The organism is Tenacibaculum sp. Cn5-46 (assembly GCF_022347705.1).
Taxonomy (GTDB): Bacteria; Bacteroidota; Bacteroidia; order Flavobacteriales; family Flavobacteriaceae; genus Polaribacter; species Polaribacter aiptasiae.
Genome location: NZ_JAKRGD010000009.1, coordinates 1 through 115343, shown reverse-complemented (window position 1 = coordinate 115343; position 115343 = coordinate 1). Strand labels below are relative to the sequence as shown.

The window sequence follows — 115343 nt, the reverse complement described above, 5'->3', positions numbered from 1 at the left end:
AATCAAGTAGCTTCTAGAGAACGTATGTTAGAAAAGTTAGACATTGTAGAAATTGATGAGGTAGATACATCTTCATTAAAATTACGCTTTCCACCATCACCACGTTCTGGAGATTATCCTGTAAAAGTAGAAGGTTTAACTAAAGAGTATGGAGATTTAACTGTATTTAAAGATGCAAGTTTTTCTATAGCTAGAGGAGAAAAAGTTTCGTTTGTAGGAAGAAACGGAGAAGGGAAATCGACGATGATAAAAGCTATCATGGGAGAAATAGATTTTGAAGGAGAAGCTGGATTAGGGCACAATGCTAAAGTAGGCTACTTTGCACAAAATCAAGCATCTTTATTAGATCCAGAATTAACTATCTTTCAAACGGTAGATGAGGTAGCGGAAGGTGATGTAAGAACTCAAATTAAAAATATCTTAGGACGATTTATGTTCTCAGGTGATGATATTGATAAAAAAGTAAAAGTATTATCGGGAGGAGAAAAAACACGTTTGGCAATGGTGAAGTTATTATTAGAACCAGTAAACGTACTAATATTAGATGAGCCAACAAATCACTTAGATTTACGCTCTAAAGATGTGATTAAGGAAGCATTGTTGCATTTCGACGGAACTTTGATATTGGTATCTCACGACCGTGATTTCTTACAAGGATTGTCGCAAAAAGTATTTGAGTTTAAAGATAAACGTGTAATAGAGCATTTTGAAACAATAGATGCTTTCTTAGAACGAAATAATATCAAAGCTTTAAAAGAGATAGACTTATAGAAAAGAAAATTTATTAGAAATTATTCAGAGAATTTTTCAGCTAAAAGATTCCATAATTCAGGATAACCGTTGTCATAGCCTAAAGTCCAAATACCAACACCAGCTAGTTGCTGCTCTTTAATCCAATCGTATTTTAAAGCTAAAGACTTAGGGGTTTCAAACCATAATTGTCGGTAGGCATTGTGTTCTTTAAAACTGAGGTAAGTACTAGCGCTTTCTTTGTTAAATTGTACAGGGATTTTTAAAGAGTCAATATAAATTCTTTTAATAGTACTGTAGGTTGGACTCGATTTGTATTTGATTACTTTAGAAGGTACATTTTCTGATTTTGTATACCATTTAGCACCATAATAGGGGAGTCCGACAATAAGTTTAGAAGGAGATACTCCTTTTTTTAGGTAATATTTTATGGAATGTTCTAACCCATTTCCAAATTCGGAGCTATTTTTTAGTGGACTAATTGGACCTGCTTTGGAACTAAAGTTTCCGTAATAGTCGTATCCCATTAGCGTATAAAAATCAACAGAAGTGTTTATCTTTTTAATGTCAAAAATATAGTGCCAGTCATTAGCATAGAGGCATAAGGTGATTAGATAATTAGGATTGGCTTTTTTAAGTTTTTTAGAAATACGATTCACAAAAGAGGAAAAAAGTTGTTTGTCTTTTTTAGCAATACCTTCAAAGTCAATATTAATACCATCCGCTTTTCTGTAATCTAAAAGTGTTACTAGATTGTCAATTAATTTTTTTTGAGCTTTGGTATTACTTAAAAATGTAGCGTTGTTACTACTTCCAAAATTAGAGACCGATAAAAATACTTTGCAATTGTGAGCTTTAGCGCTGTCTATAATAGCAGTGGTTTTCCAGTTGCCTATATTTTTAGAAGTTCCTGTTGTGGGATTTACCTTATAAGAAAAATAAGAAAGTGCCCAGAGTAAGTCGAAATTATAATTTTTATAAACTGTGCCGTTAGAATAAAGATGCCAACCTAATGTTTTGTATTTCGAATTTCGTTTTACTTTTTTATGTTGAATCACTTTAGGAGAAGTCGTATTTACACTATCCCATTGCTCTTCGCTTAAATTACTGTTTAGTTTAGAAAGAAGTGCAGTTCTAGAACTTTTAAAAGGTTGTGAATCTTTTTTGGAATTACAACTATATAATAAACTCAAGAGTAGTGAGCTGTAAATAAAAGTTTTAGTTAAAGAGAGTTTAGTTAGTACCACAACATTTTTTGTATTTAAGACCGCTGTCACATAAACAAGGATCATTTCTAGAAATATCAATACGTTTAAAGTGAAGATTCATATCGTCCATGTCTTGTTTAAATATTTTTTCAAGCAAAGCATATAACTCGGGATGTTTTCTGGCTAATAGCTTAGGTCTTTCAAAGAAATACTCACTAGCAACAGAAAAAAATTCAGCTTTATTGGTTCCACCGTATGGATTTATGTCTGAATCTTCATTGTAAATTTCGTCAATTTTTTTGTTAATTAAATCAATCCAAGGAATGGTATATTGTTTTTCTAATAATACATGAGGTACACCATCAATATTTCCATCTAGTTTGTCTATTAAATGCACAAACTCATGAATGGCAGTATTCTTTTTATCAGATTCATTGGTGAAACCTAAATGCAAAGCAGGTTTAGACAAAATCATTTTGCCTTCCATATAGCCATTTCCTACCATACCTAAAATTCTACGGTTGTCGCCCTCAGTTTCAAAATGTTGATTAAACATATCTGGGTATAAGATAACTTCAGAAATGTTTGGGTATTTCCAATTAGGGAAATTAAAAATAGGAATCACAGCACTAGCACCTATAAGAAGTTTGTCGGTAATAGTAACCGTGGTATCTACACCAATAATTTTACAGTTTAAAATAAATTCATGGACTTTGAATTCGAACAATTCTTTTTCTTCAGAAGATAAGGCATTATAAAAAGTTACTTTTTGAGTTAAAATAATTGACCATTTCTTAGGGAAATTAGAAGTAGGTTGTTTCCATTTATTTGTTTCTGATTTAGTTTTACCAGTATTTCTAATAAGGATAAAAGCAATGATGAGTATAAAAAATAGAAAGAAAATCATTTTAAAAGAATAGCAGTTTTTTAATTAGAGGTTAAAAATAGTAATAATGAGATTATTTCATGTGTAAAAGTCTTCTCATTATCGATACATAAATTAACTTCATCTAATTTTTCTTAAAAAACAGATTTCTAGAAGTAATTTTATAATTAATAATTGAAAGTTTAAGTTTTCATTGTTAATTTTTGGTTATAGTTTAATGAAAAGAAGTATCTGAAAAGTATACTTCTTTTCTCATTTATAATAGTTTCTTATTAAAGAATTAGTTAGTTTATGTATATTTAATAAGGTTTAAATTATTAAAATGAAAACTATAGAAGTTAAGAAAGGAGAGATTTTACAATACAAAGGAGACCTTGAAACTATGGTTTATGAAGTGGTATCTGGACTTTTAAGAAGTTATACTATAGATGAGAAGGGGAAAGAACATATTTTTATGTTTGCTCCGGAAGGGTGGATTATAGCAGATGCTGTTGAAAAAGGACAACCTAGTGATTTTTTTATTGAAGCTCTTGAAGATTCAGTAATTCAAGTAAGAGAAAAAGATTTTAGTCAAATTTCTCCAAACGCTCCAGCCATAGCTAAAAGAATGATGGTACTTCAAAGAAGAATAATTATGCTAATGAGTTATTCAGGTTTACAACGTTATGAACATTTTATAGAAACATACCCTAATTTAACCCAAAGAGTGCCTCAAAGAATGATTGCTTCTTATTTAGGGATTACTCCAGAAGCGCTAAGCAAAGCTAAAGGAGACAAAATAAGAGCTTCACGATAATTTGAATTCTTAATATTTATTAATGCACACCAATTGTTGACAAAATACATTTGTGACAGTATTAATCATTAAAATAAATATTATGAAAGCATACATGTTAGCATTTGTACGTGTAAACGATTTAGAAACCTTTAATAAAGAGTATATAGAAAACGCAGTGCCTATTGTGCAACGTCATGGAGGAGTAACGGTAGCAGTTGATGAAAATCCATTAACTATTGAAGGAGCGGTACCAGAAGGGCGTGTTGTAATTGTAGAGTTTCCAACGAAGGTAGCAGCAGAAGCTTTTTATAATGATCCAGAGTATCAGGCTATAAAAGCTTGGCGTCAAAAAGTAAGTCAAAGTGATTCGATTATTTTAGAAAAAGGTTTCTAGGTTTTCCTTATATAAAGTCTCAAGAAGTAAATCAATAACCCTTTATTACTAAGGAAAATATAATGTGTAGAAAACATTATAAAAAAATAAAAGCTTACACAATGTAAGCTTTTATTTTAATTCCCCTAAAAATAATAAAACCGAAGCAGTTACTTCGGTTTTGCGGAGAAAGAGGGATTCGAACCCCCGGTCCTGTTACAGACAACGGTTTTCAAGACCGCCGCATTCGACCACTCTGCCATTTCTCCAGACCTGCTATCAAGTATTTCCTGATTGCGGGTGCAAATATAGTATATTTTATCTAAATGAACTACAACTTTTTTCTTTTATTATAAATCTTTTTTTGTTGGGAAATATTTTATGCGAATTCTAATTGGATAGAAGGGGAGTATTTAAAAGATGAAACCTGTATAAATAGAAAAAAGCTTACGTTGTAAGCTTTTTCTTTAATCCCCTAAAAAAAACCGAAGCTATTGCTTCGGTTTTGCGGAGAAAGAGGGATTCGAACCCCCGGTCCTGTTACAGACAACGGTTTTCAAGACCGCCGCATTCGACCACTCTGCCATTTCTCCTGACTAGCACTCAAGATATTTCCTTGAATGCGGGTGCAAATATAGTATCTTTTTTTAGTTCTGAAAAAGAAATAGACGGATTTTTTAATGGAAATTAAGAGTTTTTTGAAAGTGTAACCGTAAGTTTTTTACTATCAGTAAGTTTGGTACTGTGATTTTTTTTACTTTTTTTTAAAATTGAGTTCTCATTAGGTTGAAAAAGAAAAAACAAGTCATCAAAAATCTTTTTTACAGCCATATTATTTGAATAATAATGGTTTTTTCATTGCAATTATTCAGGGTAAATAATTTACTTTCGTCTTAAAATAAAGAAAACATGTTTAATTCATTTGGAAATATTTTAAAAGTAACCACATTTGGTGAATCACATGGTACTGCAATAGGAGGAGTTATTGATGGTTTTCCTGCAGGTATGGAAGTAGATTTAGAGGCTGTTCAATATGAATTAGACCGACGTAAACCGGGGCAGTCAAAAATTGTAACACAGCGTAAAGAACCAGATACTGTTGAGTTTTTATCTGGAATATTTGAAGGTAAAACAACAGGTGCCTCTATTGGTTTTGTAATTAAGAACACCAATCAGAAAAGTAAGGACTATAATCATAATACTAATGTGTATCGTCCATCTCATGCCGATTATACCTATGACAAGAAATATGGTATAAGAGATCATAGAGGAGGAGGACGTACTTCTGCTCGTGAAACAGCCAACTGGGTTGTTGCGGGAGCTTTGGCTAAACAATTAATAAAGCACATTAATATCAATGCCTTTACATCTTCAGTAGGTGATATTTTTATGGTAAAGCCTTATCAAGATTTAGATTTTTCAAAAACAGAAAGCAATATAGTGCGTTGTCCAGATGAAGCATCAGCAGAACAAATGATTGAAAAAATCAATCAAATAAGAAAAGCAGGTGATACCATAGGAGGTACAATTACTTGTGTGGCTCAAAATATGCCAGTTGGTTTAGGAGAACCAATTTTTCATAAGTTACATGCAGAATTAGGAAAAGCCATGTTGTCTATCAATGCAGTAAAAGGTTTTGAATTCGGAAGTGGTTTTTGTGGAGCTAAGATGCAAGGTTCAGAGCATAATGATATTTTTAATGAAGATGGAACAACGAGGACAAATCTTTCAGGTGGAGTGCAAGGAGGAATATCTAATGGAATGGATGTGTATTTTAGAGTAGCATTTAAACCTGTAGCTACCATTATGCAAAATCAAGAAACGATAAACTCAGAAGGAGAGGCCACTGAAATACATGGAAAGGGACGTCACGATCCTTGTGTAGTTCCAAGAGCTGTCCCTATTGTTGAAGCTTTAACGGCTTTAGTATTAGCAGATTTTTGGTTGCTTGATAAAATGAGAAGAGTTTAAAAAATTTATGATATTTTAATAGATAAAAAGAACGATGAGAAATTTAGTTACTAATTTTCTTATCGTTTTTCTTTTATAATATGGAGTTTTGAATATTGTTAATAAGCTATTCGAACATTAACATTTTCATGTTTCTTTTTCCTGTAATTTTATAAAGTCACTTCGAGTGATTCCGTTTTTCTATCGGAATTAGTTGTCGAGAAGTTTTCTAACGTGTTCTCGATAAAATCATTCTAAAGACACTTTTTATATAATTTTATTGAGACTAAAAATGGAGGACTACATTAAAGGGCGTGGTGCACAGCATAATACCCATAATAAATTTTTACATCATCAACATGAGGTGCTAGACGACTTTTTAAATTATTGTGAAGTAGAAAACGAAAAGGCTGACAATAACAAAACGTCGTACTTAGAAATTTATCCAAAAACTATTTTAAACAAAGTAACGAGCCCCGATATAGGATTTACATATTCAATGAATCCATACCAAGGATGTGAACACGGGTGTATTTATTGTTACGCAAGAAATAGTCATGAGTATTGGGGATATTCAGCAGGATTGGATTTTGAAAGAAAAATTTTATACAAAGCCAATGCAGCAGAATTATTAGAAAAAAAGCTACGAAGTAGGAGTTGGGAAGCACAAAATATTATGTTGTCGGGGAATACGGATTGTTATCAACCCATAGAAAAGAAGTTAAAAATTACACGAGCGATGTTAGAAGTGTTGTTAAAGCTAAAGCATCCAGTAAGTATAATTACTAAAAACTCATTAATACTTCGAGATTTAGATATTTTAAAAGAAATGGCTTCCATGAATTTGTTAAGGGTAAGTATTTCAATAACCTCTTTATCAGAAGAAACAAGAAGAGCGGTAGAGCCAAGAACAGCAACCATAAAAAAGAGATTAGAAACGGTAAAAGAATTAGCTAAGAATGGAATCCCAGTAAATGTTATGATGGCACCCATTATACCGTCAATAAATAGTCATGAAATTATACCTTTAGTAAAAAAGGTTAGTGAATTAGGAGCAAAGTCGGTTGGTTATACCGTGGTGCGTTTAAATGGTGCTATAGGAGAGATATTTACCAATTGGGTGCAGAAAGCATATCCAGATAGAGCAAACAAAATTCTACATCAAATAGAAGACTGTCATAACGGAACTTTAAACGACTCAAGATTTGCAACCAGAATGAGAGGAGAAGGGAAAATAGCAGAACAAATAACAATGCAGTTTAAGCTAGCTAGAAAACTGTATTTAAAAGAAAGTCATTTTCCTCCGTTAGATTTTACTAAATTTGATAAACACCAAACCAATCAATTGAATTTGTTTACATGAATCCATTAGAAAAATTGTTAACAGCATTAGAAGGAGAATGGGAAAAAGAAATTACGCTTAAGCGAAACGAATTCTTGGTAAATCAAGGAGATACGAATACCAATTTATATTTTGTAAAAGAAGGAAGTTTACGTGTTTTTATTAATGATGAGGTAGAAGAGCATACCATAAGGTTTGGGTATAGAAATTCAATAATAACCGCTTTGGATTGTTTTTTAACTGAACATCCGACCTCTTTTTTTATTCAAGCCTTAAAGAAATGCGAATTGAAAGTAATTTCTAAAGAACGATATATGCGTTTTATAAACTCTACAAAAGAGTATGAGGAAATTTGGAAAAAACTGTTGGAGAGTTTTGTGTATCAGCAAATAGAAAGAGAAATAGACCTGATAACCTATTCGCCACAAAAAAGATTTGAACGAGTATTTAAAAGAAGTCCACAGGTATTTCAAGAAATACCACAAAAGTATATAGCATCATATTTAAGAATGACACCAGAAACATTATCAAGAATATTAAAAACTCTTGATTAGGATCAAGAATTATAATAGTTAAAAGTCTCAATTTTGAAATAAAAATAGAGAATGGTTTTTAAAGTAACAGATTTATTCACAGAATTAGAACAATATGTAACAGCACATATTGAATATGCAGAAGCCTTACAAAAGGAGTCAGAAGCAAAACTTCAATCTAAAAAAAATGAGAAATCTTGGTCAGTTTTAGAATGCTTGGAACATTTAAATTTATATGCAGCATTTTATAATCCAGAAATAGCAAAAAGAATGAAAAGTTCAAAGTATCCCGCATCAAATACATTTACATCAGGATATTTAGGGAATAAGTTTGCTATAGATATGTTGCCTAAGAAAGGAATGAAAACAATGAACACTTTTAAAAGTAAAAACCCGATATATTCTAAATTAAAGAAGGAGGAAGTATTGCTGAGTTTTATAACTTTTCAAAAAGAACTTTTAGAATTGTTAAAAGTAGCAGCTAATAAGAACTTAACCAAAACTAAAACAAGTATAACTTTACCTTTATTAAAGTTGAGATTAGGAGATACTTTTCGATTTGTAATTCATCATAATGAGCGTCATATAGTACAAGCAAAAAAAGTATTTAACGAACTTTAAAAAGATTATAATTCATTATTTTATATTTTAGTCGAAGTTTAGACTTTATAAAATTGTAATGAATTTTAGTAACCCAATCATATTTTTTCTTTGCTCACTTGGTGTGTTTAACGGTTTTTTAGTGAGTATTTATTTCCTTTTTTTTAATAAACAAAAGCGAATACAAAATTTTTGGTTTGGGTTATTGGTCTTGTTTTTAAGTTTGCGAATAGGAAAGTCTGTTTATCGAATTTTTGCACCACAAGATCAAATAGATTTATTGGTTATGCAAGTAGGTTTGTCAGCTTGTTTTTTAATAGGAGTAACGTTATTTTACTATATAAAATCATCTATAGAAAATAGAAAGAGACTGCCTAAATCATGGATTATTCATTTTAGTATTCTTTTTTTATTTGTAACAATTGTAGGAATAGTAAAGCCCTATATAGGAAATGATGAATTTTGGGGAAACTTTATTTGGGTAATTTATGGAGTTTGGGGTGTGTACATTTTAGCCTCTTCTTATCTTTTAAAAGATATTGTAAAGAAAATATTTTCTAAGACAAGCAAATGCACTACAGCTGAACTTTGGTTAATAGGAGTTGTTTTAGCAAATGCTTTAATTTTTATAGCCTATATTGTAGGGTATTTCTTTTTGTATTTAGTAGGAACCATTACTTTTTCGGTAGTGTTTTATGTATTATTAATTTTCTTTTTATCAAAGAAGAATAGAGAAACTATTTTTCAAGATATTCCAGAAAAATATGCAGCTAAAAAAATACAAGATAATGAAGCTTCATTGCTAATTGAAAAGTTGGATGCTTTAATGAAACAAAAAGAATTGTATAAAAATAGTAATGTTAAACTGTTAGATATTGCAAAAGAATTACAGATTACATCTCACAAATTATCACAATTATTGAATGATAATATAGGAAAAAGCTTTGCAGCATTTTTAAATACTTATAGAATTGATGAAGCAAAGAATATTTTAAAAGAAAACACCAATTTAACATTAGAAACTGTAGGTTTTGAAGCAGGATTTTCTTCAAAATCAAACTTTTATGCTACGTTTAAAAAGCAGGTCGGGTTAACACCAGCGCAATATCAAAAACAGTTTTTGTAGTATAAAATTCTCCAGAATTATAATCTAGGACAACTGAATTATAATTAATCATTTCGTTTTTAGATGCTTTTAAGAAGTTTGGGTAAAACTAAAAATCTAAAAGATGAAAACTACATTTATTATTTGCCTAACGTTTACTCCTGTTTTATTTGGATTTCAAAAAGAACCTATAAGTAAAGAATTTTTACAAGCTAGTGTATATGGGGATAGAGTTATAAACAAGTCAATTATTAATTATGATAAGAGTTTTGTTTCCGATGATCGATTGTTCTATGAAAGTTTAATAAGTACTAAAACAGAAACACCAGATCAAAAATTAGTCAAGAAAACACTTCAAAATTATATTACTGGAAGTTCTTATAATAAGCTTGATTTAATAAAAAGTGCTTTTGCCTCAAATGCTACATTATATTTAACCGGAAGACAAGGATTTAAAAGATATACACCTGAAGAATATGCTAATTTCTTTAAGAATGGAGAAGCAGGGAAATTTAATGGCAGAGAAGGAAGAATATTAGAATTTGAAATTACAAAAGACATTGCAACAGCTAAGGTTGAAATTGCAGGCCCTAAACGAAAATGGGTATATATAGATTTATTCTTATTGAAAAAAATAGAAGGAAACTGGAAGATTATAAGTAAAACAGCTACAAAGGTTAGTGAAGTAAAAGCTAATTAGAATGAATAAAGTTTTTGTTTTATTATTTTCAATGTACTCAGTTGTAGTATTAAGTCAAGCATCAAAATCTACCATACCGTTTATTGATACAGATATAGAGTTAGACGGTAAACCAAATGAAGCTGTTTGGAAAAGACTACCTGAGGTAACCAATTTTCATAACCTAGCACCTACAGATATTGGTTTAGCTGAAAATCAAACTTCTGTAAAGTTGTTTCATAATGGAAAAAAATTATTTATAAATGCTATTTATAAGGACTCAACACCTAAAGTTCAAGTTAGTTCTTTGAAAAGAGATGTATCTATTGCATTAAGCGATGCTTTTATTATCGTATTTGATACTCAAAATCAACAACAAAGCGGATACTTATTTGCAAGTAATGCTTATGGTACACAAGTAGATGCTTTAGTAGAAAAAAGGAATCAAGGATATGGATTGAATTTTAGCTGGAGTACTATTTGGGAGGTTAAAACATCTCAAAAAGGGAACCACAAAATTTATGAAATAGCAATTCCATTAAAATCATTAAACTATAATAAAGACAATGCTGTTTTTGGAATGCAAATGTATGTTCGAGATATTAAAAATAATTCTTGGACAATAATGACCGATTTGTCTAGGAATTATCCAACTTTTGATTTACGTTTTACTAGACCTTTTACAGTAGAAAACTTACCAGATAAAACAGTTTCAAGGTTTGCTGTTGTTCCATCAGTTACGGTTAATTATCAAAAAGATGTAGAGAATAATAGCGATAAAACAGATTTTACTCCGAGTTTAGACGTACAATATAATGTAACTCCATCATTAAAATTAGATGTGACCTTAAATCCAGATTTCTCTCAAATTGATGTTGATCAACAGGTAACTAATCTTACACGTTTTTCAGTATTTTTTCCAGAGCGTAGAAATTTCTTTTTAGAGAATGCTGATTTATTTTCCAATCTGGGAGTTAATGGTATTAATCCTTTTTATTCAAGAAAAATAGGAGCGAGTAGCAATATTGATTTTGGTTTGAAATTATCAGGAAATGTTTCTTCTAAAACAAGAATAGGGGTTTTAAATGTTCAAACTGAAAAAGAGTTAGATAATCCTTCACAAAATTATGGGGCATTTGTAGCAGAGCAACAACTATCTAAAAACTTAACAACAACAGGTTTTTTAATAAATAGACAAGAAACAAATGGTTTTAGTTTTAAAAACGATTATAACAGAGTTGCTGGTGTTAATTTGAATTATAAATCGGATAATAATAAATGGATAGGGTTGGCTAATTATGGGAAGAGTTTTAATGATGGTATTTCTGGTGATAATAACTTTTATAACCTAGGGGTTTGGTTTAATAAACGAGGACTTTCATGGAATGCATCTATTAGAAATGTTCAAAAGAACTACATAACTGATGTTGGTTTTACTCCAAGATTGTATAATTATGATGCTATAAATGATGAGGTATTTAGAGAAGGGTATAAGCAAGTTTCAGCAGGAATTCAATATGTGAAGTTTTATGATGAATCTAAAAAGTTGAATAGAATTCGTTATATGAATTACGATAATCAAACGTATTTTGATCAAAATGGAAAGTTGAATCAAACATCACATTTTTTTAATTCGGCAGTATTTTTCAAAGATTTATCAGCTTTATATTATGTGTTTAATTATGATGTTATTGATTTAAAGTATGGCTTTGACCCTTTACGAAATGGAAATGCATTACAGCCCGATACCTATCGTTTTGGTTTATTAAAATTAGGGTACAATTCAGCCAATAACCAGAAATTACGATATAGATTTAATATTCAGAAAGGAAACTATTATTCGGGAGATAGAATTGCAGGAGGTGTTTATTTAAATTATCAGTTATTGCCTTTTGCTAATATAGAAGCGTCCTATGATGTTAATTCTATCGATTTAAAAGAACTAGGAAAGGAAACTTTTCATTTAACAAGGTTCACAGGAGAAATATTTTTTAATACACGTTTAAACTGGACAACCTATGTGCAATACAATACACAACAAGATAACTTTAATATAAATAGTAGACTTCAATGGGAGTATAAGCCGTTGTCATATGTGTATTTGGTTGTAAGTGATAATTTTAATAAAAATTTTCATAGAAAAAACTGGGGAATTGCTTTTAAAATGAATTATAGGTTTGATTTTTAGATACATAAATTGCATAATTGAAAAACGCTCGGTAATCCCGAGCGTTTTTTATTATTTTTGATTGTAATTAAATATAAGACTTTGACTAATCAGTTATTATTTTTATTAAGTGCAATTGGCGGTTTAAACGGTATTTTATTAAGCGCATATTTTGCCTTTTTTATAAAAAATAGAAATCGTTCTACTTATTTTTTATCAGCTTTAATTTTGGCTTTAAGTATTCGAATAACAAAGTCAGCTTTTTTATTTATAAATCGGAATATTTTTGAATTTTTTATAGAGTTTGGTTTAATAGCTTGTGCTTTAATAGGTCCTTTTTTATATCTCTATATCAAGGAAACTAAAAGAACTACAGTAGCTAAAAAATCATATACTTGGTTATGGCATGTTATTCCAGCTATAGTTATAATGGTTGTTTGGTTTTATTTTTATCCATATAAAAAGAATAAAGGAAAATTATGGGGCTTAGGATTTATGTCGTTTGGTTACTTGTTATATACACAGTGGTTTATTTACATTTTAATATCGGGGTATTTAATAAAGGATAGTTTAAAAAAGTTGTTTTCTAAAAATGAAAAGCTAACAGATAAAGAGTTTTGGTTAGTTAATTTGGTTTTAGGAATAGGAATTGTTTGGTTGGCTTATAAAACAGTAAACTATACTTCTTACATAGTTGGAGCTTTATCTTTTTCATTTATTTTCTATTTGTCTTTAGTTATTTGGTTTATGAGAAGAAAAAAAGCAACTATATTTTTTGAAGAAGAGGAAAAATATAAAGTTAGTTTGATATCAGATGAAGAAGCTATTTTAATAAAAAAGAAGCTATCTGAAGTGTTTAAAGAAAAACATTTGTTTAGAAATCATACTGTAAAACTAAAAGATTTAGCTAAAGAGATTCATGTTACTCCGCATCAACTATCACAATTTTTAAATAATAATCTACAAAAATCATTTAACCAATATATAAATGAATTTAGAGTAGAAGAGGCAAAGAAAATATTAAAAACGAATGATAGTTTTACTTTAGAAGCTATAGGTTATGAAGTAGGATTTTCATCAAATACTACATTTTATACTGCTTTCAAAAAAGTAACCGGAAGTACACCAGCTCAGTATAGAAAGCAATTTAAAGGTTGATTTTTATTCAGAATTATAATATTGAAGAACTTCAAAGTATAAAAATTAGTTGTTTGTCTTTGGTTTTTAGAAGTTTGAAGAAATATTTATAATTATGAAAAAAACAGCAATTTTATTAATAATGATTTTGACTATTCAAACTGTCATAGGACAAACTGAAATAGAAAAGATAAATACAACTCTTTTAAATTATATTGAAGGAACTGCAAATGGGGAACCAGAAAGAGTTCGAAAAGCTTTTGATGAAAATTTAAATTTATATCATATCAAAAACGATACTTTAGTAACATGGAAAGGAAAGAATTATGTTAATAATATAAAAGAAGGTAAAAAGAAAAATAGAATAGGGCGTATTATTTCTGTAGATTATGAAAATGATGCAGCAATGGCTAAAGTTGAAATTTTAATGCCAAAATGGAAACGAATATATACAGATTATATGATGCTTTTAAAAATAAAAGGTGAATGGAAAATAGTTCATAAATCATTTACCTATAGAAAATACCCTGAATAATAAAAGCTCGCTTATAGCGAGCTTTTTTATAATAAATTAAGAATGTTGTTATTTTATATCTAAGAAAATTCCAGCTGTAAAAGATGGATTAGCAGCAATAACTCTTCCAGAAAAAGCTGAGTCAAAACCAGCAGATACTCCTAGTTTATTTGTTATATAGTAAGCTCCTTCAAAACCAAAGCTTGTATACTCAACATTATTTGCAAAAATACTTCCATTACTATTAGCAGCATTTAACGTTCCATTTTTGAAAGATTTTACAAGGTTTAAACGAGTTATAATCCAAAACTTTCTATTGAATAAGTTAAGACCAGCTTCAAGTCCTCCTCTAAATTCGTCAGAAAAACCTTTAGATCGATTGTTATATCCAATATGCGTTTTTGCATAAAAAGGTAAACCATTAAATGCTGTAGAATAACCTAATGAAGTAGATAAATATTGGTTGAATTCTCCATCTCCAGTTTGGTAACTTCCATCACTACCACCAGAATCATCACCAGTTGGTAATCCTAAAAGTAATTTTACATCTGCTGCCCATTTTCCTTTCTTGTAAAATGCATATCTAGCACCAAAGTCTACATCACCAAAAGAGTTAAAAGATTCTCCATTTTGAATTACGTTATTATTGGTCCCTGATATTTGATTGTTTTGCGCAGCTCTTGAAAAAAACGGAACATAAGCAATAAGGTCTATTTTATTAGTAAGTCCATATTCAGCATAAACATTAGTGTTGAATTGTGTTCTTGTTACATTTGGATCTATTGCTCCAGTATTTGTATAATGTTGATCTGATTTTAAATACCATGCAGATAATTTATAATAACCTTTTCCTTTTCCTTTAGACCATTGTGCAAATAATGAATTTGAACAAGTAATTATTAAGCCTAATAATATGATATATTTTTTCATTTCTTTGTATTCTAAATTATTTAATTTCTGCATCTCCAACTTTTACACTAAATGGTTTACACCAATATAATAAGTGGTTAAAATCATCTATTCCAGTATTTTTAATAGTATAGGTATGCGCACCATTAAATACAGTAACTTTTTGTATTTCTTTAGCTCCACCTACTGTATTAGGATTGTTTGTCATGTATAAGTATAAACCTGGTAATGCTGTAGAAGCGTTGTAGTCTGCATTAATACTTAATTCTAAATCGTTAGTACCAGGGATTTCTTTTAATGTAAATGTTCCTGATAATGCATAACTACTAGTCGTTTTTATTGTTCCTGTTTTTTCTTTAGGGCCACTACCCGTGATGGTTAAAGTATTTTCGTCAGTAGTTGTATTACCATTTAAAGTTACACTAGCTGTAATAGTAACAGAGCCAATTGCATTAGCAGTAACTAAACCAGTAGAAGAAACACTAGCTATGTTTGAGTTTGAGCTAGACCAAGTTATTTGTGGGGTTTGTACTTGTCCTGTTTGATCTGTATATGTTGTAGTGTATTGATGCGTTTGATTAGTGTCGGCATCTAATTCAGTAACAGGATTGTTAATTGTTAATCTTTCAGCTACACCAACTACAGTTAATACATCTTCTGTAGAAACAGCGTTACCATTTATAGTAACTGTAGCAGTAATGGTTGCATCACCTAAAGCTACAGCAGTAATTAAACCACTACTAGAAACTGATAAAATAGCTGAATTAGAACTAGACCATGTTATTGGATGCGTTTCATTTTCGCCTAAATCGTTTGTATAAGTTGTAGTGTATTGATGAGTTGTATTTATAGTTAAATTCTGTAATAAATTATTAATTTCTATTTTAGGTTCCGCTTTAACAACAGTAATTTCATTTTCATTCGTAACTACTTTTCCTTCTGAAGTTATTACAGAGGCAGTAACTGTTGATGTACCAATTTTTAAAGCAGTAACTAAACCTGAATTAGAAACAGATATAATATCAGGACTAGAGGATGTCCAAGTTATGTTTGGGGTTTGTACTTCACCAACGTTATCAGTGTATTTGGTATTGTATTGAAAAGTGCCTTTAATGGTAAGTTCTTGAATAGACGTACTAAAAGTTAGTTTTTCATCAACTCTGTCGTCTATAATATCATTTTGAACACAACTTTGTAGTAGTATTACTGATAGTACAAATAAGATTCGTAAATGTTTCATTTAATTTTTTTTGATGGGTTGTTTAACCCTCAGTTCGTCGAAAAAAAAATGATACATTACATTTAGAAATAAAAAAACTCGGAATAAACATTCCGAGTTTTTTTATTATAGTATTTGAAAAATGTTACGCTAGCATGGTAACAGGATTTTCAATATAAGTTTTTAAAGTTTGTAAGAATTGAGCTCCTACAGCACCATCAACAGTTCTGTGATCACAAGCTAATGTTAACTTCATTGTGTTTCCAACTACAATTTCTCCATTCTTTACCACTGGTTTTTGTACAATAGCTCCAACAGATAAAATTGCTGAATTAGGTTGGTTAATAATAGAAGTAAAGCTTTCAATACCAAACATTCCTAAGTTAGACACAGTAAAAGTACTTCCTTGCATTTCTGCAGGAGTAATTTTCTTATTACGAGCTTTACCTGCTAGCTCACGTACTGATGCACCTATTTGAGTTAAACTTAAAGCGTCTGTATGTTTTACAACTGGAACAACTAAACCTTCATCTACAGCTACAGCTACACCAACATGTATATGAGAGTGAACTAATGTAGAATTGTCAGTCCAGCTAGTGTTTACTTGTGGATGTTTCTTTAATGCCATAGCACAAGCTTTAACTACCATGTCATTAAAAGATATTTTAGTGTCAGGTATAGCATTGATTGTTTTACGAGAAGCCATTGCATTATCCATATCTACTTCAATATTTAAGTAGAAGTGAGGAGCAGTAAATTTAGAATTTCCTAATGCCTTTGCAATTGCTTTACGCATTTGAGAATTCTTAACTTCAGAAGTGCTCTCTTCACCAGCAATAGCAAAATTAGTTACTGCAGATGGAGTAGAAGTAGCGCTAGTAGTTGCAGTAGCTTCAACTTTGGCTGCAGGAGTAAAGTTTTCAACGTCTTTCTTAACGATACGTCCGTTTTCTCCAGAACCTTTAATATCGGCTAAATTGTAACCTTTATCTTTTGCTATCTTTTTAGCTAAAGGAGAAGCAAAGATTCTTCCTCCACTAGTATTATTGTTTGCTACTTCGGTAGTTGTCTTAGGAGCTTCAGAAGCTTTTTCTTCAACTTTAGGAGCTTCTTCTTTACTAGGAGTAGCAGCACCTGCACTTGTTAAAGTACCAGATTTATGAGCTTCTAATAGAGAAGAAACGTCAGTTCCAGCAGCTCCAATAATAGCTAATAAGCTATCAACTGGTGCACTTTCTCCTTCGTTTACTCCAATGTGTAATAAAGTTCCTTCGTGGAAAGATTCAAATTCCATAGTAGCTTTATCTGTTTCGATTTCAGCTAAAATGTCTCCTTCCTCTATAGAGTCACCTACACTTTTTAACCAAGAAGCAACAGTACCTTCAGTCATAGTATCACTTAAACGAGGCATTGTTATCACTTGTACTCCTTCAGGAATAGCTACTGCAGCACTTTCAGTTTTAGTTTCAGTAGTTGCTTTTGGAGCTTCTTCTGTTGTTTCTACTGGAGCAGAACCTCCATTTAATAAAGCAGAAATATCTTCACCTTCTTCACCAATAATAGCAAGTAAAGTATCAACAGGAGAAGTTTCACCTTCTTGTACTCCAATATGTAATAAAGTTCCTTCATGGAAAGATTCGAATTCCATAGTAGCTTTATCTGTTTCGATTTCCGCTAAAATATCACCTTCCTCAACTTTGTCACCCACATTTTTTAACCAAGAAGCAACAACTCCTTCTTCCATCGTATCGCTTAAGCGAGGCATATTTATAATTGTAGCCATAGGTCTTTTACTTAGATTTTATAAATGGGTAATCTTCTTGTTCGTATACCATATCGTGTAATTGGTTTAATTCTGGATATGGAGAATCTTCAGCAAATTGCTCACATTCTTTTACTAAATCTTTTACCTCTTTATTTATAGCTTCGATTTCTTCATCTGAAGCATAATTATTTTCTTTTATAATGTCTAATACTTGCGTAATAGGGTCTATTTTCTTGTACTCTTCAACTTCGTCTTTAGTACGATAGTGTTGAGCATCAGACATAGAGTGTCCTCTATAACGGTATGTTTTCATTTCTAAGAAAGTTGGTCCTTCACCACGACGAGCTCTTTGGATAGCTTCATCTACAGCTTCAGCAACTTTAATAGGATTCATTCCGTCAACAGGCCCACAAGGCATTTCATAACCTAAACCTAATTTCCAAATATCAGTATGATTTGCAGTTCTTTCTACAGAAGTACCCATTGCATATCCATTGTTTTCAACAATAAATATAACTGGTAACTTCCAGTTCATTGCCATATTGAATGTTTCGTGTAATGAACCTTGACGAGCTGCTCCATCACCAAAATAACAAAGTGTTACAGCATCATTACCTTTGTATTTATCTCCAAAAGCGATTCCAGCTCCTAATGGAATTTGACCACCAACAATACCGTGACCACCATAAAAACGAAATTCTTTTGAAAAAATGTGCATTGAACCTCCCATACCATGAGATGTTCCTGTAGCTTTACCATATAACTCGGCCATAACTCGTTTTGGGTCTTCACCCATACCTATTGGCTGTACGTGATTACGGTATGCAGTAATCATTTTATCTTTAGTTAAGTCCATTGCATGTAATGAACCTGCTAAAACAGCCTCTTGACCGTTATATAAGTGTAAAAAACCTCTTACTTTTTGTTGAATGTAAACAGCTGCTAGTTTATCTTCAAACTTTCTCCAAAATAGCATGTCTCTATACCAATTGATATAGGTTTCTTTGGTGATTTTATTCATTATATATTAGTTGTTTATTTAACGTTTGTTTGTTTTACTTCTTATAAAACGTAACTACAAAAGTAAGTAGTTTTTGGTAATTTAAAAAAAGTTCTTATTAAAAGTTGCTGTAAGGTTTTCGTAACGTTAAAACAGCCTGAAGTTATTCTTTTTCTTTTGCAATTATTATTGATGCTTTTGCACCTGTGGCTAAGTTCCACTGATTGGCAGAAATTAACATTCCTGTATCATTAAAAATTTTAAAACCTGCTGTGTTAGGACCAGATGTTCCCTGATTTAAAGCTAAGATTTCTATAGTATTTACTCCTTCATCTAGGGGAATGTTAAATGATTGGTAACGTTGTTTTAGTATAATATTGCTAACGACAGGAATACCATTGATAAAAATAGTTACTTTATCTCCATCAGGATATTGGAAATCTCTACATATAATATTAACACTTTGAGATTTTGTACTAAAACTTCCTAAATCTTGATCAATAACAGGGTATTGATACATACCATTTATTTTTTGAAAAGCTTTTAAGTATCTTTCTTCAGCAATTTTAGCTTTTGTTAAGATACCTTTATTTTCAAGGTCTCTTTCAGCTTGCTTTTTTTGTAACTCTTTTTGTTGTTTAGTGTGTGCGGTTTTAAAACCGTTATCGTTTTTAAAGTCTAAAGATTTAGGTTTTTTGACTTCTTTAGCTGGTGCAGCTTTAAATCCAAAGGAAGAAACTCCTTTTTTCTCACCTCCTGAAGAGTTATCTAATTGAGCAAAACTATTAGTGCTTATTGTAATTAGACCAAGAATGAATAAAAAATGTATAGCTTTTTTCATATAACGTAAATCTAAGCAAATATAATGCCGATATTTTTTGTTTGTCTAAATAAAGCGTTAAAAATTACTACTTTACTGGGAATTTAAAATAAGTTTTAGGAAAAGGCTCTCCACGTAATGTAAAATGCCACCATTCGTTAGTATAAGGTCTAAAACCGTTTTTTTTCATTAACCTTTGTAATAATTGTCTATTTTCTTTTTGCTTCTTTGTTAATTTTGGATATGTGATATGCGAAGAAATTCCAAAGAAATCATATGGACTTCCCATGTCTAATTCTTCATCTGTTTTTGAGTTTACTATGGTTAAATCTACAGTACTACCTCTTGAATGTCCAGATTTAGAAGCGATATATCCTAATTTGAATAAATGCCTTTTATTTATGCTAGGATAATATTGTTGTTTCATTAAAGTGTCATTAATTACTCTTGCCCATTTCACAAAGTGATTTACAGCTGTTTGAGGACGATAAGCATCGAAAATTTTAAGACTCAATCCTTTTTTTTGTAATTCATCTTGAACTTTTTTCAAAGCTTTGGCTGTTTTCATTGTGGTAATAATTACATCTTTTTCATAACCATCTATTGGTTTTCCTATAAAATTATTACTAGAACAATATCTAAGCTCTTTTTTTATAGAAGGAGCTATGTTTTTTAGGTATGTAAATCCTTTAGGTAAATCTTGTGCTTGAATAGCAAGAGATAAACATAATGCTAAATAAAAAATCCATTTCATAGGGTAAAAGTAATGATTTAAACTTTGACTGTATTATTGAAAGGTTATTAAAAAAGTAATTTAAGATATGTACGCTGTTATTCGTTTAATAAAGTATTTACAAAGTTTTTAAACTCATGTTTAAATTCGATATATTTTTTTCCAGTAGCAGGACCATTAAAACCTGTATGTATTTTTCGAACAATTCCCTTTTTATCTATAAATATTGTGGTTGGGTAGGAAAGGATATGATTTAACATAGGTAATTTTTTTGCAGCTTCTTTTTTGTCTGAACTCCCATATTGTGCTAATAATATTGGATAAGTAATATTCAATCGTTTTTTTAGACGTTTAATTTTTTCAAAAGCTTTTTCTTGAGTTTTATCAGTTTCAAAAGCTAGTGCTACAAATTTTAGATTTGTGTTTTTATTCTTTTTTAAATATTCAGTGTAATATTTACTTTCATCTAAACAGTTAGGGCACCATGTACCCATGATTTGCACAATTACAACTTTGTTTTGAAATTGCTTGTCCGAGTATGAAATCAATTCTCCATTTTCATTAGGGAAAGAAAAGTTGAAGTTTTTATAACCATCTTTTAAACTTGTTAAAGAATTTTCATCAGGTAATTCATAATCGTTATTTAGTTTGGCAATAAAAGGTTCTTTCCAGTGATTTCCTGAGTAAAAATTACCAACCATACTTGAGTCGTTAACTTTAGCAGTGAATAAAAAAGCATGTGCTCCATCAAATGTTGAAAGTTTTAAAGAGTCACCATCTACAACACCTTCTAGATAACGATAATCACCAGTTGTAGTTCTAAAAGTACCTTTTACTTTATTTTTCTCCTGCTTGAAAATTCCTTTGGCAATGTATTTATCGTTTTTATTGTTCGGACTAAAAATGGTTTCCCATTTTCCTGTTATATTGTAATTAGGTTTGTTTTTTGAATCAAATCTTTTATAACTAGTCTCAGTAGAGAAAGGGACAATTCTGTTTAAACTAGGTTTTATAAAGTATCCGTTTAGTTTTTTATTAGGATAGATTTTTGCTGTAATATAACCTTCAAAAACAGGAGTTTGAATATAAACAGAATCGTTTTTGTAAGTAATTTCATCTACTTCTATAACTTCATCAGCATTGTATATTTCTATTGAATTATTTTCTTTTACTTTAAAAATAAAAGGAAGTTCTTGTTGGTCTTGAACTTTTAAAATAGCTCTATAATTTCCTGTTTCTAATATGTTAGAAGTTGGTTTGTTACAAGAAAGGAAAGTTATAAGGCTTATAATAGAAAAAAAATATTTCATAAAATTTAAAAAGATTGATAGCTCTAAAGTACTGTTTTTATTCTGTAAAAATGAGGAAGATAAGATGAAATATTGAGGCTTCATTTTGTTGTAAAATAACCTTTGAAAAAGAGAAGTATAATTTTTTATTTATTAAAACGTTCTTTTATTTAATTATAATCAAATATATTTAGATCGAACTTTAAACCCTTAAACTTTATGAAAAAACTATTTTTTTTAGCAACCTTATTTTTTTCTGTAGTATCGTATTCCCAAATTGAATTTGTTGAATCAACAAAAGTTGATATTGTTGGACAAGTAGAATTTGTATACTTAGAAAAGGTAGGAGATAATGAATCTTATAATTTATTTTATAAAAACATTAATAATCCAATAAATGAATATGTATTCTTTTCATTTAATAATACGAACAATGATGTAGAAAAATTACATCAAATTATGTTGAGAGGTTTTGAAGAGATGCCTAGGAATAAATTCCAAATAAAAGCTAATGGAGATGTAATTTTCTTTAAGTATGAAAGAGGAGATGATGGAGAAATGAGAATGCAGATTCAACAATATGTTAGTAGAGATCCAGATGTAATGACTGTTTCTAAATTTTTAACATTAAATGAGGTTAATAAATTATTTCAAAAATAATTTATTAAACTTTTTACCAAACAAAAAACGCAGCTCATGAGCTGCGTTTTTAATATATAAACGATAGATAATATATATTATCCTTTTACTTTATTTTTAAATTTATCAAATTTATTAGCTGTTTTCTTTGGCCAGCTATTGTTTGAAGTATCAGTATCAGCAGTCTCTAAGTCTGGATCAACAACGATACTTTTAATTTCTTTTTCAGAAGAAAATACTCTGTATACTTTATTATCGTTTTTCATCCATATTTGAGCAGGGAAAGTTTCACGTTTCTTAGTCCCGTCAGCATAAGTTAATTCTACAATAATAGGCATTACTAATCCTCCTGGCTTTTCAAATTCTACCTGATACATGTATTTAGGTAAAGCTTTTAAGTTTGCTTTCTTATCAGCAGGTAATCCGTTAATATATGCTTCTACATCAGATGAATTAGCATCTTCTTTTTTAGTAGTTAAGAAAACTAACTTACCTAAACGAGCAAAATAATTTGGATATTGTTCTTGTAATTTTTTAGTTCTTTCGTTTGGTTTGTCTGTTAAATATAATGGTTTAACTTCTTTAATACCTATGTCGGTATAGTCAGTAGTATAAAACCATCCTCTCCAGAACCAGTCTAAATCCATACCAGAAGCGTCTTCCATTGTTCTGAAGAAATCTGCCGGAGTTGGGTGTTTAAACATCCATCTTTTAGCATAAGTTCTAAATGCATAGTCAAATAACTCAGGTCCCATGATTGTTTGACGTAGCATGTATAAACCAGCAGCTGGTTTAGTATAAGCATTAGGTCCGAAGTTTTTAACGTAGTCACCTTGAGCCATGATTGGAGTTAAGTTCTTTTGATCTAAACTCATGTATCTTACAATATCTTTAGGTAGGTTTCCTGTGTTAAATTTAGGATCGTAGTCTAATTCAGCTAAAATTTCAACAAAAGAGTTTAATCCTTCATCCATCCAAGTCCACTGACGCTCATCAGAGTTTACAATCATAGGGAAGAAGTTGTGTCCCACCTCATGTGTAATTACACCAATCATTCCGTTCTTAACTCTATCAGAATAAGTTCCATCAGGGTTAGGACGACCATAGTTAAAACAAATCATAGGATATTCCATTCCTTGATTCTTAGCATGTACAGAAACAGCTTTAGAATATGGGTAATCAAAAGTCATTTTAGAATATTCTTCTAAAGTGTTAGCAACAACTCTAGTTGAATGCTCTTCCCATAATGGGTTTCCTTCTTTTGGATATAATGAAACAGCCATAACGTTTTTACCGTTAATATTAACTGCCATAGCATCCCAGATATATTTTCTTGATGATGCAAAAGCATAATCACGAACGTTTTTAGCTTTAAAGTGCCAAGTTTTAGTTTTTGTAGTTCCTTCTTTTTCGTTAGCTTCAGCTTCTTCTTGTGTTACAATAAAAACAGGGTTTTTATATGATTTTTTAGCCTTAGCCCAACGATTACGTTGTTCTTTTGTTAGAACTTCTTTTTCATTTTGTAATTCTCCAGTAGCGTCAACGATATGATCTGCAGGTACAGTTAACTTAACATCATAGTCACCAAACTCTAAAGCCCATTCGCTTCGTCCCCAGAACTGCATGTTTTGCCATCCTTCTACGTTATCGTACACAGCTAAACGAGGGAAAAACTGAGCAATAGTATAGTTTTTGTTACCGTCAGGAAATGATTCGAAACCAGAACGACCACCATCTTCAACAGAGTTGTTAATTAAGTAATGCCATTTTATTCTGAATTTAAAAACCTCACCAGGAGCTAATGCTTTTGGTAAGTTAATACGCATCATTGTACGGTTGATAGTATGAGATAAATCTCTTCCGTTAAGGTATTTTACAGCGTCTATTTTATATCCAAAATCTTTTGGTTTATCCATGTTCTTAGAAACAAAACCTTCTGGAGTTTGAAAGCTACTAGCTCCTTCTGATTTTGCTAATGGAGATTTTGAATCTGGAGCACGCATATTTTGATCTAATTGTACCCATAAATATTCTAAATGATCTTTAGAGTTGTTGTGGTATGTAATTGTTTCGTCTCCATATAATGTGTTAGCAGCTTCGTCTAAACGTAAGTCCATGACATAGTCCACTTTTTGTTGTGTATATTGATGACCTGGAGCTCCAGAAGCGGTACGCTGATCATTAGGAGTGGCTAAGACGTCTTTTAATTGACGAAACTTATTTTGATCTGTATGCCCCTTTTGAGGCTCTTTCTTTTTTGTTTCTTGCGCAAATAAAGAAGCAGAAACAAAAAGTGCCGAAAATAGTAACGTAGAATATTTTCTCATTGTTTGTTTTGATTGATTTTTATAAAAATATGTGCGGAAAGTTACTGAATTTTGATTGCTAGTAAGGAAATTTTGTAAAAACTTTAACAATCAAATTTTGTTAAAAGAAAAAATGAAATAAAAAAGCGGCATTATTAATAATGTCGCTTTTCAAATATTTTAGCTTTTAACCTTTTATTTTGTTTTTAAACTTTTCAAATTTATTAACCGATTTTTTAGGCCAACTATTATTAGAAGTATCTACGTCTGCGGTTTCTAAATTAGGATCTATAGTTATGCTTTTTAATTCCTTATCTGATGAAAAGACTTTACTAACTTCTTTATCGTTAAATCTCCAAATCTCTGCTGGGTATGTTTTCTTTTCTTTTGTTCCATCTTTATAGTTAAACTCAACAATAATTGGCATTACTAATCCTCCTGGTTTATTATAGGTGATTTCGTAATAATATTTATTGTGCTTATTAGAAAAACTTAATCCTTCAGTAGTATCTTCATTAAAATTAACAGAATTGTCTTTATTTTTAGAAGTGTAAAACTTTTTAACTCCTTTTATTCCAATATCATTTACATCAGTAGTATAAAACCATCCTCTCCAAAACCAATCTAAGTCCATTGCAGAAGCGTCTTCCATTGATCTAAAGAAGTCAGCAGGAGTAGGGTGTTTGAATTTCCATCTTTTTGCGTAAGTTTTAAAAGCATGGTCAAATAGCTCATGTCCCATAATCGTTTCTCTTAAAATCCATAATGCTGTAGCGGGTTTACCATAAGCATTGTTTCCAAATTCATATACATGATCACCTTTGGACATGATAGGAGCAATTTTAGATTGATCTCCAGACATATATTTTACTATATTTTTAGGGTAGCCTCTAGTAATAGGGAAATTTTTGTCATAATCTAGTTCAGCTAAAATTTCCATAAAAGAATTTAAACCTTCGTCCATCCAAGTCCATTGACGTTCATCAGAATTTACAATCATAGGAAAGAAATTATGTCCAACTTCATGGATGGTAACCTTAATCATTCTGTATTTTGTTCTGTCAGAATAAGTTCCATCGGGGTTCGGTCTTCCTGGGTTGAAACAAATTTGAGGATATTCCATACCCATTTGTCCATCAACTGAAATAGCTTTGTGATATGGATAATCAAATGTATATTTAGAGTATGTTTTTAATGTTTGCGCAACTGCTCTTGTAGAATGCTCTCCATAAAGAGGATTAGCTTCTTTAGAATATAAAGATTCTGCCATTACAGTTTTACCATTTATATTAACAGCCATAGCATCAAAAATAAACTTTCTTGATGTTGCAAAAGCATAATCTCTAACGTTGGTAGCTTTAAATTTCCATGTTTTTGTTTTTTTAGAACGACCTTGTTCAATTTTTTCAGCTTCTTTTTGAGTTCTTACAATAATAGGTTTGTCAAAGGTTTTTCTTGCCTTGTCAAAACGTTTTAATTCAGTCTTAGAAAAAACTTCTTTTCTGTTTTGTAAAACTCCTGTTGCACCAAGCATATGATCAGCCGGTACAGTAATGTTTACATTAAAATCTCCAAATTCTAGAGCAAATTCACTACGTCCCCAAAATTGATCATTTTGCCAACCTTCTACATTATCATAAACACACATTCTTGGATAAAACTGTGCAATAACATAATTATTATTTCCATCTTTTGGGAAGTGCTCATAACCAGATCTTCCACCTTGAGTTCTGTGATTATTTATATTGTACCACCAAGAGATATTAAATTTAAATATTTCACCAGAAGCTAAGGGTTTTGGTAAATTAATACGCATCATTGTTTGATTAATAGTATGCGATAAATTGCTACCGTCAGTATTTGTTACACTAGTGATTTTAAATCCACCATCAAAAGGTTTATCAGGGAAAGCTCTATCAAATCCTTTTTTGCTTAATGTTTTTCTGATTTTACCAGAACTTATATCTGGAGTTTTAGAATCAGCAGCACGCATATTTTGATCTAATTGAACCCATAAATATGATAACTCATCTACAGAATTGTTGTGGTATGTAATTGTTTCATTACCAGTTATTCGTTGTTTATCATCGTTTAAAATGATGTCCATATTATAATCAACTTTTTGCTGAGTATATTCTTTTCCTGGAGCACCAGAAGCAGTGTGTTGATTATTAGGGGTTGCTAAAACATCTTTTAACTGTCTAAACTTATTTTGATTTGTATGTCCTTGTTTTGTTTGTGCAACTATAGTAGTTGTGACAAATAAAAAAGCAAGCACAAACGAAGTTATTTTCTTCATGAGTTTTTAGTTTGTTTAATTGTGGTTGAATTTAATAAATAGCAGATGATTAGCTAAGTAAGTGTTAAAATTTTAACAAACCTTTATCGTTTTTTTTAGTTAAAAATAAACTTTTACGTTCTTTTTTTATAGATGCTTTTATTAAGTTTTGTTGATCAGGAAAGTATTTTATGAGTACGTCATTGTGAATTTCGATAGATTTTACTGAAGAAACATTTTCTATTTCTAAATAGAAGTAAACAATATTTCCGTCGTACTCTTTCCCTATGAAGTTATAGTCAAAATTTTGATCATTTATGTGAATTTTAAAATGATCTCTCAAATACTTTAAAAAATATTCATCAGAGTTTTTTAATTCTTTTTTAGTAGATAATTGAAGGTCTATGTTGAAATCTTGATTAATGGCTGTTTCAATATCATCCATAAAAACATTCATAATCATTTGAACAGATTGAGATTCTTCTTTATACTCAATTTCTGTTAAAGCGATGTAATATTTGTGTACTGAAAAAGATAATAGTGGTACTATTAATAAAACAATGAATAGTTTTTTCATACTTCGATAAAAATCAATTATTGCGCCAAATTAATGTTTTTCGATAAGTTTAAGATAACTTAGATGTTCTTTTCTTAGAATATTTATAACTTTTAACATTTCATTATTATTGTATAAATTTTCAATACCCAATGGGGTACAGTATTCAAGAAAATGATAGTATTTGTTGACGGGGATTTTTAATTCAACAAAGAAAAATTCTTCACCTAATTGATTTAAAAGATTAGCAGGCAAATTTTCTTTAGACGCTAATTCACTTCTAAGTTTTCGTATTTTTCCTAGTTGTCTAAAAGGAATTATTGTTGTAGTACCTAAACCTTCAAAAGTAGTTGTAGGATCAGTTCTAACTATAACTGGTTTTACATTAGTATTTATATGATCAGTTGAATTACTAGTGTATTTTATTTCAGAAAAATTGCTAGCTTTTTTAGCCTGTTCTAATTTTGAGTTAATTTTTACTTTTTTTAAGTCGTTATTTAGAGATCCAGAAAGTTCATTGTTATTAAGAGAAACTTCATCTAATTCATAAACTTGTTTTTCTAAAGTAGTTCTTTTTCTATAAACATTAAAATCATCAGAAGTAAGTTTTTCAAATATTGTTTTATAACCAATTGAAGAGAAACGAATAGAATCGTTGGGTTTAGCAAAAATTCGATATTCTCCTTTTTCATTTGAAAATGTAACCTGATTACTTGTAAAATTAACAATATGAGCATTTTCTAAAGCTCCATCTTTATTGTATATAATTCCAAACAATGTTTTTCGCTCTTCTTGAGCAAAAAGAAATTGAGAAAGTAGCATAAAGAGAAGGAGTGTTTTTTTCATGATAAATTAAAAAATCGGTATACTTCTAAAGATACGAAAATTTTATGGAAATTTATGAAACGGAAATTTATAATAAGATTAAAGGTGAATATTATTTCTGTTCATAGAATATTATGTACTACCTTAATTTTAATGTGTGTAATCTTTGGAGTTAGACTCTTTGAAACTTTCTGATTTTGATTTAAAAAATTGAATTAAATCTATTTCTCCTGAGTTAAATACAGTATTAAAATTTTTATCATAACTGCAGTAATAAATAAATTTGTAGATATCAGATTCTTTAATTCCAAATTCTTTAGTGAAATGTATACTGTAGGTCTTTTTTATCTTGTCTACCTTAAATTCTAAAGATTCTATGTCTCTATGTTTGGTTAGTTTTTTTATTCTTCCTGAAATGCTGTTTAGTATGTAATCTAAAGAGAAAGAGTTTGCTAAACCAAACGTAAAAGGGACACTTCCTCCTTTAGCAGTTTGTAATTTTCTTTGAGCAGGAGTTAAAATTTTAGCTCCAGCATATGGGAGCTTTAAGGTAACAGCATTTATTTCTTTTTTAAATTTAATTTTTTTACTGTCTGAAGATAAGAATCCAGATAAATCATTTTCGTTTAGATTTACTTCATCCAGTTCAAAAGGAGTTTTTATAAGGTCAATAATATTTTTTTGAATACCAAAATGCTTCATTTTGATATGAAATGTTTTCGTTTTGTAGCCAACAAATGATATTTTTAAACTATCATTAACTTTTGCTAAGACTCTAAATTCCCCATTTTCATTAGTATAAGTACCTTGATTGGTGTTTAGATTAATAATGTGAGCATTGATAACGGGGCCAATTTTATCTTTTATCTCAGCATAAAAAAACTTTCTGGAGTCTTGTGAGTGGACTTTAGAAAGCAGGAATACTAATGTGAAAAAAGGTAAGAGTTTTTTCATTCTTGTAAATTTATACTTTTTAAATAGGTAACACTTTCTTGTTTTAATATTTTTATCACATCAAATATGTTGCCATTTTTGTATAATTTTTCAATTTCTAAATGATTACAATAATCTAGAAAATGATAGTATCTATCTTTTGGGATTTTTAATTCTTTGAAGAAGAAATTAGGTGAAAGTTCCGATAGTAATTTTTTAGGAAAACTCTCTTTGAAAGCAATTCTCTTTCTCATTTCTCTTTTTTCTAAAGAGTATTTATCAGGACCAGAACTAAAACCTACACCAATACCAGCAAACTTTGAAGTAGGGTCAGCTACTTTTCTCATATCAGGAGCTTTTGATCTATCAATAACATCAATTGGTAAAATAATAGTTTCTTTAAAATTAACCATTGAGAAGTCTACAGCTTTTGCAGATTTAACAATTCCTTGGTCTTTGGGTACTTGTTTTGAGTCAATAGAAAGAACGCCTTTTAAATTATGCTTTTTTATAACAACTTCGTCTAATACATAATCTGTTTTTTCTAGCTTGATAGTAGTTTTTAGCATACCAAAATCATTGGGACTCACAACGAAGATTTTGGTAGCATATCCTACAAAAGAAATTTGAAGAGAATCTTTTCTTGTTGCAAGAATCCTAAATTCACCTGAATCATTAGAAAAAGTACCTTGATTGGTATTTAAGTTTATAATGTGTGCATTAGCAATTGAATTAAAACTGTCTTTTACATTAGCATATAAAAACTTTCTTTTTTGTTGAGCATTGATATTATGTACAATTAGGAAAAGAAAAAAAAGTAAAGGTTTATTCATAGGCTTATTTTTGAGTAAGTTTTGTTTGTTCTTTTTCTAAAAGGTATGGGGAATTTTTACTATTGTCTATTAAAATAGAGGTTAGTTCTAAAAGTTTGTCTTTTTTATACAAATTGATAATTCCTCTGGAAATACAATGCTCTAAAAACGAATTGATATCCTCTTTTTTAATTTTTAACTGTTGCACAAAAAATCCATCTGTAAAATGTTTTCTTATTTTAGAAATATTTTCATCTTCAGATTTTACTTTTCTTAATATTTTTTCTCTTCTATTATTACCGTTAATGGAATTAATAAGTCCACTTAGACTAACAGAAACTCCTGATTTAATTTTTAGAGTTTTATCTTTTTCAGGCTTTTTACTATTAGCGTAAGGAAGTTTTAGAGTTTTAGCGTTAACAATAGGAGCATTATTAGTTAAAATATCTTTATCGATATCAAAAATTCCTTTCTTTTTTTCTAAAACAACTTCGTCAAGTAAGTGATTTTTACTATCAATAAAAATACTAATATTTGTAGTTTTTAGATCTTGATCACTAATGCTATATTCAGTATATTCAATATTTAAGTGAGATGCGATAAGTATATCTCCTTTGTTAGCTAAAATTTCGAAATGTCCTTTTTCATCGGTAATAGTACCAATAGATAGTTTTTTGTTTATTAAATGAACATCTTGAGTAGGAATGCTGTCCACAAAAATATAACCAGAAATAATTTTAGGATTATTTTGAGCTACAACATTAAAAGATAATATCGTGAAAAATAAAAGTAGGAATCTTTTCATGTAACAAATAAACTACCTAACCCTCTTAAAAATGTTTTAATAACATGGTAAATTTTTGTTAATTTGATTTATGAAGAAACTTATAATAGCAAGCACATCAACAATTCACGGTAGTGGATATTTAGAATATATTTTACCAACACTTTCTAATTTTTTTAAGGATATAGAGACAATTGTATTTATTCCATATGCACGACCAGGAGGAATAAGTTATGATGAGTATACTGCAATTGCTAGGAAAGCATTTGAAAAAATAAATAAGAGAGTAGTAGGAGTACATGAATTTGAAACTCCTCAAGAAGGAATTCAAAAAGCAGAAGGAATTTTTACAGGAGGAGGGAATACTTTTGAGTTAGTAAATCAGATTTATAAAAACAATATTTTTTCTGATTTAAAGAAGGTTGTGGAAGAGGGAACACCATATTTAGGAACAAGTGCAGGAAGTAATATATGTGGTGTTACAATGATGAACACTAATGATATGCCTATTGTATATCCGCCGAGTTTTAAAACGCTAGAATTTATACCGTTTAATATTAATGCACATTATTTAGATCCAAATCCAGATTCTACTCATATGGGAGAAACAAGAGAAACACGAATTAAAGAATATCATGTTTTTAATGAAACTAAGGTATTAGGACTAAGAGAAGGGAGTTGGTTAGAAGTAAACGGAGAGTCAATAGTACTAAAGGGAAATTTATCGGCAAGATTATTTCAGAAAGATAAAGAACCAATAGAAATAGAAAAAAATAAAGAGATAAATTAATACAAAAAAACCAGCTGTAAAGCTGGTTTTTTATTTTGAAATAAGTTGTTTTTATGATAAAGCACCTTCTTCATCACATGTATAAACCTGAGGGCAAGCTATTAATTGGTGACAGTAAAAAGGTCCAGTAACTCTTCCTGCACAATCACAACCACATTTACGAATGTCTTGATCGAAAGAAATTCCTCCAGTTAAGTTTTTTTGCTCTTTTCTGGTTAAAATTGTTGCTCCACTAATGTTTAATAAGTTTTTTTTCATAATTAATGAGGGACTTAAAGTTTGTTTTATAATTTTTCTAAAAGTAGAAATTATAAATGAAAAAAAGTATTTTTTTTAATAAAATTTTAAAACTCCTTATGTATAAAGGTCTAACATTTAAAACTATGAAATGTCATGTTGACATATTTTTGTTTAATGGCAGTATTATTGCTTAAATAAAGAGAAAATAAAAGAGACGATTTACAATGAGTAAAGATCAATATACTAAAGAAGACGAGTTAAAAGATAATATTGAAGCTGAGGCAAATCAAGAAGAAGTTGTTGAAAACGAGGAGGCTATTAAGAAGGAAGAGCCAACAACTGAGGAGTTAATTCAAGTAGAAAAAGATAAATATCTGCGTTTATTTGCAGAGTTTGAAAATTATAAGAAAAGAACTTCAAAAGAACGTATTGAGTTATTTAAAACGGCAAATCAAGAAGTAATGACAGTTTTACTGCCAATTTTGGATGATTTTGAAAGAGCGTTAACTCATATAGAAGACGATAAAGAAGCAGAAGAACTACGTAAAGGTGTATTGTTAATATATCAAAAGTTAGTTAAAACTTTAGAACAAAAAGGATTAACAGTAGTTGAAGTGAAGGCTGGAGATGATTTTGATGCAGAAGTACATCAAGCAATTACTCAAATTCCAGCACCATCTGATGATTTAAAAGGAAAAATTATCGATTGTGTAGAAAAGGGATATAAATTAGGAGATAAAATTATCCGTCACCCAAAAGTGGTGGTTGGACAAGCGTAAACAAAATTACCAATTATCAGTTATCAATTGTTTTTGTTAATTGCTAATTGTCAATTGAATTAAAATGGCAAAACAAGATTACTACGAAGTATTAGGTGTTTCAAAATCAGCAACACAATCTGAAATAAAGAAGGCGTACCGTAAAATGGCGATTAAATATCATCCAGATAAAAATCCAGATGATAAAACCGCTGAAGAAAAATTTAAATTATGTGCTGAAGCTTATGAAGTACTTAGTGATGAGAATAAGAAAGCTCGTTACGATCAGTATGGACATGCTGCGTTTGAAGGTGGCCAAGGAGGTTTTGGTGGCGGAGGAATGAATATGGATGACATATTCAGTCAGTTCGGAGATATTTTTGGAGGTGCATTTGGAGGCGGCTTCGGTGGCTTCGGAGGTGGCGGACAACGTCAGGCCAGAGTTAAAGGAAGTAACTTACGTATTCGTGTAAAACTTACTTTAGAAGAAATCGCTAATGGAGTAGAAAAGAAGGTAAAAGTTAGAAGAAAGGTTCAAGCTGACGGAGTAACTTACAAAACCTGTACTACTTGTAATGGTACTGGGCAACAAATGCGTGTTACCAATACCATTTTAGGTAGAATGCAAACAGCAACTACTTGTGGTACATGTCATGGAGCAGGAGAAATGATTGGTAGTAAACCAAATGGTTCAGATGCTCAAGGATTAATAGTTAAAGAAGAAACCGTTTCTATAAATATTCCTGAAGGAGTAACAGAAGGTGTTCAATTAAAAGTAGGAGGAAAAGGAAATGAAGCTCCTGGTAAGAATTCTATTTCAGGGGATTTATTAGTTTTAATTGAAGAAATTCCTCACGAAACTCTAAAAAGAGAAGGAAGTAATATTCATTATGATTTATATATAAACTTTTCAGAAGCTGTTTTAGGAGCGTCAAAAGAAGTTCAAACAGTAACAGGAAAAGTAAAAATTAAAATAGAAGCAGGTACACAATCTGGCAAAATTTTAAGATTAAAAGGTAAAGGATTACCAAGTATTGAAAGATATGGAAATGGAGATTTCTTAATTCATGTGAATGTATGGACACCACAAGAGTTAACTAAAGAACAACGTAAGTTTTTTGAGCAAATGCAAGAAGACGAGAACTTTAGTCCAAATCCACAAAAATCGGATAAATCATTTTTTGAGAAAGTAAAAGATATGTTTTCTTAAAAAAAAAGAAAAAATATTTTTTTTTTTTGAAAAACAATTTTATATTTGCAGTGTCTAGGAGACGTTCTAGACACTTTTTCTTTTTCATAGCAATTTTCCCACTCAAGTTTTGAGTGGGTTTTTTATGAACTAAGATTAAAAAATCACAAAAATATATAAGCAGACCTATCTTATCGACTTATATTTAGTATAAGTAGGAAAGTCTGGACACCAAAGAGTAGCATAGCGGATAACATCCGTCCGGTGTAAACCGAGGACAAGTGCAACAGAAAGTATGTACAGGTAATGCTGTAGTGAAACCAGGTAAACTCTATGCGGTGCAATGCCATGTACATTAGAGCTCGAGCGTTACTCGCGCGATTCTAAGGGGTAGGCAGATTGATTTTACAAGTAATTGTAAAACTAGATAAATGATAAGAGCCTCGTTAGAGGAACAGAATCCAGCTTACTGGTCTGCTTTTTTTCTTATTTAGAATCATTATAACAATATTTTTTAACATCTAAAAAACAGCTAATTATCATATTCGTAATTTTAAAGGGATTAAAATCGCTTTTTTTTGGATTTTTCTCAAAAACTAGGTTTTTAATTAAGTAAATTTATTGTTTTTTGGGTTTTGTTGTTTATTTTTTAATCTCAAGCTAAAATCGTAATTTTGCTAAGCCTAAAAATTAACAAAATAATTTATATAAAAACGTAGCTATAAAAGTTGAAAAGCTTTTTAAAAAGCATTGTGCAGCTAGTTTTTATAAAAGAAAATTTATTAAGTAAAATAATTTAGCTGTAGAGTAGTATATCTTTTACAAGTAGAGTTTAACCAACTTATAAGTTTTCTTTATTACTAAAAAATAAACCTTTTATGAACACGTATTCAGATTATCTTAAAGAGATTGAAGAAAGAAAAGGCCAAGGATTACACCCTAAGCCAATTGACGGAAGTGAATTATTAGAAGATATTATTTCGCAAATTAAAGATGTAAATAATGCACACCGTAAAGAGTCTCTTAACTTTTTTATTTATAATGTTTTACCTGGTACTACCAGTGCTGCTGGTGTAAAGGCTAAATTTTTAAAAGAGATTATTTTAGGAGAATCTGTAGTAGAAGAAATTTCTGTTGAGTTTGCTTTCGAGCAATTATCTCACATGAAAGGAGGGCCATCAATAGCAGTTTTATTAGACTTAGCTTTAGGAAATGATGAAGAGATAGCGAAAGATGCAGCTAAGGTATTAAAAACTCAAGTGTTTTTATATGAAGCAGATACTGAGCGTTTAGAAGAAGCTATGAAATCTGGAAATGCAATAGCTAAAGAAATTATCGAAAGCTATGCACAAGCTGAGTTTTTTACAAAGTTACCAGAGATAGATGAAGAGATAGAAGTAGTTACATATGTTGCAGGAATCGGAGATATTTCTACAGATTTATTATCTCCAGGAGCAGATGCACATTCAAGATCAGATCGTGAATTACACGGTCAATGTATGTTTGAGCATAATAAAGAAATGCAACAAGAAGTATTGGCATTAAAAGAGCAACACCCAGACAAGCGTATTATGTTAATCGCTGAAAAAGGAACAATGGGAGTTGGGTCTTCGAGAATGTCAGGAGTAAATAATGTTGCATTATGGACAGGAGTTCCTTCAAGTCCTTATGTACCATTTATTAATATTGCACCAGTAATTGCTGGAACTAATGGTATTGCACCAATTTTCTTAACTACTGTAGGTGTAACCGGTGGTATAGGAATTGATTTAAAAAACTGGGTGAAGAAAAAAGATGAAGAAGGAAATACAGTTTACGATGAAGATGGAGAGCCAGTATTAGAGCAAATGTACTCAGTTGAAACAGGAACAGTTTTAACGATCAATACAAAAACAAAGAAATTATATAACGGAGATCAAGAGTTAAAAGATATCTCAACAGCTTTAACACCACAAAAAATGGAGTTTATTAAAGCAGGAGGTTCATATGCAGTGGTTTTCGGTAAAAAATTACAAACATTTGCTTGTAAAGCTTTAGGGATTGATGTACCTCAAGTGTATGCTGCATCTAAAGAAATCTCAATAGATGGACAAGGGTTAACTGCAGTAGAGAAAATATTTAATAAAAATGCTGTAGGAACAACTCCAGGAAAAACATTACATACAGGATCAAATGTTCGTGTTGAGGTTAATATTGTAGGTTCTCAAGATACTACAGGATTAATGACTTCTCAAGAATTAGAAATGATGGCAGCTACTGTTATCTCACCAATTGTAGATGCTGGTTACCAATCAGGATGTCATACAGCTTCAGTTTGGGATGACAAATCTAAAGCAAATATTCCTAGATTAATGAAGTTCATGAACGACTTTGGATTAATCACGGCTCGTGATCCTAAAGGAAAGTATCATGCAATGACTGATGTTATTCACAAAGTATTAAATGATATTGCTGTAGATGATTGGGATGTAATTATTGGAGGAGATTCTCACACTCGTATGTCTAAAGGAGTTGCTTTTGGTGCCGATTCAGGAACTGTAGCTTTAGCTTTAGCAACAGGAGAAGCTACTATGCCAATTCCAGATTCTGTAAAAGTTACTTTCAAAGGAGAGATGAGAAGTTTTATGGATTTCCGTGATGTAGTACATGCGACACAACAACAAATGTTAAAGCAATTCGGAGGAGAAAACGTATTCCAGGGAAGAATTATAGAGGTTCATATTGGTACCTTAACTTCAGATCAAGCGTTTACTTTTACTGACTGGACAGCGGAAATGAAAGCAAAAGCTTCTATCTGTATTTCAGAAGAAGAAACGTTAATAGAATCTTTAGAAATTGCTAGAGAGCGTATCCAAATCATGATTGATAAAGGTATGGATAATGAGAAGCAAGTTCTTAAAGGTTTAGTTGATAAAGCTAACAAGCGTATCAATGAATTAAAAACAGGAGAAAGACCAGCGTTAAAACCAGATGCAAATGCTAAGTATTATGCAGAGGTTGTTATTGATTTAGATGAAATTGCTGAACCAATGATTGCTGATCCAGATGTACATAATGAAGATCCATCTAAGCGTTATACTCACGATACTATTCGTCCGTTATCTTTTTATGAAGGAACAATGCCAGTAGATTTAGGTTTCGTAGGTTCTTGTATGGTACACAAAGGAGATATGCAGATTTTAGCACAAATGCTAAAAAATATTGAAGAACAAAAAGGAGAGGTAGAATTTAAAGCTCCTTTAGTAGTAGCTCCACCAACATATAATATTGTTGATGAACTAAAAGCTGAAGGTGATTGGGAAGTATTAGCTAAGTATGCTGGATTTGTATTTGACGATGATAACCCTAAAGGAGCAGCACGTACTAAATATGAAAACAAATTATATTTAGAGCGTCCAGGATGTAACCTATGTATGGGGAATCAAGAAAAAGCAGAGCCAGGAGATACTGTAATGGCTACATCAACTCGTTTATTCCAAGGACGTGTTGTAAAAGATACAGCTGAGAAAAAAGGACAATCTTTATTATCATCTACACCAGTAGTGGTATTATCAACTATTTTAGGAAGAACTCCTACTATGGAAGAATATGAAGCAGCAGTAGATGGTATAGTATTAACTAAATTTAAGCCATCACAAAAACAATTAGTAATATAATTTATATTGTTTTTTACAATAAAATAAAGTCCGAGTTTAAAGCTCGGACTTTTATTTTTTATACTGTTTTTATCAATTAATCAGATACTTCTATTTGTATTAATTATAATGAAATCAATTCGATTACGTCATTTTTTCCTAACTTTAGACATGTAACAAAAAACTAAACAAACACATGGCTTTTGATATCGAAATGATTAAAAAGGTTTATAGTAAGTTTGAAGAGCGAGTTAATGCAGCAAAAAAACTTACAGGTAAACCATTAACACTTGCTGAAAAGATTTTATATACGCATTTATGGGATGGGGAAGCAACGACTACTTATAAAAGAGGAGTTGATTATGTAGATTTTGCACCAGATCGTATAGCATGTCAAGATGCAACAGCACAAATGGCCTTATTGCAGTTTATGCAAGCGGGAAAGAAAAAAGTAGCAGTACCTACTACAGTACATTGCGATCACTTAATTCAGGCAAAAGTAGGAGCTTCAGTAGATTTACAAACAGCGTTAAATAATTCAAACGAAGTATTTAATTTTTTAGAATCAGTTTCTAATAAATATGGAATTGGATTTTGGAAACCAGGAGCTGGAATTATTCACCAAGTAGTACTAGAAAATTATGCTTTCCCAGGTGGAATGATGATTGGTACAGATTCACATACCGTAAATGCTGGGGGATTAGGAATGGTAGCGATTGGTGTTGGAGGTGCAGATGCAGTAGATGTTATGGCAGGAATGCCTTGGGAATTAAAGTTTCCAAAATTAATAGGGGTAAAGTTAACAGGTAAGTTATCAGGTTGGACGGCTCCTAAGGATGTAATTTTAAAAGTAGCAGAAATCTTAACAGTAAAGGGAGGAACAGGAGCAATTGTAGAATATTTTGGTCCAGGTGCTACAGCTATGTCTTGTACAGGTAAAGGAACCATATGTAATATGGGAGCTGAAATAGGAGCAACTACTTCTACTTTTGGTTATGACGATTCTATGGAGCGTTATTTACGTGCTACTGATAGAGATGATGTAGCTGATGCAGCAAATGCAATTAAAGAACATCTTACAGGTGATGCAGAGGTATATGCAAACCCAGAAAAATATTTTGATCAGGTAATTGAAATTAATCTATCAGAATTAGGACCTTTATTAAATGGACCATTTACGCCAGATTTATCTACTTCAGTAGGTAAAGAAATGACAGAAAAAGCAACAGCTAATGATTGGCCATTGCAAGTAGAATGGGGGTTAATAGGTTCATGTACAAATTCATCTTATGAAGATTTGTCTAGAGCATCATCAGTAGCACAACAAGCTTTGGATAAAGGATTAAAAACCAAGGCAGAATTTGGTATTAATCCAGGGTCAGAGCAAGTTCGTTATACAGCTGAGAGAGATGGAATTTTACAAGTTTTTGAAAATTTAAATGCTAAAATCTTCACCAATGCATGTGGTCCATGTATAGGTCAATGGGGACGTTATGAAGATCCAAAAAATGCACCTAAAAATTCTATAGTACACTCATTTAATAGAAATTTTGCAAAACGTGCCGATGGAAATCCGAATACGCATGCTTTTGTAGCTTCACCAGAATTAACAGCGGCTATTGCAATAGCAGGTCGTTTAGATTTTAATCCATTGACTGATAAATTAATCAATGAAAATGGAGAAGAAGTTATGTTAGATGAACCTACAGGATGGGAATTACCTCCAAAAGGATTTGAAGTAGATGATAATGGTTATTTAGAGCCTATAGAAGACGGAAGTGGTGTAGAAGTTGTGGTAAACCCTAATTCAGAGCGTTTAGAGTTGTTAACGCCATTTACACCTATAGGAGATGAAATTAAAGGCGCAAAATTATTAATCAAAGCTTTTGGAAAGTGTACTACAGATCATATTTCTATGGCAGGGCCTTGGTTACGTTATCGTGGACATTTAGATAATATTTCAAATAACTGTTTAATTGGTGCGGTAAATGCTTATAACAAGCAAACAAACTTTGTAAAAAGTCAAATTACTGGAGAATATGACGCTGTTCCTAAAACGCAAAGAGCGTATAAGGCAGCAGGAGTTAAAACTATAGTTGTTGGAGATCACAATTATGGAGAAGGTTCTTCACGTGAGCATGCAGCTATGGAGCCTCGTCATTTAGGAGTTGTAGCTGTGTTGGTAAAATCATTTGCTAGAATTCATGAAACAAACCTTAAAAAACAAGGGATGTTAGGATTAACATTTGCAAACGAATCTGACTATGATTTAATCCAAGAAGATGATACGTTTAATTTCTTAGATTTACATGAGTTTGCTCCTAATAAACCTTTAACTATAGAAGTGGTACATGCTGATGGTTCTAAGGATACAATTTTAGCAAATCACACTTATAATAAAGGGCAGATAGAATGGTATAAAGAAGGTTCAGCATTAAATTTAATAAAAAAGCAGAATGCTTAATTTTCTAAAAATCAAATATTTTATATAGAAAGTGCAGTTTTTAACTGCACTTTTTTATTTTTGGGATGAATGATAATTCTTAAACAATACTTTTGAAAAAAATTAAAATCCCTCATGCTTTAACTTTACTATTTGTTATCATAATATTGGTTTCTGCATTTACGCATATAATTCCAGCAGGAAAATTTGAAAGAGTTTTAGTAGAAGGAAGAAATAGAGTAATACCAAATTCATATGAGATAATTCAAAGTACACCTGTAAGTTTTTTCGATATTTTTAAAGCAATTCCTTTAGGTTTTAAAACGGCGGTAAATATAATTTTTATTGTATTGGCAGGAGGAATTATGTTTGGTGTTATGGAAAAAACACAAGCTATAGAAAATGCAGCTGGAACTTTAGTGAAGAAATTAGGGGATGAAAAAAGGTATCTTATCGTATTTTTAATTACTTTTTTTTATGGTTTTCTTGGAGTTTTTGTAGGGTATGAACATAATATTGCTATGGTGCCTCTAGCAGCAGTATTAAGTATAGCTATTGGAGGCGATTTAATTTTAGCAGCTGGTATTTCAGTGGCAGCAATTACCGTAGGTTTTGGGTTATCACCCATAAATCCATATACAGTAGGAATTGGTCATAAAATAGCAGAATTACCTTTATTCTCTGGTGCTATATTACGAACTATATTATGTTTACTAGCGTTAGGAACATTAGCATTTTATAATATTCGTTACTTAAAAAAAATAACTGATAATCCAGAAAAATCTATAGGAAAAGGATTGGATGAAAATGGAATAAAATTATCCAAATCTATTTCAGAATATACAATCACTAATAGTAATTACTTAGTTTTAAGTGTATTTGTTATTGGTTTAGGAATTATACTTTGGGGCGTATTTAAACACAGTTGGTATTTTACAGAACTTTCAGCAATATTTTTAATGATTGCAATAGGAAGTGGTTTAGTATCAAGAATGAATCCAACAACTTTTAGCGAAACAGTATTAGAATCTGTAGCAAAAGCAGCTCCAGGTGCTTTTATGGTAGGTTTTGCAACTACAATTAAAGTGTTAATGGATATGAGTAATATTAGCGATACCATATCTTTTGAAATGGCGAATTTATTACAGGGATTACCTCAGTTTTTTGCTGCAGTTGGTATGTCAATATCGCAAGGAGTAATCAACTTATTTATTCCTTCAGGAAGTGGACAAGCATTGGCAACACTTCCAGTAATGATTCCTTTAGGAGAAGTATTAGGATTAACTAGGCAAACAACCATATTAGCATTTCAAATAGGAGATGGAGTAACCAACTTGGTAAATCCTACTTTAGGAGGACTCATAGCTATGCTAAGTATGTGTAGAGTTCCTTTAAATAGATGGTTTAAATTTATTTTGCCCTTGGTAATTATAATATTAGTACTTTCATGGACTATTTTAACTATTGCTACTTTTATAAATTATTAAAATGACAGCCAAAGAAATCTTAGCAAAACTTGTGAGTTTTGATGTATTGAGTAAACAAAATAATTTATCTATAGCCAATTGGATTAGCGACTATATTAACCAATACGGTGTAGAAACAGTATATGTATACAATGAAGAGAAAACACAAGCTTCGTTACATTGTAGAATAGGACCAGCTGTTGATGGAGGTATTATTTTATCAGGACATACTGATGTGGTTCCTGTAAAAGGTCAACCATGGAATACCAATCCGTTTGAATTAATAGAAAAAGAAGGTAATCTATATGGAAGAGGAGCTTGCGATATGAAAGGATATATTGCTTGTTTTTTATCAGTATTGCCTCAAATGGTGAAGGCTAACTTATCAGTACCAATTTATTTTGCTATTTCTTATGATGAAGAAATAGGGTGTTTAAGAGCGCCAGAATTAGCAGAACATATAAAATCCTATTATACAGAAAAACCTAAATATGCTATTATAGGAGAGCCATCAATGATGCAACCAATTGTTGGGCAAAAAGGAATTTTGTATGTCGAAACAAAAGTAAATGGAAGTCAAGGTCATAGTAGTAGAATAGAGAAGGAAGTAAGTGCCATTCATGAAAGTACTAGATTAATTCTTTGGTTAGAAAACAAAATGAAAGAATTATCGCAACAAAGTAGAAATGAATCATTTTTACCTCCACATTCAACAATGCATGTAGGGCAAATAAAAGGAGGAATAGCTACCAATGTTGTGGCAGGTAATACTACATTTCAATGGGATGTTCGTTCAATACCAGAAGATAGTATTATGGACATTGTAAACGATTATCAGGAGTATTGCAGTGAACTTCAGAAAGAAAAAAGAAAACTTTTTCCAGAGTTTAAAATAGAGAATACATTATTACATCCACCGGTTCCGGGGCTTCAAACTAGTGAAGAGGCTTCTATAGTAAAACTTATTGCTGAGGTTACAGGAAATGCCAAACCTAGTTATGTAGCATATGCTACAGAAGCAGGACAATTTGCAGAAGCAGGCTTTGAAAGTATTATTTGTGGACCAGGATCAATAGAACAAGCACATAGAGCCAATGAATTTGTATCTATAGAACAATTAAACCTCGGTGTTCAAATGATTGAAAATATTATAAAAAAGATTAGTCTTTAAAACTCTGGATATTACCAGAGTTTTTTTGTAATGAATTTTAATCTTTTTCGACATACCCTAATAAATGCCTTAACTATGAGATCTCTGTGGTACTTCGAAGAAGTTAATTTATTTAAAATACTATGCCCGCATAAATATTCGGAGTATAAGGCTGATCATGAGTTTAATTCCTATAAGAAAAGTGATTATATTTATTTTGAAGATGATGCAGCAACTAAGTTGTATTTAATAGATGAGGGTAAAGTAAAAATAGGATACTACACAGAAGAAGGAGAGGAAGTAATTAAAGCAATATTAACCAAAGGAGAACTGTTTGGAGAAAAAGCAATTTTAGGAATTGAAAAAAGAAATGAATTTGCACAGTCTATAGATAATCACACGCTTATTTGTCCAGTAGCTAAAGATACCATGCATGATTTAATGAGAGATAATGCATCTGTTAGTTTTAAGATATATAAGTTTATAGGATTGCGAATGAAAAAATTAGAAAGAAGATTGCAATTACTTTTATTTAAAGATACCAAAACAAGATTGCTAGAATTTTTTAAAGATCTTTGTGAAGATTATGGGTATGAATGTCCAGATAATGGAGATCACGTAATAAAGCATCCCTACAGTCAAAAAGATATAGCCACTTTAATTGGTACTTCACGTCAGACATTAAACTCAATTATGAATGAGTTAAAACAAGACAATATCATAGAATTTAACAGAAAAGAATTAAGACTTCGAAAAAATATAGCCTAAGTGTCAGCTAGCTGACATTTTAAAAAAAATGTAGGTTATAACTTTGTTTTTGTAAAATTTAAAATACAAAAACAATGAGAAAAATAATAATGAGCTTAGCAGTATTAAGTGTTGTGACTTTTACTTCTTGTAGCGATGATAACGATAATGTAGCAACAACAAAAACAGTAAGCCAATCATTTCAAAATTTACCAGATTTAGGAGCAAATTATGTATATGAAGGATGGTTAATTGTAGGAACAGAAAAAATTTCTACAGGAAGATTTTCTCATACTGAAGGAGCTAGTTTTACAAGTTCAAATATTGAAATAGCAAAGGTAAATGCAGCAACGGAATATGTATTAACTATTGAATCGACAAACGAAACAGGCGCCGATTTAGCTTCACCAAGTGGATGGATTTTTTCTAAAGGAGCATTTACAAACGGTTTAGCATCTCCATCTACAAATGATGCACTATTTAGTGGTAATAGTAATTTAGAAACTGCTACAGGACAGGCTTTCTTAAAAGCACCTTCAGTTGGAACAGTTGGGTCAGATGCCAACGGAATTTGGTTTATCAATGCATTACCACCAACAACAGGAGGATTTACAAATTTACCAACTTTAGGTAACGGATGGATTTATGAAGGATGGGTTGTGGTAAATGATAATTTAGGAAATGCTATTCCTATTTCAACAGGAAGATTTTCAGATCCAAATATGGCTGATGTAAGCTTTTTTGGTGCAGCAAATAATAATGAGTTTAAAGGACCAAATGGTGTGCCACCTTTTCCAGGTGAAGATTATATCGCAGATCCTAACAATAGATACCCTAACGTAACTTTCCCTATCGATTTAACAAATGCAACTGTAGTTATTTCTATAGAACCAACTACTAATGATGCACAAGCACCGTTTGGTTTAAAACCTTTTGTTCAAGCTTTAAGTAATCAAGCAGTATCTACTGCATTTACAGTAGCAAATACTTATTCAGGAAAAACAATTTCTGGATCAGTGAGCAAATAAATATAAACTCTATATGGATTTTCTATTTTGTTTAGAAATTCAGATATTTGAACCGCCTTATAAAAGGCGGTTTTTTTATGAAATACAGACAACTTACTAAGGAGCAATTTGAAGGATTACACGAAGAGTTTGCACGTTTTTTAGCGTCACAAAGTATTGATGCTAAAGAATGGAAACAGTTAAAAGAAGAAAAACCACATGTAGCTGAAGACGAAATGAATGTTTTTAGTGATGTTGTTTGGGATGATGTACTTACCAGAACCGAATATTTAGAACACTTTTCACCTAAGGTTGTTAATTTATTTAAATGCGACGAGAAAGAAATGCATCGTATTGTAATAAAAATCGATAAAGATATTAATGTATTAGAGCAAGAAGGATTCGAATGGTTGATGAAAAATCCTAATGATGAGAAAATTGAATTTTTTACAGGAGCTAAAAAATACACAAACGAGAGAAATCCTGAAATTTTCGATTTAATAGAAAAAGGAAGTGCTATATCGAAAGGAGAGTTGTTTGAGTATTTTAATAAACTAGTTTCAAAAAGCTAAGAGAATCCTTAAAATTAATAAGTAACTTTATTTCCATTAATAAATGTTTGAAGGCATTTAATGGTATGTAGTTTTTCTGTTTTTACTGAATAAGGATTTTTATCAAGAACAATAAAATCCGCATACTTTCCTTTTTCTAAAGAGCCAATTTTGTCTTCTTTGTGTATTTGATATGCGGCATTTATAGTTAAGGTTTTTATAGCATCAAGAAGATTTAATCGTTCGCTGCTACCAATTAAATTATCCTTTTTAGTTTTTCTTTCAATTGCTGTTTGAATTAACCTAAAAGGATTACTTTCAAACATGGGTTGATCAGCATGTAATGTACTTACTATACCAGTGTTTAAAGCAGTTTTGATAGGTAATATTTTAGAAGTCCTTTCTTCACCTAAAATAGAGGTATTTAAAGCATCTCCATAATAGAGTAAATGGTTTATGTGAAAACTGGGAAATAAGTTTAGTTTTTTTATTCTTAATAATTCTTTTTCAGGTAAAAGCAAACAATGCTCTAAGCGATGTCTAGAATTTTTGAAATTTAATTCTTTATCAAGTTCTTCAAAAGCATTAATCACTTCAGTATTTGCAGCATCACCTTGGGCATGAATAGCTATTTGCCATCCGCTATTATGGTATTTTGTAATAAACTCTTTCAATTCATCATTATCAATCAAAGCTTTTCCTTTAGAGTTAGTGGGAATGTGTAATTTATTTTCAGTTAAGTCAGAAGTTAAATAAGGTTCATTAATATACATCGAGCCTGTATATGGAGAACCATCATACCAGTGTTTAATTCCTATAATATCATAAAAATCGTTAGCCTTTTCTTTTGTTTCTGGTAAAATATAAGTCATATCATGACGTACATAAATAAAATGACGAGGAGTAGGCTTTCTTTCTGGTAATTGACCAATTAAAGCTAAAAAGTTACCTAATAAACTTGGTGTTTTATTGGATAAATGCTTCATTAAAATAAGAGGTTTACTATCGTTTATAGTTAAACCTGTAGAAACAATAGTGGTATTCCCATTTTTAGCATAATTCAACATTGTTTTTTCTGAAGAATTACTTAATATTTTAGGAGTTAGAACTTCTTTTTTTAGTTTTTCTATAAAAGGTTTGAAAGCTTCTTGTTCAACAATAAGGCCTGTTAAATTTCCTTTAGTATCTTTTTCGTAATAACTGTTTTTTGAAGGATTTGCAGTATTTTTGGTAATAGCTACACTTTCTAAGGCTTTAGAATTCACCCAATAACTATGTAAACTTTGACTAAAAATAATTACAGGATTGTTAGGAGTAATTTTATCTAAGTATTGTATTGTTGGAGTTTTTAAATCACTAACTAAAACTGGATCTAAACCTTTAAAAATAAGCCATTCGTTTTTAGAAACTTTTGAGGTGCATTTTTCAAAATATTTCCATACTTCTGCATTATTTTTATGCTTAAATCCAGATAAATCATACATGTTTTGAAAAAACATAGATAAAGCAAAATGAGTATGAGGATCAATAAAACCAGGCATTATGGTTGCTCCTTTAAGATCTATTTTTTGTAAATCTTCATTTTTAAACTCAGGAAAATTTTTAAGCTCTCCAATTTTTTCAATTATACCATCAGTAACTAGCATGGCATTTGCAGTAGGTTGTTTATTATTAACCGTAATTATATTAGCATTATAATAAAGTGTTGGAGGCGCCTTTTTAAAATCTTGCTTTGATAATATCCATCCAGAAATTAAAAATAGAAGAATAAGGCTTAATAGAATTTTCTTTTTCATGGATGAGAAATCTTAGCGTTTTTTATATTAAATGCTCTATTAGTTTATTGGTTCCTAAACTAGCAACGTCTTTAATAATGGTTAAGTTATTCATTGAGTTGCTACTCATTGCAGGTTTTGGATCTATAAAATAAATAGGAGTATTTTCGGGAGCATAATCAATTAAACTAGCTGCTGGATACACCTGCATTGATGTACCAATTATAACAAGAATATCAGCTTGTAAAGTAATTTCAACAGCTTTTTCAAGCATAGGAACATCTTCTCCAAACCATACTATATGGGGGCGTAATTGAGAATTTTGTTCGCATAAGCTACCTAAGATAATATCAGAACCCCAATTATAAACTAGGTGTTCATGTGCTGTACTTCTAGCTTTTAAAAGTTCTCCGTGTAAATGTAAAACATTAGAGCTTCCAGCGCGTTCATGCAAATCATCAACATTTTGAGTAATAATATCTACCTGAAAATGTTCCTCTAGCTTTACTAAATTAAAATGTGCTTCGTTTGGACTAACTTGCAATAATTGTTTTCTACGTTGATTGTAAAAGTCCAATACCAATTCAGGATTTGCACGAAAACCTTCGGGTGAAGCTACTTCATAAATGTTATGTCCTTCCCATAGACCATCAGCATCTCTAAATGTTTTAATTCCGCTTTCGGCACTAATACCAGCACCAGTTAGTACTACTAATCTTTTTTTCATGAGACTAAAATATGAAATTTTAGCTTCCTTTTTAGAAGGCATTAGTTTATTTAAATTAGATAATTTTTGGGAATATTAGTATTGATTTTCTCAAAAAAAATATTGAGATACATTTATATTTGAAGTCAAATCAAACTTAAAAATAAACTATGAAAAAACTGACAATATTATTGTTGTTTGTTTCTTTTATAACAAAAGCACAATCAGTTAAAAATCAAATATTAGAAAATCTTTCAGAAATAAAATCTGTAAATCCAAAGGATACTAATTTTTCAGATTTAAAAAAAATAGGGGATGCAATAGGTAATTCTAAAATTGTTTTTTTAGGAGAACAAGATCATGGAGACGCTACTGCGTTTGAAGCAAAAACTCGAATTATAAAGTATTTGCATGAGAAAAAAGGATTCAATGTATTAGCTTTTGAAAGTGATTTCTTTAATATTAATAAAAAGTCTGATGAGAATAAACCAATAGAAGAAATTGAGAAAAGTATTTTTTCGGTTTGGTCAAAATGTGTTCAAGTAAATCCATTGTTTAGTTACATCAAAAACCAACAAAAAAAGAATCCAATTACAATTAGTGGATTTGATTGTCAAATAGGACAGAATTTAGAAGAAGATAGAATTAGTTTCGTTAGTGAGATGGAAAAATATATTGAAAAAGAAATAGATGTTTCTACTATTGATAACTATAATTTATTTAGAGAAACATTAAAAGATGTGATTTTCTTTGTTAAAAAAACAAAAAAGAAAGACGCTTATTTTAAAAAGGTAAAAAAGAAAACACAAAAAAAGTTTTTCCAAACTCTGACAGAAATAAAAAAGAGCATCAAGAATAAAGAAACTTTTTTATTTAAGAATTTAGAAAATTTAGAATCTTATGCTAAGATGGCATGGAGAAATAAAGAATATAGACAAGGACGCGATACCCAAATGGGGAAAAATATTTTATGGTTAGTAGCTACAAAATTTCCAAATGAAAAAATAATTTTTTGGGCGCATAGTGCACATTTAGTTAAAGGAAAATCAAGTAGAAATTCTTATACAAAGACTTCTGCGGGTAAGTACGCTATTGATAGATTAAATGCAAATGAGGTTTATAGTATCGGGTTTTCTTCCAGAGTTGGGTATACGGATAGAGTAAGTTTAAATGCTAATATTGAAGGATATGAAATTATTAATGCTCAAAAGGAAGGTTTTGAAAGTTGGGTTTATTCTAAAAAGCTCCAGTATGCTTTTATCAATTTTAAAGCTTTAAAAAATAATTCAGAAACATTCCATATGAAAGGATCTAGTCATTATAGCTATAAAAATAACTGGTTAACAGCTTTCGATGGTATTTTTTATATAGATAAAATATCACCTTGTATAGAAGAAAAATAGGAAACTATAATTTTAGTATGTTTGCTGTATGATTGATGAAGGATTGTTAGCTTATTTAGAAGGCTATATTACTGAAAAAAGAAAGAATACTTTTCATAGAGTATTAAATGAAAGAACTCGTCATTTTGCCGTGGTTTTAGAAGATATTTATCAACCTCATAATGCAAGTGCAGTAGTGAGAAGTTGTGATATTTTTGGAGTTCAAGATGTGTATGCTATTGAAAATAAATTTACCAATAAAGTTTCTAGACATGTAGCCAAAGGAAGTCAGAAATGGTTAAATATTAATCGTTTTAAAGAAGATGGAGATAATACTAAGGCGTGTTTAGAAGATTTAAGAGGCAAGGGATATCAAATAATAGGAACTACACCACATACAGATTCATGTGTGCTAGCCGATTTTGATGTAACTAAAAAAACAGCTTTTGTTTTTGGAGCAGAGAAAGATGGAATTTCTGATTATATAAAACAAGAAGCCGATGGTTTTTTAAAAATTCCAATGGTAGGTTTTACAGAAAGTTTAAACATATCTGTTGCAGCAGCTATTATTTTGAATGATGTTACTTCTCGTTTACGAAAAACAAAAGTAGACTGGCAATTAACTCCAGAAGAGCAAAAAGTCTTATACTTTGAATGGATAAAAAACACAATTAAGAATCCTGATAAGTTAATTGAATATTATAATAATAGCTTAACTTAATTACCTGTTAATTTGGCTAGTTATTGTACTATCTGTAATTTTTGCATCCTCAGCTAATAAAAATGCTTTACTTAGAACAATAGATAACCCTCTATCTCCTTCAAAAGGGATGAATAGTTTATCGGTAGTTTTATCACTAGAGCGAGCAGGAACTATACATAAGTATTGATCGTTTGGTTCCATTAAGATGTTACCACTACCAATATGAATTTTATAAGTTCTTAAATCTCCTTTTACAATTAAAAACTTTCCATTTATATGTGCTTTGTTTTTAATTTTTGTAAGTCTAGGTAATAAGCGTTCTAATATAGTTTTTCTTGTTTTAGCAATTTCATTAAGGTCACCAAAAGAATAAGAGGCCCAATAGTCTCTATTAGATTGCCTATCTCCATTATTATCTCGCCATTCAGGGTCATTTCCAACACTACAAACACCAACAAAGAGATCAACATCACGCATTATTTCAGTAAAGACTACCTTAGGAACGTCTATTAGGTTTATAACTTCTCCATTAAGATCTTTAAATTTAACTTGATCTGTGGTTATATATAACCAAATTCCAGCATCGTTAAAAGCATCATAATCATGCAATTCATCAATCCAAAACTCAGCTGTGATTTGATATTCGGGTAAAAATTTAGAACAAACTTCGTCATCTCTACCATCATCATATGCCCCCATCAAAGAATATTTCCAATTTCTCATAACGGCTAATGTTTTAAACTGATGTTGCTTCAGAATATGAGCTGCCATTCTATTAGAATAATTTTGAGTACTAATCTCAGCTTCTGTTAAAATATATAATTCTCTAAAGGCTTGTTTAATAGGTTGTTTGCATTCAATTTGAATCATTCTTTCTCGCCAAGCTATAATCTCGTTTTCAGTAGAAAAAATAGGATGCCAAAGTTGTATTTTACAAGTTTCATCTATCCAACTTATTACCTCTCCTGTACTATTTTCCCAATTACCATTTCTTAGAATAACATTCTCTTTAGTTCCATTTTGATTAATAAATGTCCAAATTAGTTTAGAAGCAATTGGAAATACAATACCATGATTTAAATAATATTTGTTAAAAGAAGAGAAATTCCACGTTCTGTTTAAAATGAATTGATTGTCAATTCTTTGTTTTTGTGCTGAATAAACTTTTTGAATTTCCTTAATTTCCTTTCGAATTAATTTTAATTTATCGGTTAAAGTTTTACTGTTTTTTACAATACTGGGTACTGATTTCATTGTACTACCATCAGCTTTTTTCCATTGCTGAATAACTTTACTACCTTCAATAGTTATAATTAACTTGTAGGAATCGAACGGAATAGTTTTAGTACCAAGTTTTAAATTAAAATCAGGAACAGCCATTTCCTTGAGTTCTTCAACAGATACTTTATATTTTTTAGCTCCTTCAACTAAATATTTATCTATCGTCTTTTTTATATTATTTTGTTTAAGTTTTAATTTTACTCTAGCTAAGGCACCTAAACCATCTTTACCACGAATATTTCCTAATGTATAAGCACAAGCATTTCCTATACCTGCGGCTGCGGGTCCAACTCCAGGCATTCTTGTATAAGATTTTTCTAATAAATTACTTACTAAGGAAATAGTTTCTCTATCAGAAAAAAACTGCATACTCCAAACAATACCTTTTATAAAATTTTTTGAAGGTTCACATAAGTATTCGTAGTGTGAATATTCGTATTCACTATTACCATGGTTATATTTTTGAGTTTTAACGCTAATAGGAAAATCTATAGTAGTTTGCAGAATTTGGTGCACCATTTTTCTGTAAATATCCTTACCGATGTTATCTATTAAAAGAGAGATTTGCTTTTTTAGTTTTATGGTAGGTTTTCCCCCTGTAACACTATTAAGTAGTATTAATAATGAGTGTAGTTCTTTAGAATTTTTGGTTTTAGTATTTCTAGTTATTTCATTTATGGAAGATCCAATATCATTAGATTTTAAAGAAAAAGAAACTACTTCATTTTCAGACTGAATAAGATTGTATAGTTTTGTTCTTGCTTTACTAATATCACTTCCCCAATAACGCTTATTGGTATTATTAAAATACTCAGAATCTAATAGTTTTATAATAAAGCTACGGAGTTCATCAGATAAATCGTTCTTTTTTAAATATCGTTCAATTTGTTGAATAGCATAATTTATTGGAAAATCTGAAAGAGTAGTATGTGTGGTGTTATAATCTATTTTAGTCAATAGATTCAATAGTGAATTAAAAAAAGTAATCCATTCTTCTTCATTATAAGATTGGTTTCTTCTCATTAAAGCGCTTAATAAATGTAAGGCGACAGTTTTGGTATTGAATATATCGTGATTATAAGGAGAATGACCATTTTTTTTATAGAATTTAGAATATTCTAAAAGAACCTCTTCAATATACAATAATAGCTCTAATATAAAAGGCTTAATAAAAGAAGGTTTTTCTTTTTTGAGAAGTTCGTAAGCCTCAATTCCAGATAAATCATTAGGTCCATAAATGTAATTATTAGCTTTTTTTATGTCCTTTATAATTTTACTTATATGGTTAATGTTTTTTTCTTTTTTAGTCAATTTTGATTTTAAAAAATTAAACATAGCAATATGAATTTTATCCTCCAACAAGAGGAGTTAATTTTATAAAAGATACTGATGTGGTCTCGTCAACCAATATTTTTTGCTCTATACTTTCAATTTGTTCGTCATCTACTAAAATGAAGAAACCATTTTTTTGAAAGGAGTCTAAAGCGATATATAATTGTTTTTCTAAATCTATATCTGGTAGCGATTTTTTATTTAAACGAGCTTCAAGATTTGTAGGTAGTACTAAACCATTTTTATAAGAGTTAACATCTTTTTTATAACGCTCTATCTCAGTTTTAATTCTTTCTCTTATAAGTTCAAGTGCTGATATATATTCGTTATTAAACTTAAGAGTTATTTCATTAAGTATATTTCCACTAAGATTTTCATCCTTTATAATGATACTTTTCATAGGTAATTTGTTTGAGTTAAAATTAATCAAAATTGTATTATAAAGATAAACCTAAGTTGTTTTATTTAGTGTTTAAATAAAAAAAACTAGAAACAAATGATAGAATAATAAAGTATTATAAAAACGAAATTAGTTTGAAGAAATAATTTTTAAAACTAATTCTTTGGTTAATGGTTGTCCATTAGCCATTTTTTTGATGTTATCGAAAGTAAAAACAAAGCCACAACCGTTTTTATATTCAGAACAACCGTAAGCCGATTTACCTTTTAAAACAGTGCCTTTTTTACACTTCGGACATGTAATTTTATCACTATCGTTTTGAGAAGTTTGTTTAGGAGATGAAGCTCCTTTTTTTGGTTCTAATTTTAATTTAAAATCATCATCAAAACGAACCAAGCCTTCAACTTTTTCATCGCCTTGTTTAAAACCTTTTAAATTAGTAGTACAACCTTTGTCAATTAAACGAATAAGTTGAGTTTCAGAAATCTTTTTACCTAAAAACTGGAAGGCTAAAACAAAATCACATCCGTTTTTATAATTAGAGCATCCAAAAGCTGATTTTCCTTTTAGTAATTGACCTTTTTTACACTTTGGACATTCTTTTCCGGTAACTTCTTTCTTTTTAGAAGTTTTTTTCGGTTTTGTAGTTGCAGTCTTAACTGTGGTTTCAGCAGATAAACGAGCAGTTTTTTTACTTGATCGTACTTCATATACTAAAGTATCTACCATTCGCTTCATCTCTTTTATAAAGTGAGAAGCATTGTATTCACCACGTTCAATTTCTTTTAAACGTTTTTCCCAAAGTCCTGTTAATTCAGCAGATTTTAATAATTCATTATCAATCAAATTAATCAAATCTATACCTGTTTGGGTTGGAATAATTAACTTCTTTTGACGTTCTATGTATTTTCGTCTGAATAATGTTTCGATAATACTAGCGCGAGTAGACGGGCGACCAATTCCATTTTCTTTCATTAAGTCACGCATTTCTTCATCATCCACTTGTTTACCAGCTGTTTCCATAGCTCGTAATAAACTTGCTTCTGTATAATTTCGAGGTGGTTTGGTCTCTTTTTCTAAGAAAGAGGGTTCGTGTGGACCTTTTTCACCTTTTTCAAAAGTAGGTAACACATCTTTCTCTTCATTTTTCTTAGTATCTATACCAAATTCAAAAACTTCACGCCAACCTTTGGTCAAAATTTCTTTTCCAGAAGTTCTAAAAGGAACTTTGTCAGCTTCTCCTTTTACTTCAGTTTTTGCAATATCACTATCAGGATAAAAAACAGCAATAAATCTACGAGCAATTATATCATACACCTGTTGTTGATTATACTGTAAATTGATTTCTATTCCTGTAGGAATGATAGCATGGTGATCTGTAACTTTTTTATCGTTAAATACTTTGGTCGATTTACGAATTTTCTTTCCTAATAAAGGTTGTGTTAAACTTGCAAATTGCTTTAGCCCTTTTAAAATATTAGGAACTTTAGGGTAAATATCATTTGGTAAGAACGTAGTATCTACTCTAGGGTAGGTAACTACTTTCATTTCATATAATTTTTGAACTATTTTTAAAGTTTCATCAGCAGAGAAACCAAATTTATTATTACAATATACTTGTAATCCAGTTAAGTCAAATAACTTAGGAGCATATTCTTTTCCTTTCTTTTTGATTACAGATGTTATTTCAAAATCAGCTTCTTTTACCTTGTTAGCAAAAGCTTCACCATCTTCTTTTTTTAAAAAACGACCTTCTTCACAGCTAAAAAGCGTGTTTCTATATAAGGTTTGAAGTTCCCAATAAGGTTGAGGTTTAAAATTCTGAATTTCCTTAAATCGATTAACCAACATGGCTAGGGTAGGAGTTTGTACTCTACCTATGGAAAGCACTTGTTTGTAACCACCAAACTTTACGGTATATAATCGAGTAGCATTTAACCCCAGTAACCAATCACCTATAGCACGGGAAAAACCTGCGTAATATAAATTGTTATAATCGTCGTTACTTTTTAGGTTTTCAAAGCCTTCTTTAATAGCTTCTTCAGTTAAGGAAGAAATCCATAATCGTTGAATTTCACCTGTATAACCAGCTTGATTAATAACCCATCTTTGAATTAATTCTCCTTCTTGTCCAGCATCCCCACAGTTGATAACTACATCAGCTCTTTCAAATAATCCTTTAACAATATTAAACTGTTTTTGAATACCAGAATCTTCCGTTACTTTAGTGTCAAATTTATCTGGAAGCATGGGTAAATTATTTAAATCCCAGCTTTTCCAGTGAGGTTTGTAGTCTTTAGGTTCTAAAAGTGTACATAAATGACCGAATGTATAAGTAACCGCATAGCCATTACCTTCGAAATATCCATCTCGTTTGGTATTGGCTCCTAAGATATTAGCAATTTCACGGGCTACACTTGGCTTTTCGGCGATACAAACTTTCATTAATATAGTTTAGAAATTCGAAATTAATAAAATATTTATGAATGCAGAAAGGAAATAAAAGAGATAAAAAAGAATGTATTATAAGTCAAGTTTTACATCTAATTCTTTAATTAATTCTTCTATTTCGATAATAGACATTTTAGTAGAACATTCAATAGTGTAACTACCTAAGCCAATTTTTAATACTCCCGTATTGTCTTCTTCATATCCTATAGGAACTATTGAAAAAAATATTGGATCTATTTCTTTTGTTTCTAACCCATCTTTAAACCATTTATAATCTGCTAAGTAAGTTACAGAATTTTTATTGAATGTAATTTTTTCAACTCCATAAGTATTCCATAGAGAAATTCTTAGCATGTAGAATCCAAGTAATCCAAATATTCCTATTCCTATTAAGAAACCAAAATGAAATTTTTGTTTTAGATAAAAGGAGAAGAATAATCCTATTATTGGGGCTAGAAAGAAAAGAAAAGAAAATAAAAACATAATCAACCTTATGAAAAAAGGAGATTTTTTTACTTTTAAAATTAGTTCATTATTGTTTAAATAATATTGTTTCATAGCTATGTTTTTTTTGCTAAAAATAATTAATCTTTAACACATCGACAAGATAAAGCCATCTTGGTATTATTGTTTTTGTCTTCCCATTTATTGACAAAAGTTTTTCCGCTAAACATAAATCGAGCAGTAGCTATATTATTTTCGGTTGAAGACCAAAATGCTGCTGCAAATCCTAAACCTTCAAAACCTTTTGGAAGCCCTGTTTTTCCAGTGTCAAAATAACCAGCAGGAAGTACATTGAATTTAAGTTTGTTGGTGTTATTAGATTCATTATTCCAATGCTCTACGCTTCTCATGTGTATAGCATGTTCACCACGCCAACCACCTTTGCTAATAAAAGAAGAGGGCATTCCGTGAGCTATTTCTAATTCGTCCCATTCTTTATCAGAAGGAATATGCCAGCCTTTTGGACAAGCATCTTTTAAAGAATTTAAGTTATATAATCGACCATAAGCTCTAGAAGGATTGTTAGGGTTTATGATAGAACCAGAAGAGTTGTAACGTAAATTTTCTGCCATCCATATTTTGTTTGCAATTCGAACAGTTTTGTAAGTCTCACCATCTCTTGAATCTGTCAGATTATCTTGGCTTTTTAGAACTTGTTGTTTTGGTGAATTGTTAGCTTTTTGTTTTTTGTTTGTGCAATTAAAGAAAAGTAGAAGGATAACAAACAGATAATAATTTAGAGAAGAGTTGTTTTTAAACATACAATTAAAAAATTACCCAATTCTAGTTCCGTTTTTAATATTTCTTTCAGGAGCAATAAGAGTAACTTCTTTGTTGTCACCAATACCTCCCAAAACTAAACACTCACTCATCATATTTGCAATTTGCTTTTTAGGAAAGTTAACAACGGCAATAATTTGATTTCCTATTAACTCCTCTGGAGTGTATAACTTAGTGATTTGTGCAGAGGTTTTTTTAACACCAAATTCTCCAAAATCAATTTGCATTTTATAAGCAGGATTTTTTACTTCTTTAAATTCTTCAGCACTGATAATTGTACCGATTCGCATTTCAACTTTAGCAAAATCATCCCAAGTTAAAGTGTTAGTTATTTCTTTCATAGTTGTTTATTTAGTAGTCTATTTGCGGCAGCAAAAGGAGTTGTTTTTCCACTTTCTAATTTGATAAGCTCATTATTTAATAATTCTTTAATAGCAGAATTGTTGTAGAAATTATCTTTTAATTGCTGGTTTATGGTTTCCAATAACCAATACCTGTTTTGAGCATTTCGTTTCGAGTCAAAGTAATTACTTTCTATTGCAGTACTTATATATTCATTAATCATTTGATATACATTGTCAACTCCTTTGTTGTGAAGCGCACTAGCTAGTAAAACTTTAGGTTGCCATCCGCTATCTTTAGGAGGGTATAAGTGTAACGCTCTATTAAACTCTACTTTAGCAATCTTAGCGTTTTTCTCATTACCACTATCAGCTTTGTTAATTACAATAGCATCAGCCATTTCAATAATTCCACGTTTAATACCTTGCAGTTCATCACCTGCACCAGCAAGTTTTAAGAGTAAGAAAAAATCTGTCATTGAGTGTACCGCAGTTTCAGATTGACCAACCCCAACGGTTTCAATAATAATGGTGTCAAATCCAGCGGCTTCACATAAAATAATACTCTCACGAGTTTTTTGAGCTACTCCACCTAGAGAAGTACCAGAAGGAGAAGGTCTGATAAAAGCATTTTTATCAGTAACTAATTGTTCCATTCGAGTTTTATCTCCTAAAATACTTCCTTTGTTAATAGAACTACTAGGGTCAACAGCTAAAACGGCTACTTTTTTTCCTAAAGAAGTAAGGTATTTTCCTAAAGCTTCAATAAAAGTACTCTTACCAACTCCAGGTACACCAGTAATACCTATTCTAACCGATTTATTGGCATGAGGTAAACAAGCTTCTAAAATTTCGTTAGCTTGTTTTTGATGTTTATTATTTGTGCTTTCAACTAAAGTAATTGCTCTACTTAAAAAAGGAATATTACCCGCTAAAATATGATTTACGAATTCTTGAGTTGTAGTTCTTTTTTTTCTGCTTAATTTTATTTTTTCAGCAGAAGATTTACTGGTTGTTTCTGGTTGAGAAACACCATCTTTTTCAGAAAGAGCAGATTTGTTTTTGTCAGTCATATCAAGTGAAAACGAAATAATAATGTAAATTTAGAAATAAAATTTAGCAAAAATGCAACACTAGAAAAAAAGTATCGTCTTTAGTATAAGAAATCAAAAATGAAACCAACTAAACAGCTACATCAATCGGTAATAGATGCATGTAAAAACAATGATGCAAAAGCACAAATGCAATTGTATGATTTGTATTGCGAAGCTATGCTTACAATTGCAAATCGTTATGTAAAAGATGCTTATGTAGCTGAAGATGTAATGCAAGAGGCATTTATAAAAGCGTTTAAAAATATTCAACATTATAAAGAGGAAGTCGCTTTTGGAGCTTGGTTAAAAAAAATAGTAATTAATCAGAGTATAGATTGGTTGAAGAAAAAGAAAGTAGAGTTGATTTCTATTAATGATGAAGTAACCACAATGATAGATGATGATAATGAGGATTGGAATGTGGCAGCTACAATATCATATCAACAAATAGTAAATTGTATAGAAAAGTTAAAAGAAAAGTATAGAGTTGTATTAACCTTGTTCTTGTTAGAAGGTTACGATCATAGAGAAATTTCACAAATATTAGGAATTTCAGAAGTAACCTCCAGAACACACTTGTTAAGAGGTAAGAAAAAAGTACAAGAACAATTAAAAGCAGTACATCATGTCTAAAAAAGATATTAGAGAAATATTAAAAGAAGATGTTGAGAAACGAACTGAATTGTCAGCAAATCATAGATTGCGTTTTCAACAAAAATTGATGGAAGAATTGCACGAGAAACCATCAAAGAAAAAGTCGTATCAATGGCTATATGTTGCAGCATCTATAGTTGTACTTTTAGGTTTAGGAATTAAATTTTATCCCGCTACTGGAGGTGAAATAGTTGAACCTACTATTGTTGAAAAGTCAAATTCTATAGATAATCAAATTAGTTTAGGGAATGTTTCGCCAGAGTTAAAGACCTTAGAAACATATTACGTAAATACGATAAATTATGAATTAAGTCAGTTAGAATTAACTGAAGATAATAAAGAATTATTTGATGGTTATATTGCTAAAATAGGTGAATTAACTAAAGAATATAAGTCGTTAACCGAAGAGCTCAATAAAAAAGGAGTTAACGATGATACTATCAATGCATTGATTGGAAATCTGCAATTGCGTTTACAGCTGTTAAAACGTATGCAAAAACAATTAAAAGAATTTAAAAATCCAACTCAAAATGACATTCAAACGATTTAAAATAAGTGCTTTAGTTTTACTGTTTACTACGGCAGTGTCTGCACAGAAATACAATAAGAAATTTAGCGAAAATTTCAATACTAATAAAGATGTAGTTGTAAATATTAATGCTTCAAATGCAGAGATAGATGTAGCTACATGGAACAAGAATGAAGTTTCAGTAGAAGCTGTTATAGAAGTAGAAGGGCTTGAGAAAAAAGAAGCTGAAAAGTATTTAAAAAATTGGGGATTTGAAGCTCTAGGAAATAAAAGTAAGGTACAAATTAGTGCTAATAAGAATAGATTTCATTCCATAGGAAATGATAATATTGTATACTTTAATTCTTCTGGAAATAATTTTCCAAAGATATATGAACTTCATAATGATAATGACGACGATATTATCATAATTCCAGAAGTAGACAATATAGAAATTCCAGATGTAGTAATTCCAGAAATTAACTTTGAAGAAATTACTTTTGGTAAGGCGTTAGAAGACTTCGATTTTGACAAGTATGCAAAAGATGGAGGTAGTTATTTTTTCTCATGGCAAGATGGTGCTAATGATATTACTATAAAGTCTAAAAAAGAGTGGGAAAAGTTTAAGAAAAGTAAAAAGTATAAAAAGCTTAAAAAGAAATTAAAAGAAGAAAGTAATCGATTAAATAGAGAAAGAAAAAGAGAACTTCTGAAAGCAAAAAAAGAAGCATTAGTAAGAAAAAAAGAATTAAAAGAAAAAGCTAGAAAAAGAGAAAGAGATTTAAGATTAATGGTAATTGAATCTAAAAGAAATAAATTGCTTAAAAAAATGGGTAAAAACCCATCGAGTTATAGTTATTCGTATTCAACAGAAGGAAATGATTTTACGATAAATGGAAAAAAAATAAAAGTGACTAAAAAAATCGTTATCAAAGTGCCAAAGAATGCTACTTTCGATTTAAATACACGTCATTGTAAAGTCAAGTTACCAAAAACGAAAGCTTCAGGAAAAGTAAGTTATGGTACTTTCAAGGCAGATGTATTAAATGGAGGAAAGTTAAATGTATCTTATTCTCCAGTAACTATAAATTCATTAAACGCCTGTACGTTGTTCTTAAATAATGTAACCGATGCTCATGTAGCATCGGTTGCTAATACAACTTTAGATACAAATTCATCTGGAGTAATAGTAGATAACATTTATGATAATGTAGAGTTGATTAACAAATTTGGAGAGTTAACAATCAAGAAAATACATTCTAATCATAACAATTTTAAAGTGTATTTAAATTATTCAAGTGCAGGGATAAATGTATTAGATATGCAAGGAGAACTAAAATTTGATGTTAGCGATAATATGAGAACTTTAAAAAATGGTGATTTAAAATTTAATGGTGATTTTATAATTACTTCAAAAAATAAAACTCTAGAAGTTAAAGGTAAATACAGTCAATTAACCTTAAAAAAACAATAATTTATAGTAAAAACAATTACTTTAAATTTTTATAAAATTGCTAACAAATTCTTTTTCATTATTCTTCATAAAGTGACTATCTTTAGCATCTGTTAATAGTCACTATTTCTATGAAATTATACGAAGAAAATCAACTAAAAATATATAACTCTTTAACAAAATCTAAAGAGCTTTTTAAACCAGTAACCGAAGGACGTGTAGGAATGTATGTATGTGGTCCAACCGTATACAGCAATGTACATTTAGGAAACGTAAGAACATTTATGTCTTTTGACATGGTGTTTCGTTATCTGTTACATTTAGGGTTTAAAGTTCGCTACGTTCGTAATATTACCGATGCAGGTCATTTAGAAAGTGATGCAGATGTGGGAGAAGATAAAATTGCGAAAAAAGCACGTTTAGAAGAGATTGAACCTATGGAGGTCGTACAACGTTATACGGTAGACTTTCATAAGGTAACTGCACTTTATAACTTTTTACCTCCAAGCATAGAGCCAACAGCAACAGGTCATATCGTAGAGCAAATAGAAATGATTAAAGAAATCATGGATAAAGGATTAGCTTACGAAGTAAATGGATCTGTGTATTTTGATGTTTTAAAATATAATGAAACAAGTCATTATGGAATTTTATCAGGAAGAACTGTTGAAGATGCAATTCACAATACAAGAGCATTAGACGGGCAATCAGATAAGAAAAATCCACAAGATTTTGCACTTTGGAAAAAAGCAGATGAACGTCATATAATGAGATGGCCTTCGCCATGGAGCGATGGTTTTCCAGGTTGGCATTTAGAATGTTCAGTGATGAGTTCAAAATATTTGGGAGAACAAATAGATATTCATGGTGGAGGAATGGATTTAAAGTTTCCGCATCATGAGTGTGAAATAGCTCAATCACATGCATGTTCAGGTGTACAGCCAGTTAATTATTGGATGCATGCAAATATGCTGTTATTAAATAGTCAAAAAATGGCTAAGTCATCTGGGAATTATATTTTGCCAGAAGCTATTTTAACAGGTGAGAATGATATTCTTCCTAAAGCTTTTAGTGCTGGAGTAGTAAGGTTTTTTATTATGCAAGCGCATTATAGAAGTATTTTAGATTTCTCTGGAGAAGCAATGTTAGCTTCAGAAAAAGGGTTTAATAAGTTAATGGAAGCTATTAAGAACTTAAAAGGGATTAATGCAGATAAAGTAACTTCTGAGATTGATGTAAAGGCATGGAAACAGAAATGTTATGATGCCATGAATGACGATTTTAATACTCCAATTTTAATAGCGCATTTATTTGATGCTGTTAAATTTATAAACTTATTAAAAGATAAAAAAGCAACTATTTCTTCTGATGATTTAGAAGAATTAAAAAATACATTAAATGCTTTTTGTTTTGATGTTTTAGGATTAGTTTCAGAAACAAATCAGCAAGATACCAAGACATTAGATGGTACTGTAGAATTATTAATTAAGTTACGTAAAGAGGCAAGAGAAAATAAAGATTGGGCATTATCTGACCAGATTCGTGATGAGTTATTGGCTTTAGGTGTTCAATTAAAAGACGGAAGAGAAGGAACAACTTTTACAATTAATTAAGAGTTATGGTTTTTCAAACTGAAAGACTAGTAGTTAAAAAAATTGAAGAAATTCATAGAGATGAATTTATAGAACTTTTAACTGCTGATGAAATAATAAGCGCAATTCCTCAAGAAAAGCCTTCGGAAGAAAATGTTGAAATGAAATTTCAAATAGCACTTTCTTTTGATGGAGATATAGAAGGGAATGAGATTAGTCTTTTGGGAGTTTTTGAAAAAAATAAAAATGAATTAATAGGTTTAGCAGGTTTTCTTACAAATGATGAAGAGGAGAGAGAGTTAGGATATCGTTTTAGAAAAGATTTTTGGGGTAAAGGTTATGCCACAGAAATTACTAAAGAAATGATTAATCATTCTTTTTTATCATTAAAGTTTGAAAAAATAACAGCAGATGTTTGGGTGGAAAATATTCCATCTAATAAAGTGTTGAATAAGTTTTTAAAACCAGTTAAGGAATTTCATAATGAAAAAGATAATTGTACGGATAGACGATATGAATTATTAAAAAAGGATTGGCAGTAAGTTGAAAAAGATTTTAACATATCCGTTTATAATGTTGGTTCGATTTTATCAAACTGCAATTTCACCATTTACACCAGCAACATGTAGGTATTCTCCAACATGTTCAAGTTATACAATACAAGCTTTACAAAAGCATGGATTGTTTTATGGAGGTTGGTTGGCATTAAAAAGAATTTTTAGTTGTCACCCATGGGGAGGAAGTGGTTATGATCCTGTTCCAGAAAAAAGGAAGAATAATAGTTGTTGTTCTAATGAGCAATAAAGACAAATTAAAATTATATAAATGAATTTTTTATCAATAGTATGGGATTTAGATCCTGAAATCATAAAAATTGGAAGTTTAGGAATACGCTGGTATAGCTTAATGTTTGTAGCAGCATTTGTATTAGGACTTCGTTTTATGAAGAAAATTTACATCAATGATAATGTTCCAGTAGAAAAACTAGATCCGTTATTTATGTATGTATTCGTTTCTATGTTAATAGGAATGCGTTTGGGAGATGTTTTCTTTTACAGTTGGGATTATTATCAAAATCATTTAATAGAAATAATTTTACCTATTAAAAAATTAGCAGATGGTTCATGGGAATTTACTGGATTTACTGGGTTTGCTAGTCATGGAGCAGCAATAGGTATTCCAATTGCTATGTACTTTTATGCTAAGAAACATTTACATAAACCTTGGTTATTTATTTTAGATAGATTAGGAATTATGGTAGCTTTATCTGGTTTCTTTATTAGATTAGGAAACTTCTTTAATTCAGAAATTTATGGAAAGCCAACTGGAAGTAGCTATGGAGTTATTTTTAAAAGAGCAGGTGAAACTGTACCGTGTCACCCAACTCAATTATATGAAGCATTTAGTTATTTAGGACTGTTTTTTGCGCTTTGGTACTTCTATTGGAAAACAGATAAAAAGAATCAATCAGGTTTCTTATTTGGGTTATTCATGGTTGTGTTATGGTCGTTGAGGTTCTTTATAGAGTTTTTAAAGAAACCACAAGTAGAAGGAAGAGAAAATTGGGTATTGAATTCTTTAAATACAGGACAGGTATTAAGTATTCCACTAATACTGATAGGGTTTTGGTTAATGTTTAGAAAAACAACTAAAACAGAAGTATAAAATAAAATTAAGGCCAGTCATTTTTGACTGGCTTTTTCGTTAGATTATTTTCTAAATCCTAATATTTCTTTTTTCACAACGTAAAATCAGGGTTTCATGACATTTTTTTAAGACGCTGTGTCAAAATTCAATAATTTGTTAGTAATTAACAAAAACTAACCAATTATGAAATTACTATTAAAACAAAATTTAATAGCAGTACTCATTTTGAGTGCTATTATTTTTACTTCATGTAAAAAAGAAGAAAAAGAGTTAAAGAAAGAGAAGGACAAAATAGCTTATAACGAGAAGTCAAATGCGAGTTTGTGTATGAGCGATTGGTTTCCTCATGAACAAACACCTCCACCAGAAGAAGGAAAAGGAAGTCCTTTTGATGTATCTAGTACTACAAATAGAATTTTTCATCAATGGTCTTGGCAAAAGTTTTTATGGTTAACAAAACCAACTATTGAGGTAGATTTAATTCCTATAATAATCAGAGGAGAACCAGATCCAATAGTCATTACTAAAAAATTACCTTTATTCTTAAATCCTCAAAGAATGCATCAGGTAACTTCACATTTAGATGATGTTCCACTACAGAATGGAGTTGCAGTGATGTTGAGTGATACTAAACAAGCTGGATCTTCAGGAATATTAAAAACTAATCCAGCATATAATAAAAAGAATAATAAAGCAGAAACGGTTTACTATTCAATTCATGTAAGTCCAATATTTAAAAAAGCTGCAACTAAGTTTAAAGATTCTATTTTAAACGGGACATTATCGAAAGATAATTTATCGTCTTTTCCAGTCGGTTCATTAGAATTAAAAGTTTCTTGGGTAGCTAAATCAGCAATTCCAGAAGATAAAATAGACGATTATTATACAACAGTAGCTGGAATTAGTGAAAACGGAGTAGATTATGTTAATACAGAAGTAGCGTTATTAGGAATGCATGTTGTAGGAGTTGTAGAAAATCATCCAGAGTTTATTTGGGCAACTTTTGAACATACAGATATGGCTCCAAATTATGACAGAGGAGAAGATAAAGCAAGTTCTTCAACAGAGAAATTGTTATTTGAAAAAGGAGAAACCTCTGGTATAGCAGGTATAACTTGGGATACATTAACAAAACAACCTGTTTTAAAAAGTAAGGCTTTTGATTTATTTCAATATGGAGTTCCAAGAGATAGCACGGGAGCATTTATGAAGAATACGAGTCAAGAAGAGCCTTTAAACTTTGAAAACATCAGAGATATTAATGCTTGTGTAAAAGGGCATTTAGAAAAAGAAAAAGGACCTTGGAAAAACTATTTTTACAATGGTTCTATTTGGATAGATACTGATGGATTTACGCCAGAACAACAAGCACAAATATTAGTTGGATTAAGAGGAGAAGTATCTAGTGCTTATCCTGGAGCTTTCGCTAGAGGATCGTTAAATTGTGCAAATGTTACTATGGAAACATTCACTCAAACTTTTCAAGATAAACTGTCGGAAGTTAATGTAGGGAATTTAGCGAATTGCTTTAGTTGTCATAATGCAGTGAGCTATACTAAAAATAGTTCGCCTATTTATATGAGTCATATTTTTGACGCTTACATAAAACGAGCAGAAGGAAAAACATTTAATGAAGTGGAAGCAATGAAAGCGAAACAAGAAGTAGAGGAGTTTATCAGATTTCAATTAGAATAAAAACTAAAAAAAATCCCTTGTACATATTACAAGGGATTTTTTTAATATTCTATTTTGTCTTGCTTTTCAGTCCATTTTTGGAATGGCTCTAAAGCAATGTCACGTCCAATTTGCTCAAAAGGAATACTTCTTTTTTCGTATGGTAATGGAATTTCTTTGTAAATAAACTCGTCATCAAAACCAATATTAGCAGCATCTACTTGATTACTTCCGTAATATACTTTGTCAGGTCTAGCCCAGTAAATAGCACCTAAGCACATTGGGCAAGGCTCACAAGAAGTGTATACTATACATCCGTCTAACTGGAAAGAACCTAAGTTTTTACAAGCATCTCTAATAGCCGTAACTTCTGCATGTGCAGTAGGATCGTTAGTAGAAGTAACTTTGTTATTTCCACGTCCAACAATTTCACCATCTTTTACAACGATACAACCAAAAGGTCCACCTTCGTTATTTTGCATTCCACGTAAAGCTGCTTTTACAGCTTCACTCATATATTCTTCGTGTTTGTTCATCTTCATTATCTTTTAATATGGTTAATTCTTTTCGCTAAAAAAAGCCGCAAAAATTGCAGCTTTTAAGTTTTGTACAAAAATACAGTTTTATTTTAAACTTCCAGTCATGTCTTCTGGTTTTACCCATTCGTCATATTGCTCGGCAGTTACATATCCTAAATTAATAGCTTCTTCTTTTAAAGTAGTACCATTAGCATGTGCTGTATTTGCTATTTCAGCCGCTTTATAATATCCTATTTTAGTATTTAAAGCAGTAACTAACATTAATGAGTTGTTTACTAATTCAGTAATTCTTCCATGATTAGGCTCAATACCAGCAGCACAGTTAACATCGAAAGATACACAAGCATCTCCAATTAATTGAGCAGATTGTAATACGTTAGCAGCCATCATTGGTTTAAATACGTTTAACTCGTAGTGCCCTTGAGTACCACCAACAGTTACGGCAACATCGTTACCCATAACTTGTGCACATACCATAGTAATAGCTTCCGCTTGTGTTGGGTTTACTTTTCCAGGCATAATTGAAGAACCAGGCTCATTTGCTGGAATAATAATTTCTCCAATTCCTGATCTAGGTCCTGAAGCCATTAAACGAATATCATTAGCAATTTTATTTAATGAAACAGCTAATTGTTTTAAAGCTCCGTGAGTTTCAACTAAAGCATCATGTGCAGCTAAAGCTTCAAATTTATTTTCTGCAGTAACAAATGGTAATCCCGTAAATTCAGCAATATATTTTGCTACTAATACATCATATCCAGCAGGAGTATTTAATCCAGTACCTACAGCAGTACCTCCTAAAGCTAATTGAGATAAGTGTTCTAAAGAATTTCTTAAGGCTTTTAAACCAAAGTTTAATTGTGCAACGTAACCAGAAAATTCTTGTCCTAAAGTTAAAGGAGTAGCATCCATTAAGTGTGTACGACCAATTTTTACAACATCTTTAAAAGCTTCAGATTTTGCTTGTAAAGTATCGCGTAATTGTTCAACTCCTGGAATTGTAGTTTCTACAATTTTCTTATATGCAGCAATGTGCATTCCAGTAGGGAAGGTATCGTTAGATGATTGTGATTTGTTTACATCATCATTTGGTTGAATAGTTTTTTCACCTTCACCAATTACTTTTCCTGCAATCTCGTGTGCTCTATTAGCAATAACTTCGTTACAGTTCATGTTTGATTGAGTACCCGAACCAGTTTGCCAAATAACTAAAGGAAACTGATCATCGTGCTTACCTTCTAAAATTTCATCACAAACTTGCGCAATTAAATCACGTTTTTCTTCTGCTAAAACACCTAATTCAGCATTGGTATAAGCAGCAGCTTTTTTAAGATATGCAAATCCGTATACAACTTCTAAAGGCATAGATCCAGCAGGACCAATTTTAAAATTATTACGAGAACGTTCTGTTTGTGCTCCCCAATATTTATCAGCAGGAACCTCTACTTGTCCCATGGTATCTTTTTCGATTCTATATTTTGTCATTATAAAATGATTTAAAAGGCTTTAAATTAACGAAATCCAAAATTACAAATTCTTATAGTTTTTAGTAATGATTTTTATCAGATTTTATTGGATGAAAAGAAAAATAGTTTTAATTTTGTCGCGTAACAAATTATTAATAGGAACAAATGTTAGATTTTTCAGAATTTTCAGGATTAGTATTATTCATGTTTATTTTTACAACTGGATTTTGGTTGTTAATTTTCTTATTAACATTCGTAGTTCCTTACTGGATTGGTGGAACTATCTGGGAGAATTTAAAATTAAAGAGAGAAGCTAAGAAGGCTGCTGAAGGTAAGTAAGCTTTCTAAATACTATAAACAAAAAGGTTCGCAATACGCGAACCTTTTTGTTTTAAAATTGATTTCTTCTATTTCCGTTTCTTTTTCCTCTAGGTCGCTCTTTTCTCTTTTTCTTTAATTGTTCTTTCATTATTTTTCTGAATTCAATTATTTGTTCTTCATTTAAAAATTGACTTAGTTCCTTTTCTTGTTTTAAATTAAGCTCTCTAATTTGAACCCTTTTTTCTTCTTTAGGCATTTCTTGGTTGTGCAAAGCTCTTTTTTGTTGACTGTATTTTACTACCACTTCTTTAACCATTAAAAGTTGAATATTATCTAGTTTTAATTTCTCTTGAACTTTTTCGAGTTGTTGGTCAATTTTTTTTGTTAGGTTTTCTTGTTGTTGTGAAAAAACATTAGCAAGAACTAAGAAAACAAATAGACTAGTTAAAATGATTTTCTTCATAAATAAATCTTTAGTTTTTAATTAGACCTTTGGAATAGCTATGGGTTTATTTAATGAATGATAAAGTGTTGTTAAAAAAAGAGGAAACTAATTGTTTCCTCTTTTTTTTATCCACCAAATTCTTCACCACCACCATCAAAATTTCTTTGTGGTCGTTCTCTTTTTTTCTTTTGATTGAATCTATATGTAAAACTCAATGATATTTGACGTTCTCTCCATTGAAAATCTCCTTCAGAAATAGTACTAGGGTTTTCTCTACTTCCAAAATACGTAGTACTTTGACGTTTACGAGAATTGAATAAATCGCTTACATTTAAAACTAAAGAAGCTTTGTCTTTAAAAATGTCTTTACTAAAAGATAAATTGGTAACAAATACACCATCTCTATCGGTTTGTGCAGTAGCTCTTGGTCCACGATACATAATACGTGTTTGCCATTGAATTTTAGCAGGTAAAGTTATTCTCGAATTAAAACGTGTAAACCAACTACTTTCATTTACTTCATCTAAAATGGTTGTTACTTGTTGTCCGTTGGAAGCTGTATATACATATGTAAAAGCATCTGTGTTAAATTTAAAATAATTAAATGAAGCAGAGAAGCGAGCCCATTTAGCAGGAGAATAGTTTGAAGTAAACTCAAAACCATAACGCTGCTCATCATTTAAGTTTACTGGCTGCCTAACAAATACATTTGTACCATTTCTTACTTCTACAATAGATACAGGTCTAATTAAATCTGTTGAATTTTGATAGTAAATAGAAGCACCTAAATTGAACTTACTAATTTTTGTATTATAGCCTAAATCATAAGAACTGGTAAAGGTTGGAGTTAAATCTGGATTTCCTCTAAATATATTAGTAGGAGAACTTCTACTTTCAAAAGGATTTAAAAACCAGTGACGTGGTCTTCTTAGTCTTCTACTATAGCCTAATGTAATATTTTCATTGTCGTTAAGTTCATATCCTAAGTTTACAGTAGGAAACCATTCAGTAAAATTTTTATCAGATGTTTGATTGGTAGTAATAACATCCAAATCAATATCAGTAATTTCAGTTCTTAAACCTAATAAGTATGAAAACTTGTTTATTTTACTACCAAATTGAGTATAAAAAGCATAAATGTTTTGTTTGAAGTTAATAGCATTAGATGGATCAAAATTATTAGTAGGATCTAAAATATTTACTTTAAAATCAGAATTTAAATCTTGTAACGTTGTCTTATGACCAAATTCAAACTGACTGTTTTCTCCCATAGGTAAAACATAATCAATTTGTAAAAGTTTGTCTTTTGATGTGGTTATTTGAGAGTTGTCTTCAATTAATATTCCATTCGATGTAATAGGAGATAGCTCAGTTTCATCGCTTTCACCATATTGCAAATCGATTGTTAACTTTTGTCCTTTACCATCAAAATTGTTGGTATAATTTATAGAATATTGTTTGTCTGTTCCTTTTTCATCTTCGTCTTCAATACGTAAAATTTTTCCAGGATTTTTAAACATTATCTGTTCAATATTGTTTGTAGCTACATCATCACCTTTTGAGTCTCTATAGAAGAAAGAACCAGTAATAGAGCTGTTTTTGGTTAGGTAATATTCTAAACCTAATGAAGCATTGAAATTTTTATTCTTTCTATCAAAAGTTCTGTCTTCAGTTTGTATACTGTCTATAATATTATCATCACCTAAATAAGAGAATTTAGAATAAGAATTTCCAGGACCTTTACGATAAGAATATCCAATGTTGGAAAATAAATTAATTTTTTTAGTACGATAGTTAAGATTCGGAGAAAGTCTAAATTGATCTGGGTTACCAACGGTAAGATTCACAGAACCATTAAACCCTGTAATTTTTCCTTTTCTAAGAATAATATTTAAAATTCCCGCAGTACCTTCAGCATCATAACGAGCAGATGGAGCCGTAATTACTTCTACTTTTTCAATAGCTTCAGCAGGTAAATTTCTTAAAGCATCGGTTCCAGTTAAGCCAACTAAAGCAGATGGTTTTCCATCAATAAGAATACGAACATTTTCATTTCCTCTTAAACTAACAGCTCCTTCAGCATCTACATTTACAGAAGGAACATTATCTAAAACATCAGAGGCATTTCCTCCTTTAACAGTCATGTCTTTACCTACGTTATAAATCTTTTTATCTAAACGAATTTCTACTGTAGATTTTTCTGCAATTACTTCTACTTCTTCTAAAGTTTCAGTATCTTCAGATAAAGTTATAGTTCCTAGATTGGTGTTTTGAGATAGTTTTTGATTTGGAAGTGTTTTAGTTTTAAATCCAATGAATTCAATTTTTATAGCATATTCACCTTTTGGAACTTGAATGTCAAAATTTCCTTTAGGGTCTGTAATCCCTCCAGTTACTCGTTTGCTTTTTACATGGGTAAGTACAACAGTAGCGTATTCTAGCGCTTGCTTTGATTGCGTTTCTATAACAGTTCCGGATAAAGAAACTTTTGGTCTTTTCTTTTTGGGAGCTTGGGCAAATAAACTTATTGAAAATAATAAGAATAAGTAAGTGAAATATTTCATGTTTGTATTTAATTAAGACCTATTAGACTGCGAAGTTCTTTAATGGTTTAAAGGGATTTAGTTAAAGGAATGTTAAATAAAAAGTAATGGGATTTGATACTAATATTTTGAAAAGGACTTTACTATTTTTAGAGTTGTATATTGGAATTGTTTTTTATAATACTTAAAAAGTAATTTCTGTTAGTGTAATAAAAGAAGAAAATTGGTTATGAATATGAAAACTGTTATACAATCATTTATTCTTATAATACTTTTTATTTCTTGTAATTCTTTAGAAAAAAAGGAAGAAAAGAAATTAACTGTTGAATCAAAAATAAACGATAAAGAAAAAGGTTCAAAGAAAGATTTTATAGAGGTACTTACAGAGTCTATTAAGAATGATTTGGTGTTAGAAAAGGAAGGTTCTTTTCATGATAAAGAAATTATAAATTTTACAAAACGTTATCGCTCATCTTTTATTAATAGTAAGTTATTAAGAGAGTTGCAATTTTCGTCTATAAAAGGAAAAACAAAAGTTTTTGTAAAAGAATGGATTTTTCTTGACAAGGAAGAGATAAATAAAATAGTAGAGAAAATAGAACTTGGAGTTTATTCCGAGATTGAAATTATAGACGGAACAAAGTACACTTATAAATTTGATGAAATCAAAATGCCACACGGTTATTATGTTTATAAAAATAGATTATATATTTTTTATACTAATGCCGTTTCAGATGGAAGCTATGTTGATATGATAAAAGAAATTGTAAAAAGTAAAGAGTTTAAGAAGAAGCTTTTCACGACTTAAAAAACAGAAGTTAAATAATATGTATTGCTATAAAATTTCTAAAAGTAGTTGGGGGATAGCTGTCTTATTGGAGATAAGAACTTATTCTGAAATCGATTATAATAGTTTTAAAATAAATGATAATTTATATTTAAAATTGGATAATTGTGGATTAACTAAACCGTATTATATTTTTTTGATTAATGGTTTAAAATGGATTGAAGGTACTATCAATATGCAAAAAAAGTTAATGATATCAATTGAGTCTATTGAGTTTTCTCTTTGCGATTTTCAAGATGAAGGATTGTTTTTTGCTATTGCATCATGGGCTAGTGATTATTTTAAATTAGAAAAATTAAATTATGATTATGTATATAATAAAAATATAAACAGATATATATTTAATTTTTCAGAAAATGATATTCTTGGAGAAAGACTTCTTAAAGAGGCTGTTCAAAAAGTTGCTAATGAATTTAGTTCTTGATTTTTTAGTATTATTTAATTTCTATATGTTCACAAGTTGAAAACTAACTAGATTGTGGGATTATCAAAAAAATAAGAGTATTACAATACAACAAACCGATTTTGAAAAATTTAATTTATAGCTCAGTAGTTTTTGTGACTAATTTATTGACGTTTTCTATATTCCCATTTTTAGGAAATAAATTTAATTTAAACTATGTTTTTGTGAGTTTGATACATTCAATGTTTAATGTGTCGTTATGTCCCGAAAGTTTAATGAGTATTTCGATAGGGATAATTTTTTCAATAATCATGAGTATTGTATTGTTTTCCTTTTTAAATCAGATTGAAGCTAAAAGAATAAAGTTCATATTATTCATTATTGCTATGTTTTTATCCATTCCTATGTTAGATGCTAATGGTTTGTAATTGTATGTTATCAATCAGTTTTGTATTAAAGTAATTGATATAGAAGATGTTTTTATAAGTAAATAAAACAGCATAACAATAAATATACAAACTACCTTAGTTTTAATTAAGGTAGTTTTTTCTTTCAGCGAAGCTCGCTGATGGTTTTGCAGAATTTTTATTTGATTAGCGAAGTCCGCTGATAGTTTCGCAAAGTTTTTATTAGATCAGCGAAGTCCGCTGATGGTATCGCAGAGTTTTTATTTGGTCAGCGAAGTTCGCTGATGATTCTGCATAGTTTTTATTGTATCAGCGAACTTCGCTGATGATATCAAATAGATTTTGGCTTTATTCAATATGATTAAAGAGTGTAGTATAAAAATTGATAAACAAGATTATGTATAAGATTGATATTATACTTTACTTGCCAGTTTATTAAATAAATAAACCCCGTTTAAATTCAATTTAAACGGGGTTTTTGTAAAACTTAATAGTTTGTTTATTTTTTACCTTTAGCACGTTGTTGAGCTGCTTGTTGCTCTTGTGCTTGCTTCATAGCATCATCTAAACGTTGTCTAAATTTACTTTTAGCTTTCTCAGGTCTCTTTTTGTTTTCTTCAATCTGAGCGTGAATCTTCTTTTCGTCAATTACATAGTTTTTAATTACTAACATAATTGCAATGGTTAACAAGTTAGAGATAAAGTAATATAAACTTAATCCACTTGCATAGTTATTAAAGAAGAATAACATCATAATAGGAGAGAAGTAAATCATATACTTCATCATTTTACTCATATCAGGCATACCTTCTTGTGGTGGAGCTTGCATATTTGCTTGTTGACTTTGGTTCATTCTCATGTAAAAGAAAATAGCAACAGAAGCTAATATTGGGAATAAACTTACGTGATCTCCATAAAAAGGAATACTAAATGGTAATTGGAAAACAATATCATAAGAAGATAAATCATTAGCCCATAAGAAACTTTTTTGTCTAAAATCTATATTCGTAGGGAAAAATCTAAATAAAGCAAAGAATACAGGCATTTGAAGTAATGCAGGAATACAACCTGACATCATACTAACTCCAGCTTTTCGTTGAATCGCCATAATTTCTTGTTGACGCTTCATTGCATTTTCTTTTCCTGGATATTTTTTATTAATTTCCTCCATCTCTGGACGAATCACTTTCATCTTAGCACTTGATAAATATGATTTATAAAGTACAGGAGACATGATAATACGAACTACAATTGTCATTAAAATGATAATTAATCCGAAGTTACCAATAAACCCTTTTAACATATTAAATACAGGATAGAATATAGTACGGTTTAAGAAACCAAAAATTCCCCAACCTAAATCTGTAATTTCATCTAAGCTAGTACCTTTATAAGTACTTAATAGGTTATAGTCAGTAGGTCCGTAAAACCACTGCATGTCATAGTTTAACTCCCCGTTAGTTAAAGCTAAAGGAGTTTTTAAACTATATGTTTTTGTAAATACACTATCTTTTTCTTCTCCTGCAAAATCAACTGATTTTAAGCTAGCACTGTTAAAAGGGGTTTTTGAAGATAATATAGAAGAGAAAAAGTGTTGCTTGTAGGCTACCCAATCAATATCACTTACAGTTTCATCATCGTTCATTTGTAAGTATTCAACTTCATCATCAGCTTTGTAATAATAGTATGAATACATGTTTTCGGTTTTTAAACTTTTTTCATGTCTAAAACCTTTTAAGCTCCAATCTAAATTAATGGCTTGTGAACTATTAATTACATTACTTAATCCTTGAGAACGTACAGCAAAACCAACGCGGTAATCACCTTCTTTCATTTCATAACGGTATTCTAAAAACTGAGTTTCAGAAACCTTTAATTTCATAGAAAGAACTTGAGTATCTCCGTTTTTAGTTAAAGTAGGAGTAAATAATAAGTCTTTTGTGTTTAAAATACGATTGTCAGTAGTACCAAAATTAATATTGAATGAAGCATTCTTGTCTTTAACTAAGTACAAAGGAAGAGAATCGTATGTTTTGAAGTTTTTAATTAAAGCTTCTGTTATTTGTCCACCTTTATTATCAATCGTTAATTTAACAAGCTTGTTTTCTATAGAAGTAACACCTTCTTTAGTGGTAGAAGCTCCATAGGCAAAAGCCCCTAACTTATTTTTTAAAGCAATTTGTCTTAACGAATCGTTTAAGATAACAGTATCAGCTACATTATTTTGAGTTGAAGATACTTGCGTAGTTTGTTCGGTTTGAGCAGTTGTTTCAGGAGTAACTTCAGGCTTACGGCTATTCATCCACCAAAGCATGATTCCTCCTAATAAAAGCATTCCAATAAAGGAATTTAAATCAAATTTTTTTTGTTCCATTGATTATGTGTTATAATGTCAACTTGTCATTTTTTGTTTTTCTGATAATTGAAAAACCCGACAAATGTAGTAAAACCCTATAGATTTTATAATGTTTTACTGTGATTAATTTTGATATACGTTATAGTTCAAACAGTGTTCCAATTTATTTCAAAAAAAATCCTGCAATTAAAAATTACAGGATTTAAAATTTATTTTTTCGATTGTTGTAAAGAAGCTTTAATAAAGCTTACGAATAAAGGATGTGGGTTTAAAACCGTACTCTTATATTCAGGGTGGTATTGTACACCAACAAACCAAGGATGTGTAGGAATCTCAACAATCTCTACCAATCCAGTTTTTGGATTTATACCCGTAGCTTTCATACCAGCAGCTTCTAATTGCTCTTTATAATCATTATTATATTCATACCTGTGACGGTGACGCTCACTTATTAATTCAGATTTATAAGCTTCAAATACTTTAGAATCCTTTGTGATTTCACAATCCCAAGCACCTAAACGCATTGTACCACCTTTTTCAGTAACGTCTTTTTGCTCTTCCATTAAATTAATAACTGGATGCGCTACTTTTTCGTTCATTTCTGTTGAGTTGGCATCTTGTAATCCTAAGATATTACGAGAATATTCAATAACAGCCATTTGCATACCTAAACAAATACCTAAAAAAGGAATGTTGTTTTCACGAACATATTGTACAGCAGCAATTTTACCTTCAATACCTCTATCACCAAAACCTGGAGCAACTAAAACTCCGTTTAAACCTTCTAGTTTACTAGCAGCATTTTCTGGAGTTAATTCTTCAGAGTGAATCCAACGAACTTTAATCTTAGCTTTGTTAGCAGCACCAGCATGAATAAAAGCTTCTGTAATTGATTTATAAGAATCGTGTAATTCAACATATTTACCAACTAAACCAATCTCAAGAGTTGCAGTTGGATTTTTATGACGCTCAACAAACTGATTCCAAGCTTTTAATTTCGGTTGTTTACGAGTAGATAGGTTTAATTTGTCTAAAACAACATAGTCTAAACCTTCTTTAAACATTAAGTTTGGAACATCATAAATAGTTTCTGCATCTAAAGATTGAATTACATCTTGTTTTTTAACATTACAGAATAGTGCTAATTTACGTTTGATGTTGTCGTTGATTTCATGTTCAGAACGACAGACTAATATGTTTGGACTAACACCACTTTGCATTAACATTTTTACAGAGTGTTGCGTAGGTTTTGTTTTTAACTCACCAGCAGCAGCCAAATATGGAACTAAAGTTAAGTGAATAACAATAGCATTGTCTTCACCTAATTCCCATTGTAATTGACGTACAGCCTCTACATATGGAAGTGATTCAATATCACCTACCGTACCTCCAATTTCAGTAATAACAATGTCGTAATCGCCAGTATTACCTAAAATTTGAATTCTGTGTTTGATTTCATCAGTAATATGAGGAATAACTTGAACTGTTTTTCCTAAAAACTCTCCTTTACGTTCTTTGTTTATTACCGATTGGTAAATTCTTCCAGTAGTCACATTATTAGCCTGTGATGTAGGAATGTTTAAAAAACGCTCATAATGCCCCAAATCTAAGTCGGTTTCAGCTCCGTCGTCAGTAACATAGCATTCTCCATGTTCGTATGGATTTAATGTTCCTGGGTCAATATTTATATATGGATCAAGCTTTTGGATGGTTACAGAATAGCCTCTTTCTTGTAATAACTTAGCTAAAGAAGCAGCTATAATTCCTTTTCCTAGTGATGAAGTTACGCCTCCTGTTACAAAAACGTATTTAGTGTTGTTCATGGTATTGTTAGGTTTGGGCAAAAGTAAGAAGTCTAACAATTCGAACAAATAAAAAACATAAAAAACATCTGTAAAAATTACTTAATTTAGCAAATTGAAAATATTTTTTAAAAAAATAATAATAGGGTTTGTCAGTCAAAAAAACTGTTGTATATTTGCCCACGCTTTTAGCAGACGGAATTTCAAAAAGCAAAATATAATTTAAAGAAGATTTTTAAAAATATAAATAATGCCAAAAAGAACGTACCAACCATCGAAGAGAAAAAGAAGAAACAAACACGGTTTCAGAGAAAGAATGGCATCTGCTAATGGACGTAAAGTATTAGCTAGAAGAAGGGCTAAAGGAAGAAAGAGTTTGACTGTATCTTCAGCTCCAAGACCAAAGAAATAATGATTAACTATTGTTAATTAAATAAGGTGTTACTATTTTTTAGTAACACCTTTTTTTATACCTAAACAATTTTTACTTTTACCAATACAACACAATAAACAACAAAATGCCTAAAAGACAAGACCTTAAATCTATTTTAATCATCGGTTCTGGACCGATCGTTATTGGACAAGCCTGTGAATTTGACTACTCAGGTTCTCAATCCTTAAGATCTTTAAGAGAGGATGGAATTGAAACAATTTTAATCAACTCTAACCCCGCAACAATTATGACAGATCCTTCAATGGCAGATCATGTATACTTGTTGCCTTTAACAACAAAATCAATAATTCAAATTTTAAAAGAGCATCCACAAATTGATGCAGTTTTACCAACAATGGGAGGTCAAACAGCATTAAATTTATGTATCGAAGCTGATGATAAAGGAATTTGGGAAGATTTTGGTGTAAAATTAATAGGTGTAGACATTGATGCTATTAATATTACTGAAGATAGAGAGAAGTTTAGAGAATTGATGCTACAGATTGATGTACCAATGGCGCCACAAGCTACAGCGACATCATTTTTAAAAGGCAAAGAAATAGCACAAGAATTTGGTTTCCCATTAGTAATTCGTTCTTCTTATACATTAGGTGGAGCAGGAGCTTCTATTGTATATGATCCAAATGACTTTGATAAATTGTTACGTAGAGGATTGGAAGCATCTCCAATTCATGAAGTAATGATTGATAAAGCAATGATGGGGTGGAAAGAATATGAGTTAGAGTTATTACGTGATAAAAATGATAACGTAGTTATTATTTGTTCTATCGAGAATATGGATCCAATGGGAATTCATACAGGAGATTCAATTACAGTAGCTCCAGCAATGACGCTTTCTGATAAGACATTCCAGAAAATGCGTGACATGGCTATTAAAATGATGCGATCTATTGGTGATTTTGAAGGTGGATGTAATGTGCAGTTCGCTGTTTCTCCAGATGAAAAAGAAGAAATTATAGCTATTGAAATTAATCCACGTGTATCTCGTTCTTCTGCTTTAGCAAGTAAGGCAACAGGATATCCTATTGCAAAAATAGCTACGAAGTTAGCAATTGGTTATAGCTTAGATGAGTTAGATAATCAAATTACAAAATCTACATCGGCATTGTTTGAGCCAACATTAGATTATGTAATTGTAAAAATTCCACGTTGGAACTTTGATAAATTTGAAGGTTCAGACAGAACTTTAGGTTTACAAATGAAAGCCGTTGGAGAGGTTATGGGAATTGGACGTTCTTTCCAAGAAGCATTACACAAAGCAACACAGTCGTTAGAAATTAAACGTAATGGTTTAGGGGCTGACGGTAAAGGTTATAAAGATTATAATCAGATTATAGATAAATTAACCAACGCAAGTTGGGATAGAGTTTTTGCTATTTATGATGCAATAGCAATGGGAATTCCTCTAAGTAAAATTTACGATATCACTAAAATAGATATGTGGTATTTAAAACAATATGAGGAGTTATACCACTTAGAAAAAGAAATTTCTACGTATACAGTCGACACTTTAGATAGAGAGTTATTATTAGAAGCTAAACAAAAAGGATATGGAGATCGTCAGATAGCACATATGTTAGGATGTTTAGAGAGTCAGGTTTATAAATTACGTGAGGAATTAAAAATTAAACGTGTTTATAAATTGGTAGATACTTGTGCTGCTGAGTTTAAAGCACAAACTCCATATTATTACTCAACTTTTGAGAATGAAGTTGAAACTGCTGATGGTGAGAAGTTACCAGCAAACGAAAGTATAGTTTCAGATAAGAAAAAAGTAATTGTTTTAGGATCAGGACCAAACAGAATTGGACAAGGAATTGAGTTTGATTATTGTTGTGTACATGGAGTTTTAGCTGCTGCTGAGTGTGGGTACGAAACAATTATGATTAACTGTAATCCAGAAACAGTTTCTACAGACTTTGACACGGCAGATAAATTATATTTCGAACCAGTTTTCTGGGAGCACATCTACGATATTATTAAGCACGAAAAGCCAGAAGGAGTTATCGTACAGTTAGGAGGTCAAACTGCATTAAAATTAGCAGAAAAACTTACCAAGTATGGAATCAAAATATTAGGAACTAGTTTTGAAGCTTTAGATTTAGCAGAAGATAGAGGAAGTTTCTCAGAGTTATTAAAAGATAATAAAATTCCTTATCCAGAATTTGGTGTAGCTGAAACTGCTGATGAAGCTTTAGCTTTAGCTGATGAATTAGATTTCCCAATTTTAGTGCGTCCATCTTATGTATTAGGAGGACAAGGAATGAAGATTGTAATTAATAAAGAGGAGTTATTAGAGCACGTGGTAGACTTATTACGTAAAATTCCTAATAACAAATTATTATTAGATCATTATTTAGAAGGAGCGATAGAAGCAGAAGCAGATGCTATTTGTGATGGTGAAAATGTATACATCATTGGAATTATGGAGCATATTGAGCCTTGTGGAGTACACTCTGGAGATTCTAATGCAACCTTACCAGCATTTAACTTAGGAGAATTAGTGTTAGAGCAAATTAGAGAGTATACAAAAACAATTGCTTTGGCTTTAAAAACAAAAGGATTAATCAATATTCAGTTTGCAATTAAAGACGATAAAGTATATATCATTGAGGCAAACCCAAGAGCTTCTCGTACGGTACCATTTATAGCAAAAGCTTATAAAGAGCCTTATGTAAACTATGCTACTAAGGTGATGTTAGGAGAGAAGAAAGTAACTGATTTTAAATTTAACCCACAACTAGAAGGATTTGCAATTAAACAACCAGTATTCTCGTTTAACAAATTCCCGAATGTAAATAAGAAGTTAGGACCAGAAATGAAATCTACAGGAGAAAGTATTTTATTTATAGATTCATTAAGAGATGATACTTTCTATGATTTATATTCAAGACGTAAGATGTATTTAAGTAAATAAACAATACGAATACAAAATATTAAAGAGGCGATTTTTATTATAAAAATCGCCTCTTTTTCATTGTAATTGATTGAAAAAATATGTTTAGGCTTTCATATAAAAAAGTAAAGCTTGTATACTATTTTTGAATAGAAACTGTTTTAAGTATGATCAAACTTTTAAAATACAGAAATGAAAATACGACAGTTTCTAAATATACCTTTCCAGTTTTTTAATACTAATAAAGAAAAGTGGTTTTATGTATCAAGTAGCTCTATATTTTTAATGCTTTTTGTGTTGATTTATCAACCTTTTGGAATTTATGAAGTATTGAAAAATAGTCGTTATAATATTGTTGAGCTTTTATTATTGTTGTTATTCTTTTCATGTGTTATATTTTTAGTTTTAGCATTCAGTCAATTTGTTTTACGAAAACAGTTTTTGGTTAAAAATTACACTATCAAATATTTCTTGAAGTGGTTTTTTATTGATGTATTATTAATAGTGTGTGTTACTACCATTATTGATTATTTTATTTTCGAAGAAGATGTTATCACCATTGATAATATTATGAGAGAAATGTTTTTTTACTCGTTTTTAACATATTTTAGTTTATGTATAGTGCTATTGTATCCTGTAATGGGGATACTAGTATACACGTATTTAAAACAGTTGTTAAGTGATAAGGTTACTTTAGAAAAAGATTTGACAGTTATTAAGGAGCATTATAAAATAGCTTCTGGAAATGAAGACTTAATAAAGGTATTAGATGAAAATGATGTTTGTAAATTAACAGTAGCCATTAATACTATTTATGCAATAGAATCTCAAAACCAATATATTTTAATAAAATATTTGAAAAATGGAAGATTGATAGAGCAAAGTGTAAGAACACGTTTTTCTAAAATTTTAAATGAATTAAAAGATTTTCCTTCTCTAATAAAATGTCATAGATCTTACGCAGTAAATCTGATGAACATAGAAAGTTTAAAATACCTAAATCAAAAACCAAATTTGATATTGGGGAGTCCAGAAATGATTAAAATACCAGTTTCAAAAACTTATTTAAAGGATATAAAAACAAAAATTTCATTGTATTAAAAAGAGGTTTAGTAATTCTAGTATTCTTAAAGAAAAGTTAATCTAAATCTTTTCACTCCTAAAACCAGTATTTCGCTCCAAAGCCAGTTGTACTGGCAAATACAAACAATTTCTTCTCGTTATGTTTGATGATTTTAAACCAATAAAAACATTTAAACTTTTATGAAGAAATTCATTTTTTGTGTAATATTTTTCACATCTTTTTTAAGCTTTGCTCAAGAAAAAATAACAATCAGCGGAACGTTAAAATCTGAAACAAACGGAGAAACATTAACAGGAGCTACTGTTCTTTTAAAAGGAACTAATTTAGGAGTTTCAACAAACGAATATGGTTTTTATTCGTTAACGGTTCCCAAAGGAAATTATACTTTGATAATTTCTTATTTAGGATTTACGACGGTTGAAAAAGAAGTATCATTAAATAGTAATTTAAAACTCAATTTTGAACTACAAGAAGATACTTCACAGTTAGACGAGGTTGTAATCAATTCGGAAGGGTTAAAGAAAACGAATATACGAACACCTCAAATGAGTGTTACAAAATTATCTACTAAAACAATTAAGCAGATCCCTGCTGTAATGGGAGAAGTAGATATAATTAAATCAATTCAGCTTTTACCAGGAGTTACAAATTCAGGAGAAGGAGCTTCAGGATTTAATGTGCGTGGTGGTGCAGAAGACCAAAATTTAGTGCTGTTAGATGAAGCTATTATTTATAATTCATCGCATTTATTTGGATTCTTTTCGGTGTTTAATAGTGATGCTATTAAAGACATAAAATTGTATAAAGGGGGGATTCCAGCGCAGTTTGGAGGTCGTGTATCTTCGGTGTTAGATATCCGTCAAAAAGAAGGGAATAGCAAGCGATTTGCGCTTACAGGAGGTATTGGAGCAATATCGAGTAGGTTAACAGCAGAAGGTCCTACATTTAAAGATAAAGGTTCGTTTTTGCTATCAGGTAGAGCATCATACGCACATTTATTTTTAAAACTGGCCAATAATAGTAACAGTGCTAGTTTTTACGATCTTAATTTTAAAACAAACTATAAGATTGATAACAAGAATAGAATGTTTTTGTCAGGGTATTTAGGGCAAGATGATTTTAGTTTGGCTAAGAGGTTTTCTAATTCATATGGAAACATTTCTGGAAACTTACGATGGAACCATATTTTTAATGACAAGTTATTTTCAAACTTATCAGTAATCTACAGTAGATATAATTATGCTTTGAAGCTTGATATGCAGGGCTTAGATTGGAAGTCGAATATTAATAATTATAATTTAAAATATGATGTAGGTTATTATGCGAGTGATAAAATGAAATTCAATTTTGGACTTAGTGGAATTTACTATCAATTTAATCCCGGAGAGTTAAACCCATTAAACGAAGCTTCTGGTATAAATTCTAGAAAATTAGATGATAAGAGTGCTTTTGAAGGTGGAGTTTATGCAAGTTTAGAGCATAAAATTACAGATAAGTTAACCACTATGTATGGATTACGTTATAGTACTTTTTATCGTTTAGGAGCCCAAACATTAAATGAGTATCAAAATGATTTACCAGTAGTGTATAATTCTGAATTAGGTATTTATGAACGAGCAGAAGCTATTGGAGAAACAAATTATTCAAGTGGAAAAGCAATAGCCTCATTTGGTAATTTTGAACCACGCTTTGCCTTATCGTATCAATTAAATAATAAATCTTCGTTAAAGGCAAGTTATAACCGTACAGCACAGTATTTACATTTAATATCCAATACAACTTCGGCAACACCTTTAGATGTATGGGCACCAAGTGGTAAATTTTTAAAACCACAGTTAGCAGATCAATATGCTTTGGGGTATTTCAGGAATTTTAAAAATAATATGTATTCTATAGAAACAGAGGTGTATTATAAAACAGTAAATAATAGAGTAGATTATATCGATGGAGCAGATTTAATAGCTCAAAACAATATAGAACGTGAGATTTTAATTGGTGAAATGCGTTCTTATGGATTGGAAGTGTTATTGAGAAAAAACCAAGGAAATTTTACAGGATGGCTATCATATACCTTGTCAAAAGCACAGCAAAGAGCACCTGGGAATGCTTCTGGTGGACTAGGAATTAATAACGGTAACTGGTATAACACAGCTTACGATAGAACTCATGATGTTTCGTTTACAGGAAACTATAAATTGAATGAAAAATGGAGTTTTGGATCTAATTTTATTTTTCAAACGGGTAGACCAGTAACATATCCTAATGGTCAATTTAATTATCAAGGATTATCCATACCTACGTATAGTGAAAGAAATGCAAGTAGATTGCCTGCTTATCATCGCTTAGATGTTTCTGCAACATTAACACCGAGAAAAAACAAGAATAGAAAATGGAAAGGAGAATGGGTATTTAGTATTTATAATATTTACAATCGTAATAATGCGGCTTCCATAAGTTTTGGACAAAATGCTACAACAGGAGCTAATGAGGCTACGCAGACTACCATTTTTGGTATTATTCCTTCAGTGAGTTATAATTTTAAATTTTAAGAAAATGAAAAAGTTAATTATAAAATCAGTCGTAATCATTCTTATTATTAATTTGTTTTATGCCTGTACAGAAGTAGTAAATGTTAGTGTTCCAAATGGAGGAGAGCGTTTGGTAATAGAAGCTTCTATTTTATGGGAAAAAGGAACATCGGGAGTAAATCAGACTATAAAATTGAGTACATCAACTGAATATTTTTCAAATGAACCCAATAAGCCAGTTTTAAATGCTCAAGTTCAAGTAACGAATACTAATACTGGAGAGGTTTTTACATTTGCAAATCAAAATAATGGAGATTATACCATAGGAACATTTAATCCAGTATTGAATGACGAATACGAATTAGAAGTACTTTACGATGGGAAAACTTATAGAGCCACAGAAACATTAATTTCAGTTGTAGGTATTAAGAATATAGAACAAGAAGCAGTTCCATCAATAGGAGGAGATGATGAAATTAAATTAAAAGTATATTTTGATGATCCTAAAGATGTTGCTAACTATTATCTTGGAGTATTTCAAGCATCAAATTTAGCAATCCCTGATTTAGAAACTTTAAAAGATGAATTTACAGATGGTAATCAGAATTTTATCGAATATGAAGATGAGGATTTAGTTAAAGGAGGAACAGTTACTTTAAGTCTTCAAGGAATTTCAAGACGATATTATAACTACATAGATTTATTAATAGAGCAACTTGGGCAGGGAGGACCGTTTCAAACCACACCAGCACGTGTAAAAGGGAATTGTATTAATATAAATGATAGTAATGAAGAGGTGTTTGGATATTTCAGATTGAGTGAAACAGTCAATGATGTCTACACAATTAATTAAAAAATGATAAAATAAACCCGAAGATTATGTTCTTCGGGTTTTTTGTAGATAAAAAATGATGGTTCATCTATTGAAAGATTAAGCCAGTATAATTTTTTTCATTATGCTGTATAGTAATTATAGGTTTGGGACTTAATTTTTAAGTAGCCATCAATGAGAAAAGTAATAAATGCTGTGTTTTTTCTAAGTGTAATAGGATCTTGTTATAGTCAGCAGCAACCAGATTTATTTAGTATTGAACATAAATATTCGCCAAGTAGTAAAGATTTTGATTTTAATAGTACAGAAATTCGTGCTAATATTCCAGTAAAAGTGGGAAAGGGATTTATAACCAATTCTATCGGACTTGATTATTCGGTATTGAATTATAACAAGAGTTATCCATTTGATACAAAAGAGATAGAAACTTTTTATAATCTATCATATGCATTGTCTTATAGTTACCCATTGAAAAAACAATGGCTTTTAACTGCGAGAGTAAATCCAACTATTTCTTCAAATCTTAAAGGAAGTTTAAGTTCAGAAGATTTATTATTGAATGGAGCTTTATTAGCAACAAAGCGATGGGGGAATTTTAAGAAAGGAAGTGTTATGATTTTTGGGGTGGCCTATGCTACTTTATCAGGAAAACCAGGTGTAATTCCATTTATAAGTTTTAGGCAAACATTAAATGAACGATTTTCATATGGAATTGGTTTTCCGAGTACTTTTTTCAATTATAATTTAAATAAGAAAAATAGTTTTAGGGTAGAAGCAAGACAGCAAGGTTTTTATGCGAATTTATCGGGAAGTAACAGTCCAATTTTTAATGGAGAAGAAGCTCAAAAAATTCAGTTTAGGAATTTCTTAGCAAATATTAGTTATAGCTATAAGTTTGCAAAAGGATGGAGAGCTATTGCTAATGCAGGTTATTCGTTTAGTAATACGTATTCTTTATTAGATGTAAATAAAGATGAATTGTACGATTTTGATATAGATAACAGACCTTTCTTTTCAATAGGAGTTGCCTATGATTTATCAGAGTTGATAAAAAAGAGACGAAGTAAAAATAAATAGGTTAAATTTATCTAGATAATTTTTATAAGAAATGGGTAAAGCAAACAAACGCTTATTAATACATAGTTCTATATGGCTAACATTTATTTTGTTTGTAGGAACTCAACTTTATTTAGATAAAGGTAAAGTTCCATTGCCGTTTTTAGCAAGAATATCTTTAGGTATTGTATTTTTCTACATTAATTATTTAGTATTAGTTCCAAAGCTATTATTTAAAAAGAAGGTTTTTTTATATGTGATTGCTGTATTGTTAGTAGTTTATCTAGGGGCTCTTATGTATAGGTCTCTTGATTTTTCAAGTTATTTTGAATCCTTATCACAGAATATAAACTTAGAGGCTTACAAGAGTTTTTCTATTAAGAGTTTTGCAATAAGTGTAATGTTTAATATTATTCTGGTAATTCTTGGGGCAGTAATTAAAACATATTTGGCATGGACTAAAAATGAAACAGATAAAAAAGACATTGAAAGCCAGAAAAGAATAACTGAGTTAGAGGTTTTAAAATCTCAAATAAATCCACATTTTTTATTTAATTCATTAAATAGTATTTATTCTTTAACAGTAAAAAAAGCAGACGAAGCTCCTGAAGCAGTTATTATGTTATCAGAATTAATGCGATATATGTTGTATCAGGCAAATGATGATTTTGTATTGTTAGAAAAGGAAATTAGCTACATAGAGAATTATGTTAACCTACAAAAGCTACGATTAATAGATAAAGAGGGAATTTCTTTAAATGTTTCAGGAGAAATAACCAATCAAAAAATACCACCATTATTGTTAATTTCATTTATTGAAAATGCTTTTAAATATGGAGTTGATCCGATAAAAAACTCAAAAATAATTGTAACTATAGATGTAGATGATACTCATTTTAAATTTGAGTGTGTAAACGTAAAGAATAGAAAACAAATAGATGATATAAATTCAGGTATAGGCCTAAAGAATACTAAAGAACGTTTAAAATTGTTGTATCCAAATAAGCATAAATTAGAAATTTCAGATAAGGATAATTTGTACAAAGTAAGTTTGCAATTACGTATAAGTTAATAAGGAAAAATTAAAAGTTTGTGTAAAACTTAAAAGAAGTAAAATAGATGAAATGTATTATAGTTGATGATGAACCTTTGGCAGTAGATATTATTGAAACCTATATTCAGCGTGTTGGAAATATTGAGATTGTAGCCAAAACTAATAATTCTTTAGAGGCCTTATCTTTACTACAACAATACGAATTAGATTTGGTTTTTTTAGATATTGAAATGCCAAATTTGACAGGTTTAGAATTAGTGAAATCTATATCTAATTTGCCTCAGTTTATTTTTACTACAGCCTATCCTCAGTATGCATTAGATGGTTTTGAATTGAATGCTACTGATTATTTGGTAAAACCAATACCGTTTCCAAGATTTATAAAAGCTATAACCAAAGCAAGGGAGCTTTATGAGTTAAAGCAAAGAAAAGATATTACGAATGAAACTCAAAATGATTTCATTTTTGTAAAATCTGAATATGAAAATGTAAAAATAGAAACTAAAAATATTATTTATATCGAGGGTTTAAAAGACTATATAAAGATAAAAACAATCGATTCAAGCTCATCTATACTTACCTTAATGAGTTTTAAAGCTATTTTAGAAAAACTATCTTCAGTTAAATTTTTTCGTATTCACCGTTCATATATTGTAAATATAGATTATGTGTCTTCACATCAAAAAAACAAACTTATTGTAAATAATGAGCGTCTACCAATAGGTGAAACATACAAGGCTGCTATTTTAAAAAGATTAGGAGTTTAAAACCAGTTTGTCTATACATTTTAAGAGTTGGTATAACAGATTCTTCTTTATTTATCCCTCTAAAATACTTTTGCTTGATAATTATGATAAATAACGAACAAGATGAAAGTATTAAAGAAAATAACGATTGTAATTGTATTGATGATTTCAACTATAGGTTTTGGTCAGTCAAAATTAGAAAAGTTTAAAGCAATTCCAGCAGAAGAAATGGCTAAAAAGAAAACAGATTTAATGAAGAAAAAATTAAGTCTCTCGGAAGAACAAACAAAAGAAATTTTTAGAATCAATTTAGATGCTTTTAAAGCAAGGAAGAAAGTTGTAGAGAATTCATCAATGTTTAGTATTCGAAAAAAAATGAAAGCAGTAGGGAAGGAAGAGTATTTAAAGTTAGAGGAAGTTTTGTCAGAAATTCAATTAAAAAAGTATAATTCAAAAGTTAAAAAAGAATTGAAAGAAGCAATGAGTAATTGGATGGAGCAATGGAATAAAGAATAGTGTTTTTTAAGTTAACAATTTTAACAGAAAGTTAACTAGTTGCATATGCAACTAAATTAATCTTTTAATCTAACTTTGCGTCTAAAAAAGGAACGGGAATATGGATTTAGAGAAAACACTAGCGCCTTGGTTAGGAAAGACAATGAAAATGATAGATAATCATATTCAAGATATGTTTTATGAAAGGAAAATAAATTTAACCAAAATACAATGGGTCCTTTTAAAAAAGTTAGAAGAAAAGAATGGAGTGCCACAACAGGAGCTAGCTTTTTTAACAGGTAGAGATAAGACCTCTTTGACTAGACTTATAAATACTATGGAAAAGAAAAGTTTGGTAGCGAGAATCCCATCGAAATCGGATAGAAGAATAAATCATATTCATTTAACAAAAAAAGGTGAGCAGTTACTTAAAGAAACAATACCAATAATGGAAGACTTTGTAACATCCTTGCAAGAAAATATTTCAAAAAAAGAAATAAGAGATACAATTAATGTAATAAAGAAAGTACAAGAAAATTTAATACAAATATCAGCTAAAAGTTGTAGTGACAACTAAAATATAAAACATGAGGAAAGTAATTATTGTAGTGGCAGGAATAGTGCTGTTGGGAATAGCATTTTTAACATCAAACTATTTAAAAAACAGTAAAAAAGTACCAGAACAAAAAGTAACAAAAGTAGAAAAGACTGTTTTTGTAAAAGAAGTAAAAAATGGAGATGTAGCGATTAATATTTCAGCAAATGGAAATTTAGTAGCTAAAAATAAAGTAGATATTTACTCTGAAGTACAAGGAGTTTTACAAACTACTGGAAAAGATTTTAGAGTAGGAGTATCTTATAAAAAAGGACAAACACTTTTAAAAATTAATAATCAAGAGTTTTATGCATCTATTCAATCTCAAAGAAGTTCGTTGCAAAATTTAATAGCATCAATAATGCCAGACATCCGTTTGGATTATCCAGATTCATTTGAAAGCTGGAATACTTACTTGAAAAACTTTGATATTAATAAAACGGTACAACCACTTCCAGTACCAAAGTCAGATAAAGAGAAATATTTTATAACAGGAAGAAATATTTATACCACATTTTATACTATCAAAAATCTAGAAGCAAGGTTAGGGAAATATAACATTAGAGCTCCTTTTAATGGAGTTTTAACAGAGGCTTTGGTAACCAACGGAACTCTGGTAAGATCAGGGCAAAAAATGGGAGAGTTTATTGATAATTCTGTATTTGAATTAGCATTATCGGTAAATGGAGGATTGGTAGATGTTTTAGAAGTAGGTAAGCTAGTAGTGTTACATAACTTAGAAAAGACAAAGGTTTGGAAAGGAAAAGTTTCTAGAATTAATGGAAAAATAGATCAAGCTTCACAAACAGTTCAAGTTTTTATAGAGGTAAAAGGAAACGATTTAAGGGAAGGGATGTATTTAGAAGCAAATGTACCTGTTAAATCAGAAAAAGAAGCTATAGAGATAAATAGAAAATTGTTAGTTGAAAATAAAGCAGTGTATGTGGTAAGGAATAATGTTTTGGACTTAGTTGAAATTAATCCAGTGCACTTTAATGAAAATACGGTAGTGATAAAAGGGTTGGCAAATGGAGAAGAATTAGTAGATAAACCAGTTGCAGGGGCTTATGCAGGAATGCCAGTCAAAATATTTTCAGAAAATAAAAGCACAGCAAAAAAATAAGATATGAAAAAAGTAATAGCATATTTTATAAAGTATCCCGTAGCAGTAAACATTATTATTATAGCTTTTGTGATATTAGGATTTTTTGGGTATTCAACACTAAAATCATCCTTCTTTCCATTAACAAATGCAAAATTTATTAATATTAATGTCGCATATCCAGGGGCATCACCTCAAGAAATTGAAGAAGGAGTTGTTTTAAAAATAGAAGACAACTTAAAAGGATTAGTAGGGGTAGATAGGGTAACATCGACATCCTCAGAAAATGCAGCAACTATTTCAGTAGAAACTTTAAAAGGTTATGATATAAATGTTGTTTTAGCAGATGTTAAAAATGCAGTAGATAAAGTTCCAAACTTTCCAACAGGAATGGAGCCAGCAGTGGTTGCTAAAATAGAGAACATAGCAGAAACCATAAGTTTTGTAGTTACAGGAGATGATATTTCGCTAAAATCATTAAAAAATATAGCGAGAGAAATAGAAAACGACATCAGAAGAATAGATGGAATTTCACAAATTTCAATTTCAGGATATCCAGAAGAAGAAATAGAAATAGCCGTAAGAGAAAATGATTTATTAGCATATGAATTAACATTTAATCAAGTAGCTAATGCAGTTTCTACAGCAAATATTTTAACAACAGGAGGGTCTGTTAAAACAGATGCAGAAGAGTATTTAATACGTGCTAATAACAGGTCGTATTATGGAGATGAATTAGATAATTTAGTAGTAAAAGCAGATGCTTCAGGAAGAATAATTAGATTAAAAGATGTTGCAACAGTAAGAGATATTTGGAATGAAACACCTAATAGAAATTTTTACAATGGAAATTTAGCTGTAAGAATGCAGGTGAGTAATACAAATAGTGAAGATTTACTTACATCAGCAGAAAAAATAAACGAATACATTGAAAAGTTTAATGCAGAACACGATAATGTAAAAATAGAAGTAACGAGAGACTCTTCAATAACATTAAACCAGCGTACAGAATTGTTATTTAAAAATGCATGGCAAGGAATGTTATTAGTAATGCTATTTTTATCATTATTTCTACGTCCACGATTAGCTTTTTGGGTAGCAGCTGGATTACCAGTAGCATTTTTCGGAATGTTTATGTTGGCTGGATATTTTAATATTACAATAAATGTATTATCACTATTTGGAATGATCATCGTAATTGGTATTCTGGTAGATGATGGAATTGTAATATCAGAAAATATTTACCATCATTATGAGAAAGGGAAAAATCCAATTAGAGCAGCAATAGATGGTACAATGGAAGTAGTGCCACCAATTATATCAGCCATAAGTACTACCGTTTTAGCATTCTCATTATTTTTCTTTTTAGATGGGAATATAGGGGAGTTCTTTGGAGAAGTAGCAACTGTAGTAGCATTAACATTAATTCTTTCATTAGTAGAAGCGTTAATTATTTTACCAGCTCACGTAGCGCATTCAAAGGCACTAGATAGAAATCAAAAGTTATACAAGTTTAATAAATACGCAGAAGATTTAATGGATTTTATGCGTGATAAATTATATGCTCCTGCATTAAAATTTGTATTAGAAAATAAGTTTTTTGGCTTAACAATTCCAGTTGCTTTATTAATGTTAACTATGGGAGCTTTTGAAGGAGGAATTATTAAAGGAACTTTTTTCCCATCTATAGCAAGTGATAGAGTTTCAGTAAACTTAACAATGCCACAAGGAACCAATGAGAAAATTACAGATAGTATCATATCGGTAATAGAAGCAAAAACTTGGGAGGTAGAAAAAGAGTTTACTAAAAAGTACGGAGTAGAAGGTGAACCAGTAGTAGAAAATATTTTAAAACAAATAGGACCAGGTACAGCTAAAGCATCTTTACGAATTAATTTATTGCCTGGAGAAACGCGTTCTTTTAGTTCAAGAGAAATTACCAATGCAATTAGAGAAAAGGTAGGAGAAGTTTATGGAGTAGAAACGCTAACCTTTGGTTCAGGAGGTAATTTTGGAGGAAGTCCAGTGTCAGTTTCTTTATTAAGTAATAATATAGCTGAGCTAAAAGCTGCTAAGACAGAGTTAAAAGAAGAGTTAAAAAAGAACCAAGATTTAAAAGATGTTACCGATAATGATCCGCAAGGGATTAAAGAAATAAAAATTCAATTAAAAGAGAATGCCTATTTATTAGGATTGAATTTGAACGAGGTAATGTCGCAAATAAGAAGTGGTTTTTTTGGTAGGCAAGCCCAGCGTTTTCAGAGAGGACAAGACGAAATAAAAGTGTGGGTTAGATATAATAAAGAAGAGCGATCATCAATTAAAAATTTAGATGACATGCGAATCGTAACTCCTACAGGAAGTAGAATTCCACTTTCAGAAATAGCAAGTTATCAAATTGAAAGAGGTGAAATATCAATTAGTCACTTAGATGGACAAAGAGAAATAAAGGTAGAGGCAGATTTAAAAAATGCTCAAGGAAGTGCAACTGATATCCTTACAGATATCCAAGAGAGAATAATGCCAGAGATTTCGGCAAAGTATCCATCAGTAACAGCTTTATATGAAGGACAAAATAGAGAAGCTTCAAAAGTATCTAGTTCAGCAGCAATAGTAGGTCCAGTAATTTTATTGTTAATCTATATTGTTATTGTCTTTACGTTTAGATCATATGGGCAACCATTTATGTTATTAATCATGGTACCATTCAGTTTAATAGGAGTTGCTTGGGGGCATTGGATTCATGGGTTTGCTGTAAATATTTTATCACTTTTAGGAATTATTGCTTTAATAGGAATTATGGTTAATGATGGGTTAGTGCTTATTAGCAAGTTTAATAGTTATTTAAAAGAAGGAATGGAATATGAAGAAGCTTTATTTGCAGCAGGTAAATCGAGATTTAGAGCAATATTTTTAACAACAATAACTACAGTAGCTGGATTAGCACCTTTAATTTTTGAAACAAGTAGGCAAGCTCAGTTCCTAATTCCAATGGCAATATCTATAGCTTATGGAATTATGATAGCGACATTTTTAACACTTTTAACGCTTCCAATATTATTGTCTATATCTAATTATTCAAAAGTATATACAAAGTGGTTATGGACAGGAAAAAGGCCAAATAGAGAAGAAGTAGAAAGGGCTATTAAAGAATTAGAAGCAGAAAACGAAGAATTAGAAGAGTAAAAGAAAACAAAAATGAAAAAAATACATTTAATCATAGGATGTTTATTCACTAGTATTTCTTTTTACGGACAAGAAGTGTTAAGTAAAGAGAAAGCAGTAGAAATAACACTAGCGAATAATTACGATATTAAAGTAACAAAGAATAATGTAGAAACCGCTAAAAACAATAAAAGTATTTATAACAGTGGATATTTACCAACGGTTACAGGAAATGCTGGGGCAAATTATAGTAAAAATGATACAGACCTTGAGTTTCAAAACGGAACTACGAATTCAGTCACAGGAGCTGAATCAAAATCTTATAATGCATCAGTAGGATTGAATTATACTATTTTCAATGGATTTAATAGGCAAAATACCTTTAAACGATTGAAAGAAAATTATAATTTAACAGAGTTACAAGCACGACAAGTAATGGAAAATACGTTAACCACATTGTTTTTAGCGTATTATGAAGTAGGAAGGTTGACAGAAAATGAAAAGACTCAAAAAGAAACATTAGAAATTTCTAAAAAGAGATTAGAAAGAGCTAAGTATAATTTTGATTATGGTCAGAATACCAAATTAGAAGTACTAAACGCAGAGGTTGATGTAAATAATGATAGTATTACATATATAGATTTAAAACGTCAATTATCGAACGCAAAAAGAGATCTAAACGTGGTATTGGGAAGAAGTGTAAATACGCCAGTAAAAGTAGATACTGATGTAACTTATGCAATTGATTTAAACTTGATAGATATCTTACAAAAAGCTAAAACAAACAATGCAACTATTTTACAGGCAAAAAAGAACATTGAGTTAAGACAATTAGATGTAAAAATTAATAGAGCAGGGTGGATGCCAAACGTAAGTTTAACTAGTTCGTATGCTTGGAATAAAAGTAATAACGATGCTACCAATGCGTTTAGTCCAATATCAAATACGCAAACAGGTGTAAATGCAGGTTTAAGCTTGTCTTGGAATATTTTTGATGGAGGAAGAACTAAAACTAATGTAGCGAATGCAAAAATAGCTTTAGAAACCCAAGAAATTCAAAAGCAACAGCAAGAGGAACAATTAGAGAGAGATGTAAATAATGCTTGGGAAACTTATCAAAACGCATTGTTTTCGTTACAAGCCCAAGAAAAAAATGTAACAACGAATAAACATAATTTTGAACGAACTAATGAACGATATAAATTAGGACAAATTACTTCAATAGATTTCCGCCAAGCTCAGATTAATTTAATTAACGCAGAGTTAAGTGTAAGTAGGGCAAAATATACTGCTAAAAATGCAGAACTACAGTTATTGCAGTTAGCAGGAATGTTATTAGATAACAAGAATTTTTAAATTTTATCTACAGATAAAAAAAACCGAAGCTTTAAGCTTCGGTTTTTTTTATAATTCTATTTTGATATTGTATTTCTCTAAATCTTTTGAATGTTTATGTATAGAAAAATTTTCACTATCAAATTCTTCGAGTCTATTTTTTCTAGTTTCATTTCTATGAATGGCTTCTAAAAATCTACGCATTTCATTATCGTTACTAATTACAATGCCAGGTACTTTAGAGTTGTTTCCTTGCTCATTTTTAGCTACCATAGTAAAGTAAGAAGAGTTACAGTGTTTTATATTACCTGTTTGGATGTTTTGAGATTCTACGCGAATTCCAACTACCATAGAGGTGTTTCCAACATAATTAATAGAAGCTCTCATGGTAACTAATTCACCAACTTCAATAGGATTAATAAAATTAACTGTATCTACAGAGGCAGTCACACAATAAGTTCCAGAATGTTTTGAAGCACAAGCAAAGGCAATCTGATCCATTAGATTCAAGATGTAACCACCATGAATTTTACCACTAAAATTTGCATGTGAAGGAAGCATTAGCTCAGAAATTGTAATGCAAGTGTCTTCTATTTTTTTATAATTATTGTTCATTTTCTTTAGTAACTCCTCTAAAATGTGGAGAAGCTTCTTCTTCCACTTTAGTAATAAAATATTTAGTGTCTCCTAACCAAAAGAAAGTTCCAAAACGTTCTTTGTAAGTAACTTTTACATATCTACCTTGGTATTTTTTTAAATTATCAATAACAGTAGTTTCTTTATCTTCTACTGAAAAAGAGAATATTTGAGCACCAGAAATTCCTTGACTAATTTCTCCTTCCCAAGTTTTAACAAATACACCTTTGTGACTAATTTTAATTAGTTCTCCAGATCGAACCCCTTCACTATAAGGAACGTAGTAGATAAATGCGTAGTAAATACCTGCAATTAATAAAATAACACCAATAATAAGGGCTAAAATCTTTTTCATTCTTTAAAAATTAAAAACCAATTAGGTTTTGTTAGAACAAAAGTAATATTAAAAATTTAGACTTAAAAAATCAAAGGAAAGTAGTAAGTTTGTGTATCTACAAAAAGAAACAGAAATGAATTATATTTTATTTGATGGAGATGTGCGTACAGCATTATTACCATTTACATATACAAAACCAGTAGCCGATTTAAGAGTAGGTATTTTAACAATTAGAGAAAAGTGGGAGAAGTTCCTTGGTTTAACAACTACTACAATTACTGAAGAATATTTAGAAGAAAAATATCCAATGGTAGAGATGGAAGAGAATGTATTGTTAAATGCTTCTTTTTTACCAAACAAATCATTGGTTGAGGTTGTAAAAGGGTTAAAAGAGAATCAAGCGGTTTTTAGAGGAGATGATGTTATTGCTTTTTATACAGTAGATACCCAAGAAGAAGTAGACTTTTCTAAGTATGAGCAAATAGAGTTTGAAGATGATATTATACAAATCAAAAACACGTGGGATATTTTTTCTTTGAATGATGCAGCAATTCGTGCCGATTTCGATTTAATTACAGAAGGAAGACAATCAGAACCAATCCCAGAAATGGTTAATTGTATCAATAGAGCTGATATTTTTGTTGAGAAAGGGGCTAAGTTGACTTATGCAGTTTTAAACGCTTCTACAGGGCCAATTTATATTGGAAAAGATGCAGAAATAATGGAAGGAGTTGTGGTAAGAGGAGCTTTGGCTATGTGTGAAAAATCAGTTTTAAAATTAGGTGCAAAGATTTATGGAGCTACTACATTAGGACCTTATTGTAAAGTTGGAGGAGAGGTGAATAACTCAGTTTTAATGGGATATTCGAATAAAGGACATGATGGGTTTTTAGGGAATTCAGTATTAGGAGAATGGTGTAATTTAGGAGCAGATACTAATAATTCAAACCTTAAAAATAATTATGCTGAGGTAAAATTATGGAACTATGAAACTGGTAGATTTGCAAAAACAGGATTGCAATTTTGTGGTTTGATGATGGGAGATCACTCTAAATGTGGAATAAATACAATGTTTAATACGGGAACTGTTATAGGAGTTTCAGCAAACATTTTTGGAAGTGGGTTTCCAAGAAATTTTGTGCCATCATTTAGCTGGGGAGGAGCTTCTAGATTTACAGAGTATAAAACAAATAAAGTTTTCGAAGTTGCAGATGTGGTAATGAAAAGACGTAATATAGAATTTGATGATAAAGAGAAAAAAATTCTAGAACATGTTTTTGAAGAAACTAAAAAGTATAGAAATTATTAAAACATAAACCTCGCTATTTATTTAGTGAGGTTTTTTTTAGAAGTTTACTCTGAATACTAAATTAGGGGTAATTCCTAGAGAAAGCTTGTCAATTTTCCCTAATTGATAAACAACTTGATTATTGCTGTTAACTACAGGTACAGCAGTAAAAGTTCTTCTTAAAATATTTTTTTGATTGTAGATGTTCAAAATTGAAAAACCTAATTTACCTTTCCATTTATTAGGGAACCTAAACGAATAAGTAACAGAGGCATCTAATCTATGATACTTAGGTAAACGTTTAGCATTTATATTATCTGTGTCAAGAATAATACTTGGAGACCCACTGTTTGGGTCAATTCTAAATTCACGTACATCTGTAAAAGGATTTCCTGTTCTATGTTTCCAACCAAAAGAAAATTCATAATTATTAAACTTAAAGGCATGAGACCAAGAAAAATAATTAGTAATGTCATGGTTTGCAGGAAAAAATTTATTTTCAAGATCAATAAACTTAAACTTATTTTTCGTGTAAGAATAATTAATCCATGTTCTATAATTTCCAATTTTTTTATTAATTAGGAAATCAATCCCAAAAATTTCACCTTTCCCTTTAGAAAAATCAGTAGTTTGATCATTATAACCTCTAGTTTGAGAAGTCATACCGCTAATATATTTTAAGTATGGCTCAACATCAATTTTCCAACCATTTTTATTATATACTGTACCTAGTGAGAATTGAAAACTTTTTTGAAGAGGTATATTACTGTTGTTAACTTGAGCCCAAACCTGATTCTCTAAATCAAAACCTAAACTGGATGTTTGAAATTCAATAATTTGACTTAAAGGTTGATGTTTTTGTTCTAAAGAAGTTTTAAAACTTAGCCCATCATTAATCCTTTTTTCTATATATAATCTAGGTTCAATAACTGTTTTATTAATTTTATCAAAATGATTTAATCTAAGTCCAGAATTAATTCTCCAGTTGTCATTATCGTACAAGAACTCAGTAAAAAAAGAATGCGTATTATTTGTTCCCGAATCTTCTTGTAGGGTATTAGTAATGTTGTCAGAATTAATATCAGCTCTGTAGTTTAATTTGTAAGAGGTTTCGTTAGATAAAAAATCGTAACCAAAAAGCAAATCTGTTTTAGTATTTACTTTATAATTTAAGTTATAGGAAAAACCAAGGTCTCTTACCGAATTAGTTTTTATTGAATGGCGAATTAAATAGTTTTTAATGTAATTATACTTTCCGCTATAGTTTAAATTAAAATTCGAATAGAAAGCTTTAAAATCCTGAGTTAGTGTAGAAGATAATTTTTTCTTCCAAAGAAAACTTAACCCTTTGTTTGTTATGTTTAAATCATCTAAGTAATTGTCTTGATAAATAGGGATTTTAAAATTATTAACTAATTTGTTTTTGGTGTACAAAAAGTTAAAAGATAAAGCTTCATTTTCCGAAGGTTTAATAGCTAGTTTAGCTGTATAATCGGCAAAATAGAAACGATTATCTCTTTCAAAAGGTACACTTTTATTAATTATTCTTCTCTCATGATTAGCGTCAAATGTTTGAAATACACGTTCAGATAACTTATCAAAAGTAAAAGTGTTAATTAAATCGGTAAAAGAACGTCTGAAAGACGTTGTAAAAGCCATCTTTTTTGATAATGGAATTTTTAAAAAGGCATCAAAGTGAGTCATGTTAAATCCAAAACCTCCAGAAACTTTTGATGGTATGTTTTCTTGAGTTTTAATATCAATAACACCAGAAATTCTATTTCCATAACGGGCTTGCGTTCCACTTTTTGAAAGAGTTATTTTTTTAGTTGTATATGGGTTAAAAGCAGAAAGTGTACCAAAGAAATGTCCTGAATAATACATTTTTATACCGTCCCAAAAAATTAAATTTTGATCAGGAGTTCCACCTCTAATATAAATACCAGATGCAGTTTCATTAGGGCTTTGAACACCAGGTATAATTTTTAAACTTTCTAAAACATCTGGTTCTGTTAAACCTGGTAATACTCCTAGTTGTTGTGGTAAAACAGAAATAGAACCATTTTTATTTTTATTAATACCTAGAGTTACATAATTACTTATTTGTACCTCTTTTAATAAATTATAATTATTAAATGTAGATTCCTTAAAAACTGATATGTAATAGTATCGAGCATCAACTTTGTTAAATTGTAAAGATACTTGAGTCTCAATTTCTGTAAGTAACTCTTCTAGTTGACAGCTTTTTTTGTTGAAAGTAAAATAAACTTTCTCTTGTATGATATTGGAGTCAAAAGAAAACTTCACCTTAAAATTAGATTCTACTTGTTTTATAACATCTAATATAGGCGTGTTTAAAAAAGCAATGTCTACCTTTTCTTGAGAAAAAATAGACATTGTCAAGCACATCAAAAGTATACTTATTTTTTGCTTCATTAATTATATCTCAATACAATCGGACTATTTTTTGCTAATGTAAAAGAAATTTTCATTGGAGCAAAAACTGTTTTTAAAGCAACATTCATATTCTTGTGAGTAAATGTACCTGTAAATCGCTTGTTTACGTCAATATTAGTCGTATCAAACTTAATTTTATATTGCTTTTCTAATGCTTTAATAACTTGACTTATAGGTGTGTTTGTAAAACTACTTTCTCCATGTATCCAAGAAGGAGAATCTTGATCAAAATCCCAGCTTTCAGTATGCTCATTATATATTCTATGAGCTTTTCCTCTTGTTAAAATAACCTCATTATTATTCTTTGAAGTAACTTTAACTTTTCCTTCAAAACACTGAGTTTCAAAAAAGTTTTTGGAAGAATTAACTGTAAATTTAGTACCTAAAACAGTAACACTACCTTCAGTTGTATTTACAGTAAACGTTTCACCTTTTTCAACTTCAAAATAAGCCTCACCTGCTAAAGATAAATTTCTATTCGTATTCCAATCTTTCTCTACATATTCTAATTTAGAATTTGGAGAAAGGTGAACTTTAGAGTTATCAGGTAGAGAAATAGTGATTTGCTCTCCATAATTAGTAGTTATGCTTGTAGTGTTGTTGGCGTTGAAGTAAAAAAAGCTTATAATCAAAGCTATAGAAGCTACAGCTCCGTACAACCAAGCTGGCGTTAACTTTCTAACTTTGTTAGTATTTTTTTTCTCTAACGTTTCCCCCTTTAGAGTGTTAAAAGCTGCCGTTTTATTATAAGGAGGCACTTTTAACTGTTGTGAAGCATCATTTATAGCTTTAAAATGATGATAATCTTCAGAACTTTGAAATTGTTTTAGCTCTTCTGGAGTCAGTTCATTGGCTATCCAACGAGCTAAAAAAGTTTCATCTTTATATCCTTGTTCCATTTCCTGTATATTCTTGCTATTTGTATTAGAACATTTAAAATATTATTTACCCTACTATAAATATAGTTTTTTAAACTTTACCAATTTGTTCTTTTAATGTTAGTAAAGCTTTGCTCATCCTTTTTTCCACTGCTTTTACAGAAATCCCTACTATTTCCGCTATTTCAGTGTACTTTTTTTTATCAATTCTACTTAGTAAAAAAACTTCCCGCTGTTTTTCTGGTAAGTTAGCAATTACTCTTTTTAGTTTTATATAAAATTCTTCTTCCTCTATAAGAAATTCAGGGGTCTCATTGGTTCTATCTGGAGCTATATTTTTCTTTTGGTGCTCAAGTACTACCTTTTTATGAGCAACTTCATTTAAAAATTTATTATTGGCAACAGTGTATAAAAAAGATTTAGCCTTTTCAAATACAACTTTAGCGCAATTATCCCAGAGTTTTATATAGGCCTCTTGAACGATGTCTTCTGCTTGCTGAGTGTCTCCACATTTGTAATAAATGTAGTTTCGTAAAGATTGTGAGTGCTGATTGAAAATTTTTTCAAAATTTTTCTGCTCGCAAACTGATTTTAAGGGTACGTTATTCATTAGTTTATTCTAATTTTCCAAAAATATGAAAATGAAATTAAGAATTCTATAAAAATTTTAACATTAGTTTAATATTTTTTGAAAATAGGAAGCATCATGTGTGATTTTTCATAATGAGGAGTTGCCTTGTATATATATAATAGCTGGGCATATGCGCTTTTAGAAAACTCTTTATCTGTACTCAATTTTTCTTCAAATTTCTGTTTAAATTCAGGGTTGTTTTTCAAATATTCAGCAGCAATATCTTCAAAAACATAGGCAGAAAACCCTTCTTTTTGTTGTAAAATAGTATCGAAAAAATTCCAATTGAAGAAAGAGTCCGTCGCTTCGGCTTCTAAAGTTTCAATTAAATAACGAATACCTTTTTGCTTTGTAGGGATATATAAATCACCTTTTTTAAACATTACTGGCTTTAAAGTCTTTCTGGTTTGCGTGTTGTAATGTAAGTAATGTCCTTCGTATGGTTGTTTTCTAGATTCGAAATCAGTTATATGCTGTATTTCTGCGATTAAAGTTGTATCGTTCTTAAAACGAGTAAACTCAATTTTATTAATTGTTAGTCTATCTATTATTTTATGCCATCCTTGTTGTAGAATATAGGCTTCAGGTATTTTAACTTCTTTAGTAGCAAGGAAATTATTGTAATAAGGAATGTTTTTAGTGTAAGGTTTAGTTCTGTCGTAAAATAAACGTTTACCATTGGTAACTTCACTATCAATATAAGTTCCTTCGTATCCCATAAATTTAAATTCACTTGGGTTTGTTTTGTCAACCTTAAATGAAATTGGATATGTTTTTTGGGACATTACTTCTTCAAAAGCTTTATTTCGTAAATCTTTAATTTCTGAAGAATATTTTTCTGAAAAATCTAGACTAGAAAATAACAAGTCATAAGTTTGATTTACTCTAATTTTATATGGCTTAAGCATATGAGTTTCTACCATTAACCCAAGTGTGTTGAATAGGGTAGTGTAACCTGTAGAATATCTTGGAGAATCAAAAAACTGTGACCATCCTTTATCTGGAGTACTTCCCCAAACATTTACATAAGGTGTAATAGAAACTTCTTTTTGAGCTAAAGACTTTTCTATATATGGACGCATTTCATTTTCTAAAAAGTGCCCTAATTTACCACCTAACTTGTTATGTTGTGTGAATAAGTGTGTGATAGCATATTGATAGTCAGCTCCGTTACTTACATGATTGTCAATAAAAATGTCAGGGCTAACGATATGAAAAATTTCAGCAAAAGCAGCAGCATTTTTGGTATCCTGTTTTATAAAATCACGATTTAAGTCATAATTACGAGCATTACCTCTAAAACCGTATTCTTTAGGACCGTTTTGATTTGCTCTTGTGTGAGAATTTCTATTTAAAGCGCCTCCAATATTATAAACAGGAATAACGCATATTAAAGAGTTTGCATAAGCTTTTTTTAATGAATCGTTTTGAATAATATCACGTAAAAGTAGCATGGAAGCATCGATACCATCAGATTCTCCTGGATGAATTCCATTATTGATTAAAATTCTATTTTTTGAAGAATCTTTAATTTTAGTTAAATCAGTTTTTCCATTAGCATTAAAAACAGCCAAATGTAAAGGGTTGCCAGAATCAGTTTTACCAATTTCAAATAGTGATATTTCATTATATGTATTAGCTAAATCTTCGTAAAAAGAAATTACCTCTTTATATTCAGGAGTTTCTGTTCCGTTTGATTTTTCGAAAAGTGTTGTGAAATCTTTTGCTGCTTTTGTAGAATTTTGTTTGCAAGCTAGAAAGCTAAGCAGGAATATAAAGTATAATTTTTTCATTTTATTAAATTCTTACAGCATCTGGAACTAAACCAGTATAATCTCCATTATTTCTAATTACATCACGAACTATTGAAGATGAGATATAACTTTTTCCAGAAGATGTTAATAAGAATACAGTTTCAATTTCTGAAAGTTTTCGGTTAGTATGTGCAATTGCTTTTTCAAATTCAAAATCGGCAGGATTTCTCAAACCTCTAAGAATAAATTGAGCGTTTTGTTCTTTACAAAAATTTACAGTTAAACCACTGTAAGTAACTACTTTTATTTTAGGTTCGTGCTTAAAAGTTTCTTCAATAAAACGTTTACGTTCTTCTAAAGAAAACATATATTTTTTATCGGAATTAATACCAATAGCAATTACTAATTCGTCAAATAAAGTAACACCACGTTCAATAATATCTAAATGGCCTAGGGTAATAGGATCGAAAGATCCTGGAAATATTGCTTTTTTCATTGTATTAATTATTAAGTGCCATTTCAATAGCGTTTCCACATAATTCAGTTAACGAAATACCCGCACAATTTGCTTGCTGTGGTAAAATACTTGCCTCAGTAATACCAGGTACAGTATTCATTTCTAAGAAATGAGGTTCGTTATCCACAAATATATATTCAGAACGAGAAAAACCGCTCATATTTAAAATTTGGTATACACGTTTGGCAACTTCTGAAACCCTTTTTTCTTGTTCTTTAGTTAAACGGGCAGGTGTAATTTCTTGCGATTTCCCTTCGTATTTAGCTTCGTAATCAAAAAAGTCATTTTCAGAAACTATTTCAGTAATAGGTAATACTGTAACTTCTCCTTTATATTCAATAACACCAACAGAAACCTCAGTTCCGTCAAGAAAACTTTCTATTAATATTTCTGAATCTTCTTTATATGCCTTATCTAAAGCAGGAATTAATTCTTCTTCAGTATGTACTTTAGAAATACCAAAACTAGAACCAGCATTGTTTGGTTTTACAAAACAAGGTAAGCCTACTTTTTCAATAATTTGAGTTGTGCTTATTTCATCTCCTTGATTCAAATATACAGATGTAGCTGTTGGGATTCCATATTCTTTAACAACACTTAAAGTGTCTCTTTTGTTAAAAGTTAAAGCCATTTGATAAAAAGGAGCAGAGGTGTGCTTTAATCCAATTAAATCAAAATAAGCCAAAATAATTCCGTTTTCGCCTGGAGTTCCATGAATAGCATTGAAAACACAATCGAATGAAATTTTTTCATTGTTTATTACAGCTGAAAAATCATGTTTATTAATAGGGTATTCAATATCGTTATCATCAACTAAAACCCATTTGTCTTTTAAAATATGAACTTTATAAGGATTGTATTTTTCCTTGTTAAGATGCTTGTAAACTACGTTTCCACTTTTTATAGAAATTTCTACTTCAGAGGAATAACCTCCCATAATTACAGCTATATTTTTTTTCACTTTTTTGTATTTGAATTATTTTTTGATTGCTTATTTGTAAAATAGATTACAGCATAATTATACAAACTTACCAAAAAAACTCGTTTAAGAGTTAATGAATTAAAAATAGTAATATTTTTACTGTAAATTTGTGCCACTTTACAAAAAATCGATATGAGTAAATTTTCAGAAAATTTTAAAAATTTGTTTCAGTTTATAAAGAGCAAAAGTTTCTTTATACAAATAGGAATAGCTGTGGTTTCTATTTTAGTATTTGTTTTTGTGTTACAATGGTGGTTGGGAGTAACAACAAATCATAATCAGAAAATACAAGTACCAAACTTGCATAAAATGTCTTTGGATGCTGTTGAGAAAAAATTAGATGAACTTAATTTAGAGTTTATAGTAATAGACAGTGCTAGTTACAATCCAGAGTATCCAAAAAAATCGGTTATAGAGCAAAATCCTGAAACTGGCGATTTTGTAAAAGAAAAGCGTAAAATTTATTTGACGTTAAATCCATCAAAATATAGAGATGTTGAAATTCCAGATTTAAACGGAAGAACTCAAAGACAAGCATCAACACATTTACGTTCTATAGGATTTAATGTAGGGAAAGATATTACTTGGGTAAGAGACATAGGAAAGAATGTAGTAAGAGGTTTGATATATAAAGGAAATAAAATTGAACCAGGAACAAAATTACCAAAGAAATCTACTATCGATCTTATTTTAGGAGACGGTAACGGTAACTAATTTTTATTATTGATTTATGCAGGAAGATACAACTCCAGGAATGGAAAGTGACGATTTATACGAACACCATAGATTTGTAGCAACAGACGGGCAGGAGCCTTTAAGAGTAGATAAATTTTTAATGAATTTTATTGAAAATGCTACTCGAAATAAAATTCAACAAGCAGCTAAAGCAGGAAATGTTTTGGTGAACGATGTAGTGGTAAAACCAAATTATAAGGTTAAGCCTAAAGATGTAGTTCGTATCGTTTTGTCATACCCGCCAGCAGAAAATTTACTAGTAGCTGAAGATATTCCTATTGATATTGTTTATGAAGATGATGAAGTTATTGTTGTAAACAAGCCAGCGGGAATGGTGGTGCATCCAGGTCATGGGAATTATTCAGGAACTTTAGTAAATGGATTAATACATCATGTAGAAAATTTACCAACAAATTCTAATGAGCGTCCTGGTTTAGTACATCGTATTGATAAAGATACGAGTGGATTATTAGTAGTTGCGAAAACTGAGTTTGCTATGGCGCATTTATCAAAACAATTTTTTGATAGAACTACAGAACGTTTATATTATGCATTGGTTTGGGGGCATATTGAAGAAGATGAAGGTACTATAGAAGGAAATATTGGACGTAGTTTTAAAAATCGTTTACAAATGGATGTTTTTCCTGATGGAGAACACGGAAAGCATGCAGTAACACATTTTAAAGTTTTAGAACGTTTAACCTATGTAACATTAGTACAATGTAAATTAGAAACAGGTAGAACGCATCAAATTAGAGCGCACTTTAAACATATTGGGCATACACTTTTTAATGATGAGCGTTATGGAGGTGATGCAATATTAAAAGGAACAACGTTTACAAAATACAAACAGTTTGTAGATAATTGTTTTAAAGTTTTGCCAAGACAAGCATTACATGCTAAGACATTAGGATTTACGCATCCTAAAACTGGAGAGTTTATGCAGTTTGATTCTGAAGTTCCAGCAGATATTGAAGCATGTTTAGCAAAATGGCGTACCTACTCTGAGAATTCAAAATTTGAAGAAAATTAAAAATATTTTTGAAATACTAAAAACCAGCTCAAAGAGCTGGTTTTTTAATTTATATAGTGATGAGTTATTGTAAGTTTCTATTTACTAAACTCATAATACGTTCAAATTGTTCTTCAAGTCCCATGTCAGAATTGTCAAATTCTACAGCGTCATCTGCCATTACTAAAGGAGAGTCTTCTCGTGTTGAATCAATTCGATCACGTTCTTGAACATTGTGTAAAATTTCTTCATAATTTACATCATCACCACGATCTAATAATTCTTTATAACGTCTCGTTGCACGTTTGTCGGCAGAAGCAGTCATGAATAATTTTAATTCAGCGTCAGGAAAAACAACAGTACCAATGTCTCTACCATCCATTACAATACCTTTGTTTTTACCCATTTCTTGTTGCTCACTCACTAATTTTTTACGAACCTCAGAAATTGTAGCAATTTTACTTACTAATCTAGAAACTTCAATAGTTCTAATGTCTTTTTCGACGTTGGTGTTGTTTAATATCATTTCAGCAAAACCTAAATCTTTATTAAAAGAAAAAGAAAGTGAAACTTTGTCTAGGTTAGCAATTAAATCTTCTGGGTTAAAATGTGCATCAGAGATATAATTTTGTTGCATAGCATATAATGTAACAGCTCTGTACATAGCGCCTGTATCTACATATATATATCCTAATTCTTTAGCTAATTGCTTGGCAATGGTACTTTTTCCGGTTGATGAAAAACCGTCTATGGCAATGGTGATTTTTTGTGTCATGAATACTTAAAAATGGATCACAAATATACGGCAGAATTTTGTTGTTTTTTTAATGTTAATTTTATTAAAAATAATAAAGGGGAAATACCTTGTTTTTTAGTGGGTTATAGTGCGATTTTTGTTTTATAAATTGTTAAAGTGACTTACTTTTTATATATTTCCTAATAATATTATAGCGTGTTAATACCTTTATATAAAAAAAAGTGTATTTTTATCGTCCCTTAGGATCCCTTTAAATGAACAAAATAACTAGAAGCATACAAATACTTTTAGGTGTATTTCTCTTTTGTATTCACTACACTACGGTTGCACAAACCCTGAATCCACCTGTCTTACAGTTTGGAGCAAGTGCTTGTGATGATAATCCAGCTGGTCCTAAAGACTTTTTGATAGACTTAAGTTTTACAACAACAGCTTTTAATAACGATAATCAATTTATTATAGAATTATCTGATGCAGATGGTAATTTTGGTTCGCCAATTACATTAAGAACATTAAATGATCCAACATTAAATACCGCGTTTAATATTCCTAATGTATCTTTTCAATTACCTGCAGGTACTTTTGGTAAAAATTATAGAATACGTGTGCGTACAACTTCGCCAGTAATGACTGCTGTTTCAGCTACTTCTTTTGAAGCATATTATAATCAGCAAACAACCGGTAGCTTAACTGTTACAAATGCTGATGGCAAAGATGATTTTACGTTGTGTTCGGGAGGGAGTACAGAGTTAATGTTGAATGTTACTACAACAGGTGTTTATTCATGGTATAGGTTAGTTGGTGGAGTAGAGACATTATTAGCCACAACTAATGATCCTAAGTTTACAATTTCTGAACCAGGTAACTATTTTGTGAGAATTGATTATGGTGCATGTGGTAATGTTGAGTCTATTCATGCTATAGTTTCAGGAATAAGTACTGCAGATGCACAAATTGCTAATGTGAGTGCAGTTGAAGAAATATGCAGCACTAAAGATTATGAGCTTAAAGCCTCAATAAATAATTCTTCTTATACATATAAATGGTATTATAATGGAGTAGAAAAACAATCTTCAAATTCCAATACTTATACAATCCCAACAGAAGGTCAGTTTGGTAAATATAGGTTAGATATAGATACTGGAGATTGTACAACAACTTCGAATGAGATAGAACTAAAACAGAAAACTACTCCAAGTTTTTCTGTAACTACAGTAAATGCTGGAGAAAGTGTAATGTTGCCTTGTGAAACTAAGAAAGCAGAAGTTACTGGTGCACCGTCTGGAGCAACAATTCAATGGTATAGAAATGATGTTGCACTTACAGGACAAACGCTGTTTGAGTTTAATATCACTTCGCCAGGAGAGTATTATGCTATTGTAACAGATCCATCTTCATCTTCTTCATGTCCAGCAACAGTTAAATCAGAAACTTATTCTGTTTTTACTTTAAAAGAATTTAAAGTTGATATCAGAATTCAGGATACGAATTATACCGAATGTGAATCAACATCTGCTAAGTTAGTTATTGTAGGTGTTAAGGCGTTAGTAAATGAAAATGCAAATGAATATGACTTAACAGATGATCAGCTTAATGAGACATCTCCTGTGTTAATACAATATCAATGGCATAAAGATGGGACCCCTATAACGACTGGAGGTACAGGAAAAGAACTTGATATTAATTCATATTTAGATAATGGAGAATATGAATTAGAGGTAAAGTCATGTGTATTAGGAACTCAAAATGGTATGTCAGCAAAAACGAGTGTGAAGTTGGCTGCGCCATTACCAACTATAACTTCGGTGCCTAATTCTAATTCATTATGTCCTGGAGCTACAATAACTTATAGTTTAGGTGGGGGGTTATTGCCTGGATTTACCTATGAGTGGTTTAAAGATGGAGGTACAACGGCTGTAGCTACCAATGTAGTAGATTTTGATGTAGATTCTATAGGAGAATATGTGTTAAAAATGACTGGATTTGGATGTGAAAGGTCCATAGATCCTATCAATGTAGTGTTGTTTGATGAGTCGGTGGTAGAAGTTACACCTTCTGTAAAAGTAGTATTAAATCAAGGACAAACAGTAACAGTAACAGCATCTGGAGGTGAAAGTTATGTGTGGCATGAAGGGCAAGATGATACAGGAACTGTATTGTCAACAAACGAAACATTAGATGTAAATGCCTTAGGGTTTTACACTGTAGTAGTAAGTGTAGGAAGTTGTAGAGTTGTTAAAACAATAGAAGTTGTAGAGCAAGACGATCAAATTATAGTGCCAAATATTGTAACACCGAATCAAGATGGAATTAATGATACTTGGCAAATATCTAATAGATATGCATTTCAACCAACTGTTACAATACAGTTGTATAATTCAAACGGGAAAGAAATTTTAAATACAACCGATTACCAAAATAATTGGCCGACTGAAAGTTTGGGGAATCAGCGCGTTTTTTATTACAAAATAATTAGAGATGATGTTCTAATTAAAGCAGGTACAATATCGGTATTAGATTAAAGTATATGGGGATGATTAAAAAATATATAGTATACATGTTATTATTAGTAACTACGTTTTCATTAGAAGCGCAGGTATCTAATAGTGCACAACAATACAATAGTTTTACTTCAAGAAATTTTATGAAGTTCAATCGTTTTTTAACAGTTCCTACTTTTTCAGCTTTAAGAGAAAACAAAACATCAATTACAGCTATAGTACGAAATAGTAATGTAGCTTTTGAAGATAATCCAAGATTATATTTAGGAACTTATTCTGGTAAAATGCGTGAGAACGTTGGAGCTGGATTAGCTATTTATCAGCAAGAAGTAGGGGTTTTTAAAGATTTTGGAGCTTTAGCAAATTATGCACATCGTTTACAGTTAAACGATAATATGGATTTAACTTTTGGATTTAACTTTTTATACAGCCGAAGAAGTGCTGATGCTTTGAAAGTAAATTCAACAGTACCAGATCCACAAGTAGCAAATTTTCAAGATATTCCAATTATTAATTTTCAGCCCGCGGTAACTCTGTCGTTTGGCAAGTTTGACGTAGGAGTGTTTTTTGAAAATTTAGTGGATTTTAATTTGAAAAGTAGCGAGATGGCTACTTCTTTTGGTGAAAAAACATACTCAGCTCATGCAATGTATTCGCATGAATTTACCTATGCTTCAGGGATTTTTGAAGGAGCTGATTTAAGAGTTTTAGCAATTGCAAGAAAACCAGGGGAAGGAACATTTAGTGCAGGAGGTAATGCTATTTTAGATTTACCAAAAGCAGGATGGATTAAAGCAGGTTACGATAAAACTTATGGTATCTCAGCAGGACTTGGAGTAAATATTTCAGAAAGTTTAGCTATTGGATTTACTTATGAGAAGAGTGATTTTGCTGCAACCAATGAAATTGGGTTGATATACAATTTCGGTAAAAAATATTTTAGAAGAGATCGTCCAACAAGAAGAGGAGGTAATGTTAAAGTTACTTTACCTACAAGAGGTCCTAAGAGACAGGAGTATGATAATCCAGAGCATAACGATTTATCAGATGAAATTCAAAAAGCACAAGATTCTATAGATATTTTAAATAAAAAAGTAGATCAAATCTTACGTTTATTAAAGAATCAGCCTGAACCTGTGAAAGTTAATACACCAACTCAAGCTAATAAAACAGATGAAAAGGATACTTCTTTAAGAAGAAGATCTAACAAACCATGGAGGCAAAGCACAATAACCCACGTAGGTGGAGGTGGAACGATGTACTACATTATTGCAGATAGGTATAAAAATGAAGAAAGAGTACAACCATTAATAGATAAATGGGCTAGGTTAGGATATGAAGCCAAATCTATTTTTGATCCAAAATCAAAAATATATTGGGTCTACTTAGATCGATTTGTGAAAGAAGAAGATGCAGAAGAGAAATTAGAAAAAGAATTTGGTGGAGGAACAAGATTCTTTGAGAAAAATAATGATAAGAATGACGAGTCGTCAATTAAAGTAAAAAAGAATAGTAAAGACGGTGTGTATATTAGGAAATTAACTATTGGAAAAGAAGGAGATAGTTATAAAGAACCTAAAAAACAACCACCAGCAAGAGTACGTACAATGGCAAAAATGCAAGGAGTAGAGCCAGGTTATTACATTGTTGTGTACGTAAATTCTAAAAAATCGTTGGCAGATAGAAACGTAGACGAATTAAGAAATGATAATATAGATGCAGGATATTTTATAAATCCGGCAACAGGATATATGCATATATATATAGCGAAGACCCAAGATCGAAAAGAAGCAATACGATTGTATGAGAGCAATTTAGATGGCGCTTTTTATGATAGAAAATCTATAATAAACGTAAAATAATAAAAGTTTAGGTACACTAATTATCCCCAATAATTAAATTCCCCCTAATTATGATGAAAAGATTACTATTAATTATAATATTTTTTTGGCAAACAGGTTTACTGTTTTCACAAGAAAAAGTAAATTATCAAGAAGATAGAACTTCAACAGAGTTTAATGCAAGACCAGATGTTACCTTTACAAATCGTTTAGGTACAGGAGGTGTCAATTTGAGAGGAGATATAACATTTATAGCTAATAATATATTGAGTAGATCGTCAGGAACAAATACACCAAACGTACCTTATGATGGATATTCTTCTAACGGAAGTTTATTTATGGATTATATTGATATTGATGGTGATCCTTCTACTTTTTCTTCTTCAAGAGCTGGGTTAAATTTACCAGCTTGTTCTAAAGTAGTTCATGCATATTTATACTGGGGTGGAGTGTATCCTTATAAGACATGGTCTGGTTTTGAAGCAAGAGACGATGATTTTGACCAAATTAAATTTAAAATACCTGGGGATGTAAATTACAGAAATATTACAGGACAAAGAATTTATGATCAGGGAACTACAACACAAAGACCATATGTTTGTGTTAGTGATGTTACAAGTTTACTTGCTGGTTTAGGGACAAATCCAAATGGAGATTATTATGCAGCAGATATAAAGGCAGTAGTAGGAGATGATCCATTTGGTTTAGGAGGAGCTGCTGGTTGGACTTTAGTAGTTGTTTACGAAAATGAAAATGTATCAAGTAAAAATATTTCAATTTTTGATGGATTTTCTACTATTGATGGAACAAATAATGCAACTATTTCATATTCTGGATTTAAAACAATTCCTGTAGGACCAGTAAGAGCAAAAGTTTTAGTAGGAGCTTTGGAAGGTGATAGAAGTATTTCAGGTGATAGTTTTCAAATTCAAAATACGAATGGTTGGTATATTAATCAATTTACACCAAATATAAATCCAAGAACTGGAAGTCCAGGGAATTGGAGATATAATTTTTTCAATGGTTCAATAAGTGAGATTGATGCCTTTTTAACAGATAGAACACCAGATAGTGAAAATACATTAGGTTTTGATGTTGATTTATACAGTGTAAGGAATAACAATAATGTATTAATAGGAAATAATCAAACCAGTGCAAGTTTACGATTTACTACCAGTGGAGATGTATATTGGCCTTTTTTAAATGCTTTATCGGTTGAAATTATTGAGCCTAAAATACAAATGATTAAAACTATTGAGGATGCAGCAGGAAATGACATTTCAGGTGCGCCAGTAGGCTTAGGTAATGAATTATTTTATACAATAAGATTTCAAAATGTAGGTACAGATAATGCATTAAATACAGAAATTGTTGACTTATTACCTAAAAATGTTGATTTATTAGAATCAGATTTAATTTTACCTGCAGGGCTAACCGCAGCGAATTATACATATACACCACCAGCAGCAGGAAACGGATTTAGAGGAGAATTACGTTTTAATATACCTGATAGTATGGTTGAAGAAGGTGATCCTGCCTATGAAATAAAGATTAAAGTTCAAGTAGTTTCAAGTTGTAACGATTTAAGAGACGTTTGTTCTAATAGAATTGAGAATCAGGCTTTCGCTAATTATGATAGTGATGAAGGAGGAACACCAAGGGTTATAAATGAACCAAGTTTTGCAGGAATTGATGCCTGTAATTTTGGTATTGTAGGAACTTCAAATTTCTTAGTAGATACTTCTGGTTGTACATTTGAAAGGGACCAAATATTATGTGGGTCAGATACAGATTTAGTTGCAGGTAATGGTTTTATAAATTATTCTTGGGTAAATGCTAATAACCCAGGAGTAGTTATAGGGACTAATCAAACGTTAACAGTTACTCAAGCGGGGACTTATATTGTTACAAAAACTGCCCCAGTGGGTTGTATTGATAGTACAGAAACAATAAATGTAATTGCCTTTAATACACAACCTAACCCATTAGCAGCTTCAGCAGATCAAATTTTAACTTCATGCCCTAGTAATGGAGAACCTTTAGCAGAAATATATTTATGTGGAGATGGAAGTACAAGACAAATTAACTTACCTTTTGCAGTAGGTTCTGCAACTACAGTAGAATGGTTTCAATTAGATGAAGCTTCTTGTCCAGATCAAACTGTAGCAGGTTGTGCCAACATAAATACAGCTTGTACATGGAATAGCATAGGAACTGAATTTTCAAGAACGTTTGGTGATGCAGGGGAGTATAGATTAGATGTACTCTATGATGGACAGTGTCGAGAATCGTATTATTTTAATGTATATAAAGCAACCTTAAACCCTAATATTGTTAAAGAAGATATTCTATGTGGTGCTTCAGCAGATATTACTATTAATAATATTCCTGTAGGTTATGAATATAGCTTAACAGGCCCAGGAGGATTCAATGCTCCTTTTCAAGCTGGTAATACGTTTACAGTAACACAACCAGGTGATTATGATTTATCAATTCGTTTAGCAGGTTCTTCTGCTGCGGCATGTACCTATACTTTCCCTTCAATAAATATTCAAGAGGAAACTATAGATTTAGATGTAATTACAACAAACATGCAGTGTGCTAATGAACAGGCACAAATAAGAATTCAAGCCAATAATGTACCTGGAGATTATACCTATACCTTAACACAAGGTGGAGCACCAGTGGCTACTTTTGGACCAGTAGCTACCAATGATCATACTTTTAATGTAACTGATGGAGGAACTTATACTGTTACTGTTTCAACAGCTGATTGTACTGCTACAGAAATGGTAACTATTGTAGAGCCAGCAGAACTTAATTTAAATGCAGTTGCTACTAAAGATATTTCATGTCTAAATGGAGATTCTGATGGAATCATAACGTTAAATGCTACAGGAGGAACTTTAAATACAGGTGATAGTTATTCTTTTGCGGTATGGTCTAAAGATGGAGTAAACTTACATGCAAGTATTGCGGCTATTCCTTCTACAGACTATTTTACAAGTACTACTTATAATGTTGTAAACGGACAGGAGGGAACCTATACTTTTCTTGTAGTAGATAGTAATAACTGTTCTACAATATCAGGTCCAGTAACAATAAATGTAGAACCACCGTTACAATTTACACATACTGCAACAGACATTTCATGTAATGGTTTAACAGATGGTAGAATAGAGGTAAATGTTGTAGGAAGTGACTTAGGTTTTGCTCCTATTGAATATAGTTTAGACGGAGGTACTAATTGGAATACTACAGGTGTTTTCAATAACTTGGCAGCAAATCCGAATTATACGGTAACTATAAGAGCTTCAAAAACAGGTTATCAGTGTAATTATGAAATTACAAATATTGCTATCAATGAACCAACGGCTTTAGCAGGTGGTAGTGTTGTAGGAACTGATCTTTCATGTAATGCAGCCGGAGCTACAATATTAGGAACGTTAACATTTACAGCACCAACAGGAGGTACAGGAGCTTATACATATTATTATAGATTAGCTGGAGCAGCTACTTTTAGTGCAGCAGCAGGAACTACAGTTTCAAATTTACCAGCAGGAACATATAATACAAGAGTAGAAGATGCTAATGGTTGTTCGAGAGATTTAAATGATGTAGTCATTGCTCCATTGCCAGCAGCACCTACTTTAGCTAGTTCTATTGTTTATAATTGTGATGGAACAGCTAATGTAACAATTACACCTAATGTTGGAACTTATACATATAGTTTAGACGGAGGTGCAGCTCAATCAAGTAATGTATTTAACAATGTAGCTGTAGGAGCACATACATTTACTGTAACTTATGGAAGTGCTTGTACAGAAGATATCGTAGTGAATGTTGCTTCAGGTCAGGCATTTACTGGAAGTGTGGTAGGTAGTACTGATAGTGAATGTAATGGTTCTGATAATGGAACAATAACAATTTCAGCAAATAATTTTACAGGAGGTAGTTATGAATATTCTACTGACGGAGGAACAACGTGGTCATCTACTGCAGATAACCCATATAGAGTTGTTGGATTAGCAGCTGGAACTTATCATGTATTTGTAAGAGAAACATCTGGTGCACTAAATTGTGATGTTGATTTAGGTACAGTTACAATTTCTGAACCGCCAGAATTAACATTATCTGCCTCAGTAACGCAAGCAGCAGTTTGTACCGGAGCAAGTACCGGAGCAACAATTACGGCTGTAACAAATGGAGGAGGTACACCACCATATACATTTAGTATAGATGGAGGTGCAACTTGGCAAACGTCGCCAGTATTTACAAATGTAGCACCAAGTGCAACAGATTACATTGTAATGGTACGTGATAGTAGAAGTTGTAATGAGTGTGGTTGTACAGCAAACTTATTTGAAAATGGTAGTTTTGAATCGCCAGCATTAGGTTCTACAGGTTTCCGTCAGAGAAATGAAGATGATGTACCGGGATGGGATACAACAGATCCTTCAAATAGAATTGAAATTTGGTATAATAATTTCTTAGGAGTAACACCACATGATGGAGTTGCATTAGCTGAGTTAAATGCTAGAAACCCTGGATCATTATATCAAGAATATTGTACAGAGCCAGGAGATGTAATTAATTGGTCAGTAGCACACAGAGGTAGAAGTGGAGTAGATGTAGCTTCTGTTAGAATTGGAGGAGACTTAGCTACAGCACCAGTTGTTGAAACAATGACAGATGGTACTTCTGCTTGGGGAGTATATTCTGGAACTTATACTGTACCAGTAGGACAGTCTACAACAGTTATTGCCTTTGATGCAGTATCTACAGCAACAGGAAGTTTAAGTGTAGGTAACTTAATTGACAATGTACAAATAACAATAGCAAGAAACAGTTGTATACCAGTAAGTGTAACAGTAGATCCACCACAAACAGTAACACATACAGGTACTGTAACACAATGTTATGATGGAAGCAATGGAGAAATTGTAGTAAATGTTACACAAGGAAACGGGGATTACCAATTTAGTTTAGATGGAGGACCATGGCAAACACCAACTCCATCAACAGCAACAACTTATACATTCTCAGGATTAACACCAAATACATATACAGTAGATGTACGAGATGGATCAGGATGTTTATCAACTCAAACAACTCACGTATTAAATCCACAATTAGGATTAACAACAACGTTAGTAGATGAGACTTGTAACACAGGAACGATAACAATTAATCCAACAGGAGGAGATAGTAACTATCAATTTGCAGTGATTACTAGTGGAACAGCAGTAACAGCAGGAGATTTCAATACAACGAATCCAGTAAATGTAGCTGCAGGAACTTGGGATGTTTACGTACGAGATAAAAATGGAGGTGCAAATTTCTGTCAAGTAATGGAAACTGTAACAATCCAGAGAATTACAGATCCAACCATTACTACTTCTG

At 30.6% G+C, this 115343-nt stretch carries 95 protein-coding genes, 2 tRNA genes, 1 other RNA gene and 1 pseudogene (1 of these 99 running past the window's edge); 56 read left to right on the top strand and 43 right to left on the bottom strand.

Annotation, left to right across the window (positions count from 1 at the left end; translation table 11 throughout):
* A protein-coding gene (locus MHN29_RS17365; protein WP_150901509.1) for an ABC-F family ATP-binding cassette domain-containing protein crosses the window boundary here: on the top strand, positions 1–771 show its end. 861 nt of this gene lie to the left of the window's left edge; the window shows 771 of its 1632 coding nt (coding positions 862–1632); the start codon falls outside the window, past its left edge; its stop codon occupies positions 769–771.
* 20 nt (positions 772–791) lie between these two features.
* Here the strand turns inward: MHN29_RS17365 and MHN29_RS17360 are convergent, their stop codons facing one another.
* Together MHN29_RS17360 and MHN29_RS17355 are read right to left on the bottom strand one after the other, a co-directional pair.
* The gene (locus MHN29_RS17360; protein ID WP_235275941.1) at positions 792–1943 is read right to left on the bottom strand and encodes a glycosyl hydrolase family 18 protein; all 1152 of its coding nucleotides are present in this window, start codon (positions 1941–1943) and stop codon (positions 792–794) included.
* Between the two features lie 40 nt (positions 1944–1983).
* On the bottom strand, positions 1984–2865 hold the full coding sequence (locus tag MHN29_RS17355) for a zinc-dependent peptidase (RefSeq protein ID WP_235275940.1): 882 nt from the start codon (positions 2863–2865) through the stop codon (positions 1984–1986).
* 301 nt (positions 2866–3166) lie between these two features.
* On the opposite strand from MHN29_RS17355, the gene MHN29_RS17350 reads away from it, so the two are divergent.
* Positions 3167–3640 (top strand): Crp/Fnr family transcriptional regulator, encoded by a 474-nt coding sequence (locus MHN29_RS17350; RefSeq protein WP_235275939.1) that lies wholly within the window; start codon positions 3167–3169, stop codon positions 3638–3640.
* An 82-nt stretch (positions 3641–3722) separates the two neighbouring features.
* A complete protein-coding gene (locus MHN29_RS17345) occupies positions 3723–4016 on the top strand; it encodes a DUF1330 domain-containing protein (protein WP_235275938.1) in 294 nt (97 codons plus the stop codon).
* 163 nt (positions 4017–4179) lie between these two features.
* Here MHN29_RS17345 and MHN29_RS17340 read toward each other — a convergent pair.
* Both MHN29_RS17340 and MHN29_RS17335 read right to left on the bottom strand, forming a co-directional pair.
* Positions 4180–4264: transfer RNA gene (locus tag MHN29_RS17340), tRNA-Ser, on the bottom strand.
* A 239-nt stretch (positions 4265–4503) separates the two neighbouring features.
* Positions 4504–4588: transfer RNA gene (locus tag MHN29_RS17335), tRNA-Ser, on the bottom strand.
* Between the two features lie 316 nt (positions 4589–4904).
* Between MHN29_RS17335 and aroC the strand changes: the two genes are divergently transcribed.
* The 9 genes from aroC (at position 4905) to MHN29_RS17290 (ending at position 14043) form a co-directional block, all read left to right on the top strand.
* Positions 4905–5966, top strand: a complete 1062-nt coding sequence (gene aroC / locus MHN29_RS17330) for a chorismate synthase (protein WP_235275937.1) — start codon at positions 4905–4907, stop codon at positions 5964–5966.
* A gap of 271 nt (positions 5967–6237) precedes the next feature.
* Positions 6238–7308: a PA0069 family radical SAM protein gene (locus MHN29_RS17325; protein WP_235275936.1), complete on the top strand. Its 1071-nt coding sequence runs from the start codon at positions 6238–6240 to the stop codon at positions 7306–7308.
* A complete protein-coding gene (locus MHN29_RS17320; RefSeq protein WP_235275935.1) occupies positions 7305–7841 on the top strand; it encodes a Crp/Fnr family transcriptional regulator in 537 nt (178 codons plus the stop codon). Before MHN29_RS17325 ends, MHN29_RS17320 begins: the two co-directional genes overlap by 4 nt.
* A gap of 51 nt (positions 7842–7892) precedes the next feature.
* Positions 7893–8441, top strand: coding sequence for a DinB family protein (locus MHN29_RS17315; protein ID WP_235275934.1), 549 nt, complete (start codon positions 7893–7895; stop codon positions 8439–8441).
* A gap of 202 nt (positions 8442–8643) precedes the next feature.
* Positions 8644–9546: a helix-turn-helix domain-containing protein gene (locus MHN29_RS17310; protein WP_235275933.1), complete on the top strand. Its 903-nt coding sequence runs from the start codon at positions 8644–8646 to the stop codon at positions 9544–9546.
* A gap of 103 nt (positions 9547–9649) precedes the next feature.
* Complete coding sequence (locus MHN29_RS17305) at positions 9650–10225, top strand: nuclear transport factor 2 family protein (RefSeq protein ID WP_235275932.1); 576 nt, start codon at positions 9650–9652, stop codon at positions 10223–10225.
* Between the two features lies 1 nt (position 10226).
* Positions 10227–12392, top strand: a complete 2166-nt coding sequence (locus MHN29_RS17300; protein ID WP_235275931.1) for a DUF5916 domain-containing protein — start codon at positions 10227–10229, stop codon at positions 12390–12392.
* A gap of 81 nt (positions 12393–12473) precedes the next feature.
* Entirely contained in the window at positions 12474–13529 is a 1056-nt protein-coding gene (locus MHN29_RS17295) for an AraC family transcriptional regulator (RefSeq protein ID WP_235275930.1), read from the top strand.
* A 94-nt stretch (positions 13530–13623) separates the two neighbouring features.
* Positions 13624–14043: a nuclear transport factor 2 family protein gene (locus MHN29_RS17290; protein ID WP_235275929.1), complete on the top strand. Its 420-nt coding sequence runs from the start codon at positions 13624–13626 to the stop codon at positions 14041–14043.
* 48 nt (positions 14044–14091) lie between these two features.
* Here MHN29_RS17290 and MHN29_RS17285 read toward each other — a convergent pair whose 3' ends face one another.
* From MHN29_RS17285 to MHN29_RS17255, 7 genes are all read right to left on the bottom strand, one after another.
* Complete coding sequence (locus MHN29_RS17285; RefSeq protein ID WP_235275928.1) at positions 14092–14985, bottom strand: hypothetical protein; 894 nt, start codon at positions 14983–14985, stop codon at positions 14092–14094.
* The gene (locus MHN29_RS17280; RefSeq protein ID WP_235275927.1) at positions 14969–16171 is read right to left on the bottom strand and encodes an Ig-like domain-containing protein; all 1203 of its coding nucleotides are present in this window, start codon (positions 16169–16171) and stop codon (positions 14969–14971) included. The genes MHN29_RS17285 and MHN29_RS17280 overlap by 17 nt, the downstream gene beginning before the upstream one ends.
* Positions 16172–16295: 124 nt before the next feature.
* A complete protein-coding gene (locus MHN29_RS17275; RefSeq protein WP_235275926.1) occupies positions 16296–17933 on the bottom strand; it encodes a pyruvate dehydrogenase complex dihydrolipoamide acetyltransferase in 1638 nt (545 codons plus the stop codon).
* A gap of 7 nt (positions 17934–17940) precedes the next feature.
* Complete coding sequence (gene pdhA / locus MHN29_RS17270; protein ID WP_150901470.1) at positions 17941–18936, bottom strand: pyruvate dehydrogenase (acetyl-transferring) E1 component subunit alpha; 996 nt, start codon at positions 18934–18936, stop codon at positions 17941–17943.
* A 142-nt stretch (positions 18937–19078) separates the two neighbouring features.
* The gene (locus MHN29_RS17265) at positions 19079–19756 is read right to left on the bottom strand and encodes a hypothetical protein (RefSeq protein ID WP_235275925.1); all 678 of its coding nucleotides are present in this window, start codon (positions 19754–19756) and stop codon (positions 19079–19081) included.
* A gap of 67 nt (positions 19757–19823) precedes the next feature.
* Positions 19824–20489, bottom strand: coding sequence for a M15 family metallopeptidase (locus MHN29_RS17260; RefSeq protein WP_235275924.1), 666 nt, complete (start codon positions 20487–20489; stop codon positions 19824–19826).
* 77 nt (positions 20490–20566) lie between these two features.
* Complete coding sequence (locus MHN29_RS17255; RefSeq protein WP_235275923.1) at positions 20567–21778, bottom strand: peroxiredoxin; 1212 nt, start codon at positions 21776–21778, stop codon at positions 20567–20569.
* 198 nt (positions 21779–21976) lie between these two features.
* On the opposite strand from MHN29_RS17255, the gene MHN29_RS17250 reads away from it, so the two are divergent.
* On the top strand, positions 21977–22417 hold the full coding sequence (locus MHN29_RS17250; RefSeq protein WP_235275922.1) for a hypothetical protein: 441 nt from the start codon (positions 21977–21979) through the stop codon (positions 22415–22417).
* A 77-nt stretch (positions 22418–22494) separates the two neighbouring features.
* Here the strand turns inward: MHN29_RS17250 and MHN29_RS17245 are convergent, their stop codons facing one another.
* The 7 genes from MHN29_RS17245 to MHN29_RS17215 all read right to left on the bottom strand — a co-directional run bounded on the left by MHN29_RS17245 (position 22495) and on the right by MHN29_RS17215 (position 30911).
* Positions 22495–24723, bottom strand: a complete 2229-nt coding sequence (locus MHN29_RS17245; protein ID WP_235275921.1) for a M1 family metallopeptidase — start codon at positions 24721–24723, stop codon at positions 22495–22497.
* Between the two features lie 166 nt (positions 24724–24889).
* Positions 24890–27001: a M1 family metallopeptidase gene (locus tag MHN29_RS17240; protein WP_235275920.1), complete on the bottom strand. Its 2112-nt coding sequence runs from the start codon at positions 26999–27001 to the stop codon at positions 24890–24892.
* 64 nt (positions 27002–27065) lie between these two features.
* Entirely contained in the window at positions 27066–27557 is a 492-nt protein-coding gene (locus tag MHN29_RS17235) for a DUF6702 family protein (protein WP_235275919.1), read from the bottom strand.
* Between the two features lie 30 nt (positions 27558–27587).
* On the bottom strand, positions 27588–28382 hold the full coding sequence (locus tag MHN29_RS17230; RefSeq protein WP_235275918.1) for a carboxypeptidase-like regulatory domain-containing protein: 795 nt from the start codon (positions 28380–28382) through the stop codon (positions 27588–27590).
* Positions 28383–28511: 129 nt separating this feature from the next.
* Positions 28512–29315, bottom strand: a complete 804-nt coding sequence (locus tag MHN29_RS17225) for a carboxypeptidase-like regulatory domain-containing protein (RefSeq protein WP_235275917.1) — start codon at positions 29313–29315, stop codon at positions 28512–28514.
* Positions 29312–30127 (bottom strand): carboxypeptidase-like regulatory domain-containing protein, encoded by an 816-nt coding sequence (locus MHN29_RS17220; RefSeq protein WP_235275916.1) that lies wholly within the window; start codon positions 30125–30127, stop codon positions 29312–29314. Before MHN29_RS17220 ends, MHN29_RS17225 begins: the two co-directional genes overlap by 4 nt.
* 4 nt (positions 30128–30131) lie before the next feature.
* Complete coding sequence (locus MHN29_RS17215) at positions 30132–30911, bottom strand: carboxypeptidase-like regulatory domain-containing protein (protein ID WP_235275915.1); 780 nt, start codon at positions 30909–30911, stop codon at positions 30132–30134.
* Between the two features lie 70 nt (positions 30912–30981).
* Here MHN29_RS17215 and pepE point away from each other — a divergent pair, with 70 nt between their 5' ends.
* A complete protein-coding gene (gene pepE, locus MHN29_RS17210; RefSeq protein ID WP_235275914.1) occupies positions 30982–31680 on the top strand; it encodes a dipeptidase PepE in 699 nt (232 codons plus the stop codon).
* A gap of 51 nt (positions 31681–31731) precedes the next feature.
* On the opposite strand, the gene MHN29_RS17205 is transcribed toward pepE, so the two are convergent.
* Positions 31732–31938, bottom strand: coding sequence for a hypothetical protein (locus tag MHN29_RS17205; RefSeq protein ID WP_235275913.1), 207 nt, complete (start codon positions 31936–31938; stop codon positions 31732–31734).
* Positions 31939–32144: 206 nt separating this feature from the next.
* Here MHN29_RS17205 and MHN29_RS17200 point away from each other — a divergent pair, with 206 nt between their 5' ends.
* The 10 genes from MHN29_RS17200 to MHN29_RS17155 all read left to right on the top strand — a co-directional run bounded on the left by MHN29_RS17200 (position 32145) and on the right by MHN29_RS17155 (position 44887).
* Entirely contained in the window at positions 32145–32699 is a 555-nt protein-coding gene (locus tag MHN29_RS17200; protein ID WP_235275912.1) for a nucleotide exchange factor GrpE, read from the top strand.
* A 64-nt stretch (positions 32700–32763) separates the two neighbouring features.
* Positions 32764–33888, top strand: coding sequence for a molecular chaperone DnaJ (gene dnaJ, locus MHN29_RS17195; RefSeq protein ID WP_235275911.1), 1125 nt, complete (start codon positions 32764–32766; stop codon positions 33886–33888).
* A 156-nt stretch (positions 33889–34044) separates the two neighbouring features.
* Positions 34045–34352: RNase P RNA component class A (rnpB, locus tag MHN29_RS17190), an RNA gene on the top strand.
* A 393-nt stretch (positions 34353–34745) separates the two neighbouring features.
* Positions 34746–37523 (top strand): bifunctional aconitate hydratase 2/2-methylisocitrate dehydratase, encoded by a 2778-nt coding sequence (locus MHN29_RS17185; RefSeq protein ID WP_235275910.1) that lies wholly within the window; start codon positions 34746–34748, stop codon positions 37521–37523.
* 175 nt (positions 37524–37698) lie between these two features.
* Positions 37699–39966, top strand: coding sequence for an aconitate hydratase (locus tag MHN29_RS17180; protein WP_235275909.1), 2268 nt, complete (start codon positions 37699–37701; stop codon positions 39964–39966).
* A gap of 92 nt (positions 39967–40058) precedes the next feature.
* Positions 40059–41432, top strand: coding sequence for a YfcC family protein (locus MHN29_RS17175; protein ID WP_235275908.1), 1374 nt, complete (start codon positions 40059–40061; stop codon positions 41430–41432).
* 1 nt (position 41433) lies between these two features.
* The gene (argE, locus tag MHN29_RS17170; protein ID WP_235275907.1) at positions 41434–42582 is read left to right on the top strand and encodes an acetylornithine deacetylase; all 1149 of its coding nucleotides are present in this window, start codon (positions 41434–41436) and stop codon (positions 42580–42582) included.
* Positions 42583–42657: 75 nt separating this feature from the next.
* Positions 42658–43329, top strand: coding sequence for a Crp/Fnr family transcriptional regulator (locus tag MHN29_RS17165; protein ID WP_235275906.1), 672 nt, complete (start codon positions 42658–42660; stop codon positions 43327–43329).
* A 74-nt stretch (positions 43330–43403) separates the two neighbouring features.
* Positions 43404–44336 carry a hypothetical protein gene (locus tag MHN29_RS17160; protein WP_235275905.1) on the top strand — a complete coding sequence of 311 codons (933 nt, stop codon included), beginning with the start codon at positions 43404–43406 and terminating at the stop codon, positions 44334–44336.
* 77 nt (positions 44337–44413) lie between these two features.
* On the top strand, positions 44414–44887 hold the full coding sequence (locus tag MHN29_RS17155; protein ID WP_235275904.1) for a DUF6495 family protein: 474 nt from the start codon (positions 44414–44416) through the stop codon (positions 44885–44887).
* A gap of 14 nt (positions 44888–44901) precedes the next feature.
* Here MHN29_RS17155 and MHN29_RS17150 read toward each other — a convergent pair whose 3' ends face one another.
* Together MHN29_RS17150 and MHN29_RS17145 are read right to left on the bottom strand one after the other, a co-directional pair.
* Positions 44902–46662: an amidohydrolase gene (locus MHN29_RS17150; RefSeq protein ID WP_235275903.1), complete on the bottom strand. Its 1761-nt coding sequence runs from the start codon at positions 46660–46662 to the stop codon at positions 44902–44904.
* Positions 46663–46684: 22 nt separating this feature from the next.
* Positions 46685–47368 (bottom strand): NAD-dependent deacylase, encoded by a 684-nt coding sequence (locus MHN29_RS17145; protein WP_235275902.1) that lies wholly within the window; start codon positions 47366–47368, stop codon positions 46685–46687.
* 149 nt (positions 47369–47517) lie between these two features.
* Here MHN29_RS17145 and MHN29_RS17140 point away from each other — a divergent pair, with 149 nt between their 5' ends.
* On the top strand, positions 47518–48750 hold the full coding sequence (locus tag MHN29_RS17140; protein ID WP_235275901.1) for an erythromycin esterase family protein: 1233 nt from the start codon (positions 47518–47520) through the stop codon (positions 48748–48750).
* 28 nt (positions 48751–48778) lie between these two features.
* Positions 48779–49450 (top strand): RNA methyltransferase, encoded by a 672-nt coding sequence (locus MHN29_RS17135; protein WP_235275900.1) that lies wholly within the window; start codon positions 48779–48781, stop codon positions 49448–49450.
* Here the strand turns inward: MHN29_RS17135 and MHN29_RS17130 are convergent, their stop codons facing one another.
* The 7 genes from MHN29_RS17130 to meaB all read right to left on the bottom strand — a co-directional run bounded on the left by MHN29_RS17130 (position 49451) and on the right by meaB (position 57594).
* Positions 49451–52048 carry a DUF4132 domain-containing protein gene (locus MHN29_RS17130; RefSeq protein WP_235275899.1) on the bottom strand — a complete coding sequence of 866 codons (2598 nt, stop codon included), beginning with the start codon at positions 52046–52048 and terminating at the stop codon, positions 49451–49453.
* A gap of 13 nt (positions 52049–52061) precedes the next feature.
* On the bottom strand, positions 52062–52445 hold the full coding sequence (locus MHN29_RS17125) for a hypothetical protein (protein ID WP_235275898.1): 384 nt from the start codon (positions 52443–52445) through the stop codon (positions 52062–52064).
* Positions 52446–52574: 129 nt separating this feature from the next.
* Entirely contained in the window at positions 52575–54890 is a 2316-nt protein-coding gene (locus MHN29_RS17120) for a type IA DNA topoisomerase (protein ID WP_235275897.1), read from the bottom strand.
* Positions 54891–54968: 78 nt separating this feature from the next.
* Positions 54969–55454 carry a hypothetical protein gene (locus MHN29_RS17115; protein WP_235275896.1) on the bottom strand — a complete coding sequence of 162 codons (486 nt, stop codon included), beginning with the start codon at positions 55452–55454 and terminating at the stop codon, positions 54969–54971.
* Positions 55455–55480: 26 nt separating this feature from the next.
* Positions 55481–56161, bottom strand: coding sequence for an FISUMP domain-containing protein (locus MHN29_RS17110; protein WP_255689871.1), 681 nt, complete (start codon positions 56159–56161; stop codon positions 55481–55483).
* A 12-nt stretch (positions 56162–56173) separates the two neighbouring features.
* Positions 56174–56521: a tRNA-binding protein gene (locus MHN29_RS17105; RefSeq protein WP_235275894.1), complete on the bottom strand. Its 348-nt coding sequence runs from the start codon at positions 56519–56521 to the stop codon at positions 56174–56176.
* Positions 56518–57594: a methylmalonyl Co-A mutase-associated GTPase MeaB gene (gene meaB, locus MHN29_RS17100; RefSeq protein ID WP_235275893.1), complete on the bottom strand. Its 1077-nt coding sequence runs from the start codon at positions 57592–57594 to the stop codon at positions 56518–56520. Before meaB ends, MHN29_RS17105 begins: the two co-directional genes overlap by 4 nt.
* Before the next feature lie 99 nt (positions 57595–57693).
* Between meaB and MHN29_RS17095 the strand changes: the two genes are divergently transcribed.
* From MHN29_RS17095 to MHN29_RS17060, 8 genes are all read left to right on the top strand, one after another.
* Entirely contained in the window at positions 57694–58248 is a 555-nt protein-coding gene (locus MHN29_RS17095) for an RNA polymerase sigma factor (protein ID WP_235275892.1), read from the top strand.
* Positions 58241–58819, top strand: a complete 579-nt coding sequence (locus MHN29_RS17090; protein ID WP_235275891.1) for a hypothetical protein — start codon at positions 58241–58243, stop codon at positions 58817–58819. The genes MHN29_RS17095 and MHN29_RS17090 overlap by 8 nt, the downstream gene beginning before the upstream one ends.
* Positions 58800–60251 carry a hypothetical protein gene (locus tag MHN29_RS17085; RefSeq protein WP_235275890.1) on the top strand — a complete coding sequence of 484 codons (1452 nt, stop codon included), beginning with the start codon at positions 58800–58802 and terminating at the stop codon, positions 60249–60251. The genes MHN29_RS17090 and MHN29_RS17085 overlap by 20 nt, the downstream gene beginning before the upstream one ends.
* A gap of 110 nt (positions 60252–60361) precedes the next feature.
* Positions 60362–61843, top strand: coding sequence for a cysteine--tRNA ligase (gene cysS, locus MHN29_RS17080; RefSeq protein WP_235275889.1), 1482 nt, complete (start codon positions 60362–60364; stop codon positions 61841–61843).
* Between the two features lie 5 nt (positions 61844–61848).
* On the top strand, positions 61849–62364 hold the full coding sequence (locus tag MHN29_RS17075) for a GNAT family N-acetyltransferase (protein WP_235275888.1): 516 nt from the start codon (positions 61849–61851) through the stop codon (positions 62362–62364).
* A gap of 1 nt (position 62365) precedes the next feature.
* Positions 62366–62626, top strand: a complete 261-nt coding sequence (yidD, locus tag MHN29_RS17070; protein WP_235275887.1) for a membrane protein insertion efficiency factor YidD — start codon at positions 62366–62368, stop codon at positions 62624–62626.
* Positions 62627–62647: 21 nt separating this feature from the next.
* Entirely contained in the window at positions 62648–63487 is an 840-nt protein-coding gene (gene lgt, locus MHN29_RS17065) for a prolipoprotein diacylglyceryl transferase (RefSeq protein WP_235275886.1), read from the top strand.
* 165 nt (positions 63488–63652) lie between these two features.
* Positions 63653–65164 carry a hypothetical protein gene (locus MHN29_RS17060; RefSeq protein WP_235275885.1) on the top strand — a complete coding sequence of 504 codons (1512 nt, stop codon included), beginning with the start codon at positions 63653–63655 and terminating at the stop codon, positions 65162–65164.
* Between the two features lie 41 nt (positions 65165–65205).
* On the opposite strand, the gene MHN29_RS17055 is transcribed toward MHN29_RS17060, so the two are convergent.
* Together MHN29_RS17055 and fumC are read right to left on the bottom strand one after the other, a co-directional pair.
* Positions 65206–65679, bottom strand: coding sequence for a nucleoside deaminase (locus MHN29_RS17055; protein WP_150901430.1), 474 nt, complete (start codon positions 65677–65679; stop codon positions 65206–65208).
* 87 nt (positions 65680–65766) lie between these two features.
* Entirely contained in the window at positions 65767–67167 is a 1401-nt protein-coding gene (gene fumC / locus MHN29_RS17050; protein WP_150901429.1) for a class II fumarate hydratase, read from the bottom strand.
* Positions 67168–67313: 146 nt separating this feature from the next.
* Between fumC and MHN29_RS17045 the strand changes: the two genes are divergently transcribed.
* Positions 67314–67487 carry a hypothetical protein gene (locus MHN29_RS17045; RefSeq protein WP_167850394.1) on the top strand — a complete coding sequence of 58 codons (174 nt, stop codon included), beginning with the start codon at positions 67314–67316 and terminating at the stop codon, positions 67485–67487.
* A 52-nt stretch (positions 67488–67539) separates the two neighbouring features.
* On the opposite strand, the gene MHN29_RS17040 is transcribed toward MHN29_RS17045, so the two are convergent.
* Positions 67540–67932, bottom strand: a complete 393-nt coding sequence (locus tag MHN29_RS17040; protein WP_235275884.1) for a hypothetical protein — start codon at positions 67930–67932, stop codon at positions 67540–67542.
* Positions 67933–68039: 107 nt separating this feature from the next.
* Positions 68040–70478, bottom strand: a complete 2439-nt coding sequence (locus tag MHN29_RS17035; RefSeq protein WP_235275883.1) for a TonB-dependent receptor domain-containing protein — start codon at positions 70476–70478, stop codon at positions 68040–68042.
* Positions 70479–70692: 214 nt separating this feature from the next.
* Between MHN29_RS17035 and MHN29_RS17030 the strand changes: the two genes are divergently transcribed.
* Together MHN29_RS17030 and MHN29_RS17025 are read left to right on the top strand one after the other, a co-directional pair.
* Positions 70693–71265: a hypothetical protein gene (locus MHN29_RS17030; RefSeq protein WP_235275882.1), complete on the top strand. Its 573-nt coding sequence runs from the start codon at positions 70693–70695 to the stop codon at positions 71263–71265.
* A gap of 19 nt (positions 71266–71284) precedes the next feature.
* Positions 71285–71728 (top strand): hypothetical protein, encoded by a 444-nt coding sequence (locus MHN29_RS17025; protein WP_235275881.1) that lies wholly within the window; start codon positions 71285–71287, stop codon positions 71726–71728.
* 885 nt (positions 71729–72613) lie between these two features.
* Here MHN29_RS17025 and yidC read toward each other — a convergent pair.
* Together yidC and MHN29_RS17015 are read right to left on the bottom strand one after the other, a co-directional pair.
* Complete coding sequence (gene yidC / locus MHN29_RS17020) at positions 72614–74488, bottom strand: membrane protein insertase YidC (protein WP_235275880.1); 1875 nt, start codon at positions 74486–74488, stop codon at positions 72614–72616.
* Positions 74489–74679: 191 nt separating this feature from the next.
* Complete coding sequence (locus MHN29_RS17015) at positions 74680–76293, bottom strand: CTP synthase (RefSeq protein WP_235275879.1); 1614 nt, start codon at positions 76291–76293, stop codon at positions 74680–74682.
* 229 nt (positions 76294–76522) lie between these two features.
* Between MHN29_RS17015 and rpmH the strand changes: the two genes are divergently transcribed.
* From rpmH to MHN29_RS16950, 13 genes are all read left to right on the top strand, one after another.
* Positions 76523–76684: a 50S ribosomal protein L34 gene (gene rpmH / locus MHN29_RS17010; RefSeq protein ID WP_093871631.1), complete on the top strand. Its 162-nt coding sequence runs from the start codon at positions 76523–76525 to the stop codon at positions 76682–76684.
* Between the two features lie 106 nt (positions 76685–76790).
* On the top strand, positions 76791–79643 hold the full coding sequence (gene carB, locus MHN29_RS17005; RefSeq protein ID WP_235275878.1) for a carbamoyl-phosphate synthase large subunit: 2853 nt from the start codon (positions 76791–76793) through the stop codon (positions 79641–79643).
* 171 nt (positions 79644–79814) lie between these two features.
* Positions 79815–80723 carry a LytTR family DNA-binding domain-containing protein gene (locus tag MHN29_RS17000; protein WP_235275877.1) on the top strand — a complete coding sequence of 303 codons (909 nt, stop codon included), beginning with the start codon at positions 79815–79817 and terminating at the stop codon, positions 80721–80723.
* Between the two features lie 162 nt (positions 80724–80885).
* A complete protein-coding gene (locus MHN29_RS16995; RefSeq protein WP_235275876.1) occupies positions 80886–83255 on the top strand; it encodes a TonB-dependent receptor in 2370 nt (789 codons plus the stop codon).
* A 4-nt stretch (positions 83256–83259) separates the two neighbouring features.
* Positions 83260–84087 (top strand): DUF4249 family protein, encoded by an 828-nt coding sequence (locus tag MHN29_RS16990; protein ID WP_235275875.1) that lies wholly within the window; start codon positions 83260–83262, stop codon positions 84085–84087.
* 153 nt (positions 84088–84240) lie between these two features.
* Positions 84241–85143 carry a DUF6268 family outer membrane beta-barrel protein gene (locus tag MHN29_RS16985; RefSeq protein WP_235275874.1) on the top strand — a complete coding sequence of 301 codons (903 nt, stop codon included), beginning with the start codon at positions 84241–84243 and terminating at the stop codon, positions 85141–85143.
* Positions 85144–85174: 31 nt separating this feature from the next.
* A complete protein-coding gene (locus MHN29_RS16980) occupies positions 85175–86194 on the top strand; it encodes a sensor histidine kinase (protein WP_235275873.1) in 1020 nt (339 codons plus the stop codon).
* A gap of 47 nt (positions 86195–86241) precedes the next feature.
* Complete coding sequence (locus tag MHN29_RS16975; RefSeq protein WP_235275872.1) at positions 86242–86943, top strand: LytTR family DNA-binding domain-containing protein; 702 nt, start codon at positions 86242–86244, stop codon at positions 86941–86943.
* Positions 86944–87045: 102 nt separating this feature from the next.
* Positions 87046–87438, top strand: coding sequence for a hypothetical protein (locus tag MHN29_RS16970; protein ID WP_235275871.1), 393 nt, complete (start codon positions 87046–87048; stop codon positions 87436–87438).
* 100 nt (positions 87439–87538) lie between these two features.
* Positions 87539–87994 carry a MarR family winged helix-turn-helix transcriptional regulator gene (locus MHN29_RS16965; RefSeq protein ID WP_235275870.1) on the top strand — a complete coding sequence of 152 codons (456 nt, stop codon included), beginning with the start codon at positions 87539–87541 and terminating at the stop codon, positions 87992–87994.
* Positions 87995–88004: 10 nt separating this feature from the next.
* The gene (locus MHN29_RS16960; RefSeq protein ID WP_235275869.1) at positions 88005–89135 is read left to right on the top strand and encodes an efflux RND transporter periplasmic adaptor subunit; all 1131 of its coding nucleotides are present in this window, start codon (positions 88005–88007) and stop codon (positions 89133–89135) included.
* Positions 89136–89138: 3 nt separating this feature from the next.
* Complete coding sequence (locus tag MHN29_RS16955) at positions 89139–92300, top strand: efflux RND transporter permease subunit (protein WP_235275868.1); 3162 nt, start codon at positions 89139–89141, stop codon at positions 92298–92300.
* Positions 92301–92312: 12 nt separating this feature from the next.
* On the top strand, positions 92313–93635 hold the full coding sequence (locus MHN29_RS16950) for a TolC family protein (RefSeq protein ID WP_235275867.1): 1323 nt from the start codon (positions 92313–92315) through the stop codon (positions 93633–93635).
* Positions 93636–93683: 48 nt separating this feature from the next.
* Here MHN29_RS16950 and MHN29_RS16945 read toward each other — a convergent pair whose 3' ends face one another.
* Together MHN29_RS16945 and MHN29_RS16940 are read right to left on the bottom strand one after the other, a co-directional pair.
* On the bottom strand, positions 93684–94229 hold the full coding sequence (locus MHN29_RS16945; RefSeq protein WP_235275866.1) for an acyl-CoA thioesterase: 546 nt from the start codon (positions 94227–94229) through the stop codon (positions 93684–93686).
* On the bottom strand, positions 94219–94605 hold the full coding sequence (locus MHN29_RS16940) for a 6-phosphogluconate dehydrogenase (RefSeq protein WP_235275865.1): 387 nt from the start codon (positions 94603–94605) through the stop codon (positions 94219–94221). Before MHN29_RS16940 ends, MHN29_RS16945 begins: the two co-directional genes overlap by 11 nt.
* Before the next feature lie 115 nt (positions 94606–94720).
* Between MHN29_RS16940 and MHN29_RS16935 the strand changes: the two genes are divergently transcribed.
* A complete protein-coding gene (locus MHN29_RS16935) occupies positions 94721–95896 on the top strand; it encodes a GlmU family protein (protein ID WP_235275864.1) in 1176 nt (391 codons plus the stop codon).
* Between the two features lie 36 nt (positions 95897–95932).
* Here MHN29_RS16935 and MHN29_RS16930 read toward each other — a convergent pair whose 3' ends face one another.
* The 6 genes from MHN29_RS16930 to MHN29_RS16905 all read right to left on the bottom strand — a co-directional run bounded on the left by MHN29_RS16930 (position 95933) and on the right by MHN29_RS16905 (position 103073).
* Positions 95933–98272: a TonB-dependent siderophore receptor gene (locus tag MHN29_RS16930; protein WP_235275863.1), complete on the bottom strand. Its 2340-nt coding sequence runs from the start codon at positions 98270–98272 to the stop codon at positions 95933–95935.
* Positions 98273–98310: 38 nt separating this feature from the next.
* On the bottom strand, positions 98311–99231 hold the full coding sequence (locus MHN29_RS16925) for a FecR family protein (protein ID WP_235275862.1): 921 nt from the start codon (positions 99229–99231) through the stop codon (positions 98311–98313).
* 70 nt (positions 99232–99301) lie between these two features.
* Entirely contained in the window at positions 99302–99820 is a 519-nt protein-coding gene (locus MHN29_RS16920) for an RNA polymerase sigma factor (protein ID WP_235275861.1), read from the bottom strand.
* 68 nt (positions 99821–99888) lie between these two features.
* On the bottom strand, positions 99889–101634 hold the full coding sequence (locus tag MHN29_RS16915; RefSeq protein WP_235275860.1) for a M14 family metallopeptidase: 1746 nt from the start codon (positions 101632–101634) through the stop codon (positions 99889–99891).
* Positions 101635–101638: 4 nt separating this feature from the next.
* Entirely contained in the window at positions 101639–102091 is a 453-nt protein-coding gene (gene coaD / locus MHN29_RS16910) for a pantetheine-phosphate adenylyltransferase (RefSeq protein WP_150901402.1), read from the bottom strand.
* Between the two features lie 4 nt (positions 102092–102095).
* The gene (locus MHN29_RS16905) at positions 102096–103073 is read right to left on the bottom strand and encodes a D-alanine--D-alanine ligase (protein ID WP_235275859.1); all 978 of its coding nucleotides are present in this window, start codon (positions 103071–103073) and stop codon (positions 102096–102098) included.
* 153 nt (positions 103074–103226) lie between these two features.
* Here MHN29_RS16905 and MHN29_RS16900 point away from each other — a divergent pair, with 153 nt between their 5' ends.
* Entirely contained in the window at positions 103227–103808 is a 582-nt protein-coding gene (locus MHN29_RS16900) for a PASTA domain-containing protein (protein ID WP_235275858.1), read from the top strand.
* A gap of 16 nt (positions 103809–103824) precedes the next feature.
* Positions 103825–104862: an RluA family pseudouridine synthase gene (locus tag MHN29_RS16895; protein ID WP_150901399.1), complete on the top strand. Its 1038-nt coding sequence runs from the start codon at positions 103825–103827 to the stop codon at positions 104860–104862.
* A gap of 64 nt (positions 104863–104926) precedes the next feature.
* On the opposite strand, the gene cmk is transcribed toward MHN29_RS16895, so the two are convergent.
* The gene (gene cmk, locus MHN29_RS16890) at positions 104927–105616 is read right to left on the bottom strand and encodes a (d)CMP kinase (RefSeq protein WP_235275857.1); all 690 of its coding nucleotides are present in this window, start codon (positions 105614–105616) and stop codon (positions 104927–104929) included.
* A gap of 236 nt (positions 105617–105852) precedes the next feature.
* Between cmk and MHN29_RS16885 the strand changes: the two genes are divergently transcribed.
* The 3 genes and pseudogenes from MHN29_RS16885 to MHN29_RS16875 form a co-directional block, all read left to right on the top strand.
* Positions 105853–108120 (top strand): gliding motility-associated C-terminal domain-containing protein, encoded by a 2268-nt coding sequence (locus MHN29_RS16885; protein WP_235275856.1) that lies wholly within the window; start codon positions 105853–105855, stop codon positions 108118–108120.
* A gap of 11 nt (positions 108121–108131) precedes the next feature.
* Positions 108132–109961 (top strand): PorP/SprF family type IX secretion system membrane protein, encoded by a 1830-nt coding sequence (locus MHN29_RS16880; RefSeq protein ID WP_235275855.1) that lies wholly within the window; start codon positions 108132–108134, stop codon positions 109959–109961.
* A gap of 50 nt (positions 109962–110011) precedes the next feature.
* Positions 110012–115343, top strand: a pseudogene (locus MHN29_RS16875) (hypothetical protein); the annotation flags it as partial.

Bases quoted from the DNA above. Each gene is read 5' to 3' on its own strand.
- MHN29_RS17355 (WP_235275940.1), bottom strand. From the start codon at position 2,865: ATGATTTTCTTTCTATTTTTTATACTCATCATTGCTTTTATCCTTATT.
- MHN29_RS17350 (WP_235275939.1), top strand. From the start codon at position 3,167: ATGAAAACTATAGAAGTTAAGAAAGGAGAGATTTTACAATACAAAGGA.
- MHN29_RS17345 (WP_235275938.1), top strand. From the start codon at position 3,723: ATGAAAGCATACATGTTAGCATTTGTACGTGTAAACGATTTAGAAACC.
- aroC (WP_235275937.1), top strand. From the start codon at position 4,905: ATGTTTAATTCATTTGGAAATATTTTAAAAGTAACCACATTTGGTGAA.
- MHN29_RS17325 (WP_235275936.1), top strand. From the start codon at position 6,238: ATGGAGGACTACATTAAAGGGCGTGGTGCACAGCATAATACCCATAAT.
- MHN29_RS17320 (WP_235275935.1), top strand. From the start codon at position 7,305: ATGAATCCATTAGAAAAATTGTTAACAGCATTAGAAGGAGAATGGGAA.
- MHN29_RS17315 (WP_235275934.1), top strand. From the start codon at position 7,893: ATGGTTTTTAAAGTAACAGATTTATTCACAGAATTAGAACAATATGTA.
- MHN29_RS17305 (WP_235275932.1), top strand. From the start codon at position 9,650: ATGAAAACTACATTTATTATTTGCCTAACGTTTACTCCTGTTTTATTT.
- MHN29_RS17300 (WP_235275931.1), top strand. From the start codon at position 10,227: ATGAATAAAGTTTTTGTTTTATTATTTTCAATGTACTCAGTTGTAGTA.
- MHN29_RS17290 (WP_235275929.1), top strand. From the start codon at position 13,624: ATGAAAAAAACAGCAATTTTATTAATAATGATTTTGACTATTCAAACT.
- MHN29_RS17285 (WP_235275928.1), bottom strand. From the start codon at position 14,985: ATGCAGAAATTAAATAATTTAGAATACAAAGAAATGAAAAAATATATC.
- MHN29_RS17280 (WP_235275927.1), bottom strand. From the start codon at position 16,171: ATGAAACATTTACGAATCTTATTTGTACTATCAGTAATACTACTACAA.
- MHN29_RS17275 (WP_235275926.1), bottom strand. From the start codon at position 17,933: ATGGCTACAATTATAAATATGCCTCGCTTAAGCGATACGATGGAAGAA.
- pdhA (WP_150901470.1), bottom strand. From the start codon at position 18,936: ATGAATAAAATCACCAAAGAAACCTATATCAATTGGTATAGAGACATG.
- MHN29_RS17265 (WP_235275925.1), bottom strand. From the start codon at position 19,756: ATGAAAAAAGCTATACATTTTTTATTCATTCTTGGTCTAATTACAATA.
- MHN29_RS17260 (WP_235275924.1), bottom strand. From the start codon at position 20,489: ATGAAATGGATTTTTTATTTAGCATTATGTTTATCTCTTGCTATTCAA.
- MHN29_RS17255 (WP_235275923.1), bottom strand. From the start codon at position 21,778: ATGAAATATTTTTTTTCTATTATAAGCCTTATAACTTTCCTTTCTTGT.
- MHN29_RS17250 (WP_235275922.1), top strand. From the start codon at position 21,977: ATGAAAAAACTATTTTTTTTAGCAACCTTATTTTTTTCTGTAGTATCG.
- MHN29_RS17245 (WP_235275921.1), bottom strand. From the start codon at position 24,723: ATGAGAAAATATTCTACGTTACTATTTTCGGCACTTTTTGTTTCTGCT.
- MHN29_RS17240 (WP_235275920.1), bottom strand. From the start codon at position 27,001: ATGAAGAAAATAACTTCGTTTGTGCTTGCTTTTTTATTTGTCACAACT.
- MHN29_RS17235 (WP_235275919.1), bottom strand. From the start codon at position 27,557: ATGAAAAAACTATTCATTGTTTTATTAATAGTACCACTATTATCTTTT.
- MHN29_RS17230 (WP_235275918.1), bottom strand. From the start codon at position 28,382: ATGAAAAAAACACTCCTTCTCTTTATGCTACTTTCTCAATTTCTTTTT.
- MHN29_RS17225 (WP_235275917.1), bottom strand. From the start codon at position 29,315: ATGAAAAAACTCTTACCTTTTTTCACATTAGTATTCCTGCTTTCTAAA.
- MHN29_RS17220 (WP_235275916.1), bottom strand. From the start codon at position 30,127: ATGAATAAACCTTTACTTTTTTTTCTTTTCCTAATTGTACATAATATC.
- MHN29_RS17215 (WP_235275915.1), bottom strand. From the start codon at position 30,911: ATGAAAAGATTCCTACTTTTATTTTTCACGATATTATCTTTTAATGTT.
- pepE (WP_235275914.1), top strand. From the start codon at position 30,982: ATGAAGAAACTTATAATAGCAAGCACATCAACAATTCACGGTAGTGGA.
- MHN29_RS17205 (WP_235275913.1), bottom strand. From the start codon at position 31,938: ATGAAAAAAAACTTATTAAACATTAGTGGAGCAACAATTTTAACCAGA.
- MHN29_RS17200 (WP_235275912.1), top strand. From the start codon at position 32,145: ATGAGTAAAGATCAATATACTAAAGAAGACGAGTTAAAAGATAATATT.
- dnaJ (WP_235275911.1), top strand. From the start codon at position 32,764: ATGGCAAAACAAGATTACTACGAAGTATTAGGTGTTTCAAAATCAGCA.
- MHN29_RS17185 (WP_235275910.1), top strand. From the start codon at position 34,746: ATGAACACGTATTCAGATTATCTTAAAGAGATTGAAGAAAGAAAAGGC.
- MHN29_RS17180 (WP_235275909.1), top strand. From the start codon at position 37,699: ATGGCTTTTGATATCGAAATGATTAAAAAGGTTTATAGTAAGTTTGAA.
- argE (WP_235275907.1), top strand. From the start codon at position 41,434: ATGACAGCCAAAGAAATCTTAGCAAAACTTGTGAGTTTTGATGTATTG.
- MHN29_RS17165 (WP_235275906.1), top strand. From the start codon at position 42,658: ATGAGATCTCTGTGGTACTTCGAAGAAGTTAATTTATTTAAAATACTA.
- MHN29_RS17160 (WP_235275905.1), top strand. From the start codon at position 43,404: ATGAGAAAAATAATAATGAGCTTAGCAGTATTAAGTGTTGTGACTTTT.
- MHN29_RS17155 (WP_235275904.1), top strand. From the start codon at position 44,414: ATGAAATACAGACAACTTACTAAGGAGCAATTTGAAGGATTACACGAA.
- MHN29_RS17150 (WP_235275903.1), bottom strand. From the start codon at position 46,662: ATGAAAAAGAAAATTCTATTAAGCCTTATTCTTCTATTTTTAATTTCT.
- MHN29_RS17145 (WP_235275902.1), bottom strand. From the start codon at position 47,368: ATGAAAAAAAGATTAGTAGTACTAACTGGTGCTGGTATTAGTGCCGAA.
- MHN29_RS17140 (WP_235275901.1), top strand. From the start codon at position 47,518: ATGAAAAAACTGACAATATTATTGTTGTTTGTTTCTTTTATAACAAAA.
- MHN29_RS17135 (WP_235275900.1), top strand. From the start codon at position 48,779: ATGATTGATGAAGGATTGTTAGCTTATTTAGAAGGCTATATTACTGAA.
- MHN29_RS17130 (WP_235275899.1), bottom strand. From the start codon at position 52,048: ATGTTTAATTTTTTAAAATCAAAATTGACTAAAAAAGAAAAAAACATT.
- MHN29_RS17125 (WP_235275898.1), bottom strand. From the start codon at position 52,445: ATGAAAAGTATCATTATAAAGGATGAAAATCTTAGTGGAAATATACTT.
- MHN29_RS17120 (WP_235275897.1), bottom strand. From the start codon at position 54,890: ATGAAAGTTTGTATCGCCGAAAAGCCAAGTGTAGCCCGTGAAATTGCT.
- MHN29_RS17115 (WP_235275896.1), bottom strand. From the start codon at position 55,454: ATGAAACAATATTATTTAAACAATAATGAACTAATTTTAAAAGTAAAA.
- MHN29_RS17110 (WP_255689871.1), bottom strand. From the start codon at position 56,161: ATGTTTAAAAACAACTCTTCTCTAAATTATTATCTGTTTGTTATCCTT.
- MHN29_RS17105 (WP_235275894.1), bottom strand. From the start codon at position 56,521: ATGAAAGAAATAACTAACACTTTAACTTGGGATGATTTTGCTAAAGTT.
- meaB (WP_235275893.1), bottom strand. From the start codon at position 57,594: ATGACTGACAAAAACAAATCTGCTCTTTCTGAAAAAGATGGTGTTTCT.
- MHN29_RS17095 (WP_235275892.1), top strand. From the start codon at position 57,694: ATGAAACCAACTAAACAGCTACATCAATCGGTAATAGATGCATGTAAA.
- MHN29_RS17090 (WP_235275891.1), top strand. From the start codon at position 58,241: ATGTCTAAAAAAGATATTAGAGAAATATTAAAAGAAGATGTTGAGAAA.
- MHN29_RS17085 (WP_235275890.1), top strand. From the start codon at position 58,800: ATGACATTCAAACGATTTAAAATAAGTGCTTTAGTTTTACTGTTTACT.
- cysS (WP_235275889.1), top strand. From the start codon at position 60,362: ATGAAATTATACGAAGAAAATCAACTAAAAATATATAACTCTTTAACA.
- MHN29_RS17075 (WP_235275888.1), top strand. From the start codon at position 61,849: ATGGTTTTTCAAACTGAAAGACTAGTAGTTAAAAAAATTGAAGAAATT.
- lgt (WP_235275886.1), top strand. From the start codon at position 62,648: ATGAATTTTTTATCAATAGTATGGGATTTAGATCCTGAAATCATAAAA.
- MHN29_RS17060 (WP_235275885.1), top strand. From the start codon at position 63,653: ATGAAATTACTATTAAAACAAAATTTAATAGCAGTACTCATTTTGAGT.
- MHN29_RS17055 (WP_150901430.1), bottom strand. From the start codon at position 65,679: ATGAACAAACACGAAGAATATATGAGTGAAGCTGTAAAAGCAGCTTTA.
- fumC (WP_150901429.1), bottom strand. From the start codon at position 67,167: ATGACAAAATATAGAATCGAAAAAGATACCATGGGACAAGTAGAGGTT.
- MHN29_RS17045 (WP_167850394.1), top strand. From the start codon at position 67,314: ATGTTAGATTTTTCAGAATTTTCAGGATTAGTATTATTCATGTTTATT.
- MHN29_RS17040 (WP_235275884.1), bottom strand. From the start codon at position 67,932: ATGAAGAAAATCATTTTAACTAGTCTATTTGTTTTCTTAGTTCTTGCT.
- MHN29_RS17035 (WP_235275883.1), bottom strand. From the start codon at position 70,478: ATGAAATATTTCACTTACTTATTCTTATTATTTTCAATAAGTTTATTT.
- MHN29_RS17030 (WP_235275882.1), top strand. From the start codon at position 70,693: ATGAAAACTGTTATACAATCATTTATTCTTATAATACTTTTTATTTCT.
- MHN29_RS17025 (WP_235275881.1), top strand. From the start codon at position 71,285: ATGTATTGCTATAAAATTTCTAAAAGTAGTTGGGGGATAGCTGTCTTA.
- yidC (WP_235275880.1), bottom strand. From the start codon at position 74,488: ATGGAACAAAAAAAATTTGATTTAAATTCCTTTATTGGAATGCTTTTA.
- MHN29_RS17015 (WP_235275879.1), bottom strand. From the start codon at position 76,293: ATGAACAACACTAAATACGTTTTTGTAACAGGAGGCGTAACTTCATCA.
- rpmH (WP_093871631.1), top strand. From the start codon at position 76,523: ATGCCAAAAAGAACGTACCAACCATCGAAGAGAAAAAGAAGAAACAAA.
- carB (WP_235275878.1), top strand. From the start codon at position 76,791: ATGCCTAAAAGACAAGACCTTAAATCTATTTTAATCATCGGTTCTGGA.
- MHN29_RS17000 (WP_235275877.1), top strand. From the start codon at position 79,815: ATGAAAATACGACAGTTTCTAAATATACCTTTCCAGTTTTTTAATACT.
- MHN29_RS16995 (WP_235275876.1), top strand. From the start codon at position 80,886: ATGAAGAAATTCATTTTTTGTGTAATATTTTTCACATCTTTTTTAAGC.
- MHN29_RS16990 (WP_235275875.1), top strand. From the start codon at position 83,260: ATGAAAAAGTTAATTATAAAATCAGTCGTAATCATTCTTATTATTAAT.
- MHN29_RS16985 (WP_235275874.1), top strand. From the start codon at position 84,241: ATGAGAAAAGTAATAAATGCTGTGTTTTTTCTAAGTGTAATAGGATCT.
- MHN29_RS16980 (WP_235275873.1), top strand. From the start codon at position 85,175: ATGGGTAAAGCAAACAAACGCTTATTAATACATAGTTCTATATGGCTA.
- MHN29_RS16975 (WP_235275872.1), top strand. From the start codon at position 86,242: ATGAAATGTATTATAGTTGATGATGAACCTTTGGCAGTAGATATTATT.
- MHN29_RS16970 (WP_235275871.1), top strand. From the start codon at position 87,046: ATGAAAGTATTAAAGAAAATAACGATTGTAATTGTATTGATGATTTCA.
- MHN29_RS16965 (WP_235275870.1), top strand. From the start codon at position 87,539: ATGGATTTAGAGAAAACACTAGCGCCTTGGTTAGGAAAGACAATGAAA.
- MHN29_RS16960 (WP_235275869.1), top strand. From the start codon at position 88,005: ATGAGGAAAGTAATTATTGTAGTGGCAGGAATAGTGCTGTTGGGAATA.
- MHN29_RS16955 (WP_235275868.1), top strand. From the start codon at position 89,139: ATGAAAAAAGTAATAGCATATTTTATAAAGTATCCCGTAGCAGTAAAC.
- MHN29_RS16950 (WP_235275867.1), top strand. From the start codon at position 92,313: ATGAAAAAAATACATTTAATCATAGGATGTTTATTCACTAGTATTTCT.
- MHN29_RS16945 (WP_235275866.1), bottom strand. From the start codon at position 94,229: ATGAACAATAATTATAAAAAAATAGAAGACACTTGCATTACAATTTCT.
- MHN29_RS16940 (WP_235275865.1), bottom strand. From the start codon at position 94,605: ATGAAAAAGATTTTAGCCCTTATTATTGGTGTTATTTTATTAATTGCA.
- MHN29_RS16935 (WP_235275864.1), top strand. From the start codon at position 94,721: ATGAATTATATTTTATTTGATGGAGATGTGCGTACAGCATTATTACCA.
- MHN29_RS16930 (WP_235275863.1), bottom strand. From the start codon at position 98,272: ATGTCTATTTTTTCTCAAGAAAAGGTAGACATTGCTTTTTTAAACACG.
- MHN29_RS16925 (WP_235275862.1), bottom strand. From the start codon at position 99,231: ATGGAACAAGGATATAAAGATGAAACTTTTTTAGCTCGTTGGATAGCC.
- MHN29_RS16920 (WP_235275861.1), bottom strand. From the start codon at position 99,820: ATGAATAACGTACCCTTAAAATCAGTTTGCGAGCAGAAAAATTTTGAA.
- MHN29_RS16915 (WP_235275860.1), bottom strand. From the start codon at position 101,634: ATGAAAAAATTATACTTTATATTCCTGCTTAGCTTTCTAGCTTGCAAA.
- coaD (WP_150901402.1), bottom strand. From the start codon at position 102,091: ATGAAAAAAGCAATATTTCCAGGATCTTTCGATCCTATTACCCTAGGC.
- MHN29_RS16900 (WP_235275858.1), top strand. From the start codon at position 103,227: ATGAGTAAATTTTCAGAAAATTTTAAAAATTTGTTTCAGTTTATAAAG.
- MHN29_RS16895 (WP_150901399.1), top strand. From the start codon at position 103,825: ATGCAGGAAGATACAACTCCAGGAATGGAAAGTGACGATTTATACGAA.
- cmk (WP_235275857.1), bottom strand. From the start codon at position 105,616: ATGACACAAAAAATCACCATTGCCATAGACGGTTTTTCATCAACCGGA.
- MHN29_RS16885 (WP_235275856.1), top strand. From the start codon at position 105,853: ATGAACAAAATAACTAGAAGCATACAAATACTTTTAGGTGTATTTCTC.
- MHN29_RS16880 (WP_235275855.1), top strand. From the start codon at position 108,132: ATGATTAAAAAATATATAGTATACATGTTATTATTAGTAACTACGTTT.